The organism is Legionella sainthelensi, assembly GCF_900637685.1.
Taxonomy (GTDB): domain Bacteria; phylum Pseudomonadota; class Gammaproteobacteria; order Legionellales; family Legionellaceae; genus Legionella; species Legionella sainthelensi.
In genome coordinates this window covers 3,987,744-4,103,086 of the sequence record NZ_LR134388.1, presented here as the reverse complement: position 1 = coordinate 4,103,086, position 115,343 = coordinate 3,987,744, and the positions used below count along the sequence as shown (strand labels likewise).

Genomic DNA, 115,343 nt, shown 5'->3' with positions numbered 1-115,343 from the left:
GTTTTTTTGGTGTGTCAGGGGATGAAAAATGGAATTTACTTTTCGAATTGCTACAAAAAAAGATAAAGAAAAAATTGCTTTCCTAGTCGAAAAACTGGCGGAATATGAACGAAAAAAATCTGGAACAATGAGTTTAACTCTAGATAAAATCGAAGCGCATGGCTTTGGCAAAACCAGATATTTTTATATCTTGCTCGCTGAATATAAGAAAGAACCTGCAGGTTATGCCTTATATTTTTTCTCTTATTCTGCTCCAGAAGCGGCACCTGTTCTTTATGTAGAAGATTTATTTGTAAATGAAAAATTTCAAAATCATGGTTTGGGCACTTCTTTATTGTCCTATCTTGCTCGCTTAGCGATCGAGAAACATTGTTGTCGCATGGAAGGGCATGCATTTACTTGGAATAAAAATCCATTCAATTTTATGAGTTTTTAGGTGCACATCCACGCACAGATCTATTGCAATTTCGGTTGACAGGTGACTGTTTAGAGCAATTGGCGGCTGGAAAGCTTGGCTAACCCTAGAAAAAGCAGTAGAACCTAACTTTTTATGGAAGAACAGAAGCTGAAGCAGCCTTTACCATTTTAACGCTGAAAAGATGCTTCGGTTGTTTTATTGAAAACAAAAAAGGGATAAACTATGATTAAATAATCAACACAATTTTTAATTGCAAGGAATTACCATGCCTTCGTTAAAACCAAACGGCATTGTTCCATTCCAAGTTGATTTTAAAAAAAATGGAATTGATGTTTCATCTAAAGAGCAAGCGATTATAATCTTAGATGAAGTAGCTAAGTTACATGCTCATGGGGCAAAAACGGTTGGAATTACGTATTCTGCTAATCAATCGCAAACTGATAAAATTTTAGATACTTATAGAAAAGGTGATTGGCAAACAGGCACAATAGGATCGAATCAAGCATCTGTAATCTTTGAAATTGAAAAGTTATTAACGGAAACTAAATATCAACATTTACAAGGCGTATATAGGACGATTCCCATTACCACAATGAAGTACAGCAATGGGCGAGCGATGACGGCGGATGATCCTTCCGTACAGAAAAGTATTGAGCATGCCTCTGAATTTATGGCTAATGGAGGCATGCTATTAGGATGGAGAAATCAAAGCACTCCCCAGGGACATTTGGCCATTGGGGGTGGGGTGGCTGCTAATGTGCAAACATTAGATCAAAAGCACATAATTAATAAGTGGGTACAAAGTCATTTATTGCAATGACCTACTTCGACATAAATAATATCTGGAGATACTATGGAAGAACAGCATGAAAAACCCAAAGAAGATCCCAAAAAAGATCCGCAACAAATTGCACTAACAGCTCCTACAACAACAGTAGTAACTCCTCAACTGGACGGTTTAACAAGCGATAAAGATGAAGAGGAAGAGCAAGCAAAAAAGAAACAAAGTGTAATGGTGCAGAGCGCGGATATGGAGAGGCTTTTAAAAGACTATAAAAAGTTTTGTCAAAAGCAAGAACCTCCAATCAAGATAAATGAGGATCAACTAAAACCTGATGATGAGGGCCGAGTAACTTTCGATTTCAAAACTCCAGAGCAGATGACAGATTTCTTTAAACAACAAGCTGCAGATGGAAATCGTTTTGTAATGGTTGATGCAGAAACGAATAAGGTTCTCGCTTACTCAAACGGAGATGGAAAACTTTATAGACCTGGACTTGGAAAAGATAAAGAGCCTGAAGAGATTACTGGAAAGTCTTTGATGCCTACTAAAGAGCAATTGAAAGATCTTCCTGATCATAAAGGTTTTGAAATGCCCGAGCCCAAGAGTCCAACATTAGAGAATAAATAGTTTTTCAAGAAAAGTCTATTCGGTTTGAGGTTGAACAAAAAAGTAGATCCCAAGAGAAAGCTATCAGCGCTCTTCTTTTTTATACTGCTCATCAGCCTCTTTAGCTTTACGCTGATTTTCGTGTAATTGCATTTCATTAAGTTGCTGTTGCCATAAGGCAGCAGCTTGAACTTTCAATTGATTCATTTTTCTTAGCAATAATCCCAAATGTGTTGCGAGCATAGGTAGCTTTTTAGGGCCAAATACAATTAGGGCAACAATCAATATGACTAAGACTTCGCCACTCATAAGGATTTGTCATCCTCTTTGGGTGTTTGAGGTTGATCGTCGTTCAGTGCTTTACGAAAATTGCGAATGGCTTCTCCAAGATCAGAACCTATGGTTTTTAATTTGGAAGTACCAAAAAGAATAATAACAATTACTAAGATTAATAATAAAGAAAGAGGGCTGATACCACTTAGTCCCATTTTTAATTCCTCATGCTACGGTTAAGAAGAACAAACAATCCTGTAATAGCGGCTCCTATAAAAGCTAGAGGAGCGAGCTGTCTTTGTGCAATTAGATTCCAATAATCAAGCAGACCCATAAGAAGGAAAGAAATACTTGCTCCAGTGGCAATGCTTTTCCAATGTAATGCCGCTTTTTCCTCTTCCCGTTTTGTATGGCTTAAAACTTTCTTATCTGTGATTAGCTCTTCTCGTTTTAGTTCAAGAAAATCAAAGACTAACTTTGGCATATTAGGCAATTGTTCGGCAAAAAAGGGTAAGTTTTGTTTTAATTGGGTGAAAAAAGCCTTGGGTCCGATTTGCTCTTTTACCCATTTTTCAAGAAAGGGTTTTGCTGTAGTCCATAAATCAAGTTCAGGGTAAAGTTGGCGTCCCAGACCTTCTATAGCCAACAATGTTTTTTGCAATAAAACGAGTTGGGGCTGTACTTCCATATGAAAACGCCGCGCCACTTGAAAAAGGCGCAAAACTACTTGTGCAAATGAAATATCTTTTAGAGGTCTTTCAAAAATAGGTTCGCACACCGTACGAATAGCGCTTTCAAATTCATCGACTCGAGTATCGCGGGCAACCCAACCTGATTCCACGTGCAATTGAGCAACGCGACGGTAATCCCGATTAAAGAAAGCCAAAAGATTTTCAGCTAAATAGCGTTTGTCATTGTCATTTAATGTCCCCATAATGCCAAAATCAATACAGATATATTGAGGATCTTGAGGATTGTTATAGGAAACAAAAATATTTCCGGGGTGCATGTCTGCATGAAAAAAACAATCGCGAAATACTTGCGTGAAAAAAATCTCTACGCCACGTTCAGCCAATTTTTTTATATCAATGCTGTGTGCTTGCAAGCTGCTTATGTCTGATACAGGGATACCATGAATTCGTTCGAGGACCATTACGTTAGAGCGCGAATAATCCCAGTATACTTCAGGGATATACAAAATAGGGGAACGATCAAAATTACGTCTTAGTTGAGCGGCATTAGCTGCTTCTCTTTGTAAATCGAGCTCATCAAGTAAAGTATGTTCAAATTCAGCGACAATTTCTTTAGGTTTTAGACGTCTAATTTCAGGCCAATACCGATCTGCCCATTTGGCTATAGTGTGCATAATACTTAAGTCGTTTTCAATAACACGGCGCATATTGGGTCTTAGCACTTTGACGATGACCTCTTCACCTGTTTTCAATTTTGCAGCATGCACTTGCGCCATCGAGGCTGATGCTAAAGGGATGGGATCAAATTCAGCAAAAACTTCATAAGGAGATAAACCATAGGCTTTCTCAATAATTGCCATTGCTTTTTCACTGGGGAATGGAGGAACCTTATCTTGTAATTTACTGAGCTCAATGGCGATATCTATGGGTAAAATATCAGGACGGGTGGAAAGTGCCTGACCAAATTTAATGAAAATAGGACCGAGTGCTTCTAATGAAATACGCAGGGCTTCTCCATGTGTTAAATGCTCTTTACGAAACCAGTTCCAGGGATTTAAATAAACCATGAAGCGAAGCGGAGCAAATAATCTTAAGGACACGACGACATTATCTAGTCCGTTTTTTGCCAGAATATAATTAATATGAATAAGACGAATGAGCTTTTTAATGGATTTCATAGTGATTTATTAGTTGATTGACATGGGCTTGTAAGCGTTCAACACTTAAGGAGAGTTCATCAATCTCTGCAAAAAAATCTTCCAGTTCATATTTTGAAGGCACAACACGTAACTCTTCTTGTAAGTACTCGGCCATATTTTGGCGTACGGACTCATCAAATTGCTTTTTGAATTGGAGCCCCTTGCGAAAAAAAGAACCAATTTGATGTGCCACCACATCACCGGTGAAATGAGCGAGGTGTCCCTCCCAATCAATGTCCATTTCATCGAATAATTTTTTAATATGCTGTCCTAATTCAGTGTCTCCGGTGATGCGAATTTTATCATTAAATAAAGAGCGGGCTTTAGATGCTGGTAATAAACTAAGTCGGATTAAACCTAGGGGGCTGCTGTGGATGACGGTATCTGCTTCTTTATCATAATGATCAAGTAAGATGATTTCACGATTTTCAAACAAAATGAAAAAATTAACGTTTAATGGACTAATGACCATTTCAAGACATTTTTTGTCCAGTGCTTGCAATTTAGCAGGCATGTCCTCATCCAGCTGGACTGCTTTATTTATGGCTTTTTGAAGGGCTTTTAAAGAATATTTTTTTAGCATAATCAACTCAATATTTATAGGCAATGTGCAAGGCAACTATGCCGCCGCTTAGATTGTCATAATGACAGTCTTCAAATCCTGCATGTTCAATCATTTTTTGAGTTCCATCTGATTTGGATGCATGCGTATGGATTCAGCAAGATATTGGTAACTGGCTTCATCTTGCGCAAAAAATTTCCCTATTTTAGGTAAAATATGGAACGAATACCAGTCATAAATTGGCTTTAAACCAGGGAGTGTCGGTGTGGAGAACTCAAGAATCATGACTTTTCCTCCAGGTTTACAGACACGATATATCGAGCGTAGTGCTTCTTCTTTATCAGTCACATTGCGTAAACCAAAGCCCATAGTAATACAATGAAAACTGTTGTCAGCAAAAGGCAAACATTGGGCATTACCTTGTACATAGTCAATATTTTTATATAAGCCTTCGTCTAACAGACGATCACGACCTACATTGAGCATGGCTGAATTAATGTCTGCAAGAATGACACGACCTGTGTCACCAACTTTTTTGCACAATAACCGAGTTAAATCACCGCTACCACCTGCTAAATCTAAAACAAATTGCCCTGGGCGAACGTGACTAAGTTCGGCGGTGTAGCGTTTCCAAAAATGATGAATGCCAAAAGACATTAAATCATTCATTAAGTCATAGTTTTTTGCCACAGAATGAAAAACTTCCGCTACCTTTTTTTCTTTTTCATCCCAAGAGACAGTAGTGTATCCGAAGTGGGTATTTTTTTCTTGATCAGCCATATACAGGTTTGCCATTAAAAACTTCATATTAACTTATTTTAGGCAAGATACCCAGTCTTACCTCCTCGATTCAGGATGCCGCTCAAATGAATAAAATGGATAATCTTTCTAAATATAGCAAACATTAAAAATTTTTATTGCAAAACAATAATAAATTATTATAATTCATGATTAATGCTATCGTAAGGAGTTTTCCATGAATAAAATAAAAAGCACAAGTTACTTGCTCCATTTGTTTTTTAGATCATTGTGCTGGTTTATTCCTTTAACCACAACTTTTTTGATTTTAGTTAAATTTGATTGGATGTGTCATTTAGGCGGTTGGTCTACAGTTATTTCACCTGAGCGCATTTATGATTTGAAACATTTTTCTTTTGCTCATCGCTGCATTTTATTAGTAATTGAAGGATTGCCTCTCACAGTTACGATTTTAATTTGTTACAAGCTTGCTAAATTATTTAAACTTTTCGAACAAGGGCATCTATTTGAGGAGGACAATATCAAATTAATTAAACAGGTAAGTATTTACATGATATTAGGAGAGTTAGTTCAACTCATTTATCAACCGCTCATCACTGCAGCACTTACATTTAATAATCCCGCAGGTGAGCGATTTGCAAGCATTACTTTGAAATCAGCGAATCTATCTACTCTAATCACCGCGTTTATCATTTTAGTTGCATCATGGATAATTCAAGAAGCGCATCAATTAAAGTCAGAAACACAATTAACAATTTAAGGAATATTCCCGTGTCAATTATTGTTAACTTAGATGTAATGATGGCAAAACGTAAATGCAGGCTCAAAGAGTTGTCTGAGGCAATAGGAATAACTGAAGCCAACTTATCTATTTTAAAAAATGGTAAAGCCAAAGCGATACGGTTTGCTACATTGGAGGCAATTTGTGCTTACCTTAGTTGTCAACCTGGAGACATTCTTGAATACCAAATGAAGCGGCAAGATGAATAAAAAACAAAGGCCCCTTATTGGCCTATATCTTATACACGCTCACCATTTTGGGTAAATGTACCAGGATGAAATCACCCTCAAAAAAACGTGTATGGCTTTCTATGCTGTACTAAGTCTATGAAATTGATAATGAATCTGAGATACAGTAAATTGATTTTTGGAGGATTTTTGTTCTTCTATAGCACTTTCTCTAGTGCTATAGAAGAATCAAATCAAAAAATTCCATATCCTTGTGCTGAAGGAACTATTCTTACTTATTTTAAGCGTCCCATAGTTGCCACTAGTGCGTGTCCAGTACCTTATGGACGAGTTACCCTGGAGGGCGGTGTTCAATACAATGATTTTATCAATCGAGGAGAACAATGGGGATGGCCTCAGTCTAAAATACGTATTGGCCTTGCTTGGGAAGTGAGCTAAGTATTTTATTTCCCAGCAAAAAAGCTAATCCGAATTTGAATCTTTCGGGTCATTCAACGACTCAATTGGCATTAAAACATGAACTTATTTACACCAAACATTGGAATATCGCTACCAGAGCAGTTTATATTCCAGCTTCTGGAGACGAGCACTATGGTACAGCAACAGATGGTTACTGGCTCAATGGCATTTTAGCATTCAGACATAAAAGTGTTAATACGACCGCTATGATAGGTTTTTCGAGATTTAGCACTTCTAAAGAAGATGGAGGTGCGGGCTTTAATAGTTTTAGTCCTGATGTCTTAATTGGCTGGTTTGCACCAAATTGGTTAGAGTTGTATGCTGAAGTTTATGGTCAAAAACGCACAGGCCCGAATCGAGGGCCTGGACATAATTTGGATGCTGGTGTTATATTTTTAATCAACAAAAGCACCACATTTGATGTGGGGATAGACAAACGCTTAGCGGGTGCTCTTGGGAATTTTAATACTTATTACGATAGTGGTATCAGTTTTATGTTTTAAAATAAGAGCTGATCAAACGATTGGAGCAATTTATTGTGGATTTGGTTTTTTAACTCTATACCCAATTTTTCTTTTCAAAATTGAGACGGATCGATATCTCCAAGGCATAAATTAGTTAATGCGCGCAGATAATCGGCTTCATCGGGCGGTAAATTATTTTTTTGTGAAAGCCAAAGGAATTCGGCGAGTTGCTCCATTAATAAATGCTCAACAGCTAAAGGGTCGTTGTATTTTTGCATTAATTTAGTGAAGACAGCACTTATTCCAACAGGACGATTAGTAGTTACTTGCTCTCTCACGGCAAGATGAAGGCCCATATGCAAAAAAGGATTAGGCTGTCCTTGTTCTGGAAAGTAGGATTGTTGTTGAAATTTATTCTGATTCTCAAGAGTTTTATGATACTCAGGATGCGCAAGAATGACTTGGACAATTTCATTTTCTAAAGGAGATAAAAGTTTTTTTTGTTGAAATTTTTCCCAGCTGGAAAAAAACATCTGTCGTGTTTCTTGGATGGTATCGCCATAAAACATGTATTGCTCAAAATTTATAAAAACATAAGTTTAGCTCAAGCGTGCTGGAACGACAATAGACCCATTTCGAAACTACATTCCTTAAAATACACGCTCTTGAGTTGACATGGATCATTGGTTATGAGATATTTCGCCTTGCGAGGTTGGACTTGCTATGTGTCATTCCACTGGGTCAATTGGCGACACACTGATTGGCCCTTTCTATTCTAAGTTGATTTTTCAAGTAATGCTGAAATTAAATGGACGCTATCCGTACCTAATTTGATTCCTATAAAAGCCATAAGTAGTCCGCTAACGAGCTCAATGCCTTTCCATACATTTGCTTTGGTTAGAATGTCAGAAAAATATCGAGCAGTAAATGTTAATGAACTGAACCAAATAAAGCTTGATGTAAGCACACCTAACAGGAAAATATGTTCTTTATTAGGGTATCCGCTACTGCCCCCGCCTATAATAACCAAAGAGTCGATAATTGCATGGGGATTAAGTATACTAAAGCCTAGGGCTAGAAGTATTATTTGAGCTCTAGTTCTGGGCTGAGCAGTATTCTCCGAAGCTTTCTCAGTTTTTGAAAAAGCATTAGTTAGGGCTTTTGCAGAATAAAAAAGCAAAAAGGCAGTGCCTAGAAGCAGCATCCAGATTTGCAAAACAGGGCGAATTATGAGTAACTCATGAAGACCTGCTATACTGCCACAAATTAAGATAAAATCACAAATAAAACAAATAATGGCGGAGAGGATTGCATGGTTTTTAAGCGCGCCTTGTTTGATTAAAAAAACATTTTGTGGCCCTAAAGCAATGATTAAGGATAAGCCTAAAAGTAAGCCATCGAGGTAAACAAACATAATAACGATATAAAAAAAATCAAAGATAGCTATTATAACATTGCAACTTGTGTATTGTGGAGTATAAAATGCGTCGGTTATTCTGTCTCCATAAGATATGCGTACAAAATAAGAACAAATAGGAGGGGGCGTGGGCTCTTTGTTACTAAGAAAGCTAATTGTCACTGCAACGGTGACGGTGCTTGGCATGACAGGTCAATTATTACAAGCAGAAAATGCACCTGTTCAAGAGAAATTGTCAGTTATTGATGGATATTATCCTGCTTATCCACCTACCGCTCCAGCTACCGGTGAGCAGCAAACTTTAATTCAGAAAGGTGAGTATTTAGCAAAAATGGGGGATTGTATTTCCTGTCATACTAATGTTAAAGGAGGTACCCCGGCTTATGCTGGAGGATTGCCTATAGCGACACCTTTTGGAACATTTTATAGTCCCAATATTACTCCAGATAAAGAAACTGGTATTGGTAACTGGACTGAACAGGATTTTATTCGTGCCTTAAGAGAGGGACGAGATCCTCAGGGTAGAAACTATTTCCCGGTATTTCCCTATATTTATTTTTCTAAAATATCCGATGAAGATGGACGTGCATTGTATGCTTATTTTATGAGCTTGCCACCAGTTCACCTCGAAAATAAATCATTGCCTTTCCCATTCAATGTTCCTGGTGCGCGTTTTACGCTTTGGGGATGGAATATTTTATTTTTCTTCCCTCAAGAGGGTGTGTACCAATACGAGAATGATAAATCTCCAGAATGGAACCGTGGAAAATACATAGTAGACGGCTTAGGCCACTGCAGCATGTGTCATACTCCCTTAAACGTATTTGGGTCTCCAAAGACCAGATATTATTTAACAGGTGGATTTATTGATGGTTATTGGGCGCCTAATATCACTAAATATGGGTTGGAATCAGCTACTCATCAAGAAGTTGTTGATGTGTTTAAACACGATAAACTGATTAACAATGCTGGCCCTGTAGCTGGTCCAATGGCTGAAGTGAATCATAACAGTCTGATGTATTTAACTGATGCTGATAGAATGGCTATTGCCACTTATCTCAAAACGGTCGTTAGTGAAGAGCCTTTGGGACTACCCGCTTCAGAAAAGCCGCCATCTCTTTCTCGTGGAAAGGAAGTGTATTTCACTGCATGTGTGATTTGTCACCAAGAAGGAGCAATGACTGCCCCATTAATGGGAAGTTCTCCAGGTTGGTATGAGCGGTTAAGAACAAGCGGCTTAAATGGATTATACCGCCATGCTATCCATGGTTTTAACTTCATGCCGGTGAAAGGGGCTTGTGTTACTTGCTCTGATAATGACATTATTTCTGCTGTCGATTATATATTAGATAAGTCATTGACGCGTACGCAATTATTAAACCTCAAGTCTGGTGGTGCGAAAAAATATCCTACTAACGGAGAAACGATTTACAATGAAAATTGTGCTGTTTGTCACAATGAAGGGAAAAATGGTGCTCCTAAGTTAGGGGATAAAACAGCGTGGCAACCTTTAATTGCAGAAAATATGGACGTTCTCATTGAGAATACTGTTAATGGAAAAAGTCATGTGAAAAACGGTGGTTGTAAACACTGTTCAACCGATGAAGTAATCGAAGCAATTAAGTATATGGTTAGTAAATCTAAAACTGAAGGAAACTACTCTTTGTGGTAAATTGAACTTTGAGCCAAGGCCTGAAAATCAGGCTTTGCTCAAGAAAAAGGGCGTATGCGTTATGTTCAAGTTAAGGTATTGCTCATGACCTTTGCTTGAGTGGAGATATTGATTGAATTGAAGAGCCAATTATCTGAATATAAGGCATGGGAATTTTTTCATACCTTATATTCAAACTTCAATGATAAGACGAGGAATGGGGATGTTAAACAGGTTAAAAATCTGTAAATTAATAATAATGCTAGGTGTCTGGTGTGGGAGTCAGCCAATATTTGCAGCTGCAAATAATTGGCAGCTGAATATGTATGAAGGAGTTACTCCTATCAGTAAGGATGCTTACTACCTGCATATGGTTTGTATGGCGGTATGCGCCGTAATAGGTGTTGTTGTATTTGGGGTAATGATTTACTCTATGATTCATCATAGAAAATCTAAAGGCTATAAGGCAGCATCATTCCATGATAATCCTAGATTAGAAATTTTCTGGTCTATTATCCCTTTTTTAATTTTAGTTGGACTTGCAATACCAGCGACTCGCGTTTTAATGCGTATGGATGATACAAGACAATCAGAACTTACTGTAAAAATAGTCGGGTATCAATGGAAATGGCAATATGAATATCTTGATCAAGGCATTAGCTATTTTAGTATTTTATCTACCCCATTTAATCAAATTGAAAACAGTCAAAAAAAGAATGAGTGGTACTTATTGGAAGTCGACAAGCCACTAGTCCTACCTGTAAATAAGAAGGTTCGTTTTCTGGTTACCTCAAATGATGTAGTGCATTCTTGGTGGGTGCCTGAATTAGGTATAAAACGTGATGCAATTCCTGGATTTATGTACGAAGCTTGGGCGACTATTGAAAAACCTGGCACTTATAGAGGCCAATGTGCTGAGCTGTGTGGCGTCAATCATGGGTTTATGCCTATAGTGGTCGAAGCAGTAAGCCAAGATGATTTTGATAAGTGGGTGGCGGCACAAACAAAGTCAGAAGATAAATACGCGAATGAAGAGGCGAGGGAAGCAGTACAAAAAACAATGACTCGTGACGAGTTACTGACATTCGGGAAAGAAAAATATGACCAAATTTGTTCCCCATGTCATAGGCCTGATGGGATGGGTATACCCCCGCTGTATCCAGCACTAAGAGGGAGTTCTGTAGCTACAGGTCATCCAATTTCCCGTCATATAGATGTGATACTTCATGGAATTCCTGGTTCTGCAATGCAACCTTATAAAGATCAACTGACGGATGAGGAAATTGCTGCTATCGCCACTTATGAGCGTAATGCTTGGGATAACAACACTAATGAGTTAATTCAACCCACGGATGTTGCAGCGCAACGAAAGAATGCTAATCAACAACCAACCATGGTTAATAAAGTTCAAGCTGGAGGTTTGCAATGAGTAGTTATACATTAGCACATGATGAAAAACACGATGATCATGGACCTGAGCAAGGTAAGGGTGTTTTAGGGTTTATAAAACGCTGGTTGTTTACTACGAACCACAAAGATATTGGTACACTTTATTTGTGGCTGGCAATGATTAGCTTCTTTGTTGCTGGTGGAATGGCTTTAGTGATTCGAGCAGAGCTTTTTCAGCCCGGCCATCGGTTTGTTGATCCAAACTTTTTTAACCAGATGACGACACTGCATGGACTAATCATGCTATTCGGTGTGGTTATGCCAGCGTTTACCGGAATAGCAAACTGGCAAATTCCAATGATGATTGGTGCTCCAGATATGGCATTGCCCAGGTTAAATAACTGGAGCTTTTGGATTCTGCCCTTTGCTTTTACTTTATTGCTTTCCACGACATTTCATGCGGGTGGTGGCCCAAATTTCGGTTGGACTATGTATGCACCTTTATCGACTACATATGCTCCCCCAAGCACGGATTTCATGATTTTCTCAATTCATATGATGGGTCTGTCATCCATTATGGGTTCAATTAACATCATTGCAACGATTTTAAACCTACGCGCGCCAGGCATGACTTTAATGAGAATGCCCATGTTTGTTTGGACTTGGTTAGTTACTGCGTTTTTATTAATTGCAATTATGCCCGTATTGGCAGGTGCAGTGACTATGATGTTGGCGGACCGACATTTTGGAACAAGCTTTTTTAGTGCAGCTGGTGGCGGCGATCCAATACTTTTTCAGCACGTATTTTGGTTTTTTGGACATCCTGAAGTTTATGTTTTGGTAATGCCTGCTTTTGGTGTTATTTCAGAAGTAATTCCTACCTTTAGCCGTAAACCTTTATTTGGTTATTATTTTATGGTTTATGCAGTTGTGAGCATTGCCATATTGTCATTTATTGTTTGGGCTCACCATATGTTTACAACAGGTATACCCTTAGGCGCAGAATTGTTCTTTATGTATACTACGATGTTGATTGCAGTACCTACTGGAATTAAAGTATTTAACTGGGTAAGTACGATGTTCAAAGGATCTATGACCTTTGAAACTCCGATGTTGTTCGCATTAGCTTTTGTATTTTTATTTACAATTGGTGGTTTTACAGGTTTAATGTTGGCTCTGGTCCCTGCAGACTTCCAATACCAAGACAGCTATTTTGTTGTGGCCCATTTCCACTATGTTTTAGTTCCAGGAGTAATATTCGCCCTTTTTTCAGCTACATATTACTGGTTGCCTAAATGGACTGGTCATATGTATAGCGAGTGTTTGGGTAAATGGCACTTTTGGCTATCGGCCATTTCAGTAAACATCGCTTTCTTTCCTATGCACTTTTTAGGGTTAGCAGGCATGCCAAGAAGAATTCCTGATTATGCGTTGCAATTTACTAATTTTAATATGATCTCTTCAATCGGTGCTTTCATCTTTGGGTTTACCCAATTACTCTTTTTATATAATGTGATTGCTACGGTCAGGAAGAAAGGAACTAATAAGGATATTGCCGCTGCACGATCATGGGAGGGTGCTTATGGGCTAGAGTGGACTTTACCTTCACCACCTCCATATCATACCTTTTCAACGCCCCCTAAGTTAGATTTATAGGTGTATTTATATGAGTGAGAGGAAAGGGCATAACAAGTTAGTCTCTTTGTTAGCCTTGCTTGTGGTGGGAATGTTTGCTTTTGGTTTTGCCCTAGTCCCTATTTACAATAGTATTTGTAAAAGTCTTGGGATTAATGGCAAAACAAATCCAGAGGCAGTCGCGTATGATGCCACTAAGGTAAAAGTTGCTAAAGACAGATTAGTTACGGTTGAGTTTGTTGCAACAAATAATAGCGGAGTGCCATGGGCATTCTATCCTAAAACTCGAAAAATACAGGTTCATCCTGGTGAAATTGCGAAGCTGGCTTTTTATGCGGAAAATAAAACCGATCATCCAATGTCAGTACAGGCAATACCCAGCGTCACTCCTGGGATTGCCGCGAAATACTTGAAAAAAACGGAGTGTTTTTGTTTCACTCGGCAAACACTAGATGGACATGAGGCAATGAATATGCCTTTATTATTTCATTTGGATGCTGACTTACCAGAAAAAATAAATACGGTTACTTTGTCTTATACTTTATTTGATGTAACCGATAAATGATTATTGATACAGGAGATTAAATTACAATGGGAGCACATGGTACTTATTACATCCCTAAACCAAGCCATTGGCCTTTAGTTGCTTCATGCGGATTAACTACTACTCTTGTGGGCGCTGGATCATGGCTTCATGATGATTGGTATGGCCCTTATATATTCACCATCGGTCTTGGCATTATGGTTTTCATGCTCTTTGGCTGGTTTGGTCAGGTCATTTATGAAAACTCCAAGGGTGTATATGATGAACAGGTTGACCGCTCGTTTCGTTGGGGTATGTGCTGGTTTATCTTTTCTGAGGTGTGTTTTTTCGGTGCTTTTTTTGGCGCATTATTCTATTCAAGACTTTGGTCTGTGCCTCTTTTAGGAGGAGAAGTACATCCTATTACTCATTTCACGCTCTGGCCAAATTTTAACTCTACTTGGCCTATATTAAATAATCCGGATAACCATGTTTTTGCTGGAGCTCATGAAGCAATGGGGGCTTGGGGTTTAGCAGCAATAAATACATTAATTTTATTAACCTCTGGGGTTACAGTAACCTGGGCGCACTGGGCATTAAAATTAAAGAAGCAGAAACAATTACTCATTGGTATGGCTTTAACAATTTCATTAGGTATCTTGTTCTTGGCGCTTCAAAGTTATGAGTATCATGAGGCTTACACGGAGATGAATTTAACTTTATCCGCCGGGATTTATGGGACGACTTTTTTTATGTTAACCGGTTTTCATGGCCTACACGTCACATTGGGAACTATAATGCTCATCGTTATCTTTTTCCGCTGTAAATACGGCCATTTTACACCAGAGCGACATTTTGCTTTTGAAGGTGTTGCGTGGTATTGGCACTTTGTAGACGTTGTTTGGTTATTTTTATTTGTTTTTGTGTATTGGTTATAAAAATATTCGTAATCACCTTTGTCGCAGCAAGAATTTGCTGCATTCTTCTTGAGCGATTCCCACACATTAAAATAGCGCTTACCGCGTTTCATACCTGTGGGATCCCTTGTATACTTGAGTCTGCGCAAGGTAAGACCGTGCGCAACGTATCGCAAAGCTTGGGTAACACCCCTAAAGTTTTATTATAGTTTCCCCAGACTGAAGCAGAGCACAGATTTTCAAATCATTTCTATCTGCTCCCACTTCCATGCTAGGAGTTTGAGTCGCATGGTGATGCTTTTTCGCGATACTCGGGGTGGGGAAAGGGAATGTCTCAAATGGTTAATGACGATGAACTCTGGTCTTGTTTAGAAAAATTTCTTGCGATACCTAAAAGCTGCCATAAAAATGAGCAATTATTGATGTAAGTAATATGTCGGATGCTGCGTCTTGGTGATGGATGGAGAGATTTGCCAGCAGAGTATGGTCACTGGAAAAGTGATTATAATCGTTATAACAATGGGTGAAAAAAAGGCTTATATACCGTAATATTAGCGGAATTTAAAAAAGATAGATCTCACGAATAGGCTCTATTTAAAAGTACATCAAGATGCGATGAGAAACACCCACGATAAAGTTGTAGAAGTAAGTGGTTTTAGTTTTGGTGGGCTTCGCAGTAAAATCCATGCCAAAGTAGACATTAAACATCGGTCAAAACATAGGAATAATAAATCTTCAAAGGCTAATTTTAATTCTGTCAAAAAAAGAAAGTTACAAATACTTGCACCGCCAATGGGTCATTGGCTGGAAGCCAAATTAAAGCAAGCTCAGAATAAATAATAATCTAAATTCTGAACGCTGATTCGGTCGCATTAATAAAGGCCTCATGACCAATTATTTTTTTAGCAATAATCGCTTTCTGAGCTTGGTCACTTAAAGGCCTTTGGTGGGGTTGAGCTTCGGTTGTAAAAAATGGCCAGAATCCCCTTCTTTGACTAGGAGCCACCCATTTTGTTAACGAATCGGTTTCTGCAATTTCTTTTCTTTCTATAGGGGTTAGTTGCTCTTTTTGTAATTTTTTCTCAACATAGTGTGGTAAATCAGGTATATCTTCTATCTGCTTCCCTTTTTTATCCAATAAGCTGGATAATTGTGATTGCAATTGCATTTTTTCTTCTGTAATACGTCTTTTTTCATGAGCAAGTTGACTTGCTGCTTCTTCTACAGTTTGTTTGCCTGCTTCGCGAAGCTCTAATAAAACTTGGCTTATATCTTCGATAAACTCGGACTTATCATAGTGCGCCATAAATTGGTCAAGGCGTTGCAGTGCTTTTTGTGCTGTAATAAATTGAAACAATAAAAAAGTTGGCTCTGGAACTTTCGTTTTAAACCAAGCAAGTAATGAGGAATGTGCACATACACCATTAACCTGCAATGTGAGTAAGTGCTTGTCATCATGGAGTCTCCCTTCATGATATAAACGGAGAAACAATGCAGTCATTTTTTCCATGGACTGTCCATCTTCAACGATTAGAGGCGTGAGTAATTCTTCAATGAAATTCGTGTTAAAAATTTCCTCTATTGACATATTGCTTGTGACTTTAACAGGACGGGTTAGTGTGGTGCTTATAAGCGATAGGAAAAGAGTTCTATAACTTTCAGTTTGTGTTTCTCCAGCACCGGTATTAATTATTTTAAAAATAACTTCTTGTGTGTTGATTTTTTGACATTCAATTACAGTTGCATGGCCTCCATTTGCCGTGACATACCCATGCGGAATAATGAGAGAACCTCCAGGCGGTAGTTCAAATAGAGACTTTTGCACTTGATAAGACAAATCATCAACTAATTGTTGTTGCGCGTCTTTATTCTCATTTAATTGCTTTATAACCTGAACTGTATCCAGCTCATAAGAAAATTTAGAGCACTCTTCGATTTGTTTGTGCAAATCATTAAACAGACGCTTTGTCTGGTTATCCAATTCAAGCGTTTGAATGTTAACAAAATCACTTAAATCATTGAGGAAATGCTGGTAAGCACTCGATCTTACTTTTCCTTGTAAGATTTCATGATGATTTAAATCGGTATTACCCATTAAATGATGTGAAAGATAAGTAAGTTTTTCTTTTTCTTGATATTGATCATAATGATCGCGTTGCCATACTTGTCTTAAATCAAAACCAAAAAGTGAAGTATGCGAAAAATAAAATTAGGATAATGGATGTTGTTATAGGTTGTGGCGGCATTTACACGGGACTTTTCAATTAGTCCAATGATTGATTGTAACTTTTCTTCTTCAGGAGAAACAAATCCAAAAAAACCAACGAATTTTTCCCACCAACTTTTTTTGTTATAGATTATGGAGTTGACTTTGTTAAGTGGCGCAAGCAGTTCCGCTAAATACTCCTGTTGTGCCAGAGAACTTCGCTCAGGTGACGCGTTGTATTTTTTAAATAATGCTCGTGCTTTATGAGCGCACCTCTCAATTTCACGTTTTGAAAAAACTAATTCATTTGAAATATCTATAATAAAAGTAGCTAATGCAGTTCTTGCTTCTAAATTAAAATTCATCTCAAAATTAGTTTATTATCAAAATTCGCCCGCATTGTAACAGTGAAATATTAAGGAATTATTAAATCTGCACCTAGTTGCCTGAGTACGCATTGCCTCACTATTGCTGTTGCCGAAAGGAGGAAAGCAAAAATGGGGGAAGTACGCATGGATTTACATTTGAAAACACAGCGTTGGCGTTATCACCGGGGTAATCGTGAAGTGAAGAAACGCATATTGGATGAGTTTTGCGAGACACATGGCTATCATCGTAAAGCGGCAGCTAGGTTATTAAGGCAGTTCCCCATCGCTGATAAAAAACCTAAAAAACCAGGCAAAAAGAAAGTTTATGACCCTAGTATATTATGGGAGCCGCTTAAAAAGATTTGGCTTGCTGCGGATCAGATGTGTGGCAAGCGCTTAAAAGAGGCTCTGCCCATATGGTTACCGCATTATCAGAAACATCATGAGACTTCATTAGATGAGCTCTCTACTCAATTGCTGGCAATGAGTGCAGCAACAATCGATCGCTTGCTAAAACCCATTAAATCTCGCTATGGAAAAGGTTTAAGTGGAACGAAACCCGGAAGCCTTCTAAGAAAACATATTCCGATTAATACAAACCAGTGGGACACGAGACAAGTTGGTTTTATGGAAGCAGATACTGTGGCACATTGTGGCACTTCGCTAATGGGTGATTTTGTCTGGTCAATTACAATGACCGATATTTTCAGTGGCTGGACAGAAGTGCGTGCTACTTGGAATAAAGGAGCGACAGGTGTACTGTAAGGCATAGAAAACATAGAAGAAAACTTACTCTTTGAAATCAAAGGGTTTGATTGTGATAACGGCTCATAGTTTCTTAATTGGCACCTTATTCGTTATTTTACTGACCGCGGTTCTCAAAAATCCGTACAATTTTCCCGTTCACGTCCTTATAAAAAAGACGATAATGCGCATGTTGAGCAGAAAAACTGGACTCATGTTGTCAGCTCTTTGGCTATCATCGTTTTGATAATCCAAAGATAGTGGAACTCATGAATGACTTATATTCTAATGAGGTATCTCTTCTTTTTAATTTTTTCTATCCCTGTATTAAATTGATTGATAAAGTGCGAATCCAATCCAAGATTAAGAAAAAATATGACAAACCGCAAACTCCTTACCAACGGTTAATGGCTTCCAGCTGTCTTACATTAGATCAAAAAAAGACCTTACAAGAGCAGTTTATTACACTGGATCCATTTAATCTGCAAAAGAAGATCCAAAAGAAGCTAAAATTAGTATTTAGATTGGTTCAGGTTCAGAATACAAAACAGAGAAAGGCTATTTAATGAAAAGATTAAGCACTGCATTAGACCTGTTTGGAGATAAAGCCTGTGGATATGATGGACGAGTCCTTCGGACCTGCCTGTGCCCTATGGGACGTTTGAGCAATAGCTGTGGATAACAAAAAGATGTTACCCACAGCTATTGCTCAAACTCACAGGCTTCTCGTCCACATATCCACCAGGCTCAATAGCAACTATTTATTAACTGCAACAAAACCTCTCAAAAGCAACACTTATTTTGAGGCAACGACTCAGTATATTTTTTGTCCTTCGGCAACACCTTTCATTGAGGCAATAGGAGTACCGATTTTATCTTGAGGCAGCGCCTTTCATTGTTGTATTTACTTTTGTTAAAGTATTAGGAAATTCCTGCTTTTCAAACATCAATATAAAAAGCCACTCTGCTCCTCAGATTGCGTAAAGCATATGCTCCGCTTATGTCGGAGCATAGTTACCGAGTTCGCATTAGCCCTTATAACCCTAATTAGGATTTTACGCTACAAGAGTGCGGTATCGCTGGGATTTCTTCGTAAGATATGCTAGAAACATTTGAAGGATTCCATTTTTTGAAAAATCCATATATCTTATCTTCTAAAGTAGCTACTGTGTGATGTATTTGACCAGATTGATGCCTATTTTGTTGTTTTTCTGTAGTTGGTTCTGATACCTGCTGATAAACTGGGGCTGTAGAAATTTCACTAGATACAGCATTCACCGGCTCTTGGGGCTGTTCATGGCTTTCTGATGCTGTAACCATGTCCAAATCGAACTTCATTGGATTTTTTTCAGGTTGATTATTAGCTTTCCGCATATAATTTATTGGATCTTTTACTAACTTATCAAATTCATTTTGGACAATCTGACTATCACTCTCACACAATTCTTTGGAGGTTTCGTTTCTAAGTCTAGTAATTTCCTTATTTGTAAGTAATGAATTAAAAACAGCCTCAATAGCACCTACAGGCAGTCCTTTTAATTCTGTTTTATTCTTGTATTTTGCAAAAAACTTTTTAAGCTCGAGATCAAAAAAAGTGTATACATCATAGGCCTCGGTCAACTTATTATTATCAAATCTTGCAGAAACAAAGGAATTAAGACTAAGTATATCTTTAGGACCCAATTTGGTCTTGTTTTCAGGAACGCCTTGGATGCTCAGATAGTTATCAATTTTTTCTGCCAGAAGCATCATCGCATCGACAGAAGAGTACTTATTAAAATAAATCGTGATTTGATCGGTGTTCTTAAAGCGTTTATCAGAAGAATAGGCGGGCTCAATAATTTTATAATTAAAATTCACACAATTGCCTCTTTCCAATGCCTCTTCACTTAAAAGTTTCACTAAGCCTAAGATGACCTCTTCATTTATATCGCCAATCTCATTGATATTGACATGAAACTTAAGAGAAGCATCTGCATTCTCGTAAGACATGCCGAAGAAGAAATTATTCATTAATTTCTGTTTCGCTAATTTTTTTAATTCATCATTGGCAGTTTGTAGATTATGAAATTCTGTGATTGGTCCGGCAAGATCATCACCAGCATTACATATCAATTTTAAAGGTAAGTATTTATTCGGGTTATGGTCTATCATATAGAAAATTGCTCGAAACATCTTATGACATTGAATCGCCTTGTTTTGTTTTCTAATTCCATCTGCTAATGCTTCTCCTGTGAGTTCTTTAAATTTCATGTTAAATCTCCAAATCAATTTCTAGAAGTTACTCGTTATTAGATCTATAGATGTAGCTTCTCAATAAGCTTGGGAAGGGGCTATTTACCAGGATCCAATAGATCTAGAAACTACTAAGGTATTGTAGATATGTAAGATTAGTGAATTCTTAATCGGCAATGAATATTTGGCTAATTAGATATTCCACTTTGGAAAAAGCATTCGCTTGGGGAGTTCTAGGAACCATCAAAAAAGTTTAGAATAGTTATTATTTATTTAGTGTTCACTGTTTGGGAGATATTACTCTTGAACATCCTAAAAAAACAATCAAGCTTAAAATAAACCCAACTGTCTTCTTAGGATATACTCTTAGTGAAATTGTCCTCTATCAGGTCGCTTACGCATTTTCTTTAAGTTAGATTGACGCAACAATCCCGTAGATCCAGTGAAACTTTCTAGTTCGTTAATTTTATTGTTCGGATTACAAGGGTGGGTTCTACAGTGTTGTCGGTATTCTAGATGATGTTTGTTATGTTTGTGGTGTATGCCATCGCCATAACGAACGAGCATTTTCTGTTGCAGATTAGCTGCTGTATGTTGGATCTTATCAGGCATGTTTTTTCCTTTTTCGAGGTTAATAAACACTACTTATTACCTGAATTGTGATAATAAGCTCCACATTTTAAGTATAGACGGTAAATTCAAATTAGGGTCGCTTCATTTACAATTAAAGAATCATTTGATAGTGTTTTGAAAGAAGGTGTATTTCATACCAAGGATCACGATGGCACATTGTATGCGTATATTTTTGTTAGCTTGCTGCATCATCCTGCCTTGCACCATGCCATTTGCGCAAGTGCCCAAAAATATGGATAACAATGTAAGTGAATATTCATATTCACTCGCATTACAAGCTGCTACTTGGGGATTGCCTGTTGTCATTATGTATAATCTGCGCTATAACGATGCATTGCAGCCTAATGCTAAATCCAGACCAAATTCAATTTGGCGTTTGGAAAATATAGCTACTCCCTCCCTTTCTGAACAAGCGGGTTATGTTACTCCAAATACTAACGTTATCTATGGATTTGGTTTCTTGGATTTATCCAAAGAGCCAATCATTTTAAGTATTCCTGATTCAAATAATCGTTATTACATGGTTCAGATTTTAGATATGTATACTAATTCATTTGCTTACGTAGGTGGTGTCACTACAGGCTACAAAGGAGGAACTTATGCGCTTGTAGGACCAAATTGGAAAGGGAAATTACCCAACCATATCACGTGCATTAAAGCCCCTACACCTTGGCTTTTAATCCAACCACGAGTCCATGTTGTTAATGACGCAGATTTACCGAGTGCCCAAAAGGTATTGAATGACATAACTATCACAGGCATGGCTCAATATCTGGGACAAACACCAGCGTCTTTCTCCTCCTACAATTTTATCAAACCTGAGTTGGCTAATCCTAAATTACCGGTCAGTGCAGTTGATTTTAAAGATCCAATGCAGTTTTGGCAGATTTTATCGGCAGCAATTAATGAAAATCCACCACCAAAAGACCAGATTAGCGCTTTGTTACCTATGTTTAAACCTCTTGGAATTGAATATGGAAAACAATGGGATGCGACAAAAGTTTCACCTATTATTTTAGAGTCTATGAAACGTGCTGCACGAGACATAGGGCCACTTAGTTCAAACTTGCCTCTCGGTATATTTGCTAACGGATGGTTTATTCCACCACCAGATATTGGAAATGCGAAAACCAATTATTATTTACGAGCCATCATCGCACGTGTTGGATTAACAGCGAATATTCCACGTGAAGCAATTTATTTTATGACCCAAAGAGACAATAATGGGAACAGTCTATTGAGTAATAAACAATATACAGTGACTTTCAAGCAGTTACCTCCGTATATTGCTCCGGGATTTTGGTCTTTAACTTTATATGATTTGCATAATAATTATACTGTTGAAAATCCAATTCATCGATATTCACTCGGTAGTGATAATCAAATGAAGTTGAATGATGATGGCTCGCTTACAATTTATATTCAAAATACGAATCCAGGAAAAGATAAGGAAGCAAATTGGTTGCCTTCAGGAAAAGACGGCCAATCGTTCTATTTGATATTACGTTCCTACGCACCTGGGAAAGCAATGATAGACGCATTATCTGACTCGAAATCATTCACTGTTCCAGCGGTGATCGAATCACAATCATTTTAGGAAAAAACGAATGAATTACCTACATACAATGGTTAGAATATCAAACTTAGAGCAATCACTGGATTTTTACTGCAATAAATTAGGGCTGATTGAAGTAAAACGCACAGAGCATGAAAAAGGTCGATTTACCCTTATATTTCTCGCTGCTCCCAATGATTTAGAACAAGCAAAACAATCTAATGCCCCGATGTTAGAGCTCACTTATAACTGGGATCCGGAAGTGTATCATGAAGGTCGTAATTTTGGTCATTTAGCCTATCGTGTTGATAATATTTATGAAACATGCGAACGATTAAAAAAGTTAGGTGTCACCATTAATAGACCACCCCGCGATGGTTACATGGCATTTATTCGTTCCCCAGACAATATTTCTATAGAATTATTACAAAAAGGAGGAGCGTTACCTCTCCAAGAACCATGGATCTCAGAACCAAATATTGGTCACTGGTAACAAATATTGTCCAGAAATTTAAAAGAATACCTCAATCTGGCTTTTAATAATTAGATAAAAGTCTTTAGGGTGTTAGAAATTACACTGGATTCAGAAATCTAAACTTAGAGCAAAATTTCCGGAACCAGTGTATAAATCGTGGCATGTGGATCCGCCTTTTCCCTAAATTAATGAGAGGTTATGCCTTAACTTGGCTTATTCGTTTTTCATGCCTAACAGAGGAACTGATGGAGCTTGTTCTATTTTAGCTCTGTTTTGAAGCTCTTCTCTATATAGTCGATAGTGTAGTTCGAAATGTTCTGTAACTAAATTCGTCGTGTCATTAATTAGCGTTGCCATTTGCGATGAGGGATCAACACATTCACTTAACAAGGATGGCAGTGCATGAAGAAGTTCCGTAGGAGTTAATTGTTTGTACTCTTCTTTCCACACATTATGGTTCACCCAATTTAACGCCGGAAGAACTTCGTAATAATTATGATACCCTTGCTTGTAAAAATTACAGCCAGCTATCAGCATACCAAGAAGCATCGTATCATGTGGATCTTTAGCCAGATCTAATTTGCCTGCTTTGGACAAAAGACCTAAAGAGGCTTGCATTATTGCACCTGTAGTTCCGGACACATCAAAAAAATGAGGAAGATTCATATGATCATGGAGATGAAGTGTTCTACCTGTCGCATCATTCACTATTACACTACGAAGCTGGGGAATCTCAGGCATAGAACTATCAGTGCCATTATTTACAAGAGATTCAAGATAATGACTTACCGTAACAAGTTCTGCTTCTGATATTTGAGCACCATGTGTGTATAGTTGCATTTGCAAATGAGCAAAAGGCGATCCAGGGGCTTTAATGTATGGCACATGAAAACTATTTAATGACACCATTAATTCTTTTATGAAAATCTCTAATGCAACTACGTCTTTGCCAGCATTTTTAGCCTTTTCAATTTTACAATTGCTACTTCCATAAGCATTAGCAATCATTCCCAAAGGAGAAAGAACAACTTCAAGTACTCTTAAAAATTGTTGGGGTGGGGTTTGATGCTCTCTTTTGAGTACTTTTATTAAGAAATCATGATTTTCCAGTATATCTCTAGAGCGACTTTCTGGTGTGTTTGATCCTATCTCAAAAAGACTCATAAGCGCTTTTGGATCTAATTTTTCTAATTCTGTACCCAGCTCAAAACCAATAATAGTAGCTGCATAAAGAATTTCGGGTTTTGGGTTCCTAGCAATTCCAACTGCTGTGCGCATCAATAAGTAATGTTCTGGACAAACCGCTGATATTTTATCAATGGCACATAATTTACCATAAGTTTTGCCTAATGCATGAACAACAGATGGGTGTTGAGTTTTTCCATTCGGAAAAGGCGGTTGTAAAGCAACATTTTGTCGGGATGAATGAAATGTGGGTACGATCGTTGATAATGTAATCTCTTTTGCGATCAATTGCTTTTCAGGGTTGTCCCACTCTTGAGTAAATCGTTCAGAAGCATAGGAGGATATTCCACGATTAAAAATTCCGTCTAGAGAGTTAGCAACAAATTTATCACGATGAATTTTAGGATAGCTCTTTGTAATTGCGAACATTTTAGTAACCTCATGGTGTATCACATACGTGATAAAAAATTAAATTGAATTAAAAATTATTACTCATAACTATGATGACTCATTGGATAAGCAGTAATTATTATTTTGAGTACAATTAAATCTTATAGAGCAATATTAATCCAATTCAATATATGTATATGTGATAGCAAAAAAATAAATTATTTATCGTTTTCAGTAGGTTAAGAGCATATCGATATAAGTTTTAGTACAAACACTGTCATCAATCGCGACGAATATTGGCATAATGGAGCACGGTTGCAGTCGTTATTAGTGCAATAGGAATTAAATAATTAAGTAAACTTAGACTTTGAAACTATTCTTAGACAATCAGTGAATAAAATAGAACATTGATTATTCATTCGGGTTGCATTATAATTCGCGCGGTGAAACTTAGGTGAATATGTGAACAAACAGCTAAGCAAGCGTGGCATTGTTCGGCTGTGGCTTGTGCAAATAAGCGTTACATTAGTCTTTGCGGCTTTTTGCGTACTAGCATATAGTGCTAATGCAGGAATCTCGGCATTGCTTGGTGGGGTGGTTTGTATCATTCCCAATGCATATTTCGCAACTAAACTATTTAAATATCAAGGCGCACGCTCAGCCAGGCAAATTGTAAATAGTTTCTATAAAGGCGAAGCGCTAAAGATATTTATATCCATATTCCTATTCACTGTGGTGTTTCTTTTCTTTAAAATAACACCGCTCGCGTTTTTTGTATCATATATTATGATACTGATGACGCATTGGTTTGCCCCGTTGATTATTAATAAACAGAATAGGCCTGAAAGTGACTGAAATGGTATCTAGTTCAAACTATATTAAACATCATCTAACATATCTTAATTATAATGTTAGTGATATGACATTTGGTTCAGGTGGTTTCTGGACTTTACATCTCGATACACTGTTTTTTTCCATTACATTGGGAGTTATAGTTTGTGCTCTAATGTATTTTGGTGCTCGTAAGGTTACAACAGGAGTTCCTGGTAAGTTACAAAATTTCGCTGAAATTATGCTGCAATTTGCAGATAATCAGGTAAAAGATTGCTTTCATGGAAAAAATAACTTAATAGGCCCTCTAGCATTAACCATATTTTTATGGGTCTTTCTCATGAATTTTATGGATATTCTACCAGTAGATATATTACCAGATATTGCTCAGGCTGGAGGTATTCATTACCTGAAAGTAGTACCTACAACAGATTTAAACTTGACTTTTGCTTTATCAATCACAGTATTTTTACTGATTATCTTTTATAGCATTAAAATAAAAGGCCCTAAAAAGTTTATCAAAGAGCTTACATTGCAACCTTTTAATCATCCCGGATTCATACCTTTTAACCTGTTACTTGAATTGGTAGGCCTCATTGCTAAACCGATTTCATTAGCACTCCGGTTATTTGGAAACTTATATGCAGGCGAATTGATATTTATATTAATCGCACTGTTAACCTTAAATGCTGCAACATCATCACCAGTAAGTACTGCGACCTTAGGCTCAGCTCAATTTATCTTGGCGTTGGCTTGGTCAATATTCCATATTCTGGTGATCACATTGCAAGCATTTATTTTCATGGTACTAACTATTGTTTATCTTAGTTTAGCGCATGAAGATCACTAACCGATTTTAATTTTCATCCATTGTAAAGGGGATAAATATGCAAGCCGCTAGTTTAATAGCACAAATTCAAAGTATGACCGTTGTTGCGGTTGCCTTGTTAATTGGTTTGGGTGCGTTGGGTACAGCGATAGGATTTGGTTTGCTTGGTGGCAAATTCCTTGAGGGCTCAGCTCGTCAACCAGAAATGGTTCCAATGTTACAAGTTAAAATGTTCATCGTTGCTGGTTTGTTAGACGCCGTGACCATGATCGGAGTAGGTATCGCGTTATTCTTTACTTTCTCAAATCCTTTCCTTAGCGGTATAGGTTCTTGATAACACATTATTCAGGGCGCAAAGCGCCCTAATTGTTACAGGAGATAAACGGTGGAAATTAACTTAACATTAATAATACAAATGCTGGTGTTTGCCGCTTTTGTTTTGTTTACTATGAAATTAGTTTGGCCTCCTTTGGCAAAAGCTATGGAAGAGAGACAAGACAAAATTGCTGATGGTTTAGCATCCGCAGAGCGTGGTCGAAAAGAGCTTGAGCTAGCGCAACATCGAGTCAAAGATGAATTAAAGCAAGCAAAAATTCAATCGACTGATATCATTGAAAAGGCCAACAAACGTGCTGCTCAAATCATTGAAGAAGCAAAGGAAGCCGCTAAACATGAAGCTCAAATACAGATGAAGCTTGCTCAAGAACAATTGATGCAACAAATAAATCATGCAAAAGATGAGTTGCGCAAACAAGTAGCAAACTTGGCAATAACCGGTGCTGAAAAAATTCTGATGCGTGAAGTAGATGCCAAGGCAAATACCGCATTGTTAGATAACTTGATAGAAGAGATTTAAAAATGTCTGATAGTACCACCATAGCCAGACCCTATGCTAAGGCGATTTTTGAATATGCTTTAGAGGAAAATAAATTAGCAGAGTGGTCAGCACATTTGAGAAATCTTGTTTTAGCTGTGTTGACCCCAGAAGCGGAGAAGTTTGTAACTAATCCAGCAACAACTGTTGAACAACATATCGAATTGCTGCAAACAGCGGTTGGTACAAAGTCAAATGACGACAGGCCAATAAATAATGTTATCGCATTATTAGCTACAAATAAGCGAATAATGTTATTACCAGAGATTTTCGCACTTTATGAAGTACATCGCGCAGATCAGGAAAAAACTTTAGATGTCAATGTATGTAGTTATTCTGAGTTATCAACTGCACAACAACAACGCTTAATAGAATCATTAAGTCAACGCTTAAAGCGTAAGGTCTCGTTAAAAATCAATATTGATCCTTCCTTGCTTGGTGGAGCAATAATTCGAGCGGGTGATTTAGTTATTGATGGTTCAGTTCGCGGCAAGCTTAATAAGCTTAGCAACGACTTAGCCGCTTAATTTAGAGGATAGTTTCCATGTCAGAACAAGTAGCGTTAAATCCTTCTGAAATCAGCGAATTAATCAGAAAGAAAATAGAACACTTTAATGTAGTATCTGAAGCACGTAATGAGGGTACTATTGTTAGTTTGAAAGACGGTGTTGTAAGTTTGCATGGCCTTGAAGATGTAATGGCTGGTGAAATGATAGAATTTCCTGGCGGCACTTATGGCTTGGCTCTTAACCTTGAGAGAGATTCAGTAGGGGCGGTTGTTCTTGGTGAATATGCCTCTTTAGCTGAAGGGCAAAAAGGTAAATGTACTGGTCGTATTCTTGAAGTTCCGGTTGGAAAAGGCCTTCTAGGTCGTGTTGTTGACGCATTAGGAAATCCAATTGACGGTAAAGGTCCAATCGAAGCATCCGGCATGTCGCCAATCGAAAAGGTTGCTCCAGGTGTTATTGCGCGTAAATCAGTAGATCAACCAGTGCAAACTGGGTTAAAAGCAATTGACGCGATGATTCCAGTAGGCCGTGGTCAACGTGAATTGATTATTGGTGACCGTCAGACAGGAAAAACAGCAATTGCAATTGATGCGATCATCAATCAAAAGGGTACAGGAGTTAAATGTATTTATGTGGCAGTTGGACAGAAAGCTTCATCTGTTGCTGCAATTGTACGTAAACTTGAAGAACATGATGCTTTAGAGCATACCATTGTAGTCGTCGCAGGAGCTTCAGATTCAGCTGCATTGCAATTTATTGCGCCTTATGCAGGTTGTACCATGGGTGAATATTTCATGGAGCATGGTGAAGATGCTTTAATTGTGTATGATGACCTAACCAAACAAGCTTGGGCTTACCGACAAATATCCTTGTTGTTGAAAAGACCTCCAGGTCGTGAAGCATATCCAGGGGATATTTTCTATTTACATTCACGCTTGTTAGAAAGAGCTGCACGAATTAATGCTGATGAAGTAGAAAAACTGACTCAGGGCGAAGTAAAAGGAAAAACAGGTTCATTAACCGCATTACCAATTATTGAAACTCAAGCCGGCGACGTATCTGCATTCGTACCAACGAACGTTATATCGATTACCGATGGCCAGATTTTCCTTGATGTCGATTTATTTAACTCAGGTGTTAGGCCTGCAATCAACTCCGGTCTTTCTGTGTCACGGGTTGGTGGGGCTGCACAAACCAAAATTATGAAAAAATTAGGTGGCGGTACTCGCTTAGCGCTTGCTCAATTCCGTGAGTTAGAAGCATTCTCCCAATTTGCTTCTGATCTTGATGATGCTACACGAAAGCAATTAGAGCGTGGTCAACGAATTACCGAGCTTATGAAGCAAAAACAATACTCGCCATTATCCGTTGCCGAAATGGGCACAGCATTGTTCGTTGTAGAAAAGGGTTATTTGGATGATGTACCTGTAAATGAAATTGCAGCATTTGAAGCCTCGTTGCACGACTATATGCGTACGTCGCATCCTGACTTGTTGCAGTTGATTAATGATGCTGGCGGTTATGATAATGATATTGAAATGAAATTGAAGAATGCTGTAGAAGACTTTAAACGTACAGCAAGTTGGTAAGTCAATTTTAAGGCGAAATGAGATATGGCTGGAGCAAAAGAAATCCGTTCGAAAATTTCGAGCATTAATAAAACTCGAAAGATTACTCGTGCGATGGAAATGGTGGCAGCAAGTAAAATGCGCAAAACTCAAGAGAGAATGCGCGCATCTAAACCTTATGCTAGTAAGATCTATGCGGTGGTAAAACATATTGCTCGTGCACACTCAGAATACAGACATCCGTTTATGAGTCATCGCGAAATTAATCGCATAGGTCTTATTGTTGTGACTACAGACCGAGGTCTGTGTGGTGGTTTAAACGTTAACTTACTCCGTGAAACCGTTAAAACAATTCGCAGTTGGAAAGAGCAGGGAAAAGAAGTTGACCTTGCTGTTATTGGTCGTAAAGGACAGGCATTTTTCAAGCGTGTTGGGAGTAATGTTCTCGGATCGAAAGATCATCTAGGTGATACACCTAGCATTAATGATCTTATCGGTATTGTAAAAGTTATGCTTGATGCGTTTAACAATGGCACTATTGACGCATTGCATATCGTATACAATGAATTTGTGAACACCATGACACAAAAGCCTGTGGTGAAACAATTATTACCATTGCCAAAATCAGAAGAAGACAGTAATACAATGGGGCATCATTGGGATTATATTTATGAACCTGATGCTAAGGAATTACTGGATAATCTTTTAGAACGTTATATCGAATTACAAATTTATCAAGCTGTAGTTGAAAATATCGCTTGTGAACAAGCGGCTAAAATGATTGCAATGAAAAATGCAACAGAAAATGCCGGTGATTTGATTAAAGAATTTCAATTGGCTTATAACAAAGCTCGACAAGCTGCAATTACACAAGAGTTGGCAGAAATTGTCGGTGGCGCAGCCGCTTTATAAGAGGGTATAAAATGAGCTTAGGAACTGTAGTAGAAATTATTGGCGCGGTAGTGGATGTTGAATTCCCCCGTGATAATGTCCCTAAAATTAATGATGCATTGAAACTTGTTGATGGTGACTTGGTTTTTGAAGTACAACAACAGTTAGGTGATGGTGTTGTTCGTACTATCGCAATGGGAACAACGGAAGGACTTAAGCGCGGACTAAAAGCAGAAAATACGGGTGATCCAATTCAAGTACCCGTAGGTAAGAAAACTTTGGGACGAATTATGGATGTTCTGGGTCGTCCAGTTGATGAAGCAGGTCCAATTGGTGCTGAAGAGCATTGGTCTATTCACCGCAAGCCCCCAACTTACGAAGATCAAGCAGGTAGCCAAGAATTGCTGGAAACAGGTATTAAGGTTATTGACTTGCTTTGTCCTTTCGCTAAAGGAGGTAAAGTAGGTTTATTCGGTGGTGCCGGCGTAGGTAAAACCGTTAATATGATGGAATTAATTCGTAACATCGCTATTGAGCACAGTGGATATTCAGTATTCGCTGGTGTTGGTGAGCGTACTCGCGAAGGAAATGACTTCTATCACGAAATGAAAGAATCGAATGTATTGGACAAAGTATCATTAGTTTATGGCCAGATGAATGAGCCACCAGGTAACCGTTTACGTGTTGCTTTAACTGGTCTTACTATGGCTGAAAAGTTCCGCGATGAAGGCCGCGATGTATTGTTATTCGTTGACAATATCTATCGTTATACGCTCGCTGGAGTTGAAGTATCTGCGTTGCTGGGTCGTATGCCTTCTGCTGTGGGTTACCAGCCGACATTGGCGGAAGAAATGGGTATGTTGCAAGAACGTATTACCTCAACAAAAACAGGTTCTATTACCTCAATTCAAGCGGTTTACGTACCAGCAGATGACTTAACCGATCCATCGCCAGCAACAACGTTTGCTCACTTAGATGCTACCGTTGTATTGTCACGTCAAATCGCAGAGCTGGGTATTTATCCGGCGGTTGACCCATTAGATTCAACCTCACGACAATTAGACCCATTGATTGTAGGTCAAGAGCATTATGATACAGCTCGCCGTGTGCAACAGACATTACAACGATATAAAGAATTAAAAGATATTATTGCAATTCTTGGTATGGATGAACTTTCTGAAGAGGATAAACGTGTTGTAACTCGCGCACGTAAAATTCAAAGATTTTTATCACAGCCATTCTTCGTTGCAGAAGTCTTTACAGGTTCTCCAGGAAAGTATGTATCTTTAAAAGATACAATTAAAGGCTTCCAAGGCATTCTTGCTGGTGAATATGATGATTTACCAGAGCAAGCATTTTATATGGTTGGTAGTATTGAAGAAGCGGTTGCTAAAGCTAAAACCCTATGAGGTAAGCAAATATGACTAGAACAACGCACTTAGATATAGTTAGTGCTGAACATGAAATATTTTCCGGTTTAGTTGAAATGATTGTGGCAACTGGAGAGTTAGGCGAGATAGGTATTACAGCTGGTCATGCCCCTCTACTTACTGTTCTGAAACCAGGTGAGGTGCGAATTACTTTACCTGGCGGTAACCAGGAAATCTATTATGTTCAGGGTGGTATGCTGGAAATACAGCCTAATTATGTTACTGTTCTTGCCGACGAGGTTGAGCGGGCTGAGCATCTTGATGAAGCAGCTGCCCTTGCAGCAAAAGCCCAAGCTGAAGCAGCAATGGCCAATAAAGGCGGAGGCGGTGAGATGGATTATTCTGTTGCTGCTGCTGAACTGGCACGAGCAGTTGCTCAAATTCGTGCAATTCAAAAAGTTAGAAAAATAATCAAGTAAGTATTTTCATCTAAGGTGTGTTGATAATTCATTCCCACCGCCTACATGCCGCGACTTGTTCGCGGTGTGCAGAAGATCTAATCAGCTACGAATTTATTAATAGCCTGTGTTTCGTTACCCAAGATTTCTTCGCTACGTGAACCAGGAATTAATAAAATCAACATCAATAAACGCCCATTCTAGGTTCTGTTTATGCTCTCAAACTATAAAAAATATCCAAAAGAGAAATAGATGTTGTTTTATAAAGCTATATCAAATATAAAAATGAAGGTACACTAAGCGTCCATATTCCATAGATTATTTAATGGTTGTGAAATGCGTAATCTATTCTATCTTGCTGTTTTCGTAGCAATGAGCTTTGTGATAAGCGAAGTGTTTGCTGCGCCATTTACTTTTAAACAAGCATTAGAAATCGCATACCGCAACAACCCTGAGTTACAGGCAGAAATAGATAAAGCACAAGCGATGCGCGGTTACTTTATCCAAAGTGGCCTCTACCCTAATCCACAACTTTCATTAACTGCTGAAAATTTCGGTGGTTCAGGTTCCTATTCAAGCTATGAAGCTGCAGAAACTACTGCGTCTGTAACCCAACCAATTCCTTTAGGGAATCGTTTGGCTTATTTAAAGAAGGCAACTTATGCTGATTATTTAGCATCCTTAGCACAAATTCAGGTTCAAAAAGCCACACTCTATATAACGGTTGGAGTTGCCTATGTTGATGCATTTTATGCAGGCCAATGGCGCCAGGTAACAAAAAAATTAGTTCGCCTTAATCAAGATATTGTGGCTGCTATTGAGCGACGAGTTAAGGCTGGAGCGGGTGCCGAATTAGATTTACGCTTAGCACAAGTACGTTTAGGCGAGGCTCGGATCCAGGAAAATAAGGCAACACGAGATGAGTTGACTCAAAGAGCTAAATTATCTCGATTGCTAGGCGATGGTTTAAGAATAGATAGGCCTTTGATTGATAAAGGATTTCCCGATGTAGAATTAAAATGGGATGCTTTATTGAGGAAGCTACCACAAAGCCCGCAGCTTCTACAAATGCAATTACAACTTAAAGCCAAACGAGCGACTATTACAGCCGTTAAAAAATCAATATGGCCTGATCTAAACATACAACTGGGCGGGCGACATTTTTCAGATGATGGGAGTAACGCTGCAGTGATGTCTGCTTATGCACAAGTTCCTGTATTTGATCGTAACCAAGGAAAAATTTTGACTGCAGAAGCACAATATACCCAAACAGCTCATGAATACCAGGGAACACGGTTGGATGTGCGACAAAGCGCTTATACGCTTTTTTTACAGGCGCAACAAAGTGAGTATGAAGCAGCACAAGTGACGCGTTCATTATTGCCTTTAGCGCGTAAATCAATCAAATTAGCTCAAGAAGGTTACCAAATGGGGCGCTACACTTATATTGAATTATCTCTCTCGCTCAATACGCTCTATGAAGAAGAGCGTCACTATCAACAAGCCCATGCGGATTACCATAAGGCATTAATTCAAATCACTGGACTTTTAGGATTACATCCTACTAAGGAGAGTAAATGAAATTGATAAAGAGATTTATTTCTTATTTATGTCTCTTTGCTTTGTTATGGGGCTCAGGTTCTTTTTCTTTGTGGGCTGGCAAGGACAACGAGGCAATTGAAGCAGGGGTGCAGCATGATATTGAAAAAGGGCCTAAAGGGGGGCAACTTTTTAAAGAGGGGGATTTGGCTCTTGAATTGCTTCTCATTGAGCGTGGAATGCCTCCTCATTTTCGCGCCTACATTTACGAAAAGGGAAATGCAATTGCTCCTGTGCACACGCGACTGACCATGCAGTTAACTCGGTTTAATCATAAAAAAGAGCTGATTAGCTTTGTTCCTGTTGATAATTTTTTACAAAGTGAAGAAGAAATTCAAGAGCCTCATTCCTTTGATGTGTCGCTTAAATTAGCCTATGCAGGAAAATCTTATAGTTGGCATTATTCAACTTATGAGGGGCGGGTAAAATTGGTCCCTGCCATGCTCCAAGCCGCGGAGATAAAAACGGCAACTGCGCAAAGTCAAACCATCAAAACACAACTTAAAGTAGTGGGAAAAATTACTCCTAATCGCGACACCATGGCTCCTATATACGCACGTTATTCAGGAATTATTAAGTCGATGAATAAAAACTTAGGAGATGAAGTGACTAAAGGAGAGCTATTAGCCATCATTGAAAGTAATGAAAGTTTACAAAATTACAATATTACGGCTCCCATTACTGGTACCGTTGTGCAAAAGTATGCTACTAACGGTGAGCTAGCACAAAATACTAAACCTATTTATGAAATAGCAAATCTAGATAATGTTTGGGCTGATTTTACGTTATATCGCAAGGAAGCCCCACTGGTAAAACAAGGTATGAGTATTATTGTAATGGGAGATGAAGGAACTCCTAAGTCTACGAGCATTATTTCTTATATCGCGCCTTTAGGTATAGAGGACACACAAACGACTTTGGCGCGAGCTGTTCTCCCCAATGAAAATCGCCTGTGGTTGCCTGGTATGTATGTCAATGGAGAAATTATAATCAAAGAAAAAATAGTGCCGGTAGCCGTACGACTTTCTGCGCTGCAACGTATGGATGAGCAAGACGTGGTTTTTGTGCAACAAGGAGATTATTTTGAGGCAACACCTGTAACGTTGGGACAACGAGATGAGCAATGGGTTGAAATACTATCAGGGCTTGAAGCAGGACAAAGCTATGTGACTAAAAACAGTTTTTATATTAAGGCCGAACTCGGTAAAGAAGGCGCAAGCCACGAGCACTAAGGATAAAAGATGCTGGAAAAAATCATCCACTTTTCTTTAAAACATCGCTGGTTTATCCTGCTCTTCACGCTCATTATTGCGTTACTTGGGATCTATAATTTTCAAAGGCTTCCTATAGATGCAGTTCCTGACATTACGAATGTACAGGTACAGATTAATACAGAGGCGTCTGGTTATTCTCCTTTTGAAGTAGAGCAACGTATTACTTTTCCCATTGAGTTAGCACTGAGTGGATTACCAAATCTTGATTATACTCGCTCCCTATCACGTTATGGATTATCACAAGTTACAGTCGTATTTAAAGATGGAACAGATATTTATTTTGCTAGGCAATTAATTAATGAACGCCTCCAGGAGGTTAAAGATAAATTGCCACCCGAAGCAGAAGCCACCTTAGGGCCTATTTCTACGGGGCTAGGTGAAATTTTTATGTATACGATCACCAATAAGTCGAATGTACCTAAAGCGAAACGTTATAATCCCACGGAGCTGCGCACGATCCAGGATTGGATTATCAAGCCTCAATTGCGCAATGTGGAGGGTGTTGCTGAAATCAACACCATTGGCGGCTATGAAAAACAATTTCACGTTACCCCTGATCCGGCTAAATTGGTCCGTTATAATTTAGGTTTAAATGAGGTGGTTGATGCGCTTCAACGCAACAATGCCAATGTGGGTGCAGGATATATTGAACATAATGGGGAACAAAACCTTATTCGAGTTCCTGGACAGGTTCAAAACATACCTGATATTGAAAATATTGTCATTGCCAGTTTTGAAGGAACCCCCATACGAATTCGTGATGTAGCTAAAGTGATTTTAGGTACAGAGCTACGCACAGGGGCTGCTACTGAAAATGGCCAAGAGGTAGTATTAGGCACTGTTTCCATGTTAATGGGTGAAAACAGCAGAACTGTTTCGGAGCGAGTGGCTGCTAAAATGAAAGCAATCAACAAGTCGCTTCCTGATGGAGTCGAGGCTACTACAGTTTATAATCGTACCGTATTAGTGAATGCTACGATTAATACGGTGAAAAAGAACTTATTGGAAGGAGCATTGCTTGTTTGCATTATTCTCTTTTTATTTTTGGGAAATATTCGTGCAGCATTGATAACGGCCATGGTTATCCCTTTATCCATGCTGCTCACTATTACAGGTATGGTGACCAATAAAATCAGCGCTAATCTTATGAGTTTAGGTGCACTTGATTTTGGTTTAATTGTAGATGGCGCCGTGATCATTGTTGAAAATTGCATGAAGCATTTGGGCGAAAAACAACATGAAGCACAGCGTCCTTTACTACATGAAGAGCGGTTGAAGGTAATTGCCTATGCCACTACAGAGGTTATTCGACCCAGCATTTTTGGCGTTTTTATCATCACGGTAGTTTATCTCCCTATCCTTACGTTGACAGGTGTGGAAGGAAAAATGTTCTTGCCTATGGCGGAAACAGTTATTATTGCCCTGATGGCTTCAATGCTCTTTGCATTAACTTTTGTCCCAGCTGCGATTGCAATTTTTTTACGCAAGCCGGTGCAAGAAAAGGAAAATAAGTTAGTTCATTATATTTCGCAGGGCTATGCACGCATACTACGGTATTGTTTTCATGCGCGATTAAGGGTTATAAGTGCTGCTGTAGTTTTAGTGTTAATTAGTTTTTAATTGCTTTTCGTATGGGGGGAGAGTTTATCCCGAGCCTTGATGAGGGCGATATTGCGATGCATGCCATGCGTATTCCAGGAACGAGTCTGACCCAATCTATAGAAATGCAAGACTTGGTTGAGCAACGCGTGCGACAATTTCCTGAAGTCAAAACAGTATTTGCTAAACTGGGAACCGCTGAAGTGGCTACGGATCCCATGCCACCAAATGTTGCTGATACCTTTATTATTTTAAAACCACGAAAAGACTGGCCAAATCCAAAGAAAAGCAAACAAGAACTGGTGCAGGAAATTGAAGAGGCGGTGCAGCAAATTCCGGGTAATAATTATGAGTTTACGCAACCCATTCAAATGCGATTTAATGAATTGATTTCAGGGGTGCGCAGCGATGTGGCTGTTAAAGTATTTGGCGATGATATGAATACTTTATTGGATATTGCTGAAAATATCAGTACTCAACTTAAAAAAGTACCAGGGGCTGCAGATGTCAAAGTAGAGCAAGTAAGTGGGTTGCCTTTGTTGACCGTAGAAATTAATCGTGATGCCTTAGCCCGATATGGATTACAAATTGGTGCTGTCCAAGATGCTATTGTGATCGCCACTGGCGGGAAAAAAGGTGGGGAGCTGTTTGAAGGAGATAAGCGATTTGATTTAATCGTGCGTTTACCCGAGTCTTTACGTTCAAGTCCTAATGTATTGAGACAGATTTTTATTCCATTACCTCCTGGTAAAGATGGCACACGTCATTATATTCCCGTAAGTGAAGTAGCCAAAATGGTGCGTAGTGAAAGTCCTAATCAAATCAGTCGTGAAATTGGCAAGCGACGTGTGGTCGTGAGCGCCAATGTTCGGGGGCGTGATTTAAGCTCATTCGTGAGCGATGCCAAACTACGGATGGAGCAAAATATCAAAATACCTAGTGGTTATTGGATTACTTGGGGAGGACAGTTTGAACAATTGCAATCTGCTTCACAAAGGTTACAAATAGTCATTCCTATTACATTAGTTGGCATTTTTCTGCTGTTGTTTATGAGTTTTGGTAGTGTGAAAAATGCATTATTAGTGTTTTCAGGTATTCCCCTTGCTTTAACTGGGGGGGTATTTGCTTTGTGGGCTCGCGGGATACCATTATCGATTTCTGCAGGTGTTGGCTTTATTGCTCTCTCAGGGGTCGCAGTACTAAATGGTTTAGTGATGATTACCTTTATCAATAAGCTTAGGGAACAAAAAAAATTGTATTTAAAAGATGCTGTCTTGCAAGGTTCTTTGGCAAGACTTCGCCCCGTATTAATGACGGCTCTTGTTGCCTCTTTGGGTTTTGTTCCTATGGCTTTGGCAACAGGGACGGGCTCTGAAGTGCAAAGACCTTTAGCAACAGTTGTGATTGGTGGTATCATTTCCTCAACGTTTTTAACTTTACTTGTTTTGCCTGGATTATATTATGTCTTTCATAATCGAAGAAAAGCAAGGAAGTAAACAACACCCAAAACGCGCTTGTTTATTTTGCCTTACTATAAGACGCCGCTACATGCCGCAAACAAGTCGCGGCACGCAGGCGATGGGAATGAATGGTCAATACGTATCAATGGTTTAAAGTCTGGGTATGTGTCGAGTCAAGGTTGGTTCTACCTGTTATATCATCAATACTTCTTCTAAAGTCCCTCGTAGCTACAACTGAAGGAGGGGATTGAGCTTCTTTTAATAAACTACCAAACTGGGTGTCATTCAGCATTTCTGGTGTCGTTGACCACTTTTCAAGATTTTTCTTAGTGACCAATTCAGGCGGAATTTTGTCAGCTAACGCCAGTAGTTTTTCATGCACCCCTGCATCGATGACTCCTTCCTGTTTAAATCCAGAAAGAAGTCGCTCATTAATCTCTTTAAACGCTTGGGGAATTTCTTCGGTTAAAAGTTTTTGTTTATCTGTTGATTGAGTCAGTTCTCGATACTCTGACATTAAATAGGATGCTACTTTACTCGCCTCCTCAGATGTTAACTGGGCAAAGAACTCAATGGTCTGATCGTTATGACAATGATGAGGTAAACCTCTTACTATTTTTTGGACTTCCTGATTAGCAATTTTTTTAAACTGCTCTTCTATAGCAAAAGTGGTAATCAGATCCAGTGGTTTTATGTCTTGGTTTATCGAATACTTTTCTTGAAGTTGTTGTTGAAATCCTCTTCCCTTAGCTGTTGGTTTAATCGCGTAGTTTTCCAGTTGACACATTTCTTGTAGTTGTTTTTTAAATCCAACAACCTCTCGTTGCAATGCGCTTTTGAATAAATTATGTTCCTTTCCGATTTCAGCATCAATTTTATCTAAAACCATGATGGATTTAACAAGCGAATTAACGATATCCTGTTTTTTGGCAGTGTCAGGTTCTTTTGCAAGTTTATTCAGCTCTTCTGCAATCCCTTTTAATTGCTCTATTTGTCTATCCCTAGTTTCTTTTTTAGTACCGCTGAACCATCTACCACTTCTCTCCCTCTCATAATTGGCCACAGTAGCAGAAAGACCAGACGCTACTCGGTTTACTTCTACCTCAAATAATGGTTTAGAAGACACTTTAGACCAAACAACATTAGCAAGATTTTCACGATTTACATGAACTGGAGAAATTAATTTTTCAAGTTCTGGGTTGCCACCGGATTCTTTAAGCGCCTCTAATATCGCTTTTCCATTAGGATTGTATGCAATGTAATTTTGTGTTTCTAACGTCAGCATGGAATAATTAGGTGCTTTCGATCCGGTTTGTTGTTGTGTTAGATAATCAATTAATTCTTTAGGTTTATTTTCAGCCAAAAGTCTCACTACTTCCGTTTTAAACTGCTCTAATTTCTCATAGCCGACTTCATTTTTATGACTTAAGTTATTTGTGCTGCCACTATGCAGTGCTTCAACATGCCCTTCCAGTTCCCCTAAAGGATGCTTTCCTTTAGTTTGACGTTGGAAAAACTCAAGAAAAGAAAGGCTTATTCTATTTTGATGATTAAAAAGAGTACCCTTTTTACTCGTATCAGCAATGAAAAATTCATCAAAATGAGGAGAGTCTTTAATGGTATTATAGTTTTTAGTAAATTGTTCCGTAATTTCTTTTTGCTGCTCTTCGGTTAATGGATTTTTTAAGCCTAGCTGGGCATGATAAGTATTGATATAATCAAAGATAACTTTTTCTATATTCGCTCCTTTACCCAGCCCTTCCTTTACATTTTTTGCAATATTGGTGGCATGAGGTTCCTCATCAAAAAAAGCACCAAAATTTGCATCCGATAATTTATTGAGTTTACAAAATATATTAGCTTCAGCAAGTAAAAATTGAACTTTAACAGACATTCGGTCATTATTGCTTGCATTAACTTCCTTGCCTTCGCCGTCATAGAACACGCTAATTGCTTCGCTTTGTTTTTGTTCTTCAAGATCCCAAAACTCTGAGCTGGTTGCTGCCCCAATAACTCCCCCAATCCACTCTTTAAGAGGATCATCTTCGCCTACAGTACAGGCTAGATCTAATAAATAAGAAGCATCAATGTCCATACCGCCAATAGTACTTTTATCTACCGAAATATCTTTATTAACTTTGACAAGTTCCTCTTGGATAATTTTCTTTAATTCCGTCAGACGTTCATCGCGTGTATCGGGTTCTTTTAAGTAATCGTCAGGTAAGTTGGCTTTAGCTAAAATATCTTCTATAACTTTCTCCTTAAGCGTTTTTGGGGGTAAAATAGGAGAGCCAGTATTAGTTTTTGCATCATAAAAGGTAGAGCGTAAGCGCGAACCCAAGCCTTCGTTAATATCAATCGCACCTAAATGATGACGCCCATCTGGTCTTCTCCATTTAGATATATTTCTTTTCACACTAAATATGGGATCCTTAAACAAAGTTAAGGGATCATTATCAAAAGGAGATAACCTTACTGCAAAACCATTGGTAGCAGACTTTACAAGTGCGCTTACTTCTTTAGGGATAGGTGGATACGAGCCTTGAGTGTTCTCTAGAAGTTGCAAAGACTTAATTCCTTTATCTGTGTCATAGTCTTTTTTGAGTACCGTGATCAATTCAATGTATTGGTTTACTTGTTTTAAGCGCTCTTTTTTTACTCTCAATTGTGTCTCAAAGGCAAGGGGAGAAATTGCTCTTTGTTTTTCGATTTCTTGGATGTCTGCTTTTAAAAGTTTTGCATATTCTGCAAGATGATGTTGTGCAGAAAATCGAGTAACTCCCTCGTGTGTAGAGCCATGGAAGAACGAGTTTAACTCGACCCCTGTTTGACAGGTATTATCTAACCCAATTTCAACTCCACCAACAAGAGGCATCATTAAATGTACTTTGTTGTTCTCATCAATATAAACATAATCACAACGTTCTGGTTCTTTAAATTTAATAGGATCAGGCATCTTCATTACCCCAGAAACCTCAATATATTTTAATTATAGTGCGTTATGGATATTTTTGATGAAGTTTGCCCAAAAAAAAACACTTTTTGAGTTCGCAGGCAAAGTGTATTTTGCTAAGGTGATGACATCCTTTATGTTGAGCTCAGCTTTTTTAGGCAATAATCAATGATTTTGGGATGGGTGTTAATTAATCCTTTTCAGCTTTTAAGAGTAAATCTCATATTTCATGAGCGTTATATTAGTTGATCATCAGAAGGATTATGATATTCATTTTTTTTATTTACAGAGGATTTTCTATTTTCAATTTCAGAATATAAAACAATCCTATTTTTTCCGTTGGTTTTTGCAAAATATAAAGCTTTATCAGCAGATTCAATGAGCTCTGTAGTAGTGCGGCCATCTGCCGGGTATACGGCTACTCCAATGGAAATGGTGATCGGGCCTACCGGTTGTGCTCCATATTTTATTTGCAGCCGAGAAACCGCTTCTCTAATACTCTCAGCGCGTGTTTTAATTGTTTTTTCATCGGTATTGTAAAAAGCAACAATAAACTCTTCTCCACCATAGCGAGCTGCAACATCGCCAACACGAATATCCTCGTGTAATATTTTACCGAGCTCTTTTAAAGCAACATCTCCTGCATCATGACCGTAAGTATCATTTATTTTTTTGAAGTGATCCAAGTCTAACATTAAGAGTGAAATTGGACTTTTTGTCCGCTCGGATTGATGGATTTGTTTTAAAAGAAAGTCTTCTAAGTAACGGCGATTATATAGTCCCGTTAATGGATCTCGCATTGATTGATAGCGAAGATTTTCTCTTAAGCGTACATTCGCAAATGCGAGGGCGGTTAATTCAGAAAAAGCGGTAATCAGCAGTTGCTGATTTTGTGAAAATGCAACCGCAGGTTCTTCAGACATTTCCATGTACAATAAGCCGTAAATATCATTTTGAGCCATTAATGGAATACAAAGGAATGCTAAAGTTTGCTCACTGGACGTGTTCACATGGTTGCAAATTAACTCATCACGAGAATGGATTACTTGATGCATCTTTCCCAAGCGAATTGCCCAGCAATCATTAGGTAGAAACGTAGTTTCTTGGGGGTTTGGTTTCCCCCAGGTTGTAGCTATTTCTAAATAGTTTTTTGATGGGTGCATGATATATAAATAGCCACTTGCAAAATGGAGTATGCGTTGACAATATTTTGTCATCACCTTACTTAATTCTTCTTGAGAGCTACATGCAAGCATAATATCACTCATCTCAACAAGCAGTGTAATTTGCTCGTTTTTATCTTGTAATGCTTGCATCCCTGCATGGAGTTTTTTGTAAGACTCCTTTAGTTCGATTTGTTCTTGAATATGTTTGGTAATATTGCGGATAATATGTACTGTTCCGTGGGTCTCATTATTTTCATTTTTAATCAAACTGGAGGTAATTTCATAGACATTAAGCTCTTTGTTGACCTCAAACTCAATATTTCGTACCAATTCCCCACTTTTTAGGGAGTCATTCCACTGCTCCATTAATTTCCTTTTTGCGGAAGTGGCCGCACTCGTAAGGATGTCATCCAGGGTCATGCCAATAGTTATCGGATGGCCAAAGAGACGTTTAAACTCACGTTGATATGCTTCATTAATCATCATATAACGGTAGTGATTGTCCAAAGCAGCAATCATATCCGTGGCCCCTTCTAAAATACTTCTTAATTGGCTTTCAACATTTTTCCTATGATGCTCTGCTCTAAGACTTCTAGATAACTCCCTATTTGCCAATGCAAATGCAATGATTAAACCACAAAAACTAATTATTTTTCCTATGATAATGGCAATATTTGTTGTTTTCGCACTATTGAGTGCGACCTGATTTCTTTCCTTTAATAAAACGAGTTCAATCGATTTTATTTCTTGAGCAACGCCCTTAATTTGATTAGAAAGATCTTGTTTTTGTAGAAAAAAATCCTTTTCCTCTGGAGTATTGAGTTTATTATTTATTTTTAATTGAATGGCTTGGTTTAATTGTTTGAGTCTTTGAATGGTTAAGTCGTGAAAATGAGTGATTCGTTGCGTTTGTGACGAATTATCCCTAATTAAATGAAATAAATTATCAAAGTCTTCTTTTAGGTCAAATTTCATTTTATCAATATTTATCATAAGTTGCTCATCATCAGAGAGAAGATAAGCCTCTAGCTCAGAATCAATATCGATAATGGTTATTAATATTTTATCGGTAGCTTGAATGACTTGATAGGTATGAGCAACCCATCTGTTGGCATCAAGCATTTTATTTACTTCATGATAGGATAAAATCCCAATGCCTGATACAAGTGCAAGTGCAGGGATAAAAATAATATAAAGTAAAAACTTATTAAATTTAGAAGATGAGATGCTGTTGTCGTCCATAACAATTTCTGAATCAGTTCTCTTATACAAATTATACATTACTATTTATAGAATCATTGAACCAGTGCTTTTATAGGAATTTCTACGTTATTTACAATAGGTTAGGGATTTTATTCTATGATAATACACAAAGTTATCCACAGGATAATAATGCCTCAAAATAAGTCATTATAAAAAATCAATTTATTTTCAATAAGTTATTGTAAATATTGTCACTGCCGTTGCCGCCTCATGCAAAGTTATTCACAATTAATAAAAGTGAATTATCTAACAGAATCAATCCTGTGTTAAAATCACTTTGCAATAGAGGATTGCAATGGTTAAATAGTGATTATTAATATAATGAATGCAAAAACAATGAATGATGTATCTGAACGAAAACTACTAGCTGAATTTACCGAAAAAGCGTATCTGGATTACTCCATGTACGTTATCCTGGATAGAGCTTTGCCTCATATTGCAGATGGATTAAAACCAGTGCAAAGACGCATTGTTTATGCAATGTCTGAATTAGGACTAAAAGCTACTGCCAAATATAAAAAGTCAGCACGTACCGTTGGGGATGTATTAGGCAAATTTCATCCGCATGGAGATAGTGCTTGCTATGAGGCGATGGTGCTTATGGCGCAGCCATTCTCCTATCGTTATCCTTTTGTGGACGGACAGGGAAACTGGGGTTCTCCTGATGATCCCAAGTCTTTTGCTGCAATGCGATATACGGAAGCGCGACTCTCGCGCTATGCGGAAGTTTTATTAGCAGAGCTTTTACAAGGAACTGTGGATTGGGTTGATAATTTTGATGGCACATTACAAGAGCCCTCTTTGTTGCCAGCACGCTTACCTAATATTTTATTAAATGGTGCCACAGGTATCGCCGTGGGCATGGCTTCCGATATTTTGCCGCATAATTTAACAGAGGTTGCCAATGCATGCGTGCACTTATTGGATGATCCCCATGCAGATCTCGCCACGGTTACTCAATATATTAAAGGTCCCGATTTCCCTACTGAGGCTGAAATAATTACACCACCAGAAGCAATTAATGCTCTGTATGAAACAGGGAATGGCTCTATAAAAATGAGAGCAGTATATAGCCAGGAAAAACAAAATATAGTGATTAGTGCATTACCATATCAGGTCTCCGGAGCCAAAGTACTGGAACAAATTGCGCTACAGATGCAACAAAAAAAATTACCAATGGTTGAAGATTTACGTGATGAATCAGATCATGAACATCCAACCCGGTTGGTCATCGTTCCTCGTTCCAATCGTGTTGATATTGAAGGGCTAATGTCTCATTTATTTGCCACTACCGACTTGGAACGAAGCTACCGTGTTAATTTCAATATGATAGGACTTGATGGGAAGCCAAGAGTAAAAGGGTTGGTTGAGATTTTATCTGAATGGATAGTCTATCGGATCTCTGTAGTAAAAAGACGATTGGAGTATCGTTTGGCAAAAGTTTTAGATCGCATACATGTGCTCGAAGGATTGCTTATTGCTTATCTGAATATCGATGAAGTTATTGCCATTATTCGTGAGCATGAACAGCCCAAACAAGGATTAATAGCCCGCTTTAATATCAGTGACCGTCAGGCAGAAGCTATTTTAGAAATGAAATTGCGTCATTTAGCAAAGTTAGAAGAAATAAAATTGCGCGGAGAACTGGATGAGCTTTGCACCGAAAGAGATAATTTGCAAGATATTTTAGCTTCAGAGCAGCGCCTAAAACAATTAGTGAAAGAAGAAATCATTAAAGACCGAGATGAGTTTGGTGATGTGCGTCGTTCACCTATTATTGTTCGGCAGGAATCGCAAGCATTAAAAGAAGAAGATATTCTACCTAACGAGCCTATTACAGTAGTACTTTCAAAAAAAGGATGGGTTAGGGCCGCAAAGGGACATGATGTAAATGGTTGTGAATTGAGCTATAAAGCAGGCGATGATTTTAAAGCGCAGGCCATAGCACGCTCAAATCAACAAATCCTCTTTTTTGATAGCGAAGGAAAAGTCTATTCTTTGCCAGGGCATGTGTTACCTTCAGCACGGGGGCAAGGAGAGCCTTTAACCGGAAAACTTAATCCAGCTGAAGGCGCTTTGTTTGAAGCTGCTGTAGGTGGTGAAGCAGAACAGTTCGTGCTATTAGCAAGTGATGCAGGATATGGCTTTATTGCGAAAATCGGTGACCTTTATGTAAAAAATCGCAATGGTAAGGCCTGTATTAAGCTTCCTGAAACGAGTCATATTTTACCTCCTCGAATCCTCCCTAAACATGACGAGCTTTACATTGCTTGTGCTACTAATGCGGGGCGACTGCTTATTTGCTCTACGAAAGAAATTCCAGAATTATCGCGTGGAAAGGGAAATAAATTAATTAGTATCCCTGCTGCTAAAGCCGCATCTCGCGAAGAATATGTAATCGACGTACAAGTTTTAACTGCTGCGGATACACTTACCGTCCATGCGGGTAAACGTCATTTTACTTTAAAGGGGGCTGATCTTGAACATTATAAAGGTGAACGTGGACGTAGAGGAAATAGGTTGCCGCGCGGCTTGCAAAATGTAACGCAATTACAAGTTATTACATCTGATTCTAATCCTTAGAAAAAATGAACCTAATAATCTTGGAGAAAAAGTGATATGAGAGCCATTTTTATCCAAGATGTATCAAATATGTTTTTTATGTGTCATGAAACAAATTCAGCTGTTCGGGTAAGACCATCATTCACGAATTGTTGATTTTTAACGACTAAAATATTGTCCAGATTTGATCTATTAAATAGTTCTTAGTAATGATACAGTACGGAGACATAATAACAGCTAATACCATTCCATGATGGGGAGCAAATTTTAAGAGGGAAATATTAGCATTCATGTTAAAGATTTTTACTCTTGCCATGAGCCTGATGCTTAGTGCTTGTATGGTTGGTCCAAATTATAAAGAACCTATAAAGCCAGTCGCAGCGCATTGGCCAAAGAAAAATGCATCAGTTAAAGAAACTCCATTCAAAGATACTCAATGGTGGCAGGTATTTCATGATCCAGTGCTGACTTCTTTAATTTACCAAGGTTACCATAACAATCTCACACTACAGTCTGCAGGGGTGCGGGTTTTGCAAACCAGAGCCTTACTCGCTCAATCTGTTGGAGAGCTTTATCCACAGCAGCAAGCAGTGGTTAGCAATTTTAATTATTACCAAATTGGCGGTAGTGAGCTACAAACAGTTTTACCTTCCTCTTTAGAAACTTTATCATTGGGATTTTCAGCGAATTGGGAAATTGATTTTTGGGGTAAATATCGACGAGCCATTCAGGCTAATGATGCTGTATTTTTATCCTCTCTTGCCGCTTATGATAACGCTTTAGTGACTCTTACTGCCGATGTTGCCGCTACCTATATCAAAATTCGTATGTATGAAACAAAAATTAAGGTAACAAATCAAAACATCGTAGTCCAAAGAGAGGGGCTAAATATAGCTCGCGCTCGTTATAATGCCGGACAAACCAACCTTATTGATGTAGAGCAAGCTCAGACGGAACTTTCACAAACAGAGGCGTCACTTCCGCCTTTAGAAAGCAGCCTTGAACAACAAAAAAATGCGCTTGCCCTTTTATTAGGTACAGTCCCTAATGGTGTTGATAATCAGCTTAAGAAAAGCCGAGGGATTCCCATAGCTCCTTCAAGTGTGGCGGTAGGTATTCCTAAAGAAACTTTGGCAAGACGACCTGATATTTATCAAGCACGTTTAGAGGCAGTCTCTCAATCTGCCAAGATCGGTGAAATAAAAGCCAATCTTTTTCCCGCACTTGCATTGAATGGCTCATTTTCATTTTCTTCGAATAATATTGGTTCAAATTCTCTCTCCGACCTATTTCAACCATCTAATCGCAACATCGTTGCTGGTCCTAGTTTAACTTGGCCAATCTTGAACTATGGACAAATTACCAATGCTGTACGAGCACAAGATGCTGCTTTCCAGCAGGCTTTGTTAAGTTATGTCAATTTGGTTTTAAAAGCCCAACAGGAAGTACAAAATAGCATTACGGCCTATATTGAGGCCAAAAAAGCGGAGCGTGCGCTAACAACAGCAAATATTGCTGCAATTAAAACCCTAAAATTAGCAATAATCCGATATATGGAAGGGGAAACAGACTTTACTCCGGTGCTCAATGCGGAGCAACAACAGTTGAGTGTACAGACATCACTAGTTAGTGCTCAGGCAAACATTCCCGACGCATTAGTATCCCTTTATCGCGCTCTTGGTGGTGGTTGGGAAATTCGAGGCGGTAACGATGTGGTGCCGCAACAAATAAAAGCCGAAATGGCTACACGAACTAATTGGGGTTCTTTAATCAAAGAGAAAAATCATATGGCACCCCGAAGTAAAAAAGAAAAAATAAAAGAACTTTATTTACCTAATTGGTAAATACCAACAAGATGAAGACAGCAGCTTTAAGGTGTTTTACGGATAAAAAACGATGACTTCCAGGGTATGCTTACCCAGGCCACATAAGAAAAATTAAACAAAAATGGTATTAAGCATGAACTTTAATAGAGATTCAACATCAGTCAAAGTTGTAGCAATAATTGCGATTTTATTTTTTATTTATTTATTAACGCATTTTTTTAGTAAAAGCACGGCACCAGCCATTCCTTTACCAACGGTGGTTGTACAAAAGCCCAAACTCAAAGAAATGGTTGAGTATGTGACGCAAACTGGCACCATGGTGGCTTACAATTCAGTCAATTTGGTTGCGCGAGTCGAAGGTTATCTGGATTCAATTGAGTTTGTAGATGGAACCTTCATCAAAAAAGGAAAGGAATTGTTCGTCATTCAACCTGAGCCTTATTTTGAACAATTAAGAGCAGCTAAAGCGGTAGTAGCTGCTCAAAAAGCTGCCCTTGCCTATGATAAATCAGAATATGCCCGGCAACAAAGAATGTATAAACAACACGCTACTTCATTAAATGAAGTAGAGAAGTGGTATGCCAAAACGTTGGAATTGGCTGCAGAAGTTGATAAAGCAGAGGCTGACGAAGTAAATGCAGCAATTACATACAGCTATACCCATATTTTTGCACCATTTGATGGGCGAATCGGCCGTCATTTGGTCGATGTGGGTAATTTGGTTGGGCATGGTGAAGCAACAAACTTGGCAACTATCGAGCAGATTGATCCCATCTATGTTTATTTCAATTTAAATGAGCTTGATCTAATTAAACTAAGAGCGGCGGCACGTGCGCGAGGATTTAAACCAAAAGATTTACACAAAGTTCCTGTGGAAATTAGCTTGCAAAATGAAACGACCTTTAAATATAAAGCAACCCTGGATTTCGTGAATACCGGTCTTAATGCTTCTACTGGAACTATGGAACTACGTGCTCTTTTACCCAATAAGGAGTATGTTTTTGTTCCTGGCCTCTTTGTAAAAGTAAGAGTGGCAATTTCTGAACCCAAAAAGCAGTTCACTGTACCTGATACAGCAATTCTTTATGACCAAATTGGTTCGTACTTATTGACGGTGGATAACAATAATGTAGTGGTATTAAAACATGTAACCTTAGGTAGTCAAGAAGAAGGAATGCGTGCTGTGATCAAAGGCCTGGACCCACAAGACAATGTTATTGTTGATGGTCTACAAAATGCAACTCCTGGAAATAAAGTTCAAATACAACAACCAGCAGCGATGAATGCTAATAGTGAACCAAGTAATAATGCAGGTAAGTAAGAAAAATTTTGTTCAGTTAATTGATACAAAACGTGAGAAGAACGCAGAATGATTTCTAAATTTTTTATTGAGCGGCCTATTTTGGCAAACGTTATTGCACTACTCCTAATTTTACTCGGATTGGTTGCTATAATTGTCTTACCTGTATCTCAATATCCAGCTATTGTTCCACCGACTATTCAGGTAACCACTACATATCCAGGTGCTGATGCTGAAACATTAATTAAAACCGTAGCCTTGCCTATTGAGCAGCAAGTAAACGGAGTGGAAAACATGCTCTACATGCAATCCACAAGCACGAATAATGGCACATATACTTTAATTGTCACTTTTTCTATTGGAACAGATCTTAATTTTGCTCAAGTACTGGTACAAAACCGAGTGCAGTCAGCAATGGCTCAATTACCTCAATCGGTGCAAAAACAAGGAGTTCTTGTACAGCAAAAGTCAACTAACATTTTACAATTTATTACTTTAACGTCTAAAAACAATGAATATGATGGTTTATTCTTGGATAATTATGCAGCAATTAATATGCAAGATGAGCTATCGCGTTTACCCGGAGTAGGAAACGTAGTTATTTTTGGAACGGGTACCTATGCTATGCGTGTTTGGCTGGACCCCCAAAAAATGTTGGCTTATTCCTTAAATCCAAGCGAAGTTCTTGAAGCCATCAGCCACCAGAACCAAGAGATTTCATCAGGACAAATTGGCGCTCCGCCATCAGCAGGGAAACCTGCTTATCAATTTACAGTGAATGTTCCAGGGCAGCTTGCTGATGTAGAGCAGTTTTCAAACATCATTGTTAAGACAATCGCTCAAAAGCCTAATCAATCTGCAACCAGTAACCGGATCAATAATAGTGCTCAAATTGTACGTATACGTGATATTGGCCGTGTTGAATTAGGTTCTAACAGTTATAACCAGCTTGCGAAATTAAACAATAAACCAGCAGCTGCGATTGGTATTTTCCAACTTCCTGGCGCTAACGCGTTAGATGTTGCCACTGAAGTGCGAAAAGCAGTGGAGAAAATGTCTAAAAAATTTCCTCCAGGGATGCAGTATTCCGTTCCTTTTGACACTACTATTTTCGTAAAAGCATCAATTGATGAAGTCTATAAGACTTTATTTGAAGCAGGTATTCTCGTATTAATCGTTATCCTGGTGTTTCTACAAAACGCACGTGCAACTCTTGTGCCTACCACTACTGTCCCAGTAACGATTATTGGTGCCTTTTTTGCTATGCTTGCATTAAGTTATTCCATTAATTTATTAACTTTATTTGCTCTAGTGTTGGCAATAGGTATTGTTGTGGACGATGCGATCGTGATCGTTGAAGGAGTGACGCAACATATTGAGCGAGGAACACCTCCAAAGGAATCTGCGATTCATGCTATGGCTGAATTAATGGGGCCTGTGATTGGTATTACATTAGTACTTATGGCTGTATTTGTGCCTGCGGGTTTTATGCCTGGTTTAACGGGTGCAATGTACGCGCAATTTGCATTGGTTATTGCTGCTACAGCATTTATTAGTGCAATCAATGCGATGACTTTGAAGCCAACTCAGTGCGCTTTGTGGCTTAAGCCTATTGATCCACAAAAGAAAAAGAATGCTGCCTTTCGATTTTTCGATAGGGTTTATTTACCTATAGAAAACGCCTACATTAGATTCATAGATAAACTGGTGCATAAAAACAAAACAGTTTGTCTTATAGGTATTGCATTAGTAGTAATAGCTATTTTTGGTTTAAGCCGCATTCCTACTGGCTTTATTCCCATTGAGGATCAAGGCTATGCTATGTTGAATGTGCAATTACCTGATGGTTCGAGTTTGGAGCGCACGGAAGCTTTGATGCATGATTTAAGTGAACAAGTATCTAAAATTGATGGGGTTGAAAATGTGATCACCATCGATGGTATTTCACTTTTAGATAACAGCGCAAGTCTTCCAAATGGCGCGGCACTGTATGTTATGTTTAAAGATTGGAGTGTGCGTGGTAAAAAAGAAGATTTACTGGAAATGTATAAAAAGCTAAATGCCGTCGCACAGAAAAATTTAGGAGCTAAAATCTTAGTGATGATCCCTCCGGCTATTCAAGGGTTAGGGAACGCTGGTGGCTTCCAAATGCAAGTTGAATTGCAAGATGGTTCTTTTGATTATCGAAAATTACAAACAGCCACAGACGAATTAATTCGTTATGCAATGCAGCAGCCTGAACTCCAGCGAATGATGACTTCATTTCGAGCATCAGTGCCACAACTTTCAGCACCAATCAATAGAGTAAAAGCAGAAACATTAGGTGTTTCTATTGGTGATGCATCTGATGCGTTACAAACTTATCTGGGTTCATCTTACGTCAATCTTTTTACAAAATTTGGACAAGTATTTCAAGTCTATGTACAGGCGGATGCTCCTTGGCGGATGTCTATTGAAGATGTGCGTAATTATTACGTTAAAAATAAGTCTGGTGAGATGGTTCCTTTAGGAACACTAACGGATATGACCTCTACTACAGGACCTTCTATTATTTCTCTTTATAACCTGTATCCCTCAAGTAATATTTATGGTATGGCTGCACAAGGCTATAGTTCAGGCCAGGCGATGGAGGCTCTGGAAAAAGTAGCTCATCAAGTATTGCCTGCGGGGATCTCTTTTGAATGGACGAGTACCGCATATCAAGAAAAAATCGCTGGGAACCTGAGTTACTATATTTTTATGTTGTCGTTGATATTGGTGTATCTCATCTTGGCGGGTCAGTATGAAAACTGGGTTGCTCCAGCCGCAATTTTATTAAGTGTTCCATTAGCGTTAATTGGTACGGTATTTGCCTTATCTGCTTTGGGAATAGCAAACAATATGTATACACAAATTGGGGTTTTATTGCTTATTGCTTTGGCGGCGAAAAATGCTATTTTGATCGTTGAAGTGGCACGTGAACAACATGAATATCATAATAAATCCGTCATGGAGGCCGCGGTGCTGGGCGCCAAAACACGTTTTCGGCCCATTTTAATGACCTCCTTTGCCTTTATTCTTGGTGTGATGCCATTAGTATTTGCTACAGGTGCTGGTGCTAATGCCCGTAAGTCTATTGGCATTGCTGTATGCAGTGGTATGCTGGCCTCTACATGTCTGGCAGTAGTTTTTGTGCCCGCTTTTTATGTGATGTTACAAAGCTGGCATGAACGTAGAAAAGCGAAGAAGAATAAAGGGCCTTAAAAATAAAGCAGCCTAATTCTGCAATATCGCACAGTATGAGCCTAACTTATCGGATTGGCTTTTTTGTTGTCATGTTGGTTGTTTTTATATCGCAGTGACGTTCATTATGTTAAACTCATAGTGGTGACTGTGAGGTGAGAGTTTTATAATGACGACATTAAAACAGCAACAAGCTCAAAGAGAATATTTTGAAAAAATTACTGCGCGCGCGATGCAGCAAGCGTTGCAAAAAAATCCATCTTCTTTACTTTTTGATCCTCAAGGGCGGATATTAATTGATGTTACAATATCTGAACAGGAGCAAGGTTTATTCAAACAAGGTTTCGGAAACACCAGGGTGCCCTCCCCAATAACCACGGTGAGTTTGGATGTTACCCAAATCAAAGAGCTTAATGAAGCATATGAACGTCGTTATGGTCTTGATAAATTAAATAAAGAACAGCTAGAGAGATTATCTACTGTTAGAGGAAGCATTATCCCTCTGCACCAAGAATTTCATTTTCACTTGGCACTTGCTGCACGTACTTACACAAAAGTTGACCCTAGACGATTTCCTAAGGAACAGATGGAAATTGCGCATCAAGAAGCGATGAGGCGTATCCAACCATTAATTGAGCAAGCGTTTGCTGATGCATTAAGAATGGCTAAGGAAGATGGCAAAATAAATGCCGTTAAGCTGATTCAACAGTTAGATAAAGCACGGAACAAGATTTCTGCAGAAGCACACAGCATTTTAATGGAAGAGGTGCTCAAAGAAACAGGGCAGCGTTTATCAAAAGAAGATCTAAAAAAAATAGAAAAAAAACACCTGGCTGAAAAAACAACAGCTTCACCTAATGATTTGTTGCACATTGATCAATCATTGGAACAGACAATCTGGATTTCTGGTTCGGAAAACACCGCTCATGAGCGTCTTCGTCACCAGTCAGAAGTATATGCCCTTGCCGACAGACAAATTGTGACTCTCGCACTTAAAGAAGAACATCAAGGGCGGGCGCGATTACAAATTAGAACCCCCTCGCTTGATGTGAAAAAAAATCTTTCTATGGACAGTGCGATTGATGATGTGAGTGTAAAACTTTTAGCACTTGCTGAGAAATATTCTATCCATTCTATCTCTGAAAATCCCCTGGGGCGCAAAGCATTTACTTATAATCTTCATACCACAATAAATCATACCTTGGATGATTGGTTTAAAGATAATAAGCAATCATGGGGTGCACAGGCGATTTTAAATGGCGCTCACTTGTATAATAAAGTGCAACTTGAATCTAAAGAACCCAAACCTTTTTGTTTTGTGCAAAATCTATCCGTTAATGGTTTTGGTGATAGTTTAGGATATGGCTGGAATATTGGTTGGAATAGGCTGAGAAATGAAGCTACTTTAATGGCTGAAATGGCGATGCTGCAAAATCTGGTCGGGCCGCAGGACAACCTCCCTGAAATCCAAAGGGTATTTGAATATTATGAACAGTTTTTGATTCATTGTAAGAATCGTGGCGCGAACTATTTTTCTCGATCACCAGAGGGACAACTCGCCATTGCGCAAATTAAAAAAATAAAAGCCGAATGGACGCAACCAGATGCAAGAATTCATGAGGAAGATGCTACTCCAGTAGAAAAAGCAAAAAAAGCGTTAAAAATAATCATGGCAAATGATCTGCATCATACCCATGAATATGCCAAACTTGTGCAATCACTTTCTCTATTTATTGAAGAAGCTTCCATCGCTGGATGCAAAAGTGGGAATGAGCGTGCGCAAGCTATTAATGGCCGGGTAGCAATTTTAGATCATGAGGCTAGTAAACCTGAAAGCATTATTTTTAAAGCCATTGCAGCCCTCGCTCAGGCAAACCCTAGCGATGTTAAAAAATTTGCTTCTGACTTAAAACGTCATCTAGATGATAAATATAATAATCACTTACAAACGGGCTTATCATTAATCAGTGATGTCGATCAAGGAGCCTCTGCTAAAGTCAATGCCAAGGCCCCGTGGTATAAGTTTTGGACAAAGCTTAACCCAAATTATGCCGAAGAGTCTTCATTAACTCATCTCTCACAAAAAAAATCTGGAAACATGCAGGCACACAAAGGGCTTACGACCGCGATGGCCGCAGCTGCGGGATATCCACAGAGTTTTGGTTCTTATCTTGGTCTTGGCAAGTTGGGGATGGCATTGGGTATTATTACTTTACCGATTAGCTTGCTAGTGGTTTCGGGGATTTATCTGTTTTCTTATAAGCCTTACAAAGAGACACTGATAACTAAAGCGGAACTAAGAATAAAAGAATGCGAAAAAATTTATCTAGAACGTATCGAGCGGAACTCCCAAATAATAGTTGCGAGCTATGAAAAGGCTAATCTTCAACTCCATGAGCCTAAAGGGGCAGCAGAGAGGGGTATGTCTGTAAAGGATCAATTGGTAATGGATCAAGAGCAAGAAGGTGAGCATCCTGATACTCCACTTAAATCCTTCGCGGGGCTTAATGAGCCATTAAACGTTAAGGCGAAAGACATTAATCACCATATGAGCCAATTTACTGGCGTTGTGGCGCAAATAAAAATACGACAACAAAAAGAAGATTCAGAGAAAATTGATTACGAGGGATCGTCACTTAAAATCAAACATTGATTGGAAAATTTCCGACGCATCGAGTTTTGTCCACGGAGCCCAGTAGTCGATGCATGAGATGTGCAAAGAACAGAGTGCTGCAGTATCTTTCGGGAACAAGGATGTTCTTTAATCTGTATAATCAGTAACCCCTTATTCTTAATATGAAATTCCTTTCCATTTTAGCATAAAACGATCCTATTTCTTCAATTTTCTTTGTATATTATGAAAACATACAGCATGTAAAATTAGAACATAGATATGTTCCATCGTAAAAACGAGAGAGGCTATTATCCTGAGCGGTTTTTTTATTCAGTGAGTTTGGAGAAGCATTTTTGGGTAAGGATGACTTTTAGTTGCTCTTTTATTTGTCCCGATAATTGTGTCAAAGGAAGCGTATTTAAGCCTGCCTCTTGATATAAATCCCTTATTTTATCGTTTTGTATTGTTTTTAAATGAAGTGAAATGGTTGCAATGTCTCCTCTAGCCAAAGGACCTGTGAGTGCTTCTGGTATATATTTTGTGCGTTGTAAATTATCCAAATTTCCTTGCATTAAGTTTACTATCATTTGCCGGCTTTGTTGTGGGTTAATTCCCGCTTTAAGCAATAATTCCTCACTGCAGGCAGCCAAGGTAATTAGGTAATTCGAAGCCATGCAGGCTGCGGCATGGTATGTTGCTTTCGCCTCAGGCTTGATGGCGATAAGGCTGGCTCCTAATGGAACAAACGCGTTTTTTAACCATTCGCACACTACATCATCCCCTTCTAAAACACAATTAACTTGTTCAAAAGCAGTGGATTCTAAGTAATTTATTTTGAATGCTTTTAAAGGATGAAAACTCCCAATAAAACAGCCTTTTTTTCTTAATGGAGCAAGTAAAGCGGAGCTAAATACGCCACTGCAATGAATAATAAAACTATTTGGTTTTAAGGTCGGGCTATGAACTAACGTTTCTACAACAGATTGGATGGCATCATCATTACAGCAAATCCAAGTGATTTCAGCTTCTGGCAACCGATCGATCTGAGCAACTGCCTTACCAAAGCCGATTTCAAGACATGCGTTTTGAGTACTGGCCAAGCTGCGATTACATATGGAAAATGAGGAGATAAGCTTTGTTGTAGATAATGCTAAAGCAATATTTTTACCTAATCTACCGGCACCTATGACATTGCAGTTCATATTTTTTCCGTTCAAAAAAAGGCATTATAAATGATGTTCTTATAAAAGGCACAAAAAATACATTTTTTGTAAAAATTTATCACCATTAGCACGAATTATTGGTTATAATACTCTCAATTTGCTATGTTGAGAATGAATTATGCCTTATTTGGTAACAGGAAACGCACAACAAATTTTCCATGCATTTGGACAAGATTGGGCCGTTGCTGAAGGAAAAGATGATATTGGAACAATTCACTTAGATTTTCCACGAACTCATTTTCTGGGTTCTCCAGAAGATGCCATAAAACATTTTGACATCTGGAATACCAAAGCTTTGGGGCGATATTACTTGCAAGGTAATATGTCTGCAGGAAATCTGCACTATTTACTTGGACCTAACCCTCTTATGAAGGAAGAAGAGGATCCAGAGTCTTACAGCGCAAATGTGGTTCGTCAACATTTTGCTTACATGAATGATAAAGGGGAATCTTGTGGACTTATGGTGATGTATCGTAAAGATAACCCAAAGCAATGGATCATGGGGCAAATAAAAAATGGCCATGCTGCGCCTAAAGAGAGGGAACTTACTTTTCTATCAAACTTTGATCTGGCTCCATTTATTTCTATACCCGACCAAAAAGAGCCTCCTAACCCATCTGCTGCTCCTAACTTAGCCGTCACTGTTTCTCATACGGATTTTTTGAATAATCCACTCCTAGAGCAAATTGGTGCTAATTTACCAAGTAGCCTATTAAAAAATATCGTTAATGCAGAAAATGGTGAAATAAATTTACGTTTTCAACGTGTTGAGTTGATGACACGAAAATTACAAGTGGAGCAAGAAAAGGCAACATTATCCGATCCAATTTTATTCTCTGATCTCAACTTAGCTGGATTGTTTGCAGACAATCGTGCTCTGGATTTAATTATCAAATATAACTTTGCCAACTTATTTCCCTTGGCTTCTACTGTACTGCATGATCTTTTGACAGACCCTAGTTTGTTGCGTCAAGAAATCGAGGCTATTAAATTAACTAAGGACGAAAATCGTAATAAGAATTTATTAAAAATGGTTCTTGTATTTTATAAGCATGGAATGCTGGAAAAAAATCGCCATCTACTTAATGATCCCCTATTTTTGCAAACATTTGGCAGTTTAATGGGTGATGAAGCACAAATTAAACTAATACCATTTTTAAAACACCAAAAATATTCAGACAGCTTAATGCACCAAATTTTATCTGAACCAGCATATTATAAAGCCATTGGGATGTTAGTGGATTTGCAACCGGAACTCACTCAAGATGTCCCCCAATTCTTTAAAGACCCAAAAAAATTGGAGGATTTAAAATTTATTCATTCTTTATCGAACGATGATACGAAAAGGCTTTGTTTGCTTTTTTGGGTTTATAAAAACTTATCTGAAGATGGTTATCAACAGATCATCACGGCAACAAATCGTTATCCATTATTAGCTTCGACATTAGTTGCTTTAGAACAAACAAAAACGAAAGAGATTGATCAATTACAAGAACTGGCTTTAAATCCCAAACAACATTTACGCAAATCAATTCTTCACCATTTTCGAAAAGAATTAAATACATTACATGGTGTTTCAGCCAGTCTGCGTGAACTTCCTACTCATGATTTAGAAGCAGCAAGTGAATCCTTAGTTTTATTAAAGAAATCACAGATTACTGATCCTCAATCTTATCGTGTGGTATTAGACAAAGAGAGTAAAGGACACGCTTTACGACTTCTTTTACCGCAGTTAGCAAAAATAAAGAATGAAGAGTATCGAAAAGTATTAATTGAAATTCTTTTAGTTGGGGCAAAATTTAATGTTGAATCTCAAGACAAGAGGGTTGATGAGATAAAAAGTCCGAAAGAATTAAAAGAATTGGCTATCGACGTCCATGAATGTTTTAAGTGTATTATACAATTACAAGATTTCAGGTGCGGAAAAGAAGCCATTGAATTTGCGGCTCAAAAGACTCTGAAGAGGCTAGGCGTTTCCGTCATGTCATCTTGTGCATTATGGAGCAATGTAAAGTAGTCGATGGGCGCTTATCCGGCTCACAATCGCATAGACATATGTTTTTGCAATGGGAAGCAGAGCAAAAAAGCTATAGAAAAGCATTATATCAAATCGCTTATGAGGGGCTAACAAATCCTAACGCAAATATACGCCCTAAATTGCAGGAGGCTGAAGATAAAATTTTAGCGATCGTCGATCCTGAAATTAAATCCGATATTTATAAGGCACTTATTGTCTTCGCAAATATAATTATTACTGCATTAACCCTTAGTTTTGCAAATGTCATAAAATACAAAACTACGGGCAATTTTTGGTTTTTTAACCAAACTCGTTCAGGAGAGGAACTACGGGCTCTTGATAGAGAGGTTTTTGAGCTTATTGCGCCTGAAAAAAATGATGAAGTGCGTCCTTGTGGCATATTCTCTCCATGTTGAAAATAATGATGAGTTCAATAAAAAAGATGGGGTAACTTCTTTAAACCCGCTGTGTTTGCTTGTCCTTTAGGCGCAAGATTAAAAATCTTGGGGAAAATCTATATTTAGTGAGTTATCGAGAGGATTCCACTGCTTGGTGAGATTGATACTTTTATAAGTGGCTCGATTATCAGAGTGATTAGTGCAACTTGTGATACCCGTTTCTAAAAAGAGCTGCATTGTTCAGGCAGTAATCAAATAGTTGTTTCCCATTAAAAACACAATAAATAGCCTAACAGGTTAAATTTTAATCCGCTGTTTAGTTTCCTTGTTCTTTGTATGAAAATTATTCTTGAACTTCTTAAAAATTTCTGCTTAATATGAACTATTCTATATGGACGACTGTGAACTAATGGATTAAAAAATGGCAATACCAAAAAAAGCACTGAGGCATAGTCAATTCATCACGAAAACCCCTATTTCTGATGGCTCTCATAAGGTTTATTCTGTCTCCTTTGAAGAAGAAGGTATTACTAAAAAAGCCTTTTTTAAAGAACTTGAACCACAAAGACACTATCCAGAGTTATTAGCTAAAATAAGTGTAGCTACTTCTTCATTCAAAAGATCATTCCAGGGAAAAAGATCGGCTGAAGAACGATTAGTCTTCGATGAAGACGATCACTTAATAGGGACGTTGTCCATTTGTGTGGATAATTTTAAACCCTTTCATTATGCGGAAGATGGAATTCCCGTGAACAGCACTTTGAGAGAGCAGGTTGCTCCAAGTGTAAAAACCTTAGTTGAAAAAAACTTTATAGAACTGTTGTTTGGGAGATGGTTTCTTGATGATGACGATGCGCATCCGCATAATTTGAGTTTGGATGCTGATATCGATTTTGATATGTTTTTTTATTGGTTTACTATTCATATGAAAGAACCAAGATCGGTTATAGGCATCCCTAAAAAGCACGTTTTTCTTTCTGTGCCAGATTATGAGGCATTTCCTAATGTTCAAGATTCCAAGCCTTACCATTGGGCGCCATACACTCATCCAGGCAAAGTAACTATTCCTGTACTCTTGCCTGGACAAGAGCAGGTTCTTCCTAAATTATTACCCAAGGCTTACGCAGATCCAGTGCAATTTGCGCGTTTGGCTCAAGACTCTGTGGCACAAGAACAAAAGCTTGCGGCGGCTTTAAAAGCATTATTAACGTATCAGCCTGACGTACAACGTAAACGATTAACGGAGCTTTTTGGTGATTTAACTTTAAACTACACTTCTTTAGACGAAACGAATAAAGAGTTGCGTGCAAAATATGAAGAGCTCTACCCAGATCTTTGCAATGAAACGACAAATTCAGAGCCCTTTGTTGATTTTATGATGAAGCTCTATCAGGAACATTACGATAACTTATACCGAGTTGTCGTTTTTTATATGGGATGTGTTAACAACGGTTATGGTATTCCTTTGCCACCAACGTGTTTGGCTCTTTATCAAAAACCTTCTTTCTATCGTAATATTGAGGAATGGGTTAACAATGAAAATGATACAACCTATGCGAAAGAAGGCGAACTTAAATACGATCTCGCTGAGTTACAAAAACGTTATCACCAAGTCTGGCGTGATGCTTTTGCCCCCACATTAAAAGAGCTTCTTCATAGTTCATACCGACTCGTAAATACGTTACTCCAAAAGACCACCAATCCACCTCATGTGCAAATTTCTGAAATTATCAGCAAAAAGATTACCGATGATAGTTTAACCAATGCTTGGGAGCTTTTTGGGAATATGCCTGAGCTTGCTCCTGAGGCTATTGAAGAAAAAATTAGTGTCGACAAAGAAAGTAATTTGCGCGATGCGTTATTGGCGTTAGTTGCATTTACTAACGAGTTTCGTGCCATTACAAAAGACTATTATATTAAAGAGCGAAAAGACCTTACTGAAGAACATAACCTGGAGTTTTCAACCAAACTTACTTTATTGCATCAGAAATACAACTTAGATATTCGCAAAGTTTTAGCGAATACAACGCCTTGTGCCGTTGAGTTTCATAATCTTTCCTCAAGTCTTAAATTAATTGCTGAACAGGTTAATTTCCCGTTGCACTTGACTACTACAGATGAATTGATGGAAGAAGCGTTACTTTCTGTTAAAAAAGACGTATTGCCTTTCACCCATGATGATGTGAAAAAACAATACCACGACTCTTTGTTTATTTGGGCAAAGAATTTGAAACCAGAAGAACTGGAGCGATACGTTACAGAGATTATCGATAAGAAGTATGCTCCTTTATTGTCTACTTTTTCTTTTCGTCAACGAACAGAGCCTGTGAAAGAATATTTAAGAGAAAGCACAAATGAGAGTGGTGATAATCGATTAGCTTATATTTTAAGTTCTGGATCTCAGCAAGATGGCGCTCTAAATAGACTTATCATCGAGGGGCTCACTCCTTTAATGCTGCAAGAACATCCCATACCCAGTATTGATGTTGCTATTAGAGATAAAAGTTTTGAACGGGGTATAGCAGATTTTACGCGTGATGTAGTGTTTTTTGCAAAAAAGGACAAGCGATTTACTCATTCCTTTAGTGATATGGGGATTTCATTAATCTATAGAGCGGTTTATGATTGGGTAGATACCCTGACCGAAAAATCATTTCAAAGTCTTATTAAGTCTTCATTAAAACAATATGAATCAAAGACGTGGGGAAGTTATTGGGGCTCCTCAAGGCGTTCAGAGGTCGAGGGATATCTTAAAGGAAATTGTAATTCAAGAGCATTGGCGATGATTTTTATGAATGGCTTCGACTCTTCAACATTAAATGAGTGTTTGTTTACTAAAATAGTCGAAACAATTAAAAAAGAGTTTGCAAGCGGGGAATTCCCTGGCATGCAGCAAGATCCAAAATATCAATTAGTTGCAAATTTTAATTTGGAAAAACATAAAGCATTTTATCTGGCTAACCTAAAACATCATAGCGAGACCATTACCGCATCGCATCGTCAACTCCAAATTACTTACAGTTTAACGCATTAGAAAAGATAGGCTATATTTAACAGGTAGTGTTGTATTTGTTATTTGCGCTTTAAAATTGAGTTCACAAATCATAATTTGTGACTCTTAAGCGTATAGGTTATGATTTCCTTTTTATAAGCAGTGAGAATTTTGCATGTCTTTAGATTTATTAAAAACATTGTCGCAATATATTATTCCAAAACATAGTCTAACCTTGCTTGCTGGTTATTTAGCGGATGTGACAAATATCAAAGTTAAGGATTATCTGATTCAACGCTTTATTCATGAATACCAAGTGAACATGAGCGAAGCTTTAGTTGAAAATCCTGAAGCATATCGGTGTTTTAACGATTTTTTTATCCGGCGTTTAAAACCGGGATGCAGACCTCTGGCACAAGCAGGTATCATTTCTCCAGTAGATGGTTGTATCAGTGAAATAGGATCAATAGAAGAAGACAAACTGATTCAGGCAAAAGGGCATTATTATACTGTTTCTGAGCTTCTTGCGTGCAATAAAGAAATAGCGTCTCGCTTTATTAATGGACGTTTTGCAACATTGTATTTATCGCCTAAAGATTATCACCGCGTGCATATGCCTATAGATGCTGAAATTACCTCGATGACTTATATCCCTGGAGCCTTATTTTCAGTGCAACCGTCTACGGTTCAAGTAGTGCCTAAGTTATTTGCTCGTAATGAGCGTTTGGCCATCTTTTTTTCCACTCCAGTGGGGCATATGGCCATCGTGATGGTTGGTGCAACGATAGTTGGTGCGATAGGAACTAGTTGGCATGGAGATGTTAAACGGAGTAAAAATCGCGTTGATTTTGAATATCCACAGCCTAATAAAAAAATGGCTCAAGGAGATGAAATGGGTTATTTTAAGTTAGGCTCTACTGTGGTGCTGTTGTTTGCTGATGAGAGTAAAGTCCAGTGGAATAACGAATTAAAAGCAGGAAGTATACTTCGGTTTGGTGAAGCCCTGGGGGAAATCGGAGAGTCTAAAGCTTAGAAAGCCGCATCAATAAGTCCAATAATGGGGCATCTATACCTATACATGTTCAAGTCTTGTTTGCAACCGCCAAGTTGCTCATATTACTTATCTCATTTAACTTATTTGAGAAACTATCAAGGAAGAAGAAACATAAATAAATATCCGCTGGCGTATTTTCTCATTTATAGTTTTTTGATAAGTCTGTCGGTTTTAGGCCCTAATAGCTCTTTTGCCGCTGCCAATAGTTCATAATGAATATCATCCTTGTGTATCACCGAGTACGGGCCCAAATTGCACTACGAGTGTGCAGAATGAGTATGGCAATCTGGTCGCAGCACGTTCTTTAGATGCAGGAAATACCTTTCAATTAATACAGAACTCCTCGGTAAATAATGTCCCAGTAATTGTTGCTCCTTATCCCTATCAGAATATACATGATAATAATCAAATGACGGGTATTGCCGGCATGTTTGCCCAAAGCAATATAATTAAATGGGGAGATTATTGTTTATACCTTGGCGAATTTAGATCCACAAACCGGAGTTCTCAGTTCAGCAACCAATACCGGAAACAGTTATACAGAATATTTTTTAAGAGAAATTACTTGGTTTGATAAATGGCAAGCGATGCAAAATGTTTATGGACAGGCTTATCCTGGTTTTTTGGATCCGAATAGTCCGCAAATTAGCGATCATTTTGGCCCAAATTTAATACCTGGAGATCGCAATTTTGAGTACAGCGCTTCTTCGCCATATCTCTACTACACTTTGCTGTTCCCTTTTAATCAAAATAAAGGTCAGGATAGAAATGTAGTACGACAAGCATTAAAAGTAGAAAACGGTATTCCTTAGGAATAAATATAGAGATACTGCCTTTTAATGAAAATTTCTCTGGCATTTAAAAACAGTATCTACAAATCTCGAGAAACATGATGAACAGCGTCTACGAGTAGGTATGTTTGACAATGGCACCCTAGTTGAGTGCAAATAATGTACCTAGTTTTTTATTAACCGCATTGTGATAAACCACCGAAGCGACACTTAAATCTTGGATGGAAAGCCCTACTGATTTGAATACGGTGAGTTGGTTTTTGTAGTCTTGATTTTTATGAAGTAGCCAATCTCCTATTTCAATAATTGACTCTTGTTTTAAGTTATTGTGTTGCAGCGCACTTATAATTTCGCCTGCTTCAGTTAACACAGCATGCAATTGATCGACAATCACAATAGCACGGCTTAGCAAGTGATTATCGAGTTCTTTCATCTGCGCTGTATGAGAGCCTATAGCATTAATATGCGCATGGGGTTGTACGTCCTTAAAATGAAGTAGTGGTTCAGTACTCCCGGTTGCAGTACAAATAATATCTGCATTTTTAACTGCGTCTGGAATATGATCATATACATTGACGGTATATTGATCTGCAAACTTTTCAGCAAATTGTTCGGCGTTTCTTCTATTTCTGGACCATACAGAAACTTGTTTGATATCACGTACAGTTGCTATTGCTTGTAATTGCGTTTCTGCTTGCACTCCTGAACCAATGATTGCAACATGAGTTGCATTATCTATAGCAAAATAGTGACTTGCTAAACCTGAAACAGCTCCAGTTCTTAGTGCTGTTAAATAACCTCCATCCATCAATGCTAGAGGCTCTCCGGTACTGGCATCAAGTAACAAAATACAACCGGTAATGGACGGTTTGTTTTTTGCATTATTCCCAGGAAAAATAGATACCACCTTTAATCCTAAAGCTTTATCTTGAGCGAGATAAGCTGGCATTGTTAAAGTCAAAGCATCTTCTTCCTTAATAGGTATCCCGGTTCTTAGTGGTAATTGAACTTGTTTTTTGGCCAATTGCATAAATGCGTTTTCCATCGCAGTAATCGCTTGCCTCATGGTAATGCATTGTTTGACTTCATCTAAAGATAATAAGCGAAGACTCATGATGATTTTTCAACCCCCCAGTTCCTTAGTTAAAGCAGCTAATAATGTAGGGTATTTGAATTTAAATTGGTATTCAGCTAAACGCTGAGATGTTACTGTTTGTCCGGATAATAACAACTCCTCGCCCATTTGCCCCAATAAAATTCGAATACTCCAAGCGGGTAAGCGCAAAAATATTGGTCTTTTTAAAACTTGCGCTAATGTTTTAATGAATTTTTTTTGAGAGACGCATTCTGGCGCAACTAAATTTATGGGGCCTGTAATCTCTGGATGCGCTAGCAAAAATAAAATGGCATGGACAAGATCAGTGCTATCAATCCAGGCCAAGGGTTGCTCTCCGGTGCCGATCACTGCACCCATTCCATACTGAGTAGGAGCCTGTAATTTTTTTAACATCCCTTCCCCACGTTTTAGAACGACGCCAAAGCGCATTAAGGTAACTGGCATACCCATTGCAAATCCCTTTTTTGCTGCATCTTCCCACTGGCTAACCAATTGTGTTGCAAAACTTTTTTTTGGAAAATCAATGGGCGTGGATGTTTCGGTAAATAGGGTATTGTCTTGTGCTTGCTTTTTTTGTAACCCATAAATACCAATGGCACTTGCATTATATAAATGTGGTTTTTTAGTCTTTGCCGTGATGCCCCATTCTATGAGTTGGTTTGTTGGTTTAAGACGACTGGAAAGCAGCTGCTCTTTTACGCGTGTATTCCAGCGATGAGCGGTAATATCTTCGCCTGCTAGATTAATTATTGCAGTAAACTCATCTGGATTTAAGGTATTAAGTCTATTCCAGGTTGTTGCCTGAACAGTGTTTGAAAATATTGCGCGTACCTTTTCTTCATCTCGTCCTATCACATGAATTTCATATCCAGACTGAAGGAGCGCGGGGATTAATGTTTGGCCAATTGCCCCTGTTCCTCCGCTGACAATGATTTTCATACGAATCTCCTTGTGGTACTCAACTTAAAGGGACGGATAACAAAATTTATTAAAATAAAACCATCATATAACATATGATAAAAAGTGAAGCTTATTGACAGCAATGATTCTTAATAACATCGATAACCCAGCGCAATCGCTTATCATTCTCTAATCGTTTATGGTAATGGATCATAATTCGGTATTCTTTGATAGGAAAGGGGAATGATTTAATTTCAAATTGATACTTGTTTTGTAAGGAAACAGCCAATGAGCGAGGCATCATGGCAATACAATTTGTTTGGCTTATTACTTCACAAACATTAATTAGGTTTGGCACAATTATTTTTGTCTTTCTCTTACCAAATCCTGCCAATATTTTGAATAGCATATTGTCTTTGCGTAGATAACTGAATTGTATTTCAACATGATCCGCGTTGAAGAAGTCTTCTGTAGTGATTTCTTGATGAACAAGTGGATTTGCTACACCCATGACGCATACAACTTCATCAAAAAATAAGAGTTCCGCATTAGTGTTATTTCCAGTCTCAAGAAAGGCAGGACCCACTACAAAGTCAATTTCTGTCGCTAATAGATGTTCTATATTTACGTATTCTGATAATGAAAGTGTTTTTAGTGTAAAATTGGGCGCATGAGTGGATAAATAAGCACATAGTTTTGATAAAATAAGAAACTCTCCATGAACTGATAAAATAGCTTTAAACGATAAATCTTCAGTAAACGGATCAAAAGTTGTTTCTTGAAAAATATTTTTAGAGCTGTCTAAAAATGCTTTAATTTTTGGCGCTAAATCTAAAGCCTTTTGGGTAGGTTGAAGCCCATGTGCTTTCCTTATAAATAAAGGATCGTCAAATAATTCGCGCAATTCCTTTAATATATAACTCATTGCTGTTTGTGTTAAAAACGTTTTCTCAGCGGCCTTTGAAACAGACTGTTCGGTCATCAAAGTATCAAAATGAATTAATAAATTTAAATTAATTCTTCTTATATCCATAAAATATATCCCGTAACAATCAATTTTAATTAGTAACTAGCTCTAAGTATAGTTGAAAATGCGCCATACATTTAATTTTTTAATATCAATATATATTGAAATTAAATAAATTAAAATGATTCCGTAGATTTATATTTATAAGAAGCATGATTTAATAATTTTAAATAAATTAAAATAATGGCTTATGACTCAGAGACAGGCCCTTGGGAATCTAAAGTGTCAATGTTCTGTACTTTTATATTATTTTTTGCTATTAAGATGGTGTAGGCAGAACAAATTAAGTATTTTTTATTATTATTAAATTTAGCGACATTTCAATGGAGTAGAGTTATGTCTGTGGCTTCAATAAGAAAAGTTTATAATATCTATGCTTCTTTCTACGATTTTGTATTTGGATCTATTTTTAGCCCCGGCCGTTCATTATGCACCAGTATTATCAATAAAGTCGCAAAGCAAAATGCTTCCATTTTGGAAATTGGCATTGGCACGGGATTGTCATTACCTCTTTACCGGTCAGATTTACGGATTACTGGGATAGATATCTCCGAAAAAATGCTGGAAAAAGCGCACGAGCAGGTTGAAAAAAATCAGTTGGAAAATAGAGTCCAATTAAAAGTTATGGATGCGGCTCATTTAGAATTCCCTGATAATAGTTTTGATTTTATCGTTGCTATGTATGTTGCCTCGGTTGTTCCAGATGTGAATGCCTTTTTACAGGAGCTCACTCGTGTTGCTAAACCTACTGCGGAAATTATATTTGTAAATCATTTTGCTTCAGAACACACTGTAGTTCGTTTTTTTGAAAAAAAATTTGCTCTCGTCAATAAACTAGTAGGTTTTAAGTCGGATTTTTCAGTTCACTCGATTCTGGATTACAAGCAATTAAAGCTTTTAAACTCCCAAAAAATTAATTTATTTGGCTATTGGAAATTATTGCATTGTAAAACCAAAAAGGACAATGTTTCTGCATAATTTACATTAGAGCAGTCTCTGCTCCATACAAGAGCATGAGGGAACTACTTTTAGGTGTCAGTCCTCATACTCGTTTAAATCAAAAGCTTCTTGTAAATTTTCTAATTGTTCTGCAACGACATCCAATTTTTCAAAAGTAGCGATATGAAACAATGCTTGTCCTGAGTGTACAAGAGGTAGCTTGCTTTCCCCAATAATAATGCCGGATATTGGTGATTTTAATTTATATTCTTCGGTACTTGAGGGGTTTGCTATAATTGCGATAACTTGACCTTTTGTGACTTTATTCCCAGATTTCTTGATGTGCCTCAAAATTCCACTTATAGGTGCTCTTAACCAATAACTGTTTCTTGAAACAGTTGGCGTACACTTTTTAACCCCATATTTACTGGTTTTAATCATTTCAAGTGCACCCATAACACTTAAAATTCCATTAATACCCGTCCTAATAGAAAGCTCATCAAATCGTAGCGATTCTCCTCCCTCATAGACTAGAATATGGATTCCTTGCTCATTTGCATACTCTCTCATTGAGCCATCTCTAAAGGTTGAATGTAATATCACGGGAACGTTAAAAGCACGAGCTAAATCTTCAATTCCTTGCATATCAAGATTTGCTCGGATTTGCGGTAAATTAAATCTATGATTTGACCCAGTATGTAAGTCAATTGCATGTGTCGATTGAGATAGAATTTGCTTGCTAATAATTTCTGCAAGCATTGACGCAAGTGAACCCTTAGAACTACCAGGAAACGAGCGATTTAAGTCTCTTCTGTCCATTAAATAGCGTTCTTGATATAAAAAACCGTAGACGTTAACAATAGGAATCGCGATGACACTGCCGTTGATATGTTTTAATCCCTTCTTTTTTAAGAGTCGTCTTATGATCTCAACACCATTGATTTCATCGCCATGGATCGCTGCAGTAATACAGAGTGTAGGCCCTTCTTCAGGACCATTAATCACATGTATCGGGAGGCAGATAGGGGTCCAGTCATATAATTTTGGCATAGGCAACAAGATTGTTTTACGTTGCCCTGGTTTGATTTTTTCATCCCCAATCATAATAGATGCTTTACTCATTTTTATCCTTAATTGAACGTCAGCTCAGGGACAAGGAGAATCATAATTCTGGTTTTGAAGCCCTTAGCATGCTTGTGTTGAGGCTAATTTCCTCAATTCTACTGCGATTGACCCAAGAAATCTCTCTTTATCCGCCATCCTGTGGAGAGACAGCGGATGTCGTAAGTCAATTGCAGTTCGTTGCAACCCGCACAAAGCTCCGTAGGGATCTAGATAAAATCCTTACTCGAGCACGTTAATTTATGATTCTATAAAAAGTGTAGCCTGTATTTATGAGAATAGGTAAACTCATGCACAATTGACGTTGGAATAAAAATATAATAGCGTAAATAAAATTTCATGGGGTCACTTACCAAATAATTAAGGATAATTATGCATTCATTTATTAAAAACATACTCTTTACTGGACTTGCATTGCCAATGGTGTGTTCTGCGGGAACGATGGGAAATGCAGGACCTTCCAAAATATGGTCCATTCCCATTCAAGGTGGTTTTTTTGGCGCATCGCAGGGCAAAGATCAACATATTGATATTGATAGTTTGATAGGCAACCAATACACGTTGGATAATAACTCTCAAATTAGCGGACTTGTTGGTTTAGGGCTGTATTTTAATGGGCCTTCTTATAATTGGGTTCAGCTTTCATATGGCGTAGATGCTTTTTATTTAGGTCAAACCAAGGTGAAAGGTGATATTGTTCAGGAAGATTTATTTACCAATCTTTCTTATAAGTACAACCTTCAAAATGTTCCTGTTTATGCTGCTGCTAAAGCACTTATTTATACGAATAGTTCTGCTTACAACGTTACTGTGGATGCAGGTATCGGTCCTAATTTTATGTGGACCTCTGGTTATCAAGAAACGCCCTTAGTTGATTTTGCTGTACCTGATAACTCATTTAAAGGAGCCTCAACGACAAGTTTTTCTGCAACGGTGGGAGCAGGAATTCGCCTAAACAATATTATTGGTCAGATACCCTTTGAGTGTGGTTATCGCTTCTTTTATCTAGGGCAAGGCCATTTAAAGAGAGCTAATGATCAAGTTATTAACAACTTAACTACGGGTGACACTTATGCTAATGCGCTTGTTTGCGCAGTTACAGTATAATTCGAGATCAATGAATTTTAGCATTGACCTATTATGTACCCTAATTTAATAAGACGGATGAGGTTTTATACAGAAACCATTGGTATCAAAGTTTTCGCGGGCTATGCTTATATGAAATGAACGGAAATGTCTTAATGTTATTAATGATTTTAGGCGAGAAGACAAATCAGGTGAGTCAATTAAGAGCACATACCAAATTACTTTTTCTGGCTGATTATGCCAATACTTCGTCTTATTCACCATTTCGATTTCTTTAATTTGAAAGTTAAATGTATTACCAATAGGTAATGACTGAATTTGTTCTGGACTTAACTGACCTGCATAAAACACAGTAACATGACTTCCCACAGAGCTTTTTGCAGGCATAATACAAGGGGTATCTTTTTCTTCTGCATGCTGTATTAAAATGGGGTATAAAACATTTAAATAATCATTAGAAACTTTTAAATAGACATACCCTTCTTTTGTAACTTCTAATGTTCCTTGTGTGGGTAAAGATCGAGCGGTACTGAGAAGTGCTGGGTTATTGAGTATTGTTACGGTGTTTGAATTATTGTTTCCACATGAAATTAACAATAGGATCAGGAGGCTTTCATAAATAAATCGCATTAAAATTTTCATTGTCAGTCCAATCCCTTATAGTTTATTTTAATGTTTTAGTTTTCTTCAGAGCCATTGTGCTTATGCTTGAGATGAAAATTGTTCTAGCGTCGCTTTAAACACGGCTAAATTCCAAGCATTTACTAATTTATAATTTTCATACGAAATAGGCATAATAAATATAAGTGTATTATTTTTTACATCACAATATACAGAAACAGAAAAATTCATCCCTTCATTTTTTTCAAGAGGTGAAGCAAGGGATTTTTTAACTAACTGTGCTAGTACACGATAATAGTCACTGTTTTCTGGTATTTTTTTAGTATGATGAATCACTAATTTATTCTCTTTAAACTCATAACAAATACCAAAAGGGAAATGGTGTGTGAACTCTGTAAGGATTGCTTGATATTCTTTGGGTAAAACCAACTGACTCTCATTCAATAGTTTAATTTTCTCAATGGGTAACAGGCTATTTTCTTTTAGTAGATCTTGTAATGCCTGTAGGCCGTTTACCGTATTGACGCATACGCGATAACTTTCAATAATGCCAGCGGTTTCTATAGAAATCAGAGATAAAGTATCTTTTAAATTAAGGTCATTGGATGGGAAGAATAATAGTATATTATGGCTATTAATCCAAAAGAGATAAGGCGATTGAAATGCAGTTGATAGTATTTTTTGCAGTTGAACCTTATTCTTCCAAGGCATCTTAGTCTCAATTGTAAAGGAAATGATGGTTGTAGGTTTGTGATGATGAATCAGTGCACACAACCAATCACTAAAAGAATAGTTGATTTTAATCGAGTTTTTTACCGGCATAAAATGGGGTTTATAAATATAAACATTCCCTAAAAACAAAACAGAAAATAAAATAAGCACGTGCAGGTATAAAGACTCAATAGAGATAAAGCCAAAAACAGAAATCAATGTAATCAAACCACTAATAATAACGTCTAAATAATAACGATTACTAAAGGCATTAATTTGCAAATAAGCCATGCTAGAGCGTAAGATAAAAATACCAGCAGGAGCAAACTAAAGCTGAACGTATTTTCTTGAAAATATCCTACATAAAATAAGGCAGTGATTAACCAATAAAAAAACCAATTAATGGTGTTATATACAATACACGCGTATTAAAACTATTTATAAAACGATTTAATGAAGAAATACTGCATTTTTTATGTCAAAATAAAACAATCTTTCCCAAATGGAACTGGCATTTAATAATGGGGCTATGAAATAAAATAGTTTGTAATAGTCATTGTAAGCAGTATGGTGGAGGCTGTAGTAGTACATAATCCAAATTAACATGCCCTCTAAGCTTATCAAGATACTTGCTAAACCAGCCAAAAAAAATTCAGGAATAAAAATTTGCTGGATAAAATGCCAGAATTCTTTGAGTGTTGGCCCCATTGGCGTTGGCCACTGATGCGTTGTATATGCCTTTTTAATGTAATAAAGGCTTAGGGTAGAGCCTAGAATTGCACTGCAAAAAGTATTTAATACAAGAGTAAATCCACCCGCAAACCACCAAAAAATCACTAAAAATGCAATGCTTGCGCAGGGCAATAACAAAATAGAGAGCAGGGGGCGAAAAACGCGAAATTTTGCATAAATTCCTGAACGGCGAACTTCAACAAAGATATGTAATCCTAACTGAAAAATCACCGCGGCAATATAAAAATTAGCAAGTACAGGTTGGGAGCCAATCTCAACAAAAGCAAGGACTCCAAATATAACACTTGTGATGAAACAGCCTCCAGAAAGGAGTATTGCAAGAAATTGCCAGTTTCCTAGTTCACGAGCAAGCAGGATATTTTGTTGTGAGTTATGCAGATGGCGTATACGAGAACGCATAACCTCCAACATTCCCCACCAACCCGCATTAATAACAAAAATTGCTGCACGAAATAAAATGAGACTCTCAAGATGGGTGCTTGTAAAAATAACGGTTAAAAAATAAAACTCAAGAACATGTACTGCCATCGTAAAAATGACATTAATACTAAAATAGCGTAAGCGAAAAATAATATAAGCTAAAATATTTTTGCCAAATAATGCTTCATTAAAACTCACAAAACTTTCTTTCTTTCTTTTTTGTTTGTTAATCCATTCTTGAATTGTTTGTGATTGATGCATGGCAACTTCCTTTTATAATAGTTGTATTGGAAAACCAATCACACCCGTCAAAAAAATCCCTATCAGTATATGAGACAATGATACTCCAATAAGAGTTTGACCTCGTAAATACAGCCAACCCCATGCCAATCCCAAGATGAAAAGAAGGATTGAGGAACGTAACGCAAAACTCGAATAAAAACTACAAAAAATAAGATTAGACATTAATATTGCATAGACATAGTGATCTTTTTTCACGTAGTGCATCAAAGAGCTTTGTAGACAGCCGCGTACAATAAATTCTTGGATTGGTGCTAAAATAATAAAACCAATACTCAACTCGAGTAATTCATAAGCGTTTTTGCAAAAGCACAGCAAAGGAGTTTCTTTAAGGTAGGGCGTATGTGATATTAATAGCCATTTGATCAATAAAAAGAACATATAATGATCAAACTCACCATTAAAGATTCAATCACAGATTGTTTACTGTTTTTGAAAGTCAGCCCCATTTCAGCAAGGGAATAGCCATTTTTCCACATGACGACAAAAAAAATAAATGCCAATACCAAGGTAATTCTAATATTTAATACATTCGGGGTCTCGCTGAATTGAGCCCATGCGGTGATGTCTTTTAAAATAATAAAGAGAGAAATGATCACTAATAAATAAGTCATAAATCGAGCTGTGTGCACTTGGTTTTTGAGCAGAGATATTTCTTTTTTTAACGTGTTGGTGGCTAAATTATTCGCCTCACGTAAACGATCAGGTAGCGCTTTACTAAGATTTACAATTAATTGAGCATAAAGCTGTGGATATTTATCTTGCAACTCCATCATATTTATTGCATATAACTCTGAGGGGGTTGCTGCGTAGACCGAAGAGGAGCGAGGCCTCCTATCTAGTATGCTCATTTCACCTAAATAATCACCACTAAATAAGTCAGTCAAGTGTTGGCCTTTTGACTCGATTCCAATTTTTCCGGATTTAATTAAATAAACAGAGTCTCCTTGGGTGTCTTCGTAAAATAAATATTGATTCTTTTTTAATTTAACGCGTTTTACAAACTGTAAAAGAATTTCCAAATCCTGCGGATTAATATTTTGAAATAGTGCTTGGAAATCAGATAAATCGTTCATCCTTATCATAGGTAAAAACTCCATTTTTTCGGAAAGAAAATTTATGCTGATCCCAATAATTTTTTTCCCTGCATAAAGAGGTTAAATGCCATTCATTTCTTAAAGTTGCATAAGGAATTTTTCGAAATGCGCGTGCTCCTTTTATACCAGTAAGTAATTCAACAATGATTAAAGCAATGGCGTAATCTATTTGTTTTAAACAACCTCTATTAGTTACCTCTTTGAATATGCGTTGAATTGTAGGATCTTTGAATGAGTTATTTTCATTTAATAAGTTATTTGCAATCTGACAAAGTGCGTGCCCTTTTTGTTCGAGGTTAAGCGGGTTTAGCATTGCTGTTGCATTAATTAATCTATGTTTTATTCGCTCCAGCATTTTTTGAATGATGGAGCGTTTTAATGTTCTGGTTCCATCAGAAAAAATAATAAGACCACATAATTCTATTCTATTTGAACCGATGAAGTGTTCCGAATCGATGGATGGTTTACCTGCATGAGTAAGATAAAAACGTTGGTTTTTACTTGGATTACATCGTAATCTTAATTTTTCTAAAATAGCGGTAATACGGCGCTCACCTTCTTTGAATTGATTAACATCGGTATTGGCATATATAAAATCATCACTATATCGTGCATAAAAACCATATGGAATGTCTGATAAAGCCTCGTCAAGTTCAGACAAGTAGAGATTATAAATTAATGTTGCTAGAGGTGATCCAACGGGGATACCGACTATTTTTTGATAAGGTAAATTATCTTCAGTATGTAAAATAGGTCTTAAAGCCTCCTCAATGACGATGCGTAAGCAATCGCGTTGTTCTAAATCTTTAATTTCTTCTAATATGTCATAGAAATAGTTCCAAAAAATTGCATGGGTATCAGCAGGTATACTTCCTCCATAGTTTGTTATATCTGCTCTTAGTACATAGAGATTGATTTGTTTATTTGGTGCCTGAATTTGTTTAAGGTAAGAACAGAACGACTGGATTGCTTGCTTGGCTGAACGCCCGGAAATATAAGAATAAACAGATGGAGATATTAAATTCAGCGTTCTTTCTCTAAATAAATCATATAAAATACTAAGCAGGAGTCGATCAATAAAAGAGTAATTTGCAATAAGGCGCATTTTGGAATTGATATATACTTTCCTTTCATCATACTGCATCGGCTTATAAGAACCATTAAGCAACTCTCTTATAAGAATTTTTGTAATATTTTTTTTATCCGTATAGATATCAGAAATATTAATTCCTGCCTGATCTTGCTCAAAGATTCGATTGCTTCTTAGTAATTTATTATATAATTTTGTAATTCTTTGCATGCAACGAGTCTTGTCTTGTAATTCAATTATGAGAGGCTCATTGTTCATAATATTAGTCACAATATAAGTCATATGAATGACAGTTAAGTCAAACGCTTGGTAAAAAACGAAAAAAATAAAAAAATTCGGCCGCAACCACAATTTTTTCTTTAACTATAAATTGCAAGACAACCTTATTATCTGGCAATGAGCAAAGCCTATCTTCTTAACTGTCATTAAAAAGTATAGACTATATTATCTCCCTTTAGACGATATCATGAGAGCAATTGATAATTGATAATTGATAATTGATAATTGATAATTGATAATTGATTCTTATTCTCTATACCAAAGTAATGCTTTTATTTTATTATTTACATAAGTTATTTTCTGATATTTTGGTATAGAAGAAGGAAGCCAAATGAAACGATTCTCGACCTTGTTTTTTTCTCCAAAAGAAGAATTGCGAAACACTCATATGAAAACGGAAGTCACTACCCCAATTGATAAAAACTCTGTGGAAAATGCACCATCTCAACGCATCGTTGCAGAAGTTTATTTTCCAAGAATTTCATTTTTAGGTTGCCCTTTCATTTGGTATTATTATCCGCATCATGACTTGGCCATTTGGACTGGACATTTACATGACGCACCACACGATAACTACAGCTTAAAAGCATTGCTTACAAAACTCCAAACTATCCCGGGAGTGAGCATTGAGGATGGCGAAGCAGTAATCAGAAAGGCTGGTGATTTTTGCTTGCAACATCAAATGAAATATCTCTCATATGAAGAGCCTAATCACGTAGACTTTGCGTTAAAGAAAATATGAAAAATTCTTCCATGTCTTACTTGGTTATCTTGTCATTCCTGAATTTAATTGAGCCATAAATTCATAAGGGCTTACCTGGTGGGAGAAATAAAATCCCTGTCCATACTTACAACCATATTGTTGGAGCTGCTCTCTAATTTCTTGGTTTTCTACTCCATTGGCAAAAACATCTAACTCTAAGGTTTGTGCCATCTTAATAATGGCTTCAACAATTTTAGATTTTTTCTTATCTTTGATCATATTTAAAATAAGCGATTTTTCAATTTTTATTGTTTTGATAGGAAAATTAACGAGATAAATAAAAGAAGAATAACCACTACAAAAATCATGTATCGCTATATTAACGCCGAGATGGCTTAATTCGTTTAACACGTTAATTGACTTTTCTTGATCAGATAAACATGCGCGTTCATCGAATTCTAATATTAAATATTGAGGCGCAATTTTATTTTCATTCAGTAAATTTTCTATGAAGACAGGTAGCTTTTTATCAATAGCGTCTTGCATCGATAAGTTAATCGAAGCAAAAATTTTATGTCCGGCTTGATGCCAAAGTACTAATTGTTGCGCGACATTGGTTAACATAAATGAGGTTAATTGCTGGATTAAATTTGAGCCTTCAATTAGAGAAATAAATTGTTCCGTACCAATTAATCCATATTTTTCATGTACAAAACTACCCAGAGCCTCAGCGCCGATTATTTTACCTGTTGTTAGTTCTACTGTGGGTTGATAATAGATCTTGATGTCTTGGTTCTCTATGGATGTTTTTAGACCACTCATCATAATCCGATTTGTCGTAAAATCGTCTTCCATATTTGAATTGTAGATTGCAAAAGGTTTGTCTTTCTTCCTTGCATGAAACACAGCAGTGCGGGCATGATTTATTAACGATACGCTATCCTCTCCTGCATGAGGATAGATAGCGGCGCCTGCAGTAGTGCTAATGGATACATTAATTCCATCCACTGTAAAATTAACATGCGTCGCTTCTATAATAGTATTTAATAATGTGTTGAAATTAATATTTTTATTCAGCCTTGGTAACAATAAAGCAAATTCATCACCCTCTACTCGGGCAATACTATTGATTCCCATCGTTGCTTCGAGCATAAATGAGGTAATTAACATCTCTTTTAGTTTTTTAACAAATTCAATCAAAACGCTATTGGAGTTAAAATTACCGAAATTGCTGTGAATCGCTTTAAAATCATTCAATTTTAATAGAATTACCGCCAATTCATTCGATTCTTCAATCTTATTAATGGCCTGCGTGATTTGTTTACCAAACAGAAAGGCATTGGGTAACTGGGTAAAAAAATCATGCTCACTTTCATATTTTAGTTTTGATTCAAGATCACCACTTTTATATCGCAGCTCCTCGGTTCTATTTGCAACAAATGATTCTGCTGTATTAACGAGTCCATGACAAAATGATTGCCCCCAATAGGCAAAGAGAAAGGGGGTGAGATCAAGCATCCAGATAGCTGGATTGGTGGTTTGGGCTTTAATAAAACCTTCAAGATTAATAAATCCTGTTATTTGATAGGATACAATAAGTGAAGCGATAAAAATGCTGCCAATGGCAATGCTTAACCCTATATAAGCATATTTATTCACATATTCCTTTAAAATAATCGAGCTTTTTGCAAGCTTGTAATTTATATCCATATGCCAGTCGGAGCTATTTAAAATTATATTAATCTAATCGGCAGAAGATATAATTACTTTAAAAAATTTTATGCGATCTTAGATGAATAGAAATAACCTGTTGTATCTATAAATAGATTATTTTCTCTTCTTAAGTTTTTTGTAACTTACCCAAAATTGCGGCTAACAAAAATGAAATAAGTATAAGCCAAAAAAAATTCGAGAAGATCTATCATTAATCCTTGATAGAGGGTTTCTAATTTCTTGGTATTAACGAAAAAAAGTCATCATCTTTGGATGAAAAGGCAATTTCAGGGAAGCACGAATCAATCTCTTTTCGAAAAATTATCTAAACTTGGTTTAGAGCACGAACGATAAGGAGATAACAATGAAAAAATTTTTTTGCTTTTAATAGGGTCTGTTGACAATTTACCTGCCGCCTACGTGCCGCTTCTTGTCCGCGGCATCCAATCGATCTAAATCATTGGCAAATTTCTTGATACAGGTCACGCGATTGAGGGTTTAGTTTCTCTATTAAATTTATTTTCCATTGTCTTGGCCAATTTTTGAAACGTTTTTCACGTCGTGCTGCTTCAACGTATAATTCATATGCTTCATAATAGACCAGCATATGTACGTTATACTGAGCAGTGAAACCAGGACTGACTTTATTTTTGTGTTCCCAAGTCCGTTTAATGATGTCTGACGTAGACCCTACGTAAAGAGTACCATGATGCTGACTCGCAAGAATAGAAACATAAGCCAGACTCATCGTACTTCCTTGACTGTTGGACAAACACGAAGATAATACCGGAAGCTGCGCTACATAGGTAGCCATAAAAATGCGCATGCCATAGCAACAAGAGAAGCATCGTTTCGCTTTAATTTATCAACTCTTGTGGCGATTGCACGAACGTGTTTTATTCTGACAAAAAAATTTTCAACTCGATGTCTGTATTTATAAATACCCCAATCCATATCTGCATTGCCAGTTTTAGAATTGCTCTTTCCTGGAATCACGGGAATGGATGATTTTTTTTCGAATGGTATCTCGAACCTCTTCGCTATCATAACCCTTATCTGCAATAGTATGTTCTGCAGCAGGTAACTTTTCGATAAATTCTGGTGCCACTTTGCAATCATGCACTTCGCCACCTGTTATTTCAAAATCAATAGGTAATCCGTGAGCATCAACGGCCATATGAATCTTCGTTGTATTTCCAGCAGCCGACTTACCAATGCCTTGTTCTTCCTTATTAGGCGCGCCAGCACCATGTTGATGAGCTTTGACAATACTGCCATCAATAAACTCCCATCCTAAATCGGGCTCTTGCACAAGCGTTTTAAAAATTTGAATTAACTTTTTTTGAGATGACCATCGATTAAATTGTTGATAAATTCAATTCCAGCATCCAAAATCTATCGGTAGGTCACGCCAAGGGCACCCAACCCGCATGCGATATAACATTGCCTCAACTATCCTACCAAGATTGGGCTTGTCATAAATTCTGTGCTGTAGCATGATCTCCCTCAGCTTTGACCAACGCCCGTCATTGAGCATAAGTCTAAGCATTGCAAACTCGTTTTATACTTGGTATCTGAGCCGTTATATTATGAGTGTGCTTTCATTAATCAATCAATTAGGTTGTTCAGCTTTTAATTTGACCATCTACTGGATGCCGCGGACAAGCCGCGGCACGTAGGCGGCAGGTGAATTGTCAACAGACCCTAGGCATTTTTTATTATGTTCATGCGGCAGGGGATGACCTAAGTCATAGCATTAATTCAACGAACAGCAATTCTAATATCAATACTCCTCCTGGCTCAGGAACTAATTCTAATATGGATGCGAATCCTTCTCCAGGAAGTAATCCCGGTCCCGGCATTTATCCTAATCCAGGTGCTACTCCTAGCCCAGGAACGAATTCTCCTCCAGGAGTTAATCCTCCTCCGGGAGCTAGCTCTAATCCAGGAACTACCCCTATTCTAAAAACTAATTCTAGTCCAGAAACAAGTGACTAATAGGGCTTGCATGTATTTTAAAAAATTGAGTTATTACCCCGGCTCATTCGGGCTGGGATGTTCTGCCATTGACTTATGCGTTTTGTCATGTTCGTGAAAGTGGAAATCCCTTAAATCCCTATCTCGAGCTTAAGGTTAATTTAGCCATAGGGTAGGGTTTGTCAACAGCCCCTGGTGTTTATGAACTAAATTCATGCCCGTTTATGACCGAAAACTTTTCATGATGCCGGAGGTTTTTAGTCGAAGGGGAAAATCTCAAATTGATTTTCCTGATGAAAACCATTCCATCCTCTCACTTTTCATGGTTAATATTTCGTGATTTAACAAGTAATTACTCTTTTCTTACTAATGTATTTTGTTTTAATTTGTATCTATTTGTCTTAATTTAGTCTAATTTTGGGTCATAAAAAATATCTTTACACCCTGATTTGTTTCTGTTAACAATAAATTGCTGCCTTTTAGCGAAGAGTTGTAACGGATTTACTTGTCTTTACAAAGGAGTTAAAATTATGCCCAAAGATAGAATGGATATCGATGAAGGTTCTAAGGAAAAAGACCTCAAAAAGGAAAACAAAGTTCAACAAAGCAATACCGATACCCCACCCCTCCATGATTCTGAAACTGACAAAAATAACAAAAAATTTACGGCACATGATTTCTCTCATCTCGCAGAGAATGAACATTTTCGTTATGCACCAAATAGCAAAAAAATAGGTCATGCAGTGATCACTAAAGAGGGTGAGCAAACTGTTGCACTCCAATATGAGCTTCCTTCAGCCGATGATGAGGAAACACCCACAGTTCGTCCTTTGGTGAATATTGAAGCGATTGAGCCATTCCGTGGGATGCATCGATTTAGAGCGCAAACACCCGATGGCCATACGCCGATGTATGCAAAACGTTTTATTGATGGAAAAGTAGGGGAAAATGAAAACGAAGAACCTATTCAAATAGCCTGTTTTTCTCCTTCTCCAGAGGAAGGTAAGCAACCTTTTTGGGGGTCAATTAAAGAAACACCTTTATTTCGAGATGATCTTCCCAAATCAGTGAAAAAGGATTTACAGAAAGATTTGGCAGAAATGGAGCATGTTACTAAGGGGGGGGATGCTTTAACCGTGGAGCATGAATCTGTCCCACAACGCGATCTCATTAAAACAAGAACACCGGATCAAAATACAGTGATGGGAGAGTCTGCTCGCGATGCTTATGAACATTTTTTCGATAAAATGACCGATGAACTTCATCCCGAGATGAAAAAAAGGTTACAACGCGCCTTTAAAGCAGATATTAAAGATAATTTTTATAAAAATAGCTTTCGCCCCGAGTGGTTGCATCTTAAAGGCTGGTCATTAATGCCAATGAGTATGAATCCACAAACTAAAGATAATTTGGGCGCTGCGCCAAAATGGGCAAATACCCAGATGATGATTTTGGAACGAATTATCAAGTGGTTTGCCATAAATGCTCCAGAATCTTTATTAACAATTAAACCTAAATTTGAGATGTTGCTTGATTCTGAAGTGGTGAAGCATATTAATTTTGATGTGAAAATTAAAATAAAAGAACGATATGTAGAATTGATGCAATCTATAGATCCTTTTCTAGCGTATCCTTTATTTCCTAAAGCATCTGATTTAGCTCAGGGTGCTGGAGTAACTTATAATATTTTAAATAAGATCGATCCGGTGAGTAAACAAGTAGTTAAAGGGGTCAAATCAAAAGGTGATGAACGGGGTTTATCTAAAAAAGGCACATCGATTTTAACACAAACTCAAGCAAGCAAAACGGATGCAATAAAAACATCGCTCCCTCATCAAGAGACTTCTTTAGGTAGAAAAAGAAGGCGGGATCAAGATGCTGAAGATGATTTTGAAATGAGTGCACCGAAATCCAAACGCATTGCTCTAGAAAACCAAACAGCAAGATCACCACATGAGACAATGAGTGACAAACCAAGCTCGCTGAATCGAAAAAGAAGGCGAAGAGAAGAAAGCGACGAAGAAGAATTCATTGAGCCGCCAGCAAGAAAACGAATCAAGTTTCCCACTCAAAATCAACATGAACGCTCAGTGGTGCAAATTTATTCTGATTTTTTCGTTGCCGATTATGATAATCCCTGGCGAGGCCCAGAATCAGCTGCTTGCTCAGGCTCTGGTTTTATTGTTCAAGATCCCTCTTCGGGAAAAAAATACGTCATGACTAATGCTCACGTAGCGGAAAACACAACGTTTCTTCAAGTGCGATTAGCAAATAACCGCATTAAAAAATATGAAGCAAAGGTTAAATGTGTTTCATATCAGTGTGATTTAGCCTTATTAGAGGTTGATGACCCTGAGTTTGAGGAGCTTGTAGACCCAGTAGAGTTGGGTGAAATGGTGAGTTTGCGAGATAGAATCATGGTTGTTGGCTTCCCTATGGGAGGTACTGAAATATCTCTTTCAAAAGGTATCGTTTCACGTATTCAAGTCGATAGTTACTCCATGAGCGGCCAAAATTTGTTACAAGCTCAAGTGGATGCGGCAATTAATCCTGGGAATAGTGGCGGACCAGTATTTATTGGAAACAAAGTAGTGGGAGTTGCTTTTCAAGGATATGGTGGACATCAAGGATTGAATTACATTATTCCTGTCCCCATTATGGAGCATTTTTTAATCGAGGCATTTAGTAACAAGAAATATCGTGGATTTCCAACCCTTCCTATTGTTACTGAACAAATCGAAAACGTTCATGAACGTGAATTTTATAAGATGGGTAAACGATCGGGTATTCGTATTTTAAAAGCAGACAATTTATCCGATGCATTTAATAAGTTAAAGCCCGATGATATTATCCTTGCTATTGATGGATTACCTATTTCAAATGAAGGTACAGTCGATATTCCAGGTATTGGGAATTGTATCGATTATTTTCATGTGACGCAGTCTAAATTCATCGGCGATACGGTAAGACTCAACATTTTACGCAAGAGCGCGAATGGAGAAGGAGTTGAGGAGCTAGAGATTGATGTTGTTTTGGATACTATCTTGGGAGACACCGAAAAAGTATCAGTCTCAGAGCACGATAAAATGCCCACTTATTACATAAACTCTGGAATTTGTTTTGTTCCACTGACACGTAATTACATGGAAGGCAACGGTTGTGAATTTGAAGAGATGCATTTGGTCGAAGAAAACTGCTCCTTACCTGATGCACCTAAAAAAATCCCACCGATCAAATTATTGTGATCAATACAATTCTTAATTGTAAAGAAACACAAGGTTATGAAAAGCATATTCGTGGAATTGTAAAAGAAATTAATGGCAAACCGATTAGCAATATTCATGATGTAATCCGTGCTATGGAAGAGAATAAAGATAAAAGACATGTGATTTCACTGGCTTCAAAATCAAAAATTGTTATTCCTAACATGTCTGCACAAGAACATGCTAAGTTATTAAAACGTAATCATATAGCTCAAGATCGATCTACAGATTTAGATTTGATGCTTGTCGACTCCAAAGATTCTTCACCTATAACTGTTTCAAAAAGATCAGAACTCTACGTAGAAGAAATGGAGTTAACACAATCAGGAATGCATGCTCTTTTTGCCCGCATGGGATATCCAGAAATTATTAGTGGCTCTATCTATAATGGTAATCCAACGCTTAATTTAGACGCCCTGAAGCGTCAAGGGTTTATGCCTATATTAACTGATGTTGGCCAAAGAAACGTTTCTGGCCATTGGATTATGTTAATGCACGGTCATGGGAATCGATACTTCATTTTTGATCCTTTAGGCCAGTCATCAGGTAAAAATTATGTGGATTGTTTAACAAGTCACTTACCTAAAGGAGCGAAGCTTTCCGTTATTCCAAATGCCGAAGGATTAAACCGAGGATTATGTGGGTATTGGGTTGCGTCAACAGGGTTGAGGGCTTATGCTGCATTAAATCAAACAGCCTCACCAACTTTAGAGAGACTTGGTCAAAAGGTTACTGAGGAGATGCAAGCTGAATTAGCCAATAATGGATTCATGAAAATTATAACTTGGTTGCAATCTGTGGCCGAAAAATTTACAGGTTCTCCAGCACTAAAACCAATTGATGCGCGAGAATTAAGGCAAGCAAGTGAAGCAGATCTACACCAACCTAAAATTATAAGTCCTATTCCTATAAAACCAGTCTCGTTGGGTCTATTTGGCCAACTTCCTGCAAACACGGAGCAAAAAGAAGTTAAGCCTAAACGAAGGCGAATTATTGAATCCGACGAAGAGGAAACAGAGGAGGTCAAAAGCCTATCATCGGGTAACGAAGGAGGGGAGTTAACAAGGGACATGTTGCCTGGTTTAAAACGCTGGCAACAAAAAATTGAGGAGTTGGAAGAGCGTTATAAAGATCTTCCAGAGAATGAAGAAGATGATGAAGACTATGTTAATTCCTCTGAGGAGTCAGAATATTCTGATGAGGAAGACAGTGAGGCTGATGGGCAAAGTATGAGCTCAGAGGACTCAGAGTCAGAAGAGATCGTCGAAGTACAAGCGAAAAATAAATTTTCTAAAAAAGCACGTCTTCATGGTCATGGATTCTTCAAACCAACCTCTATGGATATTGACAGTAATCCTGAACAGAATCAGAAACGATTCCAATACAAATAATCCATTTTTTTCTTGCGCTGGGTGAGTCAAGCCCAGCGTTTTTTTATTGAATGATGTAGGGAATAATGATGTTTCAAAAAATTATGGAAATAAAGAATTTTCGAGAAGCCTTGAAAGACATTCATTTTGATACTTGGTTAGTGTTAGATCTGGATAATACAGTCATGACTCCTAAAATTGCATTTGGAGGAGATGCGTGGTTTGAAGGCCTATTTTCTCATGTCTCGCAAAAAAAAATTGAAATGGCTATTGCGCAGCCATCACTGATGTCGGTTTATAACTCAGCACAACATTTTGTGCGCACCTCTGCAGTAGAACCAACGATAGCGAATATCATTAGCGCATTGCAAGATATTGGCATTCCAGTCATTGGATTAACCGCACGTGGATATTCGATTCGCCATCAGACCTTGAGGCAGCTTGCTGATATGGGAGTGGATTTTTCACGAAACACTATTGTTCCTGATGACAGCTCTTCGTGTCAGGGTGGCGTTATTTTTTGCGCAGGGGGCGATAAAGGAGAAAATTTAAATACGTTTTTATCGCGATTAGAACGTGTTCCTCGCCATATTGTGATGCTTGACGATAAGAAAAAACACCTGGAACGAGTGATGATTGCTTTAAAACCACTAGGAATCCATTTTAGCGGATTTCGTTATGGCTATCTTGATGAAAAAGTACAACAGTTTAGTATGGAAGCAGCGAATATTCAGTTAGCTCATTTATGGAAATGGTTATCCGCTACAGTACAGGAAGATATAAAAAAATTAAAACTTATCGCTGAAGAGCATATGGGTACTTTAAGTCCACTAGTCTATTCAGAAAGCTTTTTTCATCCCGAGCATCCGCTGCATTCTATTTCATCAAAACCCCATGCAGAGGAATCCTCACAAGGAAAGCACTCCAAATTACTGCAACGTTCGCTAAGTGCCGCTTCATTTTTTTCTAAAGGAAATCAAGCTGGGCTGGCATTCAACACAAGGTATGAAAACGGAACCAGATGCATCAATCGATAAAAATCGAAGCTTATTCATCTGAACGAATAGAGAAAATCGTTTATTTTTCACACTAAGTTAAGTTATTGAAATGGGTGGCTCGAGTGGTAAAAGTTATCTGCAAAATGACAAGAATGGCGCACTTAAAATTTTAATAGAGAGCAATGAATTAATGCTGCGATGCTTGTTCCGGATTTCAGGGAGGACTTAGTATTTACCACAACCTTAGCTATATTGCGATTTGCACAACATTGTCCTGGTTGTGCAAGTTTTTATTGCTTGACTTTGGGTGTTTAATCTAGTTAATCTGTGATTGATTTTTTATCATTTAAGAGTATCCATCATGCTAAAGGACTGGCAAATAAAATTTCCAAACAGTTTCGCACCATTCCCAAATCTTTTTACCGAATTAGATTTGGAACAACAAGAGACTTTATCTCAATTATTGCATTTAATAGAACAAGCAGGGGTGGGATTACTTAATGACGATACAGTTTTTCATATATTAAATCACGCTTCTTATTTGTCGGAATTAACCTGTCTCATTACGTTAATTAGTGAACTTAAATGCATGAATAAAGCCATGCTGAATCATTTACTGACTCATCATTATCTACCCGACTTGCAAGAGAGTATTGAAGTTCTTTCTAAGCACATGATGCTCACCTCTGATGTGGTAAAATTTTTATTCTCCATCGGAAGTCCGCAAGATTGTGTAGGTTTTATGATACGCGCGCTCCAAAAAGGAGTAGGGTTAACTGTCATTCTGAATTACCTATCGCAAAATGTCACCTTAGAAGGGCTCAATCGTGCGTTAACTCTTTTTGATCTGAGTGGTTATAGCTATACGCCGGAACATTTCCCTACATTTAGTGTGATTGCTAAGATACTTGCAAATCCTTTATGCCAGACCATTTTTGATTCTCGGTGGCGTAGTTTTTCAGACTACACAATAATTTCAGAGCCCTTAAATTCTACTGATGCGGATGAAATTATAAAGCAACTTGTTGATTCGGGTGATGAAGAGACTAAAATACGTATCTTTTTTGATTTTTTTGCATCATTCCGTCCTTTTCCGCCAAGTCAAAGATACATTGTGGATGTAAATATTGCCGATAAAGTTACGACTGCATTAATAAACTATTGCAGATTAAGAATTGCCGCAATTGCAAGTGATGCAAGCTCTTTACAGGTTCAAAAAATGATAGCTACCTTACGGCAAAAAGGTGGCAATAAGATTGTTTTTGATACAATCAAGTATGAGGTAGCGAGTGAGATAGAATCAGAAGATTTATGCTCTATGCGCAAATATCAAGATCTCATGGATGAGATTTGGGCGGCACTGAATCAGCCTCAAATTCACTTGGAAACATTTGAGGATGCATTTCATAAGCGCAGGGAGTACCCAGGTTTTTTTGCTGAAGTCTTAAGAGCTCAAACGGCTACAGTCTCTCAGGATATGATGGATATCGAACAAAAAGACAAAATGAATTATTTCTCAATATAGTATGGTACGCGATGCTTTGGTTTGTTCTTGCTCCCCAAAAACATGGATTGTTCGATTACAAGCGCCCTATGTCTATGAAATGCTTTTGGAGCTAAATAATCCTACGTAGCGACTGGATCCTTCGAGTCTCCATTTTGTGACTTCAGGGACAAGTCGCGATATGTAGGATTTTAAAAAATTGATTTATTTTTTTGATTTGCTAAAGAACTTACGAATTTCATCCATGAAATCGTTATAATCTTGCTTTCTTTCCACTCTATTTTGCCAGCGCTGATTATTTCCTTCTGCAACTATTTTGGCGAGTTTAATCATTTGATTGTTTTGAGTATCCAAAATATATTCTTTGATTTTTTCTTTTAATACCTCTTCCCATGCTTCATCAGCAAGTTCTAAAAAATAGTTTGCCTTGATTTCGTGTGTATGGTGATCACAATGATCATCATGGCATTCTTCATGTTGAAAATGACATGGACAAGAACATTTTTCATCAGCACATCCATAGCTTCCCATATTTTCTCCTTTCAATTTTTTCAAAATGTTGCATCCTGGGCTTTTATAGGATTACAAAAAATTTCCTATAAATCAATTCATGAAATCCTTAAGATTCGATACAATCCATTTTTAAAAAACGTTCTTTGGTCCAATTTTCAGTGAGCGCCGCTACGCTTTTCATCACGATAGCTAACTGAAAATCGTACCTTATAAGGGAAAACTCAGACAGCAATCTATTTCTACGTAGGTGCTAACTCATTTTCAATATAGGGTAGATCATCAATAATGTAGTTCGAATGAAAAAATGCTGAATATTGTTTCGTATGTATTTCTTGCTCATGCAATAATGACTGAGAGGCGCTTCCTTTATTTTTCAGGCCAAGTTTTTCTGGAAGGTACTCCATGTGTTGACGTTCAATTTGTTTGAATGCATTGAGAAAGTATTGGGTAATGGGTTTCATATTTTCTTTAATAAAATTGATGAGTGGTTTGTCTTTTTCTCTAAAATAGCTCATTCCTCCTTTTGCTTCTTTTAGTTGAGAAAATTTAATAATCGCCTCAATGATACTTTCTTCTCGGGTTATTTTATTTTTTGTTAACCGTTTGTAATATTTAAAGGTAATGGTTAATGCCTCTTTTAAATCCTCTGGATCGGGTGCATTGGGTGACATAAAATCATTGTTGAGCATGTAATTTACATAATTTACTGTTTCTCGTAATGCAGCAAAGAAATTGATGCCTGATTCTTCTTGATTATTTATATTGAAATAATTGTGAATAATTCTCTTTCGATCCGGCAATATATAGACTTGGTGAAGATTGTATCCTTCTCCGCCTTTCATAGTCGTATCTCCAGATTGTTTTGAAACGGTGAAAAGTTGTCTCATTCCACCTACCGGTGTCGGCACTAACCAAACATTCAACCCCTGTTCTTCTTTTTGAGTTTCTCGGGCAATTTGTCTCATGATTGGTTTCGTAAAATCAATATTAGCCCCGGTATTCTCTGCTTCTTTTTCTAGATAAATTTGATTTTTAAGTCCACTTTTTCCATAGAGCAAGCGTTTTTTTAAATAGTAATGCAGGGCTTCAGCTTCTGTAGTGGCAAAAATAGGACCCGCTGTCACACCATGTCCTCCCTTTCCTGAAATAACAATGGGTATCGAAGTAATTATTTCTTCAGCGCTTTCTATATTATTATTGATGAGCTTTTTCTTTAAAAGGAAAAGCGTATGCACTAAATCATCAAGTTGAGATAAATCATTATTTCCAGGAATAAAGATGACATCCGGAATGTTTTCTGGATAATCATGAACTAGGAAATCAATCGTATTTTCTATCGCTAATTTTTTGTAGTGATTGCCCTGTTTCTTTTTAATCATTGCTAAAGGTGGTGCCAGAAATTTTATTAATTTACTGGCATCTGTTAGAAATTCTTCTTCATTTGTTTTGCTATGGAGGAGAGTAATAAAACTCATTGCTTCTGGATATTTTTTGATGGGGTAATATTTATTAAAGTTTGGCCAATCACTTATGGATTTGTTGTCTAGGGAGCGTTTTTTAAAAAACATAACAATCTCTTTATTTACACCATCGTGACGCTTTTGCGTCTGAGCAAAGTGAGAATGATGCTGACAAACCGCCTCAGACCGATGGTTCTCAGGATAAGCCCAATCTTATAAAATCTTTATCTCAAAATATATAGGGTTTGCAGTGAGTGAGCGCAGGCAAGGTGGTTGGTCTATAATTAAACATTATAAGCTGTCTTAGGAGTGCTTTATGTTAAGCCCATCACTTAGAAAATATATAGATACGCATCACATTTCCTACAAAACTATTAGCCATCCTAGAGCTTACACAGCATTACAATGTGCGCAAGCAGCACACATTAAAGGAAATTATTTTGCTAAATCTGTGGTTGTCAAATTAGATGGAAAATTTGTACTCGTAGCAATTCCTGCCAATATGCGACTTGATTTAACGTCATTTAAAAAAGAGACTCATGCAAAACATGCAGAAATAGCTCATGAATTTGAGTTTCAAGATAAATTTAAAGACTGTGAAATTGGCGCAATTCCGCTTTTTGGTGAGCTTTATGGTATGGACGTTTATCTTGCAGAAAGCCTGACACACCAAGAGTGGTTGGCTTTTAACGCAGGAAATCATAATGAAGTACTACAAATGAAAAGCCAGGACTTTTTACAGGTGGTACACCCAAAAACTCTATCAGAATGCTAATAAGAAACAGTTGATTGAAAAAAGTTGAGTCTGCCTGTGTGCTTTAGAACTCATTTTAGGTCAACCCGGATCTTGTTTTAGTTTCAGTTAAAACATATCTTATAGCTCGACACTAGCCTTTAAGCAGATCGGAGTACTTGAAGGAGGTGCCAAACTCAAGAAACAGTTTAATAAAAACTAAAGGGATCAAATCATTATGTCTTGGAAACAAACAATTACACTCGATCAGCTGCAACAAAAAGGGCGTCACTGTGAAACCATTGATGGCCATAAAATTTTATTAATTTGGCACAATGACGCGGTCCATGCTATTGCATCTCAATGCCCACATTTCAAATTACCTTTGACTAAAGGGGTGATTACTGATGAAAACACGATCGTTTGTCCTTTTCACAAAAGTGCTTTTAATCTTACAACAGGACAACCTGAGTGCTGGTCACCTTGGCCTCCCGCTCTTGGTACGGTACTTGGTAAGCTCAGTAAACCTAAAAATCTGAAAATATATCCCGTACGAATTGATAATGATAAAATTATTGTCGATATTGCTTAAATAAACTTATGCAGCGGCATAGTAACGCTCTTAGTCGTGACAAGCTACGTTTTGCTGAAAACGCATACTTTATTAACGAATATGAGCGCTCCATGGATTAAGGTGCATTACAGAGACAATGGGAACCAATCATTCCCTCTGCGGGGAATGATTTGGTCGACTCTATCTTTGCAATAGGAGCATTACTTAATAGAAATAAAACCTAAGGGAGAATAGGGGAAATGCGAGACTCTTTTGGGTTTTGCTCGTCATTATTTTTCACCGTATTTTGTTCTTTTTGGATATTATTTTGACCTGACGCCTGAGCAGGGCTTAATTCGTTTGCATTGTTTTGTGAAAACATTCGAAACGAACAGACTGACTCTTTTCCTTTATTGGAGACCCAACGACACTCCTCTTGTTGGGATGAAAGTGTTTCTATTTGTTTGTTGGCACCAAGAAGTTTATTAAAGCCGACTTCTAATTGCATATTTTTCTGGGGATCTCTTTCATAAAGATAATTTTGTAAATGAAATTGAACTTCTTTGGGTAATTTATCCAATCGATTCTTTGCATTTTTTAACTCTTGCTCAATATAGTCTCCTCGTCCCTCACCAACATATATTAATAAACCTTGGATTGCGATTACTTCATCATGAGCCTGTTTATTTAATGCATCCATTCTGATCCTCACTTGTTCTTCTTTTGACATATGAGAGGTAATCTTTTTTTCTGCATCTTTTATCTTCGTTAGCTCATCAACTAATCTAGCGTCATTTTCTAATTTAACGATATGCTCCATTTTATCCTTAATGGAGTTATTAATTTTTAAAGCTTCTTTCTCAGATTGTTCTAATAATTCTATTTTGTGAGTTACTGAACGCTCTAAAAAATTAACTAGTTTTTGAAGAGATGAGGCTCCTTTTAGAAAAGTTCTTGCACGTGCAGAGGTAGTTAAAACAGCCATCGCCACTGCAAATCCCAGTAGTGATACACCTATAATTGCGGGCAGTGAAAAGGGTAATGTTAATAAAACAGCGGCTATGGCGGATCCTCCAACAAGGACCGCTATAGCACCTACCGCAATATTTATTTTTGCATTTCGTGTCGTGTAATTTTTTAATTCCGTTAAATTGGATTGGTAGCATTCTTTAAAGGAGTTTAGCTCCTTAATTATGTTTTCTTTTTCTTGGTTGTAGTTTTTAGATTCATTTGCAAATTTTCTTTCGCCTCTTCTTCTCCTTTCTGAATGTTTATCTAAAGCGAGGTCTTCCATTCTTAATGGGGGCACCAACGATGTTTTTAACGACTGAACAAAATGTAGTGCTCCATTTAGGTAGTTGTTTCTTGTCTCTTGCGAATAATCTACGTAAAGATTTGCAAATAACTGTTTGTCTTTATCTGCAAGCTTTTTATCATTTATGTTACTAGAAATATAATCAAATTTTTGTTGGGGAGTATATTTATTTAAATCACTAAAATTGATAATCCCGACTTGATACGCCGCATAATTTAGGATGGCGCTTATCGATGGTGCAAGTGGAAATGGGCTATCTGGATTATTGCCCCACGCCTCTCCAAGATTAAAATTTTGGGTAGTTGATGCGTTAAGAAAAATATCTTGATTGATATCTGCGGTGTTTACTTCCAGGGTTTCTTGTAACAAATCAGGATAAGATTCTAACCATGCTTTAATCGTTGATGTTAATTGCTCTTTATCTCCCTGCGTGACTAAATTAATCAGTTCAGAGCGCATTGTAAATTTTAGGAGTTCACGTTTTTCGATTTTTAATTGCGTGATTTCCTCATTGGGATAGATGTTATATTTAAAACCCGTATGGGTTTTAATTTTTTCCACGTATTTAAAAGCTTCTTCTAGTTGCGAGGAAATATCTTCTTTTGAGGTTATTTTTATACGACAGACATTATAGTCGTTTTTTTCGTAGATAATGCCACAACCTTGAATATTTAATTCATTAAATCTTTGCTGAAAATTATTTAAGCTATATTGATTTGCAAATGGGAACTCTTGAAAATGATTATTTTTGAGGGCTTGATGTGCAGAAACCTTTATTTCATTTACAGGAGTGCCGTGAGCACCTAGAGTTTTCGGGTTGACTATTTGAGGAGCTGTGGGGATTCGTTCGCCATTTTTATAGGTAACAAAAAAGGCTCCATCTGTATAGTCGACCCGATACACATCATCAAAATATGTTGCATTTTGAGGTGCTGCAGTTGCGGTGTTTTTGCCTATGTATTTAAATTCATCATCTGTTGGTGGACGGCGACAATTGGTATCGCCTGTAAGACATACGTCGTAATCTGGTAACCTGTCGTTATTTTCTTTTTTAAGAGCGTCTTCAATATTTCTTTTTATAAACTCGGGCAGTTCGAAAAGCTTTTTAAGAACGTTTTCTCCATCTTTAGTCTTATCAAAATGATATCCATGTATATTTTGCATGACAAAATATTGAGCCTGTCCGGTAGCAGGATTTATTTTTTTGAATGCTTGTCCAATTACTCTTGTATTCTCTGTTCTACAAAATGGGTCACCAATTGGAGTAAGCTCTTGGCTGTTGTAAATAATAGCTAGATTGTGCTGGAGTCGCCCTGGGTTATTATTAAATAAGAATGAAACTTCTTTATAGGCTCCGGAGTTTAATTTATTTAATTCGTTTAATGTGTCTTGAACAAATCCGGGAGCGCTTTCTTGAAGATTAAAAAGAGGTATTCCATTATTAGCCGCGGCGATGATCTTTGCTTGGGTGCGCTTTGCTCTTTGTTCATGCCAGCGTTCTGCGTCTTTTGGGCCTAAAATTTCTGTTAACCTTGAATTAAAATCACTATGATCATAAGGATCTGAATTTCGCATGCAAAAAGGACCAGTAATGGCGACATTATAGCTAGCATGTCTGATTGGAGCATGAAATGCTTGAAACTCATGATCACTCGTCAGTGTATTTTGCTCTGCTTCTTTACACACATCTACAAAGACCTTCATTCGCTTAGAGATTTCGTTACATCCATCCGAATCAAACGAGCAAACAAACAATTTTGTCATTTTACCCTCATTAATCACTTGGTTATAAATGTATTTAATCATTGTGTTTATATTTAATCCAATTGATTGTATTTATAAGTGATATCAATTCAGCAAATATGATAACCATTCAGAAGTGAATGTACCGTGATAAAATAGGTTTGCAAATGCACAGGTGTGGGGTGAGGGGCACCTCCATAAAGTTAGCATTTGCATCGGTTTCAAGTTGTTTGGGCTTAGGATGCGCTTCGCACTATCTCAAAGCCTCGGAAAACGCGTTAGGGAGGGGACAATTGCCAAACAGGGTTATTGTATTGCACAGTTAATTACTTCAAAAGCGTGCTCATTATTCAGTTCCTCTACATCATCAGTTTGGTTTAAAAGCGGCAACATGTTTTTATGCATTGGGTTTGCGCGATGGAAAAACCAAAGATTATTTTGAATGGTTTGATATTTTTGTGAAGCAGACTCAATAATTTGTTTCTCTAAGCCATGACCCAAGAGCAGCTCTACTGTTTTTTTATGATCAGATTGTATGCTTTTGAATGGTAAGTCACTTTTAGGATTGGCATCAAACATGGCTTCAATAATAGAGCGTCCCTTATACTTGCGATTAATATCAAAATCATTAAGCTCATTGAATAATGAGCGCAATTGCTCATCATCACCAGAAGCCGCAGCTTTCCAAAATGCATTGGCTTTGGCATCTTCTTGTGCGGTAATGAATTGATTTTTATATTCTAAAATGAGGTGTTTTTTTTCCTCGGTTGATGTGAGTGTATTGAGTTGATGTACAAATTCATTATCGAAATTACAAATCTCGATGGATAGCTCGATGGAACGCTGATCACCTAAATTAAAATGAATCCTGGTGAAAGTTTTCTGAATGGATTTAAGAGATAAATCAGGTAAATCTTTGTTTTCATTGGCATCAAGCTGAAAGCTATCGGAGCTCACACCACAAACAAAAGGATCCATAGCGTTTTTACTGATTAATGTTTTTAACTCAAGCTCTTCCTGTTTTGTGACGGGACGATATTCTTTATTAAAATAAACCATCCTACCCACTTGCTTTTCGGTGGTCACTACACGATTCTTTATTTTCAATTTGAATAAATCGCCGGCTACATTTACCCAAGCGTTATGAGAAGAAAGATAGAAGAAATACCTCAAATCATCCTTATCGATTGATTCAAGATTTTTTTCGATGATATTATTTTTTATCACAACAACTCCTTTCAATTGATAAAACTCAATTTTGCTATTTTTGTAGCAAAAATATCTAAACTATTGAGTGGTTTGCGTTTATAGATGATTGAAAATATTTAGGCTGGAATCTGCAAAATCGATATAAAAAACACGGAAATAAAGTGAAGGAATTAATCGCGTGTCTTTATCATTCTATCTCATTTTTGACGCTGCGTCGATAAAGAAAAACTCGTAGGTTGGTTTGGTCTAACCTACGAGTTTCGGTGCATAATGTCGTGCACTGTGGCAATGAGCATTAAGAAAATTAAACTTTATTAATCACTACTCTTAATGCTTGTAACTTTAAAGTGGCGCTATGCATCAACTGTTCACTCTCTACAAGTTGATTTTTTAAATAAGTAATTTCTTCATCGCGGATAGAGGGGTTTATCTTTTTTAGTGCCTCAAGTCGATTTATTTCATGATTTATACAACTTTTCATTTGCACAACTGCTTGTTCAAGAATTTGTTGCAGCTGAGTTTCAGCAATTTTTTTACTTTGCGTTAATATCTCTTCCAGATCTTGATGAACCTGCTGAATAATGGGATAACATAAGTGACGTTTAACAGGCTCACACAACTGATTTAATTGGTTATAATCTAAAACCTTAGAAAGATTTTTGCCTGAAGCATCCATGAACACCCGAATCGGTTCCAAGGATAAAAAGCGATCCAGTTGTAGACTTCTGGGCGCTGCACAATTTACCGTATAAAAGGACTCTAAAAATAACGTTCCCGGTTTGATACTTTTAATGGAAATTGTCGCTAAAGTTGCGTTTCCTAACTCGGATTCCAGTGTCATTTCCATACACTCACTGACCATAGGATGTTCCCAGCTGAGAAATTCAACATCCTCACGAATAAGTGCTTTGGGGCGTGAATAAGTTACCGTAACGCCGTCCTCTTTTAAACCTGGAAAATGGCTTGTCTTCATATGATCTGTAGGCCGTAGGATTTCAGTATTTTCTGAATGGTATTCATGATCAATACCATACTCTTGAAATACCTGAGCCATGTAATTTTCCAATTCCAAACAATTTTCTTCTGCTTCGATGGCAGAAATTAATTCTTGGGCTTGCAGGGTATTACACGAATTGAGCTCCAGCAAACGATCACGCCCATCATGTAATGCTTGATTGATTTCTTCCGCACGCATTTTAGTGTTGGTAATTAATGTGTTGAGTTCTTCTTCGCTTGTTGCTACCCGATCTAGAATAGGCAACAGTTCATTTTCAAATTCTTCGTAAAGAGAAAAACCAACAGAGCAACTTTGGGTAAATAAGTTAATTCCTTCATGATACCAACGAAATAATTTCTCTTGTACTGAATTCAAAAGGTAGGGAACATGAATCATAATTGTATGACGCTGTCCTATGCGATCCAGACGCCCAATGCGTTGTTCCACCAAATCAGGATTTAACGGTAAATCAAACAAAACAAGATGATGCGCGAATTGAAAATTCCGACCCTCACTTCCTATTTCAGAACAAACAAGCGCTTGTGCTCCATTTTCTTGTTCTGCAAAATATGCAGCGGCGCGATCACGCTCAATAATAGACAATCCTTCGTGAAAAGAAGTGCAGCGAATTCCCATTTTTAATTTTAAATGCTGATCCAAAGCAATAGCAGTATTGGCTTTAGCACAAATAATCAGAACTTTCTTGGGATAAAGTTCTTTAATTTTATCGGTTAACCATGCCACCCGAGGATCGTTTTCAAGCCAAATTTCTTTTTCCACAAGTTGTTCAGGATAAAGTTTCCTCTGGCCTTTTTGCTCTTCTAGCGAAGAATAAATGATAGGACACTCTAAGGGGTAGGCAAGCACTTGTCGTTCTGGAAAGCCTTGAATGGCTGCGCGAGTATTGCGAAATAAAACACGTCCCGTACCATGTCTGTCTAACAAATCTCTAATTACTTGATCAATGCTGGTTTCTATTGTTTCACCTAAATAAAGTTCAAGTTGTGATTTTAATTCTATGCTTAAATCATCAATAGATGCCTCCTCGCCATAAGCCATGAGTGCTTGTACTAATTTATTGATTTCCTGATAGCCTTCTTCTTCGTTTTTAAATGCAGAAAAATCATAAAACCGTGAGGAGTCCAGCAATCGTAATCGCGCAAAATGACTGGCGATTCCTGCTTGCTCAGGAGTTGCTGTTAGCAAAAGTAAGCCTTTACTGTGCGCAGACAATTCCTCAATACATTCATACTCAGGACTTTTTTCTTCTTCAGACCAATGTAAATGATGGGCTTCATCGACAACAAGTAAGTCCCATTTGCTTGCCAGAGCTTGTTGACGTGCATTTTCATTATCCATCAGAAAATCCAAACTGCATAAAATCAATTGTTCATTTTCAAAAAGATTTTCTTGGGTTGTTCCGATTTGAATGCCCTCTTCGTCGTCTAGTTCATAGATCTGTTCATAACGATTGGCATCAATGATTGAAAAATTCAAATTAAAACGACGGATCATTTCCACCAGCCATTGATGAATCAATGTTTGGGGCACCACGATTAACACTCGATTGGCACGTCCTGTATAGAGTTGGTAATGCAATATCATGCCTGCTTCAATGGTTTTCCCAAGGCCTACTTCATCAGCAAGTAAGACGCGGGGAGCATAACGTTGCGCGACTTCATGAGCGATATAAACCTGATGTTTCAGATGACTGGTTCGCGAACCTAATAAGCCTCTGACTTGAGATTGTTGCAGTCTGCATGCATGATTTAGAGTATCTATTCTTAATTTGAAAGTGCTTAATTTATCCAATAATCCACTAAACAACCGTTGCTCAGGAGTATTTAACTTGATAAAACAATCCAAATTAAGTTCGCTGATATGAAGTTCATTACCCGCATCATCCACCCCAAGATAAAAATACAATCCTTGTCGCTCTTCTACATGAGTGATATACATTTTTTGGTGGTTAGAAGTCATTACTTCTTCACCTTCTTTGTAAATGATACGGCTCAGCGGAGCATTATCTGTAGAGTAAATGCGTTCCTCTCCGGCAGCAGGGAAGCTCAAACTTACCTGTCTACCACTTACATCAACAATAATACCCAGACCGAGTTTTGATTCGGTATTGCTTATCCAGCGTTGGCCAATAGTAAAAGTCATAAGAAACCATGTTTTTTTAAGTATGACTAAAATAATAAAAAACTTAAAGAAACTCAACTTGACACGTAGCTTTTTTTTGAAATAGAATGGCGCAAATTTAATCAAAAGAGGACGTTAGACTATGCAAGCGAAAAGAGAGACCTTTCCTGAGTTGAGTTTTAAGGAACTAATCGCGTTGAGTGGCGTTGCTGCATTTTCAGAAAATGAGAGAGAAAAAAAGGAAGCACAAGAGTTTTTAGCTGCATATGCTGCTGAAAAGAAAAAAGCTGCTCCAGGATTTTTCACTCCTTATAGAAGTTTAAAAGATTTTGGCGGTAATTTAGTTGCTCCCGTTGTGACTCCTTTAACTTTAGGTCTTGTTGCTGGTGTTACGGCAATTGGTGCGGCATTAGGAGCGATTACTATTGCTGGAAGTTTATTATTTGCAGCTGGTGCTGGCGTCGTCGGTCTTTTCAATAAAAACGCAAAAGAAACTGCAAAAGATGCGCTTATGGTTGCTGCTTTGGCAGGTGTTGTCACTGTTGCTTGCACCATTATTACTGCTGCATTGGCTGTCATTGCTGCTGTTTCAACGCCATTACTAATTGCTAGTATTTTTACTCGCGGCGGTGCTAGCGTTGTTTCTGCTGTTTCTGATTGCTTTTCTCGTTGCTTCCCTAAATCAGAAGCTCCAAAACATGATGAAATGAATGAAATAATTGAAGAACAACCAATTTTAGCATGTTAATTAGCATACATTATTTCAGCTAGGCTTTAATAGCCTAGCTTTTCCTCTGCTTTATGCTAGCAATTCCCCAATGTCTGCCTTTAAAAAGAACATCCTTTGTTAAATTAAAACTGCACTAACTTTAAAAGTTAATTTTTACTTGTTTTTTTAAACTATTCTGGTTAAAAATAGTTGGCACAGGATGAATATTTAACAGAAAGGGAACTCACATGGCTACCAACACAGAAGAGCTTCAGGCTCTTGTCACTCTTGATACAGAACATGACCTTAAGAAAGTACCAGAAACCACCCCACTCCAAACTAACTTAGAGGAGGAAATCCAAGCTAAGTTAAAAGCCCTTAGTGATACCGAAGAAAATAAATTCAAAAAAATGACCATCACTAAAGAAATATTCGAACAAATTAGAAAAAGTTTGGAAGAAACCGTTAAAAGTATGGAGAAAAATCCAAGCCTGTTCTCGCGTGCTGCAGATTTTTGGGGGGAATTACCACTATGGCAAAAAATTCTAGGCGGGGTTGCACTTACGTTGCCTACTTTAATTATTGGCATTGCTGCTAATGTTGGTTTTCTCCTTGCAATATGTGGTGTAACAGCAATTACCTATACAGCCGGTGGGCTTATTCTCGATGATCATCACAAATGCAGCACCAGTGCGGTAGAAAGTTTGCAAAAAGGGATTTTAGGTTTGGCAGATTTACTTGAGTTAACAATTAATGCCTTAAATGTTATTCGCGAACAATTAGAGATTGAAATTTCAAAGTTTGCACAAGAAAATCAACGGCTTTCTGAAAATATTAACCTTTTGAGCCACCAAATTGACGCGGTTGATAAACAGGTACGAGCTACCTCTAAAATTAATGAGACACTCACCATTACCAAAGAAGGTTTACAAAACGTTGCCAATACATTAACCGAGGGTGTAAACCAACAAACTGATTTATTGCAACAAGCTCAAGAAAAATTGCACCATATTAATGACGCCTATGGTAGCAGTCAAAAAGAGCTGGCAGAGAAAGTTTTAGAGATTGAGAAGGTAAGAACTGAATTAGGCGAAGATCTAAATAAAGCCAAATTAATGATAGAGGCTTTGGGGGCGGCAATCTCTGAGTTTTCATCCACAATTGGTAATGAAGAAAAGCAACGCGTATTCCAAGAAAAATTAGATGATTTTCTTAAAAATAAAGAAGCTAGTTTTCTGCAAATTGCCGAACGAATTTGCGAGGCAGAAAAAAAGCTCATACTCGTACAAAAAGAGTTAGAAAGTACGAACGCTTCGTATCGAGAACTCCTTGAAAGACAAGGAAAACAAGTGGATAGACTTGAAGGCTTGGATTTCAAAGGTTTATCTAAAAAATTGTCTAAAGCACCAAGTTCTAAAGAAACCTTCATTGGTGAATCCCTAAGCAGAAATGGGCTTTATGCTACATCTAAAAAAGAAAATGGGCCTACAGAAACACACGAATCCCAATTGACTCAGACGCTGCAGCACAGTTAAATAAATACTCGCGATTCATATCAGCCCCTCTTTCAATTTCTTTTCTGGTTGAGTGAGGGGATTTTATACAGGTCTCAGTAAACTAAATTTTACCTTCCATGGATAACTCATAGGCCTTTAGCGCAGCTTGCACCGCAGTACGCTCACCTAGACGTTGATACCATGCCAGCAGATGAGTGAATCTTTGCGTATCTATAGTTTGTTTGTAAATCACCTGGAAACAATAAATCCAGGGCCAAATAGCCATATCTGCAATCGTATAGTCATCTCCCCCAATAAATGGGCGCTTGATTAATTGTTTTTCCATCACGGATAACAAACGATCGCATTCATCTGTATAACGTTTTAGCGCATACGGAATCTGCTCAGGAGCTGCGCGGTGGAAATGCCCTAATTGACCAAACATTGGGCCAATGTGTGCTGCTTGAAAATAACACCACTGTAAAATCGTGTATTTGGCTTGTAGTGTACTAGGTAGGAATTTTCCATGTTTTTCAGCAAGATATTGCAAAATGGCAACACTCTCAAACAGATAAAAATCTTCCTGGGAATCATACAAAACGGGGATTTTATTATTTGGTGAAATTTTTAAAAATTCTGGATTAAATTGCTCGCCTTTGGAAATATCAATTAATTGGATCGTATAAGGCTGGGATAGCTCTTCCAGTATAATGGTTGGTTTAATACCATTAGGAGTGCCAAAAGAGTAAAGTGTGTACATGCGAACCTCCTTGTTTTGATTTCAAAATGTAAAAAATGTGATCTGAATCTTTCAGTATAATTGGGCTGATGCCAAGATAAGCTCTAATTGAAATGCCACTTAACCATATTAAAAGATTATATAATGTCAAAACATAACTCCAAAAACCTGCATTTATCGCCCAAAATCAGGCGAAACTGTTATTTTTTGTATACCTAATTTAGCGCTAACGTGTGCTTTTTAAAAATATTTTCTTACAGAATCGTCTTGCATCAAGCTATAGCACATAGGAAGAAGTTTCATTATACTGAGTACAAAAATTGATGACACGGAAACATGTTATGTATGTGCTCATAGTTGCACTTTTTAATCCTTCTTGCTCGTTTTTTCTTCTTAGATTGGTTTTTATTTTGAAATATATTCTCAATGTGCAGAAAGTGTAACTTATGGATATACGCTCTTTATTTTCTACTTTTCATGATCCTGATAAAAATCAGGCTCCTCGTGCCAAAATAGTTCGAATTATTCTCCTGTTGCTGCTGCTTTTTATTTTTATGCTTTTGATTAGGGGGTGCCTGACTCTTATGAGCAGTAGCCCTAAAAAAGCAGTTACTCCCATGCTTATTCGCAAAGATCATCGCATATTCGTCCCAGAAAATTCTCCTTTGCGCGCCCAGCTCATGATCCGTCCCGTTAAAACATCGAAAAAACCCCATCGCGTTTTTTTACCCGGAGCAGTTGAAGCCGATCCGGTACGTACAGTAAATATTCTTCCACCACTGACAGGGCATCTGACAGAACTGAATATCAAGCTCGGTGATGAAGTAAAAAGTAATCAAAATTTAGCCACTTTACAATCAGCAGGTTTAGCCCAAGCATATTCTGATATGGCAAAAGCAATGAGTATCTTGAAGCAGACTCAAGAAACATTAAATCGAGCCCAAAAAGTCAATCGCGCAGGAGCTAATTCAGTCAAAGATATTGAACAAGCGCAAAGCAACTACACTCAAGCCCTTGCCGAAGTACAACGTGCGCAGGCGACATTAAAATCATTAGGTAACAATGAGCCTGGTATGTTACGCATTCAAGCGCCTATTGATGGCAAAGTAATTGCGATCAATTATGGTGTAGGCTCATACATTAATGATCCGACAGCACCTATATTGACACTATCTAATATTCAGTCTGTCTGGATTGCAGCTTGTGTTCCAGAACATTTAATTGCGCTAGTCAATAAAGGACTCAAAACATCCATTTCATTAATTGCTTACCCTAATCAAATTTGGGAAGGGAAAGTGGCATTTGTTGATAATTTAATTGATCCTAACACCCGATGTAATAAAACACGCATTGCTTTTACAAATGCGAATCATAAATTGCAGCCTAATATGTTTGCTACAGTGCAAATGGATTTGCCGCAAGAAGAACAGGTCATTGTGCCGTTATCTGCAATTATTATGAATGATGATACTACCTCTGTGTATGTTGAAACAGCCCCATGGACTTTTGAATCACGTGCTGTGGTGCTCGGCCCTGAAGATAAAAATGTGGTACGGATTACCTCAGGATTAAAACGCGGTGATCGTGTTGTTGTTTCTGGAGGAATACTGGTCAATGATTGATAAACTAATCACTGCATGTTTCCATCGTCGCCACATTGCATGGGGCGCTGCAATTCTGATTGGCTTTTATGGCTATATTTCGGGTACCCAAATGATGGTTGAGGCTTATCCTGAGCTTGATGATGTAAGTGTTTCTGTTACTACTCAAGTACCTGGATTAGCCGCAGAAGAAATAGAGCAGCAAATTACTATACCTTTAGAGCGTGCACTGGTGAGTGTACCCAATATATCCGTTCTACGCTCCAGCAGCACTTTTGCCTTATCATTAATTACTATGGTTTTTAAGGATGGAACAGATGAATATTTTCCCCGAGAGCGTGTTCAGGAAGTTTTAAGCCAAGCATCCTTACCTCCGGGTATTTTTCCTTCTTTGGACCCTCTCGTTGGCTCAAGTAGCGAAATCTATCGCTACACGCTTACATCTAATACTAAAACCCTGATGGAATTATCGGAAATTCAACGTTGGTTGATTATTCCCAAACTGAAACAAGCTCCAGGTATTTCTGATGTGGTTAATTTTGGAGGGCTGACTAAAGAGTTTCAGCTTACCCTCGATCCACTGAAAATGCGAGTTTATAACCTTTCTTTAAATGACATTAGTAATGCAATAAACAACAATACTACCTTCGCTGGGGGCGGCCGTGTTACTCGCGGGGAACAAAGTTACATTATTCGTGGAAGAGGCCAGGTACATACCTTGGACGAGCTAGGCGCTATAGTGGTCAAACAACACAATGGTGTTCCGGTACTAATCCGTGATCTTGGCAAACTTGAGTTCGGCCATAAAGAGCGTGAAGGGATATTAGGGAAAAATCATAATTCCGATACGATTGAAGGGATTGTCCTCATGCGTAAGGGGGAGAATGCGGGAAAAATATTGGACGGAGTACATGCCAAATTAGATGCATTGCAAGAGCAACTTAAGACCATGGGAGTGGCCATCGTTCCTTGTCTTGATCGTGATAAATTGGTAAACCTTACCGTTGACAAAATAAAGCATACCGTCATTGAAGGAATCGTCTTTGTCTCGCTTGTATTGATGCTTTTTCTTGGGAGTTGGCGTAGTGCGCTAGTCGTCACAGTTGCGATTCCTGCAGCGTTAGTGACTGTATTTATTTTCATGAATTTAACTCAAATGCCTGCGAATCTCTTTTCCCTGGGCTCTATTGATTTTGGCGTCATTGTGGATGGGGCAATCGTCGTAATGGAAGCAATTTTGCGCCAGAGGGAACAAAATCCTGGAAAAATGCTGACCGTAGAAGATACATTAAAAGTAACCAACTATGTGGCTAGACCTATATTTTTTGCAACTTTAATTATCATCTCTGCGTATTTACCATTATTTGCGTTTGAACATGCGGAAGGTAAACTGTTTACCCCCATGGCCTATACGGTAAGTTATGCTCTTTTAGGTGCATTAATCTGCTCTTTGGTACTTATTCCAGGCTTGGCCTATACCGCGTTACGTAAGCCACAAAAAGTATTTCATAATTACCCCCTTATTTGGTTAACAAAACGTTATCAATCGCTGTTACGTCAATTGCTTAAACGCGCTTATATCGCTTATGTATTAGGGATAATTACATTAGTCTTGGTCGTATTTTTAGGAATTACAGCAGGCCGTGAGTTTTTACCGGAATTGGATGAGGGATCACTGTGGTTGCAAGTCGATTTGCCGCCGGGTTTATCCTTGGAAAAAGCCAATCAAATGGCGGGTTCATTACGCGATACACTTCTTGAATACCCTGAAGTTTCTTATGTGATCACCCAAGTAGGGCGCAATGATGAGGGGACTGATCCCTGGACTCCTTCTCATATGGAGGTTCCTGTCGGTTTAAACCCTTACGCACAATGGCCTAATCATGAAACGAAAGCCCAATTTATCGCAAAGCTTACAAAACGATTTGCCAGGATGCCAGGTTATACCATAGGAATAAGCCAACCTATTATTGACAATGTGAATGACATGATAGCTGGAGCACATAGCCCGCTTGCTTTAAGAATTTATGGTGATGATTTACGTGAATGTCGCCGTATAGCCAATCAAATTGTTGCACTATTAAAAACTATTCCGGGAACTGCCTCTGCGTCTGTATTCCAAGAGCCACCCATTCCGCAAATAACGATTCAGGCCGATAGAGAAAAAATAGCTCGTTATGGTATTAATGTTGCTGATATCACTAATTTAATTCAAACAGGTCTTAGCGGATCCCCGATTGCCTCCATTTATGAGGGGAGTCGCGTTTATAACGCTACCGTACGTTTTCCTAAAACGAATAAAAACAGCATTGAATCTTTAGGGAATTTATTTCTAACCAGTTCAGATGGCGCCAAAATACCTTTATCAGAATTAGCCAAAATTGAATATAAGACTGGTGAGAGCACTATTGCTCATGAAATGGGCGAGCGAGAAATCACGGTACGTATGGATAATCGTGGTCGAGATCTTACTTCTTATCTCAATGAAGCCAAACGTCGCATTGCTGATGAAGTAAAATTTGATGCACAACAAATTCGTCTGGAATGGGCGGGTCAATTTGAGAGTCAGGAGCGCGCAGAAAAACGATTAATCTATATCTTAGGCCTTATGTTCGTCCTCATGGGATTGATTTTATTCTTTGAATTCCAAAAATTACACCTCGTTTTTCTTATTTTGGGCGTAGTTCCAATGGCAACTTTAGGCGGGCTGGTCACACTTCATATTACAGGAGAAACGTTCAATGTTGCTACCGCGGTTGGTTTTATCGCGCTTTTTGGTGTTTCCATACAAAACGCAATTATCATGATTGCAAATATTAGAAGGGTGCGCAAAACCAATAAATCGTTAAATCGTGCTGTGGTATCTGGTGCAGCTGAACGGTTGCGACCTATACTCATGACTGCAACAGTGGCTTCCTTTGGTATGCTTCCTGCTGCATTAGCAACTGGAGTTGGAACAGATGTACAACGGGGGTTAGCTACAATAATCGTTGGCGGTTTGGCGGTATCTACTTTATTAACTTTATTTATTTTACCTACCTACTATTACACCTTGGAACACTTCATTGAACACGGTAGAAGCAGTATGCGCCGATGGAGATGGAGGCGATGAGTAAGCATAAAAAAGACAATTGGTATTTTGGGCGGTGTAATAAGCGCTTTAACCCATATTTTAAAAAAGCTTCGGGTATGGGCGCTGTACTTGTATTTTTTCTCTTAAGTAACTGTACGGTTGGTCCTGATTATAAAAGGCCGACACAAATACTTCCTCAGTCGTATACGAAAAAATCATTGGGGAAAAAAACACCTGCAACGGCTACAAAAATGGGTGAGGCACAATATTTTGCCCCAAACAAAGAACTTCCAAAACAATGGTGGCAATTATTCCATTCCAAAGATCTCGATGATGTGGTTTTAGCAAGTATACAGCATAATCCCACCGTAACTTCAGCTCAAGAATCCTTATCTATTGCTCTTGAAAATGCCTATGCTGGAAAAGGTGCTCTACTTCCCTTTGTAGGGAGCTCCTTTTCACCCACTTACCAGCAAACGGCAAAAATTCTTACCAGCGTTTTGGCAAGCAACCAATACTTATATTCTTTATTTACCGGTCAGCTTTATGTTTCTTACACTCCCGATGTTTTTGGAGGGACACGACGCCAGATAGAATCATTGGTTGCCCAGGTAGAGGTGCAACACTTTCAGTTAGAAGCAACGTATTTGACCCTAACGACAAATGTGGTCAATGCCGTCATCCAGGAAGCGGCTTTGCGCGAGCAAATTACTGTAACCCAGCATATGATTGCCGATCAAAAAAAGCTTTTGGCAATTCTGAAACAACAGTTAAAATTGGGTGATACAGCGTTATCCAACGTTGCTACCCAACAAGCAGCATTAGCTGCATCAGAAGCAATGCTTCCTCCGTTGGAAAAACAACTTGCGATTCAGCGTGATTTGCTGAATGCATTAACTGGGCGATTTCCAGACGATCAAAATACACCTCAATTTCGCTTAAGCTCCTTACATCTTCCAAGAGAGCTTCCTCTTTCTGTGCCGGCAAAATTACTCGAAAATCGACCCGATATTCGGGCTGCAGAGGCACAAATGCATGCAGCAAATGCATTGATTGGGGTTGCTATCGCAAATCGATTGCCGAATGTGACGATTAATAGTAGCGGTACTAATCTCGGAAGCGCAGCCACTACTATAGGGACTTTATTGCAATCTAATACTCAATTCTGGGCAATGGCTGGGATTATCACACAACCCATTTTTGATGCAGGGACTTTACGCCATAAACAACGTGCTGCGGAAGCCAACTACAGGCAAGCTGCCGCAGACTATCGCGCAACAGTCATTAATGCCTTCCAAAATGTGGCCGATACCTTAAAAGCAATTCAATCTGATGCCATTTCTCTAAAAACAGCAAGTAACGCAGAACGTGCGGCTTTCACAAGCCTGAACATTGCTCGACGCCAATTTGCATTGGGTGATAGCAGCACTGTAGGATTAATTCTCAATGAGATAACTTATCAACAGGCCAAATTAAATTTAATTCAAGCACAAGCCAATCGGCTAGCAGATACGGTTGCTCTTTTTCAGGCTCTAGGAGGAGGGTGGCAGAGTGCTTCAGAGAGTAAAAATTTTTAATACATCAAAATAATAAAGTTGGGGTCGGCACAATGCTTCACTGTGAAGTGGATGGCAAAAGAACGGCTTGTTGCCTTGAGGAGGAGTTCAAGACAGCGGAGATCCGTACGAATCATCAATTGCACTATAATTTGTTTTTTTCTTCCTTATTTTGTAAGGATTGCAAGTAGATGCTTGTTTCAGCAGCACGATCGGTAAAAATCCAATTGAGTTTTCGATTCAATTCCCTATATAAGCTGTACTTCGAATCGACCAAACCGACACCCACAATTTTTTGGGTTGCCCTTAATTGATTGATTGCCTTTTTGTGAATCATAAGATAATGACCTAATACGCCTCCATAATTTTCTCTGATACATAAATTACAAAATTCCTGTACGTTATTATGCGAGGCGACTAATAATAAAGATTCTTTGGGAATTTGCGTCAAAGAAGAAAAAATTGATGAGTTTAGAGTCAAGAAATGGTAGTTCTCTCCAGCGGATAATTCTCGTAATTGCGCCACCAAGATTTCTTCATGATGGATAGGAGTTTTTAATTCAATAAATAAATGCATGCTCTTGCCATATAGAGCAACTACTTCTGCAAGCGTAGGAATGTCAGGAACAAGCGCGCGCAGTTCATTAAAGGTAATTTTAGCGATTTCTTGATTATGTCCCCAAAGACGTTTCAATGTCGCATCATGATTAACAACGAATACATTATCTGCTGTACTACGTACATCAAACTCAATCCCCCAACATCCCAAATCTTTGGCTAAGGCGAAAGCAGGAAGTGTATTTTCAATAATTCCCTCGGCACGATTATGAGCTCCTCTATGGGCAATTAAACGAATGGGCTGTATCCGTTCAAGCGATGGCTTATTTCTAGGGATAAACGCAAAATAGCCATCTACAGTTTTTCCTAATAAACTCAGTAACACGACCAGATTCCTCAACAATATTTATTTTTAATTCTATGCAGGTACTATTGAAAAGGCAAAAATAGCTGCTTTCTCCTGCCAATTGTGTAAAAATAACAAATTTTCAATTCATGCTTTGTATATGCCTTTAATTACTACCAATATTGATCGAGCGATTCACGATTTGCAACAAGGAAAACCTGTTGCTATCCCTACAGAAACTGTCTATGGCTTAGCTGCTCCTATCAATAATGAGAAGGCAATTAAGGCTGTTTTTGCTATAAAAAATAGACCGTTAAACCATCCTTTAATTATACATGTGGCTCAAGATTGGGCGCTTGATCTGTTGGTTAAAGACATTCCAGCTTACGCACAACAATTAATCAAAAAATTCTGGCCAGGCCCTTTAACGCTTGTTTTCCATTGCAAACAAAATCAAATTACCCCTTTGATAACTGGTGGCCAAACGACGGTAGCAATCAGATGTCCTGCTCACCCCATCGCCCAGGAGTTATTAAAAAAATTGGGTGTGCCACTCGTTGCGCCTTCAGCAAATCCATTTGGAAAAGTCAGCCCCACTACAGCAGGGCATGTAAGTGAATCGTTTCCTAATCAAGAACTAACTATATTGGATGGAGGTCGTTGTACTGTAGGGATAGAATCAACCATCATTGATGCAACAGATCCCAAGAATTATCAAATTTTACGACATGGAATCATTGATGAAAAAGCCATAGCAGAACTAATCGCTCTTCCATCTTTGCGCGGCGAAAACTCATTACGTGTTCCGGGGAAATTAGACAGTCATTACCAACCCCAAAAAAAGCTGTATTATTTTGATGGCTATGACTTGCTCACTCATTTTTGTCAAAAACATGGAGATAACATTTACGTTATAGCAAGCAAAAAACCAATGAGTATTCGAGAAGAATATTTTCACTTACTTGAAGATAATCCTGAAAAAGTAGCGTTTGATTTATACTATCAATTAAGAAAGGCTGATGCTTCTAATGCGGATGTTATTGTCATAGAGCTTCCCCCTGCTTCAGGGGCATGGCAAGGAGTACGGGAGCGTATCCTTAAAGCAGGCGCTCCTTACCCGGCTTAATACCATTACTCGTTAATTATTGTGGGTGTGCCGATAAACGTTCCTTTGCATTTCGGTGTACTCCATACTACCCAAGTTTTACCTTGGTCCAGTTCGCTTAAAGTTTGTTGATACATCTTGATAGGCGTAGACCATTCTCCATGTGCGTCTTTTCCACTGATTGTGGCATTAACTACATTAAATAACAGCCCGTCTTTTTTGGTACTTTTATAGCTGTTATAGTTCACACGTAATCCATTTAATGATTTTACTCCTTGTTTACTTAAGACTTGATCTACTGTAGTGACCATTACCGTTGGTGTATGCTCCAAACAATATTGTAAGGTAATATCTTCTGACCTAGGTGTTATATTATCAAATACTGCCGTCCAAATTATGGATTTGGATGCACTAGCAATAGAGCTATAAAGTAGGATACTTGTAACAATAACTATTTTTTTCATGATTAATGATCCAATTTGAAAATGTATTCGTAAAGCCATAAATGGGTATTTATTACATCATTGTGATGCAAAAGCAAGTGAGTACAAGGGCTCAGATACAGAGGTAACACTGCAATTAAGTAAAAGATGCCGGTTATCCTATTGACAGTTCTATAAAATATGAGTACTTTAGCCCCAAAATGCCGAGGTGGTGAAATTGGTAGACACGCTAGCTTCAGGTGCTAGTGGGGGTAACTCCGTGGAGGTTCGAGTCCTCTTCTCGGCACCATTGTGGAATTTAAAATAATTCTTAATTATTCATAACTGGAAACATCCATTTAAATCCCAAACTTCTGCCCTGTTCCTGAATAATCTGTTCGTAATGAAAATTAGACTTTTTATTAATTGCGCTGCGGATAGTAACGATGTTAAGAGAAAACAATTTTACAAAGAAGATCTTTAGGTAAGTTCCATAAATAGTTGTGTTGAGAACTACAAATCCTGGTGGCGAAAATTTATTTTAGCTTGTCGAGTTTCATTTCTATTTGTTCTATATTCTTTAAAATATTTTGAATTCTTTCTTCAAGAGTTTCCTCAGAAATACTTTTTAAGTGATCCTCGTTTGTTTTTTTATCATTGTTCGGCGGTTGTTTTAAATAAGGAATCTCATTATCTAAAAACTTGTTTAATTTTTCCTTAATTTTTTCTATTCGATTCGTTTTGCTTTTTTCTTCCCATCTAACGACATTAAAATTTTTTACAGCAGACATCGTCTATTACCACATTTAATTGCTAATAATTTAATCATATATGATCCATGTTAAGACAAGATGATATTTTAATTCCATTTTTTTATGGGCTATTCTTTTGAGGAACAACAGTTGTTTTAAATTAACAGTTAACGATCTAAACGTGATTATTATGAAGTGAGGGGCAGCAACGAGCTCATTGATGCAGTAGCTCAAAACAAGGTCGATATAGCAATAAGTGGCCTCATTATTTCGCAAAGTCATTCTTCACCAGTTGCATTTTCTGTGCCTATCTCATTACGAAGATTTATATTGTAGGATTGAAAAAAATTCAATAGGTCAGTTTCATATGAAGTTGTTGAATAATACGAATATTGGAATTACAGATAAAGATTATTGGAAGCAGTTTAAAAAATTAAACCTTAAAGGCACCAACTTTGATTTTTTCGATCAAGATGATGCATTAATTAATGCTCTCAAAGTTGGAAAGATAAAATTTGCATTGATAGATTCGTATACTGCACGTTATTGGGAAGTGAACTCACCGAATGCAATTAAAGACTTAGGCCCTATCACTACCCTTGAGTACTTTGCAGCTATTGCTACTAATCCAAATGATCCCGCACTTCACCATGAAATTAACAAAGCATTAACTGATTATTTCCACAGTCAGGGGGTTATAACTAATTATCATACCAATTTGATTCATTTTTAAAATCCACTATCTCTTTTTAAAACGAAAAAATGCGTCGTCTATTAAATACTAATATCAATTCCTCCTGTAATACCGTATTGGTTTTTCACTTGGGTTCCATTGAGATTTTGTACTATTGGGATATTAATACCAAGATAGCCGGAATAATTGGTATGCACATTGACCCTAATGCCGGGCAATAAAAAAATAGAATTCCCTCCGCTATTTGGATCAACTGCTCCTGAGATATTATCCTTTGCAATATATTCACCATCGAGTTCTATAATGCCATCAATATCCAATTTTAATGGTTCATTTCTATACAGCTCTAAAACAGTTGCAAAATTATAATCAAATACCGAACCTTGAGTAGTATGCTGTATTCCTTCCATCCCTTGGGTATAGATTAAATTTGAATTTAATGAAAACTTATTAAATTGCTTCGAAATAATAACACCAGCAAATGGAGTCCAGGCACCACTTCCGGGTTGATCAGAAGCAGAAAATAAAGCACCAGTATTATCTCTAGCTGTTGTTTTACCTGTTGGCGCATTCACACCGGAAATTAAGCTCAGTGAGATGACATAACTCTCTTCTTCGAGAAATTGTGATAAAGCAAAGATATTGGTGTCACCTAACCCATAAGCACTTCCTAAATTAAGAGTACTTTCAACCTGGGTTATTTCATTGAAGCCTGCAGCGGCAAAGGAAATATTATCAACATATGGAAGGCTTGCACCAATGGTTAAATGAGTCAGCAGCCCATAAGAAACTAACAAATAACCATATAAATTGGCATTTAGATTTTCGGCTAAGGGATGTTGCAACAATACTGAATCAGAGAGGGGAATATTAGAATAATATTCTACGCGTTGGCTAATACCTATTTCGCCTTTTTCTAAAGTATCGGCAGTTGAGGTAACAATCGGTTGGCCAATTCCCACAGAATAAGTAATTGTTTTTTGATGAAGCGTGGCTGCATAAAGATTAGAGAATAAGCAGCAGTACAAACATATTGCTCGCTTGATTAGGTTCATTTCGTGAGTATCGGTTAAATTTTTTATTGTAACCTACATAGAGGCAATGCCCAATAGCTTCTAAGTATCCCAAGTTGCAGTTTGACTTTCTTATGTGAATTGACAATGGGCTTTTGATTAGAAAACAACTCTAATTCATGCTCATTTGATTATTCTGTGTGCACAAGAGATATTATTTATTTTAAATATAATGATCAGAAGTATACTGTTATTACGCCAGTATACTTCGAGTTTCATCAGGATAGTTTAACATGAGTGGTCCATTCGCTTTCTGAGCCTCTTTTTTAATCCCAGTGAATAGAGGTTCTTCATATCCTCCTGGAATTCCGTGTTTTGAAAAAACAATTTGCCACAATTGCGTATTACGCGAACGAAAAGTGCCGGCGCAGGCCAATAAATAATAACGCCACATACGATAAAAACGATGATCATATCGCTCTTGTAATTGTGCCCAGTTTTTTTCAAAACGTTCATGCCACGCCATTAGGGTATGATCATAATATGCGCCAAAATTAACCCAGTTTTCCATAATAAATAATCCCTCTGAAGCTTTGCTAAGTTGTTCCATGGAAGGAAGCATGCCATTGGGGAAAATATATTTGTTAATCCAGGGATCTCCTGTAGTTTGAGTGAGGGTACTGCCAATGGTATGTAATAAAAAAAGCCCATTACCTTTGAGACACTCTCTGGCTTTTTGCATATAGGTACGGTAATTTTTATAGCCTACATGCTCAAACATTCCTAATGAAATCACACGATCAAATTGTTCATGGAGATCACGGTAATCTTGGAAACGAATTTCAATGGGTAAACCGGCACAATTTTGTTTTGCATAATGACACTGTTCTTTGGAGATAGTGATCCCTACTACGCTGACCCCATAATTCTCTGCTGCATATTTTGCAAAAGCGCCGAATCCACATCCTATGTCCAATACACGCATCCCGGGTTCAAGTTTTAGTTTTTGACAACTTAAATCCAATTTATTGATTTGCGCTGTGTCCAGGTCACTGGCATTTTTCCAATAGCCGCACGTGTAATTCATTCGGGTATCTAGCATCGACTCAAATAATTCATTGCCCAGATCATAATGCAGTCTTCCCACTTCTAAAGAACGTTTTTTAGATTGATAGTTAACCAATTTGAGGAGAAGCAATTTAGGCCATAGCCACTTGTTGGTGCGAATTTTGCGCTCAAGATTAGCCTGGAGAATTTGAGTAAAAAATTGATCGAGGCTTTTACAATCCCACCATTCCTCCATATATGTTTCACCAAGCCCTAAAGCACCATGATTAAAAACACGTTGATAAAATTCATCATTATGGATTTGAATATCACAAGGGTTAGGACCGTTGGGTGAAATTCCGGCTGAATGCAAAAGGTCTAATACAATTTTTTTAATCATTCCCTGACTCATGTAGATTTATCCTTTTGTGCGGCAAAATTCAAGAACGATTAAGCGATACTCAGCTTATCCTGTAAAAAAATAAATAGTACAATTCAAGTACTAATACACTCTATTTTCCATAAGTTACAATTTGATGCAATAAAAAATTCGTATTTATGTTTGACATGAATAAAGCAAAAAATCAAGTGGGGAGCGCCATGATATTACAAGCCAGTCCCTAAAATATCGGAGTTAAATCTAAAAATATTTTTCTTGCAGTTGTTCAAATGCAAGACTTCACGAGTATACTCAGTAAAGTTATTCCCACTATACTGTCTAATGGTCGACCGCCAAAAACGATAAGCGCCCTCGTTGCCAGGCAGAACCATCACTTCCCATTCGCCTGGAAAATTTTTAAAACATTGCGCCGCAACATAACGGCCAATACCCTTGCTTTTGAATTTTCGTGCGATAAAAAATTGTGCCATATTAAACTCAACGCCAGCGTCACTTCCCTTTTTATCGACTATAGCAAAGCCAGCTAGCTCATTTTTATAGCGGATGATGAATGGGAAAGAGTTTTGATCTTCCCAATATTTTTTAAAATCAATACATTCGTACAAGCCATCTTCGGGAATTTCCCATCCTTCTTCATTACCTATGTATTCGCTCATATCATAAACATAGAATCTGCCTAAGTTTTGAATAACCGGATAATCTTCCAGGGTCGCGGGGATGAGCTCTATTTTATCGAGAGCGACAAAGGAATTGGAAATGGTGTACCAGACTACATTATTATTTTCATATCTTCCTATACCTGCATAACTCATCCCCGCTTTTTCCAATACGCGGCGTGAGCGTTCATTGCTCGGATTAATATCGGCAACAAGCCTCTCTATGGCAAGGTTTTGAAATCCCCAAGTAATAAGTGCTTTTGCGAGTTCAAGACCATATCCTTTATTCCAAGCGGTTTTATGCAATGCATATGCAACTTCAATATCAGGTTGATTATCATTGTAGGCGACATAGATTAATCCGGCACGACCCACAAATTGAGCACTTTCCTTTTCAAAGACACAACCCAGGCTGAAACCATATTTCTCATAATGGGCAATGGCTTTCTCTAATCCAGTCCTTATTTCAGCGTCGGTACGAATTCCTTGACCAATATATTTCATCACATCAGCATCAGTTTGTAAGGCATATAAGTTATTAAAATCTGCCAATTCAGGTGTTGTAATCATTAAATTTTTAGTTTCCAAGAAAAGACTCATAGTGCTCGCTCAGTAAAAATATTATTTATTAATGCATAGAACTAAAATCAGTTCTGACATTAACATAATACGATTGTATTACCAATAATACACAGAACCTGCAGGCACTATGGAATAGAAGGATATGAGTGCCTACAGTAAAGGGTGTATTTTTCAGAGTCCTTTATGCTGGATTGTTAATCAAAAAATTTGAGGTTCAGTTTATGACTAAAACCTATATTTTTTGATTACTTCTTTTACTTTTGCTTCTTTTTTAGTACAATATCGACGATGAGAATAAGATATGAAAAAAAGAGGAGGAAGATAGGCTAGAAGATTTACTCGAACAGGTTAAAAAATTTTTATTAATAGTAAAAAACAATATTTTCTTTTATTGAGATACTTATGCTGTAAATCAGCTTGCAAAGAGATCAATTAGAAAACGACTAAATCATATTTATTGCCTACTTCATCTGATTATGCCAGAAAAGCCATACCTATATTCTGCAGATGATAAATTATTGGAGAAATGTAATGCCAACTCTGTTGCGAGAAGAAGTCGATATTTATGTTAAACCGGAAATTCATGACACGGGATTAGACGGGAAATTAGCGGAAGTTACGGTCGGTGATCTCCATGGAAATATGATAAAACTTTTATATTTTTTAGTTCGGTATGGCATTGCAAATATCAGTGTAGAAGACTATGAGAAGTTGGTAAAAATTTATCAAACTCCCCTTGAGAATATAGATAAAGAATGTCTTATTCAATTTAATACAATTCTAGATAGAATCGTTTTCGAAAAAGGAAGGATGATAAGGCTCCTCGGGGATGAGTTAGCTGATCGAGGCGCTAATGATTACTTCACATTAAAGTTGTTAGAAAAATTACAACTTAATAAAGTTCCATTCGAAATATTACTGTCCAATCATAGCGTTGAATTTATTGAGTCCTATGAAAAAGAAGATCGCTTTCATACAACCATGGTACCTTATGAAGGTATTTGTCATTCACTAGAAAGTTTACAACGGTTGGTTGATAAAGAAGTTATATCCAGGGAAGAGGTCCTTGAGCTGGCAAATGTGGGTTATAAACCAGCACTGCGAGCGCTTTCATACTCACTTAATGAGGATCTATCAGAAATTACGATTTACAGCCATGCTGGTATTGGGCTAGAAACTATTGAAAAGCTTGCGAAAGACTTGGGTGTGTCTTATTTAGACAGCTCTGCTAAAGAGTTAGCGGGCACTATAGATAATATTAATCGGGTATTTCAAGGGTATGCAAGCACAAATACCTTAAACACGCTGTATTCACGTGAGACAATGACGGCTGCTTATAAGTGCAGTCGAGAGTATGTCATTGATTCACCGATTGAATTTATAATGATGAACAGAAATTATGATGTTCTCAATAGACCTGCTACTCATTCCGGTTATCGTATTAATTTTGTGCATGGGCATGAGATAAGTGATCTAACAAAAGAAAACATTTATAATCTTGATGATGATCTTGGTAAAAGTTCCGATCCGGTTCTGGCACCTAAAAATCGTGGGGTATATTCGGCAGTTATGCATGTTGTTCCACCTGCTAAGGAACAAAAATTATTGTTTGATGTACGTCACTCATTGCAAGAGCAGCCTTTTGAACGTGTCGATAAACTTTATGAATCTACTTTTAATCCTAGGTTTTCTCTGTTTAAGCCGCAACCCATTCTGGTAGCAGAAGAGGATTTGCTTTCTTTGGAAAAATCCTTTGATAGTGTAGATAAGCTTTATGAGCCTGTTTTT

93 protein-coding genes, 1 tRNA gene and 4 pseudogenes (2 of these 98 cut by a window edge) are annotated in these 115,343 nt (G+C 37.7%); 58 read left to right on the top strand and 40 right to left on the bottom strand.

The genetic code is table 11. The annotated features are described in order from the left end of the window. The 4 genes from EL220_RS17835 to EL220_RS17820 form a co-directional block, all read left to right on the top strand. On the top strand, nt 1 holds a 1-nt sliver of the coding sequence (locus EL220_RS17835) for a bifunctional methionine sulfoxide reductase B/A protein (protein ID WP_027270411.1). Its footprint begins 869 nt before the window's first position; only 1 of the gene's 870 nt is visible here; the start codon falls outside the window, past its left edge; its stop codon straddles the left edge of the window (only 1 of its three bases is visible, at nt 1). A 27-nt stretch (nt 2-28) separates the two neighbouring features. Then, nucleotides 29-436 (top strand): GNAT family N-acetyltransferase, encoded by a 408-nt coding sequence (locus EL220_RS17830; RefSeq protein ID WP_232002546.1) that lies wholly within the window; start codon nt 29-31, stop codon nt 434-436. Nucleotides 437-683: 247 nt separating this feature from the next. After that, nucleotides 684-1,238 carry a hypothetical protein gene (locus tag EL220_RS17825; protein WP_027270413.1) on the top strand — a complete coding sequence of 185 codons (555 nt, stop codon included), beginning with the start codon at nt 684-686 and terminating at the stop codon, nt 1,236-1,238. A gap of 33 nt (nt 1,239-1,271) precedes the next feature. Beyond that, nucleotides 1,272-1,829 (top strand): hypothetical protein, encoded by a 558-nt coding sequence (locus EL220_RS17820; RefSeq protein ID WP_027270414.1) that lies wholly within the window; start codon nt 1,272-1,274, stop codon nt 1,827-1,829. 63 nt (nt 1,830-1,892) lie between these two features. On the opposite strand, the gene EL220_RS17815 is transcribed toward EL220_RS17820, so the two are convergent. The 5 genes and pseudogenes from EL220_RS17815 to ubiE all read right to left on the bottom strand — a co-directional run bounded on the left by EL220_RS17815 (nt 1,893) and on the right by ubiE (nt 5,314). Next, nucleotides 1,893-2,117 carry a Sec-independent protein translocase subunit TatA/TatB gene (locus EL220_RS17815; protein ID WP_027270415.1) on the bottom strand — a complete coding sequence of 75 codons (225 nt, stop codon included), beginning with the start codon at nt 2,115-2,117 and terminating at the stop codon, nt 1,893-1,895. After that, on the bottom strand, nt 2,114-2,296 hold the full coding sequence (gene tatA / locus EL220_RS17810) for a twin-arginine translocase TatA/TatE family subunit (protein ID WP_027270416.1): 183 nt from the start codon (nt 2,294-2,296) through the stop codon (nt 2,114-2,116). Before tatA ends, EL220_RS17815 begins: the two co-directional genes overlap by 4 nt. A 2-nt stretch (nt 2,297-2,298) precedes the next feature. After that, entirely contained in the window at nt 2,299-3,951 is a 1,653-nt protein-coding gene (gene ubiB, locus EL220_RS17805) for a ubiquinone biosynthesis regulatory protein kinase UbiB (RefSeq protein ID WP_027270417.1), read from the bottom strand. After that, on the bottom strand, nt 3,938-4,555 hold the full coding sequence (locus EL220_RS17800) for a ubiquinone biosynthesis accessory factor UbiJ (protein ID WP_027270418.1): 618 nt from the start codon (nt 4,553-4,555) through the stop codon (nt 3,938-3,940). The genes ubiB and EL220_RS17800 overlap by 14 nt, the downstream gene beginning before the upstream one ends. A 7-nt stretch (nt 4,556-4,562) precedes the next feature. Then, nucleotides 4,563-5,314 (bottom strand): annotated as a pseudogene (gene ubiE / locus EL220_RS17795) (bifunctional demethylmenaquinone methyltransferase/2-methoxy-6-polyprenyl-1,4-benzoquinol methylase UbiE). 196 nt (nt 5,315-5,510) lie between these two features. Here ubiE and EL220_RS17790 point away from each other — a divergent pair. From EL220_RS17790 to EL220_RS17775, 4 genes are all read left to right on the top strand, one after another. Continuing rightward, nucleotides 5,511-6,053, top strand: a complete 543-nt coding sequence (locus EL220_RS17790; RefSeq protein WP_027270420.1) for a DUF2975 domain-containing protein — start codon at nt 5,511-5,513, stop codon at nt 6,051-6,053. Nucleotides 6,054-6,064: 11 nt separating this feature from the next. Continuing rightward, nucleotides 6,065-6,283, top strand: coding sequence for a helix-turn-helix domain-containing protein (locus EL220_RS17785; RefSeq protein WP_027270421.1), 219 nt, complete (start codon nt 6,065-6,067; stop codon nt 6,281-6,283). 129 nt (nt 6,284-6,412) lie between these two features. Continuing rightward, the gene (locus EL220_RS17780; RefSeq protein WP_027270422.1) at nt 6,413-6,700 is read left to right on the top strand and encodes a hypothetical protein; all 288 of its coding nucleotides are present in this window, start codon (nt 6,413-6,415) and stop codon (nt 6,698-6,700) included. Next, on the top strand, nt 6,685-7,224 hold the full coding sequence (locus EL220_RS17775; RefSeq protein WP_128130962.1) for a transporter: 540 nt from the start codon (nt 6,685-6,687) through the stop codon (nt 7,222-7,224). Before EL220_RS17780 ends, EL220_RS17775 begins: the two co-directional genes overlap by 16 nt. A gap of 74 nt (nt 7,225-7,298) precedes the next feature. Here the strand turns inward: EL220_RS17775 and EL220_RS17770 are convergent, their stop codons facing one another. Next, entirely contained in the window at nt 7,299-7,754 is a 456-nt protein-coding gene (locus tag EL220_RS17770; protein WP_027270424.1) for a DUF1841 family protein, read from the bottom strand. A gap of 206 nt (nt 7,755-7,960) precedes the next feature. Continuing rightward, nucleotides 7,961-8,599, bottom strand: coding sequence for a LysE/ArgO family amino acid transporter (locus tag EL220_RS17765; protein WP_035905833.1), 639 nt, complete (start codon nt 8,597-8,599; stop codon nt 7,961-7,963). A gap of 130 nt (nt 8,600-8,729) precedes the next feature. Between EL220_RS17765 and EL220_RS17760 the strand changes: the two genes are divergently transcribed. The 6 genes from EL220_RS17760 (at nt 8,730) to EL220_RS17730 (ending at nt 15,557) form a co-directional block, all read left to right on the top strand. Beyond that, nucleotides 8,730-10,274 carry a c-type cytochrome gene (locus tag EL220_RS17760; RefSeq protein WP_027270425.1) on the top strand — a complete coding sequence of 515 codons (1,545 nt, stop codon included), beginning with the start codon at nt 8,730-8,732 and terminating at the stop codon, nt 10,272-10,274. Between the two features lie 202 nt (nt 10,275-10,476). Further along, entirely contained in the window at nt 10,477-11,682 is a 1,206-nt protein-coding gene (coxB, locus tag EL220_RS17755) for a cytochrome c oxidase subunit II (protein ID WP_027270426.1), read from the top strand. Beyond that, nucleotides 11,679-13,298, top strand: coding sequence for a cytochrome c oxidase subunit I (gene ctaD, locus EL220_RS17750; protein ID WP_027270427.1), 1,620 nt, complete (start codon nt 11,679-11,681; stop codon nt 13,296-13,298). Before coxB ends, ctaD begins: the two co-directional genes overlap by 4 nt. 10 nt (nt 13,299-13,308) lie before the next feature. Continuing rightward, nucleotides 13,309-13,842: a cytochrome c oxidase assembly protein gene (locus EL220_RS17745; protein WP_027270428.1), complete on the top strand. Its 534-nt coding sequence runs from the start codon at nt 13,309-13,311 to the stop codon at nt 13,840-13,842. Between the two features lie 26 nt (nt 13,843-13,868). Further along, entirely contained in the window at nt 13,869-14,738 is an 870-nt protein-coding gene (locus EL220_RS17740; RefSeq protein WP_027270429.1) for a cytochrome c oxidase subunit 3, read from the top strand. A 594-nt stretch (nt 14,739-15,332) separates the two neighbouring features. Then, entirely contained in the window at nt 15,333-15,557 is a 225-nt protein-coding gene (locus EL220_RS17730) for a hypothetical protein (RefSeq protein WP_027270430.1), read from the top strand. Nucleotides 15,558-15,561: 4 nt separating this feature from the next. Here the strand turns inward: EL220_RS17730 and EL220_RS17725 are convergent, their stop codons facing one another. Together EL220_RS17725 and EL220_RS19415 are read right to left on the bottom strand one after the other, a co-directional pair. Further along, nucleotides 15,562-16,812: a hypothetical protein gene (locus EL220_RS17725; protein WP_232002545.1), complete on the bottom strand. Its 1,251-nt coding sequence runs from the start codon at nt 16,810-16,812 to the stop codon at nt 15,562-15,564. 74 nt (nt 16,813-16,886) lie between these two features. Further along, the gene (locus tag EL220_RS19415) at nt 16,887-17,288 is read right to left on the bottom strand and encodes a hypothetical protein (protein ID WP_232002544.1); all 402 of its coding nucleotides are present in this window, start codon (nt 17,286-17,288) and stop codon (nt 16,887-16,889) included. Between the two features lie 132 nt (nt 17,289-17,420). Between EL220_RS19415 and EL220_RS19410 the strand changes: the two genes are divergently transcribed. After that, nucleotides 17,421-18,056 carry a hypothetical protein gene (locus tag EL220_RS19410; protein WP_232002543.1) on the top strand — a complete coding sequence of 212 codons (636 nt, stop codon included), beginning with the start codon at nt 17,421-17,423 and terminating at the stop codon, nt 18,054-18,056. 1,026 nt (nt 18,057-19,082) lie between these two features. Here EL220_RS19410 and EL220_RS17710 read toward each other — a convergent pair. Continuing rightward, on the bottom strand, nt 19,083-20,288 hold the full coding sequence (locus EL220_RS17710) for a hypothetical protein (protein ID WP_027270433.1): 1,206 nt from the start codon (nt 20,286-20,288) through the stop codon (nt 19,083-19,085). 348 nt (nt 20,289-20,636) lie between these two features. Beyond that, nucleotides 20,637-20,882 carry a hypothetical protein gene (locus EL220_RS17705; protein ID WP_027270434.1) on the bottom strand — a complete coding sequence of 82 codons (246 nt, stop codon included), beginning with the start codon at nt 20,880-20,882 and terminating at the stop codon, nt 20,637-20,639. Nucleotides 20,883-21,051: 169 nt separating this feature from the next. Between EL220_RS17705 and EL220_RS17700 the strand changes: the two genes are divergently transcribed. Then, complete coding sequence (locus EL220_RS17700) at nt 21,052-22,500, top strand: DUF1254 domain-containing protein (protein ID WP_027270435.1); 1,449 nt, start codon at nt 21,052-21,054, stop codon at nt 22,498-22,500. A gap of 10 nt (nt 22,501-22,510) precedes the next feature. Then, entirely contained in the window at nt 22,511-22,951 is a 441-nt protein-coding gene (locus tag EL220_RS17695) for a VOC family protein (RefSeq protein ID WP_027270436.1), read from the top strand. 195 nt (nt 22,952-23,146) lie between these two features. On the opposite strand, the gene EL220_RS17690 is transcribed toward EL220_RS17695, so the two are convergent. Then, nucleotides 23,147-24,547, bottom strand: coding sequence for a hypothetical protein (locus tag EL220_RS17690; RefSeq protein WP_051544716.1), 1,401 nt, complete (start codon nt 24,545-24,547; stop codon nt 23,147-23,149). 423 nt (nt 24,548-24,970) lie between these two features. On the opposite strand from EL220_RS17690, the gene EL220_RS17685 reads away from it, so the two are divergent. The 13 genes and pseudogenes from EL220_RS17685 (at nt 24,971) to EL220_RS18305 (ending at nt 37,924) form a co-directional block, all read left to right on the top strand. Beyond that, nucleotides 24,971-25,363: a F0F1 ATP synthase subunit I gene (locus tag EL220_RS17685; RefSeq protein ID WP_027270437.1), complete on the top strand. Its 393-nt coding sequence runs from the start codon at nt 24,971-24,973 to the stop codon at nt 25,361-25,363. Between the two features lies 1 nt (nt 25,364). After that, on the top strand, nt 25,365-26,189 hold the full coding sequence (gene atpB, locus EL220_RS17680; protein ID WP_027270438.1) for a F0F1 ATP synthase subunit A: 825 nt from the start codon (nt 25,365-25,367) through the stop codon (nt 26,187-26,189). A 37-nt stretch (nt 26,190-26,226) separates the two neighbouring features. Then, nucleotides 26,227-26,502, top strand: a complete 276-nt coding sequence (gene atpE / locus EL220_RS17675; protein WP_003633911.1) for a F0F1 ATP synthase subunit C — start codon at nt 26,227-26,229, stop codon at nt 26,500-26,502. A gap of 51 nt (nt 26,503-26,553) precedes the next feature. After that, the gene (locus EL220_RS17670; protein WP_027270439.1) at nt 26,554-27,024 is read left to right on the top strand and encodes a F0F1 ATP synthase subunit B; all 471 of its coding nucleotides are present in this window, start codon (nt 26,554-26,556) and stop codon (nt 27,022-27,024) included. Nucleotides 27,025-27,026: 2 nt separating this feature from the next. After that, nucleotides 27,027-27,569, top strand: a complete 543-nt coding sequence (locus tag EL220_RS17665; protein ID WP_027270440.1) for a F0F1 ATP synthase subunit delta — start codon at nt 27,027-27,029, stop codon at nt 27,567-27,569. Between the two features lie 17 nt (nt 27,570-27,586). Continuing rightward, nucleotides 27,587-29,140 (top strand): F0F1 ATP synthase subunit alpha, encoded by a 1,554-nt coding sequence (atpA, locus tag EL220_RS17660; protein WP_027270441.1) that lies wholly within the window; start codon nt 27,587-27,589, stop codon nt 29,138-29,140. Nucleotides 29,141-29,164: 24 nt separating this feature from the next. After that, nucleotides 29,165-30,031, top strand: coding sequence for a F0F1 ATP synthase subunit gamma (gene atpG / locus EL220_RS17655; RefSeq protein ID WP_027270442.1), 867 nt, complete (start codon nt 29,165-29,167; stop codon nt 30,029-30,031). 11 nt (nt 30,032-30,042) lie between these two features. Then, a complete protein-coding gene (gene atpD / locus EL220_RS17650; protein ID WP_003633919.1) occupies nt 30,043-31,419 on the top strand; it encodes a F0F1 ATP synthase subunit beta in 1,377 nt (458 codons plus the stop codon). An 11-nt stretch (nt 31,420-31,430) separates the two neighbouring features. Beyond that, a complete protein-coding gene (locus EL220_RS17645) occupies nt 31,431-31,859 on the top strand; it encodes a F0F1 ATP synthase subunit epsilon (RefSeq protein ID WP_027270443.1) in 429 nt (142 codons plus the stop codon). A gap of 315 nt (nt 31,860-32,174) precedes the next feature. Then, the gene (locus EL220_RS17640) at nt 32,175-33,419 is read left to right on the top strand and encodes a TolC family protein (protein ID WP_027270444.1); all 1,245 of its coding nucleotides are present in this window, start codon (nt 32,175-32,177) and stop codon (nt 33,417-33,419) included. Further along, a complete protein-coding gene (locus tag EL220_RS17635; protein WP_027270445.1) occupies nt 33,416-34,669 on the top strand; it encodes an efflux RND transporter periplasmic adaptor subunit in 1,254 nt (417 codons plus the stop codon). The genes EL220_RS17640 and EL220_RS17635 overlap by 4 nt, the downstream gene beginning before the upstream one ends. Nucleotides 34,670-34,678: 9 nt before the next feature. Further along, nucleotides 34,679-37,806, top strand: a pseudogene (locus EL220_RS17630) (efflux RND transporter permease subunit). After that, the gene (locus EL220_RS18305) at nt 37,772-37,924 is read left to right on the top strand and encodes a hypothetical protein (RefSeq protein WP_155833965.1); all 153 of its coding nucleotides are present in this window, start codon (nt 37,772-37,774) and stop codon (nt 37,922-37,924) included. The pseudogene EL220_RS17630 and the gene EL220_RS18305 overlap by 35 nt, the downstream one beginning before the upstream one ends. Here the strand turns inward: EL220_RS18305 and EL220_RS17625 are convergent. Further along, nucleotides 37,913-40,726, bottom strand: a complete 2,814-nt coding sequence (locus EL220_RS17625; protein WP_027270447.1) for a hypothetical protein — start codon at nt 40,724-40,726, stop codon at nt 37,913-37,915. The genes EL220_RS18305 and EL220_RS17625 overlap by 12 nt on opposite strands. A gap of 233 nt (nt 40,727-40,959) precedes the next feature. After that, the gene (locus tag EL220_RS17620) at nt 40,960-43,131 is read right to left on the bottom strand and encodes a sensor domain-containing diguanylate cyclase (RefSeq protein ID WP_027270448.1); all 2,172 of its coding nucleotides are present in this window, start codon (nt 43,129-43,131) and stop codon (nt 40,960-40,962) included. A 342-nt stretch (nt 43,132-43,473) separates the two neighbouring features. On the opposite strand from EL220_RS17620, the gene parC reads away from it, so the two are divergent. The 5 genes from parC (at nt 43,474) to EL220_RS17595 (ending at nt 54,715) form a co-directional block, all read left to right on the top strand. Beyond that, nucleotides 43,474-45,735 carry a DNA topoisomerase IV subunit A gene (parC, locus tag EL220_RS17615; RefSeq protein WP_027270449.1) on the top strand — a complete coding sequence of 754 codons (2,262 nt, stop codon included), beginning with the start codon at nt 43,474-43,476 and terminating at the stop codon, nt 45,733-45,735. A 269-nt stretch (nt 45,736-46,004) separates the two neighbouring features. Continuing rightward, nucleotides 46,005-47,558 carry an efflux transporter outer membrane subunit gene (locus EL220_RS17610; protein ID WP_027270450.1) on the top strand — a complete coding sequence of 518 codons (1,554 nt, stop codon included), beginning with the start codon at nt 46,005-46,007 and terminating at the stop codon, nt 47,556-47,558. 115 nt (nt 47,559-47,673) lie between these two features. Beyond that, nucleotides 47,674-48,861, top strand: a complete 1,188-nt coding sequence (locus EL220_RS17605; protein ID WP_232002542.1) for an efflux RND transporter periplasmic adaptor subunit — start codon at nt 47,674-47,676, stop codon at nt 48,859-48,861. A gap of 48 nt (nt 48,862-48,909) precedes the next feature. Continuing rightward, complete coding sequence (locus tag EL220_RS17600; RefSeq protein ID WP_027270452.1) at nt 48,910-52,083, top strand: efflux RND transporter permease subunit; 3,174 nt, start codon at nt 48,910-48,912, stop codon at nt 52,081-52,083. Between the two features lie 148 nt (nt 52,084-52,231). Further along, nucleotides 52,232-54,715, top strand: a complete 2,484-nt coding sequence (locus EL220_RS17595; RefSeq protein WP_027270453.1) for a hypothetical protein — start codon at nt 52,232-52,234, stop codon at nt 54,713-54,715. 287 nt (nt 54,716-55,002) lie between these two features. Here EL220_RS17595 and EL220_RS17590 read toward each other — a convergent pair whose 3' ends face one another. After that, nucleotides 55,003-55,878 (bottom strand): Rossmann-like and DUF2520 domain-containing protein, encoded by an 876-nt coding sequence (locus tag EL220_RS17590; RefSeq protein WP_027270454.1) that lies wholly within the window; start codon nt 55,876-55,878, stop codon nt 55,003-55,005. A 139-nt stretch (nt 55,879-56,017) separates the two neighbouring features. Here EL220_RS17590 and EL220_RS17585 point away from each other — a divergent pair, with 139 nt between their 5' ends. From EL220_RS17585 to EL220_RS17570, 5 genes are all read left to right on the top strand, one after another. Then, a complete protein-coding gene (locus tag EL220_RS17585) occupies nt 56,018-57,916 on the top strand; it encodes a hypothetical protein (RefSeq protein ID WP_232002541.1) in 1,899 nt (632 codons plus the stop codon). Next, nucleotides 57,898-58,332: a hypothetical protein gene (locus tag EL220_RS19405; protein ID WP_232002540.1), complete on the top strand. Its 435-nt coding sequence runs from the start codon at nt 57,898-57,900 to the stop codon at nt 58,330-58,332. Before EL220_RS17585 ends, EL220_RS19405 begins: the two co-directional genes overlap by 19 nt. 403 nt (nt 58,333-58,735) lie before the next feature. After that, a complete protein-coding gene (locus tag EL220_RS17580) occupies nt 58,736-61,348 on the top strand; it encodes a hypothetical protein (protein WP_027270456.1) in 2,613 nt (870 codons plus the stop codon). Between the two features lie 133 nt (nt 61,349-61,481). Beyond that, the gene (gene asd, locus EL220_RS17575) at nt 61,482-62,339 is read left to right on the top strand and encodes an archaetidylserine decarboxylase (protein WP_027270457.1); all 858 of its coding nucleotides are present in this window, start codon (nt 61,482-61,484) and stop codon (nt 62,337-62,339) included. Nucleotides 62,340-62,836: 497 nt separating this feature from the next. Next, on the top strand, nt 62,837-63,172 hold the full coding sequence (locus tag EL220_RS17570) for a hypothetical protein (protein ID WP_027270458.1): 336 nt from the start codon (nt 62,837-62,839) through the stop codon (nt 63,170-63,172). A gap of 121 nt (nt 63,173-63,293) precedes the next feature. Here the strand turns inward: EL220_RS17570 and EL220_RS17565 are convergent, their stop codons facing one another. The 3 genes from EL220_RS17565 to EL220_RS17555 all read right to left on the bottom strand — a co-directional run bounded on the left by EL220_RS17565 (nt 63,294) and on the right by EL220_RS17555 (nt 66,201). After that, nucleotides 63,294-64,265, bottom strand: coding sequence for an ornithine cyclodeaminase family protein (locus EL220_RS17565; RefSeq protein WP_027270459.1), 972 nt, complete (start codon nt 64,263-64,265; stop codon nt 63,294-63,296). A gap of 9 nt (nt 64,266-64,274) precedes the next feature. After that, on the bottom strand, nt 64,275-65,207 hold the full coding sequence (locus EL220_RS17560) for a TIGR01777 family oxidoreductase (RefSeq protein ID WP_027270460.1): 933 nt from the start codon (nt 65,205-65,207) through the stop codon (nt 64,275-64,277). A gap of 91 nt (nt 65,208-65,298) precedes the next feature. After that, nucleotides 65,299-66,201 carry a LysR family transcriptional regulator gene (locus EL220_RS17555; RefSeq protein ID WP_027270461.1) on the bottom strand — a complete coding sequence of 301 codons (903 nt, stop codon included), beginning with the start codon at nt 66,199-66,201 and terminating at the stop codon, nt 65,299-65,301. 330 nt (nt 66,202-66,531) lie between these two features. Between EL220_RS17555 and pmtA the strand changes: the two genes are divergently transcribed. Then, complete coding sequence (gene pmtA / locus EL220_RS17550; protein WP_027270462.1) at nt 66,532-67,173, top strand: phospholipid N-methyltransferase PmtA; 642 nt, start codon at nt 66,532-66,534, stop codon at nt 67,171-67,173. Between the two features lie 57 nt (nt 67,174-67,230). Here pmtA and EL220_RS17545 read toward each other — a convergent pair whose 3' ends face one another. After that, on the bottom strand, nt 67,231-68,256 hold the full coding sequence (locus EL220_RS17545) for a succinylglutamate desuccinylase/aspartoacylase family protein (RefSeq protein ID WP_027270463.1): 1,026 nt from the start codon (nt 68,254-68,256) through the stop codon (nt 67,231-67,233). Between the two features lie 372 nt (nt 68,257-68,628). Here EL220_RS17545 and EL220_RS17540 point away from each other — a divergent pair, with 372 nt between their 5' ends. Next, nucleotides 68,629-69,363: a hypothetical protein gene (locus tag EL220_RS17540; RefSeq protein ID WP_027270464.1), complete on the top strand. Its 735-nt coding sequence runs from the start codon at nt 68,629-68,631 to the stop codon at nt 69,361-69,363. Nucleotides 69,364-69,408: 45 nt separating this feature from the next. Here EL220_RS17540 and EL220_RS17535 read toward each other — a convergent pair whose 3' ends face one another. The 6 genes from EL220_RS17535 to EL220_RS17520 form a co-directional block, all read right to left on the bottom strand. Next, nucleotides 69,409-69,984: a hypothetical protein gene (locus EL220_RS17535; RefSeq protein ID WP_027270465.1), complete on the bottom strand. Its 576-nt coding sequence runs from the start codon at nt 69,982-69,984 to the stop codon at nt 69,409-69,411. 60 nt (nt 69,985-70,044) lie between these two features. Continuing rightward, a complete protein-coding gene (locus tag EL220_RS19400; protein WP_232002539.1) occupies nt 70,045-70,965 on the bottom strand; it encodes a hypothetical protein in 921 nt (306 codons plus the stop codon). Between the two features lie 159 nt (nt 70,966-71,124). Continuing rightward, nucleotides 71,125-72,108: a hypothetical protein gene (locus EL220_RS19395; RefSeq protein WP_232002538.1), complete on the bottom strand. Its 984-nt coding sequence runs from the start codon at nt 72,106-72,108 to the stop codon at nt 71,125-71,127. A gap of 12 nt (nt 72,109-72,120) precedes the next feature. Continuing rightward, entirely contained in the window at nt 72,121-72,528 is a 408-nt protein-coding gene (locus EL220_RS19390) for a CPBP family intramembrane glutamic endopeptidase (protein ID WP_232002537.1), read from the bottom strand. Further along, nucleotides 72,513-73,232 (bottom strand): cyclic nucleotide-binding domain-containing protein, encoded by a 720-nt coding sequence (locus EL220_RS19385; protein ID WP_232002536.1) that lies wholly within the window; start codon nt 73,230-73,232, stop codon nt 72,513-72,515. Before EL220_RS19385 ends, EL220_RS19390 begins: the two co-directional genes overlap by 16 nt. Next, nucleotides 73,207-74,544 (bottom strand): reverse transcriptase domain-containing protein, encoded by a 1,338-nt coding sequence (locus EL220_RS17520; protein ID WP_232002535.1) that lies wholly within the window; start codon nt 74,542-74,544, stop codon nt 73,207-73,209. The genes EL220_RS19385 and EL220_RS17520 overlap by 26 nt, the downstream gene beginning before the upstream one ends. Nucleotides 74,545-74,944: 400 nt before the next feature. Here EL220_RS17520 and EL220_RS17515 point away from each other — a divergent pair, with 400 nt between their 5' ends. Further along, a complete protein-coding gene (locus EL220_RS17515) occupies nt 74,945-75,355 on the top strand; it encodes a hypothetical protein (RefSeq protein WP_232002534.1) in 411 nt (136 codons plus the stop codon). Between the two features lie 24 nt (nt 75,356-75,379). Here the strand turns inward: EL220_RS17515 and EL220_RS17510 are convergent, their stop codons facing one another. The 3 genes and pseudogenes from EL220_RS17510 to EL220_RS17500 all read right to left on the bottom strand — a co-directional run bounded on the left by EL220_RS17510 (nt 75,380) and on the right by EL220_RS17500 (nt 78,578). Further along, nucleotides 75,380-77,026: a putative bifunctional diguanylate cyclase/phosphodiesterase gene (locus EL220_RS17510; protein WP_027270469.1), complete on the bottom strand. Its 1,647-nt coding sequence runs from the start codon at nt 77,024-77,026 to the stop codon at nt 75,380-75,382. 460 nt (nt 77,027-77,486) lie between these two features. Further along, nucleotides 77,487-77,777: a GIY-YIG nuclease family protein gene (locus EL220_RS17505; protein WP_128130972.1), complete on the bottom strand. Its 291-nt coding sequence runs from the start codon at nt 77,775-77,777 to the stop codon at nt 77,487-77,489. A 50-nt stretch (nt 77,778-77,827) separates the two neighbouring features. Next, a pseudogene (locus EL220_RS17500) lies at nt 77,828-78,578 on the bottom strand (IS5 family transposase). A gap of 137 nt (nt 78,579-78,715) precedes the next feature. Here EL220_RS17500 and EL220_RS17495 point away from each other — a divergent pair. The 4 genes and pseudogenes from EL220_RS17495 to EL220_RS17480 all read left to right on the top strand — a co-directional run bounded on the left by EL220_RS17495 (nt 78,716) and on the right by EL220_RS17480 (nt 86,162). After that, complete coding sequence (locus tag EL220_RS17495) at nt 78,716-79,027, top strand: hypothetical protein (RefSeq protein WP_035906354.1); 312 nt, start codon at nt 78,716-78,718, stop codon at nt 79,025-79,027. 509 nt (nt 79,028-79,536) lie between these two features. Continuing rightward, a pseudogene (locus tag EL220_RS17490) lies at nt 79,537-83,660 on the top strand (PDZ domain-containing protein). 65 nt (nt 83,661-83,725) lie between these two features. Next, nucleotides 83,726-84,676: a DUF2608 domain-containing protein gene (locus EL220_RS17485; protein ID WP_232002532.1), complete on the top strand. Its 951-nt coding sequence runs from the start codon at nt 83,726-83,728 to the stop codon at nt 84,674-84,676. A 322-nt stretch (nt 84,677-84,998) separates the two neighbouring features. After that, complete coding sequence (locus EL220_RS17480; RefSeq protein WP_027271892.1) at nt 84,999-86,162, top strand: hypothetical protein; 1,164 nt, start codon at nt 84,999-85,001, stop codon at nt 86,160-86,162. Nucleotides 86,163-86,345: 183 nt separating this feature from the next. Here the strand turns inward: EL220_RS17480 and EL220_RS17475 are convergent, their stop codons facing one another. Next, nucleotides 86,346-86,696, bottom strand: coding sequence for a hypothetical protein (locus EL220_RS17475; protein WP_128130961.1), 351 nt, complete (start codon nt 86,694-86,696; stop codon nt 86,346-86,348). Between the two features lie 197 nt (nt 86,697-86,893). Further along, nucleotides 86,894-88,222 carry a YdcF family protein gene (locus tag EL220_RS17470; RefSeq protein ID WP_027271890.1) on the bottom strand — a complete coding sequence of 443 codons (1,329 nt, stop codon included), beginning with the start codon at nt 88,220-88,222 and terminating at the stop codon, nt 86,894-86,896. Between the two features lie 208 nt (nt 88,223-88,430). Between EL220_RS17470 and EL220_RS17465 the strand changes: the two genes are divergently transcribed. Next, nucleotides 88,431-88,889 carry an aminoacyl-tRNA deacylase gene (locus EL220_RS17465; protein ID WP_027271889.1) on the top strand — a complete coding sequence of 153 codons (459 nt, stop codon included), beginning with the start codon at nt 88,431-88,433 and terminating at the stop codon, nt 88,887-88,889. Nucleotides 88,890-89,085: 196 nt separating this feature from the next. Further along, nucleotides 89,086-89,439, top strand: coding sequence for a Rieske (2Fe-2S) protein (locus EL220_RS17460; RefSeq protein ID WP_027271888.1), 354 nt, complete (start codon nt 89,086-89,088; stop codon nt 89,437-89,439). A 202-nt stretch (nt 89,440-89,641) separates the two neighbouring features. Here EL220_RS17460 and EL220_RS19370 read toward each other — a convergent pair whose 3' ends face one another. The 3 genes from EL220_RS19370 to rapA form a co-directional block, all read right to left on the bottom strand. After that, nucleotides 89,642-92,479, bottom strand: coding sequence for a hypothetical protein (locus tag EL220_RS19370; protein ID WP_027271887.1), 2,838 nt, complete (start codon nt 92,477-92,479; stop codon nt 89,642-89,644). Nucleotides 92,480-92,764: 285 nt separating this feature from the next. Then, nucleotides 92,765-93,685, bottom strand: coding sequence for a hypothetical protein (locus EL220_RS17450; protein WP_027271886.1), 921 nt, complete (start codon nt 93,683-93,685; stop codon nt 92,765-92,767). 286 nt (nt 93,686-93,971) lie between these two features. Beyond that, the gene (rapA, locus tag EL220_RS17445) at nt 93,972-96,827 is read right to left on the bottom strand and encodes an RNA polymerase-associated protein RapA (RefSeq protein ID WP_027271885.1); all 2,856 of its coding nucleotides are present in this window, start codon (nt 96,825-96,827) and stop codon (nt 93,972-93,974) included. A gap of 121 nt (nt 96,828-96,948) precedes the next feature. Here rapA and EL220_RS17440 point away from each other — a divergent pair, with 121 nt between their 5' ends. Together EL220_RS17440 and EL220_RS17435 are read left to right on the top strand one after the other, a co-directional pair. Further along, complete coding sequence (locus EL220_RS17440; RefSeq protein ID WP_027271884.1) at nt 96,949-97,554, top strand: hypothetical protein; 606 nt, start codon at nt 96,949-96,951, stop codon at nt 97,552-97,554. A gap of 209 nt (nt 97,555-97,763) precedes the next feature. Further along, a complete protein-coding gene (locus tag EL220_RS17435; protein WP_027271883.1) occupies nt 97,764-99,050 on the top strand; it encodes a LegC2/C7 family Dot/Icm T4SS effector in 1,287 nt (428 codons plus the stop codon). 82 nt (nt 99,051-99,132) lie between these two features. Here the strand turns inward: EL220_RS17435 and EL220_RS17430 are convergent, their stop codons facing one another. Beyond that, nucleotides 99,133-99,771: a glutathione S-transferase family protein gene (locus EL220_RS17430; protein WP_027271882.1), complete on the bottom strand. Its 639-nt coding sequence runs from the start codon at nt 99,769-99,771 to the stop codon at nt 99,133-99,135. 425 nt (nt 99,772-100,196) lie between these two features. Between EL220_RS17430 and EL220_RS17425 the strand changes: the two genes are divergently transcribed. From EL220_RS17425 to EL220_RS17415, 3 genes are read left to right on the top strand one after another with little or no spacing between them, the layout of a single operon-like run. Next, complete coding sequence (locus EL220_RS17425; RefSeq protein ID WP_027271881.1) at nt 100,197-101,372, top strand: efflux RND transporter periplasmic adaptor subunit; 1,176 nt, start codon at nt 100,197-100,199, stop codon at nt 101,370-101,372. Continuing rightward, nucleotides 101,365-104,463, top strand: a complete 3,099-nt coding sequence (locus EL220_RS17420; RefSeq protein WP_027271880.1) for an efflux RND transporter permease subunit — start codon at nt 101,365-101,367, stop codon at nt 104,461-104,463. The genes EL220_RS17425 and EL220_RS17420 overlap by 8 nt, the downstream gene beginning before the upstream one ends. Then, complete coding sequence (locus EL220_RS17415; RefSeq protein WP_232002531.1) at nt 104,460-106,001, top strand: efflux transporter outer membrane subunit; 1,542 nt, start codon at nt 104,460-104,462, stop codon at nt 105,999-106,001. The genes EL220_RS17420 and EL220_RS17415 overlap by 4 nt, the downstream gene beginning before the upstream one ends. A gap of 124 nt (nt 106,002-106,125) precedes the next feature. Here EL220_RS17415 and EL220_RS17410 read toward each other — a convergent pair whose 3' ends face one another. After that, nucleotides 106,126-106,923, bottom strand: coding sequence for a glycerophosphodiester phosphodiesterase (locus EL220_RS17410; RefSeq protein WP_027271878.1), 798 nt, complete (start codon nt 106,921-106,923; stop codon nt 106,126-106,128). A 121-nt stretch (nt 106,924-107,044) separates the two neighbouring features. Here EL220_RS17410 and EL220_RS17405 point away from each other — a divergent pair, with 121 nt between their 5' ends. Beyond that, a complete protein-coding gene (locus tag EL220_RS17405; protein ID WP_027271877.1) occupies nt 107,045-108,010 on the top strand; it encodes an L-threonylcarbamoyladenylate synthase in 966 nt (321 codons plus the stop codon). 5 nt (nt 108,011-108,015) lie between these two features. On the opposite strand, the gene EL220_RS17400 is transcribed toward EL220_RS17405, so the two are convergent. Then, complete coding sequence (locus tag EL220_RS17400) at nt 108,016-108,453, bottom strand: hypothetical protein (protein ID WP_027271876.1); 438 nt, start codon at nt 108,451-108,453, stop codon at nt 108,016-108,018. A 181-nt stretch (nt 108,454-108,634) separates the two neighbouring features. On the opposite strand from EL220_RS17400, the gene EL220_RS17395 reads away from it, so the two are divergent. Beyond that, a tRNA-Leu gene (locus EL220_RS17395) sits at nt 108,635-108,721 on the top strand. Between the two features lie 226 nt (nt 108,722-108,947). On the opposite strand, the gene EL220_RS17390 is transcribed toward EL220_RS17395, so the two are convergent. Further along, nucleotides 108,948-109,202, bottom strand: a complete 255-nt coding sequence (locus tag EL220_RS17390; RefSeq protein WP_027271875.1) for a hypothetical protein — start codon at nt 109,200-109,202, stop codon at nt 108,948-108,950. A 328-nt stretch (nt 109,203-109,530) separates the two neighbouring features. Between EL220_RS17390 and EL220_RS17385 the strand changes: the two genes are divergently transcribed. Beyond that, entirely contained in the window at nt 109,531-109,896 is a 366-nt protein-coding gene (locus EL220_RS17385) for a type 2 periplasmic-binding domain-containing protein (protein WP_051544762.1), read from the top strand. Between the two features lie 41 nt (nt 109,897-109,937). On the opposite strand, the gene EL220_RS17380 is transcribed toward EL220_RS17385, so the two are convergent. The 3 genes from EL220_RS17380 to EL220_RS17370 all read right to left on the bottom strand — a co-directional run bounded on the left by EL220_RS17380 (nt 109,938) and on the right by EL220_RS17370 (nt 113,561). Beyond that, complete coding sequence (locus tag EL220_RS17380) at nt 109,938-110,912, bottom strand: transporter family protein (protein WP_081779082.1); 975 nt, start codon at nt 110,910-110,912, stop codon at nt 109,938-109,940. A 211-nt stretch (nt 110,913-111,123) separates the two neighbouring features. Then, nucleotides 111,124-112,329 (bottom strand): cyclopropane fatty acyl phospholipid synthase, encoded by a 1,206-nt coding sequence (gene cfa, locus EL220_RS17375; protein ID WP_027271873.1) that lies wholly within the window; start codon nt 112,327-112,329, stop codon nt 111,124-111,126. A gap of 194 nt (nt 112,330-112,523) precedes the next feature. Further along, nucleotides 112,524-113,561 carry a GNAT family N-acetyltransferase gene (locus EL220_RS17370; RefSeq protein WP_232002530.1) on the bottom strand — a complete coding sequence of 346 codons (1,038 nt, stop codon included), beginning with the start codon at nt 113,559-113,561 and terminating at the stop codon, nt 112,524-112,526. Nucleotides 113,562-114,086: 525 nt separating this feature from the next. Here EL220_RS17370 and wip point away from each other — a divergent pair. Continuing rightward, on the top strand, nt 114,087-115,343 hold the 5' portion of the coding sequence (gene wip, locus EL220_RS17365; RefSeq protein WP_027271871.1) for a Dot/Icm T4SS effector Wip. The gene runs 93 nt beyond the window's last position; the window shows 1,257 of its 1,350 coding nt (coding positions 1-1,257); it begins with the start codon at nt 114,087-114,089; its stop codon lies off the right edge, out of view.

Bases quoted from the DNA above. Each gene is read 5' to 3' on its own strand.
- EL220_RS17480 (WP_027271892.1), top strand. From the start codon at position 84,999: ATGCTAAAGGACTGGCAAATAAAATTTCCAAACAGTTTCGCACCATTC.
- EL220_RS17565 (WP_027270459.1), bottom strand. From the start codon at position 64,265: ATGAGTCTTCGCTTATTATCTTTAGATGAAGTCAAACAATGCATTACC.
- EL220_RS17825 (WP_027270413.1), top strand. From the start codon at position 684: ATGCCTTCGTTAAAACCAAACGGCATTGTTCCATTCCAAGTTGATTTT.
- EL220_RS17605 (WP_232002542.1), top strand. From the start codon at position 47,674: ATGAACTTTAATAGAGATTCAACATCAGTCAAAGTTGTAGCAATAATT.
- cfa (WP_027271873.1), bottom strand. From the start codon at position 112,329: ATGAGTCAGGGAATGATTAAAAAAATTGTATTAGACCTTTTGCATTCA.
- EL220_RS17560 (WP_027270460.1), bottom strand. From the start codon at position 65,207: ATGAAAATCATTGTCAGCGGAGGAACAGGGGCAATTGGCCAAACATTA.
- EL220_RS17790 (WP_027270420.1), top strand. From the start codon at position 5,511: ATGAATAAAATAAAAAGCACAAGTTACTTGCTCCATTTGTTTTTTAGA.
- EL220_RS17420 (WP_027271880.1), top strand. From the start codon at position 101,365: ATGATTGATAAACTAATCACTGCATGTTTCCATCGTCGCCACATTGCA.
- rapA (WP_027271885.1), bottom strand. From the start codon at position 96,827: ATGACTTTTACTATTGGCCAACGCTGGATAAGCAATACCGAATCAAAA.
- EL220_RS17470 (WP_027271890.1), bottom strand. From the start codon at position 88,222: ATGTTTTTTAAAAAACGCTCCCTAGACAACAAATCCATAAGTGATTGG.
- EL220_RS19415 (WP_232002544.1), bottom strand. From the start codon at position 17,288: ATGAATTTTAATTTAGAAGCAAGAACTGCATTAGCTACTTTTATTATA.
- EL220_RS17555 (WP_027270461.1), bottom strand. From the start codon at position 66,201: ATGGATATAAGAAGAATTAATTTAAATTTATTAATTCATTTTGATACT.
- EL220_RS17435 (WP_027271883.1), top strand. From the start codon at position 97,764: ATGGCTACCAACACAGAAGAGCTTCAGGCTCTTGTCACTCTTGATACA.
- EL220_RS19385 (WP_232002536.1), bottom strand. From the start codon at position 73,232: ATGATAAGGATGAACGATTTATCTGATTTCCAAGCACTATTTCAAAAT.
- ctaD (WP_027270427.1), top strand. From the start codon at position 11,679: ATGAGTAGTTATACATTAGCACATGATGAAAAACACGATGATCATGGA.
- EL220_RS17390 (WP_027271875.1), bottom strand. From the start codon at position 109,202: ATGTCTGCTGTAAAAAATTTTAATGTCGTTAGATGGGAAGAAAAAAGC.
- EL220_RS17380 (WP_081779082.1), bottom strand. From the start codon at position 110,912: ATGAACCTAATCAAGCGAGCAATATGTTTGTACTGCTGCTTATTCTCT.
- EL220_RS17415 (WP_232002531.1), top strand. From the start codon at position 104,460: ATGAGTAAGCATAAAAAAGACAATTGGTATTTTGGGCGGTGTAATAAG.
- EL220_RS17515 (WP_232002534.1), top strand. From the start codon at position 74,945: ATGAAACGATTCTCGACCTTGTTTTTTTCTCCAAAAGAAGAATTGCGA.
- EL220_RS17385 (WP_051544762.1), top strand. From the start codon at position 109,531: ATGAAGTTGTTGAATAATACGAATATTGGAATTACAGATAAAGATTAT.
- EL220_RS18305 (WP_155833965.1), top strand. From the start codon at position 37,772: ATGTCTTTCATAATCGAAGAAAAGCAAGGAAGTAAACAACACCCAAAA.
- EL220_RS17590 (WP_027270454.1), bottom strand. From the start codon at position 55,878: ATGAACTGCAATGTCATAGGTGCCGGTAGATTAGGTAAAAATATTGCT.
- parC (WP_027270449.1), top strand. From the start codon at position 43,474: ATGAATGCAAAAACAATGAATGATGTATCTGAACGAAAACTACTAGCT.
- EL220_RS17800 (WP_027270418.1), bottom strand. From the start codon at position 4,555: ATGCTAAAAAAATATTCTTTAAAAGCCCTTCAAAAAGCCATAAATAAA.
- EL220_RS17740 (WP_027270429.1), top strand. From the start codon at position 13,869: ATGGGAGCACATGGTACTTATTACATCCCTAAACCAAGCCATTGGCCT.
- EL220_RS17830 (WP_232002546.1), top strand. From the start codon at position 29: ATGGAATTTACTTTTCGAATTGCTACAAAAAAAGATAAAGAAAAAATT.
- EL220_RS17425 (WP_027271881.1), top strand. From the start codon at position 100,197: ATGGATATACGCTCTTTATTTTCTACTTTTCATGATCCTGATAAAAAT.
- pmtA (WP_027270462.1), top strand. From the start codon at position 66,532: ATGTCTGTGGCTTCAATAAGAAAAGTTTATAATATCTATGCTTCTTTC.
- atpA (WP_027270441.1), top strand. From the start codon at position 27,587: ATGTCAGAACAAGTAGCGTTAAATCCTTCTGAAATCAGCGAATTAATC.
- EL220_RS17505 (WP_128130972.1), bottom strand. From the start codon at position 77,777: ATGAGTCTGGCTTATGTTTCTATTCTTGCGAGTCAGCATCATGGTACT.
- ubiB (WP_027270417.1), bottom strand. From the start codon at position 3,951: ATGAAATCCATTAAAAAGCTCATTCGTCTTATTCATATTAATTATATT.
- EL220_RS17540 (WP_027270464.1), top strand. From the start codon at position 68,629: ATGCATTCATTTATTAAAAACATACTCTTTACTGGACTTGCATTGCCA.
- EL220_RS17690 (WP_051544716.1), bottom strand. From the start codon at position 24,547: ATGTTCGCAATTACAAAGAGCTATCCTAAAATTCATCGTGATAAATTT.
- EL220_RS17610 (WP_027270450.1), top strand. From the start codon at position 46,005: ATGTTAAAGATTTTTACTCTTGCCATGAGCCTGATGCTTAGTGCTTGT.
- EL220_RS17510 (WP_027270469.1), bottom strand. From the start codon at position 77,026: ATGGATATAAATTACAAGCTTGCAAAAAGCTCGATTATTTTAAAGGAA.
- EL220_RS17635 (WP_027270445.1), top strand. From the start codon at position 33,416: ATGAAATTGATAAAGAGATTTATTTCTTATTTATGTCTCTTTGCTTTG.
- EL220_RS17600 (WP_027270452.1), top strand. From the start codon at position 48,910: ATGATTTCTAAATTTTTTATTGAGCGGCCTATTTTGGCAAACGTTATT.
- EL220_RS19400 (WP_232002539.1), bottom strand. From the start codon at position 70,965: ATGGCTTATTTGCAAATTAATGCCTTTAGTAATCGTTATTATTTAGAC.
- EL220_RS17625 (WP_027270447.1), bottom strand. From the start codon at position 40,726: ATGCCTGATCCTATTAAATTTAAAGAACCAGAACGTTGTGATTATGTT.
- tatA (WP_027270416.1), bottom strand. From the start codon at position 2,296: ATGGGACTAAGTGGTATCAGCCCTCTTTCTTTATTATTAATCTTAGTA.
- EL220_RS19405 (WP_232002540.1), top strand. From the start codon at position 57,898: ATGGAGCAATGTAAAGTAGTCGATGGGCGCTTATCCGGCTCACAATCG.
- EL220_RS17770 (WP_027270424.1), bottom strand. From the start codon at position 7,754: ATGTTTTATGGCGATACCATCCAAGAAACACGACAGATGTTTTTTTCC.
- EL220_RS17460 (WP_027271888.1), top strand. From the start codon at position 89,086: ATGTCTTGGAAACAAACAATTACACTCGATCAGCTGCAACAAAAAGGG.
- EL220_RS19395 (WP_232002538.1), bottom strand. From the start codon at position 72,108: ATGCATCAATCACAAACAATTCAAGAATGGATTAACAAACAAAAAAGA.
- atpB (WP_027270438.1), top strand. From the start codon at position 25,365: ATGGTATCTAGTTCAAACTATATTAAACATCATCTAACATATCTTAAT.
- EL220_RS17535 (WP_027270465.1), bottom strand. From the start codon at position 69,984: ATGAAAATTTTAATGCGATTTATTTATGAAAGCCTCCTGATCCTATTG.
- EL220_RS17465 (WP_027271889.1), top strand. From the start codon at position 88,431: ATGTTAAGCCCATCACTTAGAAAATATATAGATACGCATCACATTTCC.
- EL220_RS17730 (WP_027270430.1), top strand. From the start codon at position 15,333: ATGAGAAACACCCACGATAAAGTTGTAGAAGTAAGTGGTTTTAGTTTT.
- EL220_RS17695 (WP_027270436.1), top strand. From the start codon at position 22,511: ATGAATTACCTACATACAATGGTTAGAATATCAAACTTAGAGCAATCA.
- EL220_RS17665 (WP_027270440.1), top strand. From the start codon at position 27,027: ATGTCTGATAGTACCACCATAGCCAGACCCTATGCTAAGGCGATTTTT.
- EL220_RS19390 (WP_232002537.1), bottom strand. From the start codon at position 72,528: ATGTTCTTTTTATTGATCAAATGGCTATTAATATCACATACGCCCTAC.
- EL220_RS17485 (WP_232002532.1), top strand. From the start codon at position 83,726: ATGATGTTTCAAAAAATTATGGAAATAAAGAATTTTCGAGAAGCCTTG.
- EL220_RS17620 (WP_027270448.1), bottom strand. From the start codon at position 43,131: ATGGACGACAACAGCATCTCATCTTCTAAATTTAATAAGTTTTTACTT.
- EL220_RS17595 (WP_027270453.1), top strand. From the start codon at position 52,232: ATGACGACATTAAAACAGCAACAAGCTCAAAGAGAATATTTTGAAAAA.
- atpG (WP_027270442.1), top strand. From the start codon at position 29,165: ATGGCTGGAGCAAAAGAAATCCGTTCGAAAATTTCGAGCATTAATAAA.
- EL220_RS17585 (WP_232002541.1), top strand. From the start codon at position 56,018: ATGCCTTATTTGGTAACAGGAAACGCACAACAAATTTTCCATGCATTT.
- EL220_RS17645 (WP_027270443.1), top strand. From the start codon at position 31,431: ATGACTAGAACAACGCACTTAGATATAGTTAGTGCTGAACATGAAATA.
- EL220_RS17580 (WP_027270456.1), top strand. From the start codon at position 58,736: ATGGCAATACCAAAAAAAGCACTGAGGCATAGTCAATTCATCACGAAA.
- EL220_RS17820 (WP_027270414.1), top strand. From the start codon at position 1,272: ATGGAAGAACAGCATGAAAAACCCAAAGAAGATCCCAAAAAAGATCCG.
- coxB (WP_027270426.1), top strand. From the start codon at position 10,477: ATGTTAAACAGGTTAAAAATCTGTAAATTAATAATAATGCTAGGTGTC.
- EL220_RS17700 (WP_027270435.1), top strand. From the start codon at position 21,052: ATGGCACATTGTATGCGTATATTTTTGTTAGCTTGCTGCATCATCCTG.
- EL220_RS17430 (WP_027271882.1), bottom strand. From the start codon at position 99,771: ATGTACACACTTTACTCTTTTGGCACTCCTAATGGTATTAAACCAACC.
- asd (WP_027270457.1), top strand. From the start codon at position 61,482: ATGTCTTTAGATTTATTAAAAACATTGTCGCAATATATTATTCCAAAA.
- atpE (WP_003633911.1), top strand. From the start codon at position 26,227: ATGCAAGCCGCTAGTTTAATAGCACAAATTCAAAGTATGACCGTTGTT.
- EL220_RS19370 (WP_027271887.1), bottom strand. From the start codon at position 92,479: ATGACAAAATTGTTTGTTTGCTCGTTTGATTCGGATGGATGTAACGAA.
- EL220_RS19410 (WP_232002543.1), top strand. From the start codon at position 17,421: ATGGGGGAAGTACGCATGGATTTACATTTGAAAACACAGCGTTGGCGT.
- EL220_RS17640 (WP_027270444.1), top strand. From the start codon at position 32,175: ATGCGTAATCTATTCTATCTTGCTGTTTTCGTAGCAATGAGCTTTGTG.
- EL220_RS17400 (WP_027271876.1), bottom strand. From the start codon at position 108,453: ATGAAAAAAATAGTTATTGTTACAAGTATCCTACTTTATAGCTCTATT.
- atpD (WP_003633919.1), top strand. From the start codon at position 30,043: ATGAGCTTAGGAACTGTAGTAGAAATTATTGGCGCGGTAGTGGATGTT.
- EL220_RS17780 (WP_027270422.1), top strand. From the start codon at position 6,413: ATGAATCTGAGATACAGTAAATTGATTTTTGGAGGATTTTTGTTCTTC.
- EL220_RS17520 (WP_232002535.1), bottom strand. From the start codon at position 74,544: ATGCAAAGAATTACAAAATTATATAATAAATTACTAAGAAGCAATCGA.
- EL220_RS17710 (WP_027270433.1), bottom strand. From the start codon at position 20,288: ATGAAATTTAAAGAACTCACAGGAGAAGCATTAGCAGATGGAATTAGA.
- EL220_RS17440 (WP_027271884.1), top strand. From the start codon at position 96,949: ATGCAAGCGAAAAGAGAGACCTTTCCTGAGTTGAGTTTTAAGGAACTA.
- EL220_RS17745 (WP_027270428.1), top strand. From the start codon at position 13,309: ATGAGTGAGAGGAAAGGGCATAACAAGTTAGTCTCTTTGTTAGCCTTG.
- EL220_RS17725 (WP_232002545.1), bottom strand. From the start codon at position 16,812: ATGGGTAATACCGATTTAAATCATCATGAAATCTTACAAGGAAAAGTA.
- EL220_RS17815 (WP_027270415.1), bottom strand. From the start codon at position 2,117: ATGAGTGGCGAAGTCTTAGTCATATTGATTGTTGCCCTAATTGTATTT.
- EL220_RS17545 (WP_027270463.1), bottom strand. From the start codon at position 68,256: ATGAGTAAAGCATCTATTATGATTGGGGATGAAAAAATCAAACCAGGG.
- EL220_RS17765 (WP_035905833.1), bottom strand. From the start codon at position 8,599: ATGTTTGTTTACCTCGATGGCTTACTTTTAGGCTTATCCTTAATCATT.
- EL220_RS17705 (WP_027270434.1), bottom strand. From the start codon at position 20,882: ATGCCTGATAAGATCCAACATACAGCAGCTAATCTGCAACAGAAAATG.
- EL220_RS17405 (WP_027271877.1), top strand. From the start codon at position 107,045: ATGCCTTTAATTACTACCAATATTGATCGAGCGATTCACGATTTGCAA.